Source organism: Bradyrhizobium sp. Ai1a-2 (assembly GCF_000426245.1).
Lineage (GTDB): Bacteria > Pseudomonadota > Alphaproteobacteria > Rhizobiales > Xanthobacteraceae > Bradyrhizobium.
Genome location: NZ_AUEZ01000029.1, coordinates 1 through 100,871, shown reverse-complemented (window position 1 = coordinate 100,871; position 100,871 = coordinate 1). Strand labels below are relative to the sequence as shown.

Below are 100,871 nucleotides of genomic sequence, written 5' to 3'. Positions count from 1 at the left end.
TACATCGCCACCGGACGCGCCAAGCGCCCCACCGCCGACAACGGCAAGGTCGGCGGACCGCTGACACAGGCGATGAGAAAAAAGATTGCCGATGGCGGCTTCGACACCCCCTACCGGCTAAGAAAGCAGATCGTGGAGGCGGTGTTCGGACAGATCAAGCAGGCGCGCGGCTTCCGCCAGTTCCTGTTGCGGGGCCTGGCAAACGTGCGTGCCGAATGGGCGATAATCTGCACCGCCCACAACCTCGTGAAGCTCGCTAACCTCGCAAGGCCCCCATGAGCGGGATTTCGTGTCGAAATGCGCCAACCAGAAAGCTATCTGGACGGGCTCCTAGGATGCATTTTGGATGACGCGATCGGAACATAGCAAGCATCGTGTAATGTAGTTCACTTAAGATTGCAGGAGGACCTGATTTATTTCGTCCTGGTCAGGCTGTTCGCAGGTCGCGATCACACAAGTTCGGGCGTTCGCAGACTGCCAAGCTGAGAAGCAGTCACTCATTGTCTCCGCCTGCGATGTCCGACTTGGATCACGAGCGGCAGTGGATGTCCGCTCGAGAAAATTCCGGTAAAGCGCTAAGTATTGTTGCGCGCAGGATTCGGCCGTCAATTCAACGAGCCGATCGCTCTGCCGAACGGGCGCGATCCCCATGACTTTGGCAGCGCCGCCGTTTGAGTTGCGCCGGCCGTTAGCCGCCGGACCGAAGTAGATCCACAGCCTCAGTTAATCGGTCCGCTACTTGCACGGCACCCGGCATGGACTGCTTTTCGGAAGGCAACGAGCCGACAGAATTGACTGCCAGCCCAGTACCCGCGGCGAGAACAGCTATCACAATCGCAGCGAGATATTCGGTCCTCATGGCAATGGTCGCCTTCATTGGCCCCCAAAACTAACTAGGCACTGTCGGAAATGGTTCCCGAATGCTGCGGCCGATGTCCCACATCGGAAGTTGCCGCCATAGCGCCCGGCGACTAGCTGCCACCAGGTTCCTCCTTCCGGATGGAACATCGCTGTCGCGACTAGAAATTTGGAACGAAAGCGTCTGCCAAGGCTTTTCAAAACACGAGACCGCTGCTCGCTGGTGAACAACCCGGCGCATGTCGCGGATAGCCAAAGGTCGCTACCAAGACCCGCTGTTGTCAAAACAAGCGCTCGCGCAGATAGCCAAAGGCGGCGGTCTCCAATTTCATTCAAAACCGCCAGCCCTGCTCCGATCGGTTGCGGGGGAGCGTACTGGACTGATGTCGTCCTGTCGGTGGTGTTGTCCTTACCGAAAGCTTTGCTATGCGCAACCGCAGCGACATCGATTACGTCCACAGTCGGGCCATCGTTCGAGAAATCGGCGAGAGGTTACCCGCGTCGCTGAAACCAGAGCCGGAACTGCCAGCGAACCTTAGAATGCAAATCGACCGGCTCCGCGGATTGCAAGAGCAGTCGCCATCAATCATTCCCGATGCTGAGCGCTGGGACAAACCTTGGCGTTGAGCCGCCTTGGGACAGCACACACGGCTCGGCCGAACGGGACGAGCACGCCATCGGTGAAGCTCCGTGCGTCAGGAATTTTGAGTGAGTACGGTGCAGCGCAATCCAAATTGATCCGCAGCGCCGCGTCCTTACCGACGGAAAGGCAGGCACGGTCGACAACGTTTGGCTGGATGAACTGCACGGGCTTCGAATTTCGATCGAAGGTCATGATGGAAGATGGCCGGTCTCAACCATCAAGTTCCCGGAGGACTAGACCGGCGTATCGGTTGCGAGCTGCCCAGAGCGCAGCTGCCTTTAGAACATTCCAATCAAGATGAAAACGCCGACCTCAATCAGGAAAGTGATGGACATGATCGTGACGGTAAGGAACACGTCGCTCGCCGAGAGAGGGTTCATGAATGCCTCGCATAATGCGAAGCCCCGGGAGTAATCAGTCAGGCTGGAAAACGTTTCGGTTCCAAACGCAGATTGCGTGAGATGCGAGCGGCGCCCGCATCCGAAGCGGCCTAAGGCAAAGTCCGCAAAGGCTCAAAACCGACAATGCTCGGATCGAGCAGAAGGTTTCTCCTCAGCCCCAAAAACCCGACATCTGCGCCTTTTGAAGTCCACGCCCTAGACGCTCGCGGGTCCAGAGACGGCCTCCCGGATGCCTCTGCAAGCGTCGGAGCGTGCACGCCAATGGCATGCACGGGGACTGGATAGAGGGCGCAGAACCTACTCCCGACCCAGTGTGGTCTCCGAGCTGTACGCTGTTCCAATCCCTCAGATACGTCGCGACATCACAGCCACGCCCACAGTGCCAAAGTCACCAAACGCAATCCGAAGGGTAAGCAAAACGAAACGGCGAAATGAAGCGGCCCGGCGGGGCCGCAAGTACCCACCGGGCCTCACCAAGCGGGATCAGGGCTGCTGATTGACCAAACCTTAACTCCGCAGAGTTTAGTCGGTGTGGTTGCCGGCGAACAAAGACACAACTTGGTGAGATGTGAGGCTGCTCACGTTCGCGCGTCGCGGATTGACCTAATCAAAGTGCTGCAAGCTGGCCTGTCGAAATCGAACGGGAGGTTTTTCATGAAGCATCCGATGGTTTTTGCTATTGCAGCTATCGCCCTGCTCGCCGCAACTACTCTGCTCTGGTCGCATACGCCAACAACTAAGCTGTTCGGCGGAACGACCGCTATGCCGTCGTTGCAGGAACTCCACGCCGCGGCAAATGCAAATAAGCTCCCGAACGAGGAGATTGAGGATCAGTCACTGGTCTTTGCAGGCGCGGCGAAGCACTAAAGCAGCGCCCTGCGGGCGGCGGTGCCATCCCGGTGAATGATACGTAACCAATTGCCGCACTTTCCGGGGTTTTTTGATTGCAGGGGTCGGACTTGAACCGACGTCCTCCAGATATGAGACCAACGAGCACTCCGGGGGGCTCTACCCTGCATTGATCAAATAAAATGGGCCGCCGGCTGCGGCCGCGTCACCAAGAAATTGCGACGATGCTTAGCGGTGCGATTGCGGCCCAGCGTCCAGACCAACACCATGAATCATCCATCGCTGGTCATGCATCGCTTTCGGTCACGCATCGTTGGAGGCCGTTCGCATTTCCTGCCCATGGCAGGCTGCGCTCCAACGGACAGCATTCCTTGAGCAAGATCAAGGGATGAGCACGACGGCTGGCACGGCAGCGACAGCAAAAACCCGCCGCAGCGACAAGTGCGATAGATATGCGGTCATTCCCCATAGCCCGACGACGGCACAAGGCGGTTACGTCGGACTGGCCCAGCTATATCGAGAGCCTGGACGCAATCGTGAATGGCAGTCGCCATCTTCCGAGCTGCCATGCTCCTAGAATCGTTGTTGGCCGAAATCAATGGGCTATTGTCCTGATCCGCGGGCCAGGTCGCGTTGTCGCGGCGCCCCGCCGGGGCCACATCCTTTCGCGTAAGAATTGTGCTCGAGTTCAAATCTCCTCCGACGTGAGCCAGACCGCGTGGTCCGTGAGGCGATGTGCACTGTGGGGTGGCGGAAAACTCCATATTCCAAGAGGACAATCGGCATGGAAGCTAGCAATCGACATCTAATGTGGCACGGTATCTTGCTGTTTCTGCTCGGACTGATCACGGGCCTCGCCGAGCAACAGTTCACCAATGTGCGCATGGGGCTCTCTGCGCACCTGGAAGGTTTGTTGAACGGCATCTTCCTGATCGCGCTTGGTGCGATCTGGAGCGAAGTAAGACTACTCCCGTGGGCAAAATCGACAGCATACTGGGCAGCGCTTTACGCCGGCTACGGGAACTGGCTGGTTACGACGCTCGCCGCGATCTTCGGTACCGCGGCTGATACTCCAATCGCCTCAGCGGGCCATAGTGGGCAACCCTGGCAGGAAAGTCTCGTCGCGGCCGGATTCCTGAGTGTCGCCCTGGTCATCATTGCCTGCTCGTTGCTTCTCCTCTGGGGCCTTTGGCCCAGAGCGTTGCGACCGAATCCCGATCTTTCAGGCGCAGCTCGAGCGCAAAGAAAATGAGCGAGATCGACAAGCGAAGGCCTCGCCCCCAGCAACTGGAAGCTGAACGCGGCTGACAACAGCGGCGGAGGAGCGCGGTGGGCGCGCCAGCCACTCTCACCAATCGGTCATTGGACCAAAGTCCTGATCCGACTCAATTGCTTTGCCGCCCGAGGTCCGCGCGCCATCGGTGCGCCGCGCGTCCACAAGGGTGCCACCTATCCCGCGCCTGCGGTTGAGCCGTGAATAGCCTCGGCCCAAGAGCCGATGGTGTGCACTTTCTCACGCTCCAGATTTGTCGGATGCCCTTTCACATCAGACTCCAAGTCATTGATCCTTGGAGCGATCACGTCAAGGCCGACTCGCGTGTCAGGATCATTCAGCGCGCAGGCAAGGGCTTGATCGTCACGCCATGCCCACTTCCCATGTTCTACTCGCGCGTAGACTGCACCTGTCTTGTAACTGGCGAAATTGATAACTGGAATCCAGCGAACACACCGCCTCAAAAAATCGGTGTTACATTCAGGCGCAAAACTCTTTCCACGGTACACTTCTTCTGGTGCCCTAGCGCCGATGTTTATCTTTCTGAACCTTTCAATATCCAACATGCTCTTAACATCGAGGATGGTCATTTCGCCATTCCAGCCGAATGCCACGGTTCGCGGAGGCTGGCCCTCGGGTACACTGTTATCGAGAAACTCGTAGTGAACGCGCTTTCCGACAGCCAGTGCCCAAGTAAAGAACAATTCAGGCATACCAGTAAACGCTTCGACATTGTGCGCTAGGAGGTCCTCAACGGCTTTATATCTACCGACCTTCAATCCTCGTTTCCAAGCTCGCTCAACGGTCATTTCTGGCGGTGTAATCAAGAAAAACATGTAAACTAAGTTACCGAAGCGCGTCAGCAGCCGATTGGACCCTTTTCCCCCGTACTCAGGTACAAAACTGTCAAAGCGGAACCGGTCGATCAGCAAGTGCGAAATCTCGCCGCTGGCAGCTTTGGCCTTCATTCGACGGTCAAGCTTCTGATCGATGACCTCAAGCTCGTGACCCGTTAGCATTGCCGCGTATTTGTAAGCGCCACCCAGCGACGCGTAGTCCAGAAGAAATTTCCGCCAAATGTCCGGACTGATCAAGGCGAACTCTTCCCAACGAAAATTTAACTTGCGCGCAAGCGTTCGCTGTAAAGGACGCATCGTGCTTTTGCCTGACGCAGACGCACCCTTCACGTTCATGACGACCGGTTGTGGTTGCCATGGCAGTTGCCTGTAACCCTCCCGTGAAATCGCTTCTTGAATGAATGGGGTGATTGCATCGCCAATAACTTCGCTGCCATATCCATTACAGACCAACGTGAGAGCAAGTTCGGCGAGCAGCGCCCTATCGCCCACGAGCCGATCATGTCGGTCCATGATTCCCGTTGCAATTCTGTGTAATGCATCGAAACAGACAGCGCCCAGCGGATCGGTTGCCGCTTCTGCTTGTTTCCGCCATCCAAAAACTATCGAACGGTCGCGCTCCACTGGATCATTCTCCGGAAAGCGGGTCCGGTGTTGCTGTGTGTCGGCGCCGAATAGGCGGTGGAGCCAATGGCTTGATCGCTGTTCACCAGACGATCTCGACTCTGCGAAGCTCTTTGCAATCTCGCGCTCGATGCTGACAGACGCCGCGTGTCTAAAGCGATCGAAACGTTCTGCCAATTCCGCTCGATGAGGGACAATATACCGTTTGAGAATAGTCGAGGTTATCTCACGAAAGTTTCGACCCAAGTCCTCGTAATCCCCGCCATCGGGGACAGAAATGGTGGTAGTCACGTGTACCAGCAGTTCATGTATAATCAATCGCTCGGCCCGAAATGCCACTAGTTCAGTAGGCGGCAGGCTACAGTAGTCGCTTAATTCGTACGCTTTTGAAATGCTCGTCGAAACATTTTCGATTCTGAACATTGTCGAGAGAGGAAGGTACTCTCGCGGAATTTCCGATTCTAACCCCGGATGCCAAGAGCCATATTCGGCAGAGAGTGGTTCGATGGTCATCGCTGAAATGTTCTCGAATGGAAAACCCGTGTCGTGCCCCGCCGTCCCATGTCACCCTCTGGGCGGCCAAGTTAGCTTGATATTACGTAAGTTCCGACAGCCTTGTCACGTTCCCTTTGGGTCACGAGCGTCGCCCTCCGCAATAGACGTCGGCTTGTCGATTTCCGCCACGCCCGGTTAGCGACCGAGGATGCGTCGCGGTGCAATATGTCGCGAAGGGCCAGAACCGGACTTGGTACTGGAGTGTCCGGAGTTCCGCCGAGTATCGACCAGTCAGGTGCTCTGGGGCGCGAGCCATCAGGATGACCTTTTCGCGTGTCGTAGCGGCGGGCTTTACTCGGGTTTTTGTGAGGCGGGAACGCGCATTGGAAGGTCACGCAAATCGTGCGCGAGCGGCGTCGCCTGCGGCGCTAGGATCTCGAAGGTTCGCTCTTGGTGTGACGGCGGCGCCGCCACCAAGCGACGGGCTACGGCTAGGAGGGCCAAGAGCAGGCCGACGGCAGCCATAAAGTAGAACACGCCGTCGATGCTGAAGCGCGCCATCAAACTTGTGCCGATCAGCGGGCCAAGGATCGAACCCAGCCCGCTGACCAGGATAAGCCGGCCGCTCACTGCAATAACCTGATCGGCTGGCATTTGGTCGTGCGCGTTGGCGACACAGACTGGGTAAAGGGTCGACATGAAGCCGCCGAGCAGCGCAGCGGCGGGCAAGATCACCGAGCGAGAGTGCGGCAAATAGACCACCGCGATCGCGGTGGCAGCAAAGCCGAAGCTCAGCATCGATAACACGATGCGCCGGTCGAACTGATCCGACAGTCGGCCGATCGGAACTTGGAACGCGAGCCCGCCAAGCACAGCGATCAACATGAAGGTCGCTATCGTCTCGCGTGCGATGCCTTCATCATGCATCCACGCGGGAACGAGCGAGTAGAAACTGGCGCTGATCAGCCCGCTCACCGTGCAGCCGGCGACAGCGACGGGCGCCGCGCGGGCCAATTGGCCGAACGGCAGCGAAGCCGACGCCGTCCCGCGGGGCGGTTCGGCCCGCGTCGTGCTCACGATGACTAGAGCCACAGCGAACAGTATAGCGATTGCATTGAAAGGTTCTGCCGTTTCTACCTTAGCGTGGCCGATCAGCAGTTGTCCTAGCGCAAGAGCGATGAACGTGCCGAACATATAGGTTGAGAAAACCTGTCCGCGCTCAGTTGGCTCCGCCTTGGCGTTGAGCCAGCTCTCCGTGGCGATGAAAAGACCAGAGCAACCAAAACCGATGACCGCACGCAGGATCAGCCACGGCAGCGGCCCCGCCAGAAGCGGCATGGCTGCGGTCGCGGCGACGACCATTCCTGCGAGGGCGGCATAGGCGCGGATGTGCCCAACCCGTTCGATGATCCGTTCGCAACGCAACGCGCCCAGTGTGAAGCCGGCAAAATAGCTGCTGAGCACCAGGCCAGATTTGGTCGGCCCAAAATCCTCGATCGCGACACGCAAGGAGATGAAGGTGCCGAAGAAACCGTTGGCGAGTTGGATGATGCTCGTCGCGAGGATCAGCATCCCGATCTGCGCTCGCAGCGACTTCGACCGCATCAGCCTTCTCCCTTGCAACAGTTCCGACGACTCACGCGCTCAAGCTAGAGCGGCCTTCGGCGATCGGGCCGTGCCGTCGAGTTCGTCGTCGCGCCCGATGGGACCGGTGCGAAGATCGACAAGAGGTTCAACTTTGCACTTCGCCGACATGACCGGTCAGAAAAGACGGCATGTTCGACATCGGCTTGCGTGAACCCGAGGACCTCGAAATTTTCCGCGCGATTCCGCCCTTCAAGATAACACACAGGCCCTTTGACGGAGTGGTAAAGCCTGATGGAACCTTGATTATCGATCACAACGGCAGCGACTTGAGCGTTACAGCAAAATTTGGTGGTTGAATGTCCCGTTAGGGTCAAACTGAGAAGAACTCAGTGAGAGCACATGTTTTCCGCTTTGCCCTCAAATGCGGGCATTCATCACAGCGTTCGGCATGTCTCACAAGGGCCGGAAGGCGACATGGCCTGGAGGGCCTGGCCTTCTTATCTGAGCCACCAGAAGGGCGCTAGACACCGGTTGTCGAAGGCAGTCATATATGCTGGTGCGCGCTCTGGGCTATCTGATATTCTCATCGCAGGCCCGTCCCCGGCTACGACGACCAGCATTGGACGGCGTTCTGGCAATGGAGGTGACCTTGGCTCGCAACTGGGCGAAGAGCCGAACGCGAGGTCGCAAGCTTCATTCGACCGGCGCGAAGGCGCGCGTTGGTCGAGCTAGCAAAAACCGCGCCGATCTCGAACGACAGCTTGAAGCATGCAAACGGGAGATCGCTAACGCGCGGGAGCGCTTGATCGAGGCTACGAAGCAGCAAACTGCCACCTCCGAGATGCTGCGTATCATCTCGGATTCGCCGCTTCAGTCGGTGCTGGAAACGGTGGCCGAACATGCCGCACGCCTCTGCGACTCGAACAATGCGGAGATCTACAGCCTGGAGAACAACCTTCTTCGCTTGGTGGCTTCATACGGGGAGCTTCCGGTGCATATTCATGCCCGTGAGGGATTCCCTCTAAATCGCGACAGGGTGATAGGACGAGCTATATGTGATCGGCGGTCGATTCATGTCCACGATCTCGCCGCAGCGGATAGCGAGTACCCGTCGGGCAGTAGTGACGCCAAACGCCAGGGCCATCGCACCACGCTCGGGACACCGTTGCTGCGCGAGCGAACCCCCATTGGAGTAATTCTGTTCCGGCGATGGGAGGTCCGACCATTCTCCGACAACCAGATCGCGCTCCTCGAGACCTTCGCCGATCAGGCGGCGATTGCGATCGAAAACGTGCGCCTGCTCGAAGTCGAGAAGCAACGCACGCTGGCGCTTGCGCACGCCAATCGCGTCGCCACCATGGGCCAACTCGCAGCTTCGATCGCCCATGAAGTGAAGCAGCCGGTCGCCGCGATGGTGACCAACGCGCAGGCCGGACTGAGCTGGCTGGGCGCTCAACCGCCAAATCTGGAAAAAGCCCGGCAGACGTTCGGCTATATCGTTAGCGACGGCATGCGGGCCGGTGACGTCGTCGAACGAATCCGGGACATGATCAAAAAAGCGCAACCAAGGAAGGAAATCCTGAACATCAATGATGCAATCCGCGAGGTCATTGAACTCGCTCGCGGCGAAACGATGAAGAATGGCATTTCGGTGCACACGGATCTGGAAGAACGCACACCACCGTTGGAAGGCGACCGGGTGCAACTGCAACAAGTGATGCTGAATCTCGTGATGAATGCAGTCGAAGCTATGAACGGTACTAGCGAGGTCGCGAGAGAGTTGCTTATCAGTACCCGGAAAACGGAATCTGACGTCGTTCTCGTCGCGGTGCGAGATTCGGGACCAGGACTGGCACCAGAGACTCTCGATCACCTTTTCGACGCCTTCTACACGACCAAGCCTGGCGGTCTTGGGCTGGGGCTGTCGATTTGTCGCTCGATCATCGAAGCGCATGGGGGCCGATTGTCGGCGAAGGCCAATGTGCCTCGCGGCGCGATTTTTGAGTTCAGTCTTCCCGCCGCCCCAGACATTGCCAAGCAACCAGCTGTTGTGAGCGCTCCCTGATCCCGCGGCGACCAAGCCTGCTTCATCAGCGCCGGCGCACTCTGCGCGACCCAACCGTAACCACGACAAGACGATCGATCCGCCCCTGCGATCAGCGGCTGACCGTTGTGGTCAACGCCAAGGACGCCCTATGGCGCCAAGCCCGGCAGATCGAGCCCGTTCGCGCGGGCACATGCAATCGCACTTTCATAGCCCGCATCGGCGTGCCGCATGACACCGCTCGCCGGATCGTTCCAGAGCACCCGTTCAATCCGGCGTGCCGCCTCCGGGCTTCCGTCTGCGACAATCACCATTCCGGCGTGTTGCGAATAGCCGATGCCGACGCCCCCGCCATGATGCAGGGAGACCCATGTCGCGCCGCTGGCACAATTCAGAAGAGCATTGAGCAGCGGCCAGTCTGATACTGCATCAGAACCGTCGCGCATCGCTTCCGTTTCCCGGTTCGGACTTGCAACCGAGCCGCTGTCGAGATGGTCGCGACCGATCACGATGGGCGCCTTCAGTTCGCCGCGTGCCACCATCTCGTTGAAGGCGAGGCCCAGCCGGTGGCGGTCGCCAAGACCTACCCAGCAAATCCGCGCCGGCAACCCCTGAAACTTGATCCGGGCTCTCGCCATATCGAGCCAGTTGTGCAGGTGCTTGTCCTCGGGCATCAACTCCTTGACCTTGGCATCCGTCCTGAAGATGTCGTCCGGATCACCCGACAGCGCCGCCCACCGGAACGGCCCGACGCCCCGGCAAAACAGCGGACGGATATAGGCCGGAACGAAGCCGGGAAAATCGAATGCGTTCTGCAGTCCCATATCCTTCGCCATCTGACGAATGTTGTTGCCATAGTCGAGTGTGGGAATTCCTTGGACATGGAAGTCCAGCATGGCCTTGACGTGATCGACCATGGACGTCTTGGCCGCGGCTTCGACCGCCTTCGGATTGCTGGCGCGTCTTGTCTCCCACTCGGCAAGCGACCACCCCTTGGGCAGGTAGCCATTGATGGGATCGTGCGCGCTGGTCTGGTCGGTGACGATGTCGGGCTTCACCCCGCGCCGTACCAGTTCCGGAAAAATCTCGGCCGCATTGCCGAGCAGGCCGACCGACAACGGCTTCTTGCTCTGCGTACTCTCGGCCACGATCGCGAGCGCCTCATCCAGCGTGCTCGCCTGTCGATCGAGGTATCCCGTGCGCAGCCGCATTTCGATGCGGCTCGGCTGGCATTCGATTGCAAGCAGCGACGCGCCCGCCATGGTCGCAGCGAGCGGTTGCGCGCCGCCCATGCCGCCCAGGCCCGCCGTGAGGATCCACTTGCCCTCAAGGCTGCCGCCGTAATGGCGTCGCCCGACCTCGACAAACGTCTCGTAGGTCCCCTGCACGATGCCCTGGCTGCCGATATAGATCCAGGACCCGGCAGTCATTTGCCCGAACATCATCAGGCCTTGCCGGTCGAGCGCGTTGAAGTGATCGAGCGTCGCCCAATGCGGCACCAGGTTCGAGTTCGCGATCAGGACCCGCGGCGCATCCGGATGGGTGCGGAAGATTCCAACCGGCTTGCCCGACTGAACCAGCAACGTCTGGTCGGCTTCCAGCTTGCGCAGGGAGGTAACGATGCGGTCGAAGCTGTCCCAGTCGCGCGCGGCACGACCGATTCCGCCGTAGACGACGAGCTCGCTTGGACGCTCCGCAACCTCCGGATCGAGATTGTTCATCAGCATGCGGAGCGGCGCTTCTGTCAACCAGCTCCTGGCGCTGATCTCGCCGCCCCAGGGCGCGCGGATCGTACGGTCGTTGTCCACTCGGCGGTTCATGACGGATCGCCCTTTTCGGCTGGATTCGAGACAAGGATCGGAAACGGATTGTCCGCAAGCACGGAGAGCGCAGCGGCAGGCAATGCACCGGCTTCGACCAGCGCAGTTGCCTTGGCGAGATCATCGGCCATATAGCGGTCGGCACCCAACGCCGGCACATGCGCGCGCAATTCAGCAATGACCGCAGCAAGCGGAGCGCTGGTCAAATGCGGCGCGCGAAGGGTGATGCCCTGCGCCGCGACCAGCAGCTCGATACCCAAGATCGTCGCCAGGTTGTCGGCCATATCGGACAGCCGGCGCGCAGCGTGTGCGGCCATCGAGACGTGATCTTCCTGATTGGCGCTGGTGGGAGTTGAGTCGATCGAGCAAGCCGACGCGCGCTGTTTGTTCTCGGCATAGAGCGCAGCAGCCGTCACTTCGGCGATCATGAATCCGGAATTGATGCCAGGCTCAGTTGTGAGGAACGGCGGCAGGCCGAAATTCAGCGCGGGATCGACCAGGGTCGCGATTCGCCGTTCGCTGATCGCACCGATCTCCGAAAGCGCGAGCGCAATCTGGTCCGCGGCAAAGGCCACCGGCTCGGCGTGGAAGTTGCCGCCCGAGACGATCTCGCCGGTCTCGACCAACACAAGCGGATTGTCAGTGACGGCATTGGCCTCGATCGTCAGCGTGCGGGCCGCTTGTGCCAGCAGGTCGAGCGCGGCGCCGGCAACCTGCGGCTGGCAGCGCAGACAATAGGGATCCTGCACCCGCTCATCGCCTTCGAGATGCGACTGACGAATGTCGCTGCCGGCGAGCAGCGCCGTCAGTGCCGCGCCGGCAGCAGTCTGGCCGATGTGTCCGCGCAATTGCTGGACCTCGGGACGGAACGGCGCGGTCGAAGCCATGGCGGCATCGACCGAAAGAGCCCCAGTCACCAGCGCTGCGCAGGCCAGGCGGTGGGCGCGCACGACGCCGGAGATGGCGTAAGCCGTGGAGAACTGAGTGCCATTGATGAGGGCGAGCCCCTCCTTCGGTCCGAGCGTCAGCGGCGCAAGACCGGCAGCGGCAAGCGCGTCGCGGCCCGGAACGAACCGTCCATCGAGGATCGCTTGCCCTTCCCCGATCATCACAGCCGTCATATGTGCAAGCGGCGCCAGATCGCCGGATGCGCCGACCGAACCCTGCTGCGGTACCAGCGGACAAACGCCGCGCACCAGCATCATCTGCAATTGCTCGATGACTTCACGGCGCACGCCCGAAGCGCCTCGCCCGAGCGAGACGATCTTCAAGGCCATCATCAGTCGAACAATCGGTTCCGACGAGGCTTGCCCTACCCCGCAGCAATGAGAGACGATGAGATTGCGTTGAAGAATCGCAGTCTGATCGGGAGCAATACGTGTCGATGCGAGTTTTCCGAATCCGGTGTTGATGCCGTAAACCGGCGCGTCTGCACGAGCAGCCTGCGCAACGATATGAGACGCCGCATCGACCCGCGCCCAGAACGATGGTTCGAGCACGACTGAGGCGCCTGCGAGCACCCGTGCGAAACCGTCGAGCGTGACCTTTCCCGGCGCGACGACGATCGGCGCAGCCGGAACGCTCATTGCCCCCTCCACACCCGGCTATGCAGGGGATTGAATCCGATCCGGTAGACGAGCTCGGCAGGCCGTTCGATGTCCCAGATCGCGAGATCACACCATTTGCCAGCCTCGAGCGTGCCTGTTTCACCCAAAAGGTGCAGCGCACGCGCGCCCTCCCGTGTCACGCCGGCAAGACATTCGGCGACGGTCATCCGGAACAGCGTCGCCCCCATGTTCATCGTGAGCAGAAGCGACGTCAGCGGCGAGCTGCCGGGATTGCAGTCGGTCGCCAAGGCCATCTTGACGCCGTGGGCACGGAAATGCTCGATTGGCGGTTTCGTCGTCTCGCGGATGAAATAGAAGGCGCCCGGCAACAGGACCGCAACCGTACCCGCCGCCGCCATCGCTTGAGCCCCGGCCTCATCAGTGTGCTCCAGATGATCGGCGGAAAGGGCTGAATATTCCGCGGCAAGCGATGCGCCGCCGAGGTTCGATAGTTGATCGGCGTGAAGCTTGACCGGCAAACCAAGGGCCTTCGCCGCCTCGAACACGCGCGCTGTTTGATCCCGCGAGAACGCAATGCCTTCCATGAACGCATCCACGGCATCCGCAAGTCCCGATTGCGCCACCGCCGGCAGCATCTGTTGGCAAACCAGATCGATGTAGCGATCCTTGTCGCCGGAAGCTTCCGGCGGAAGGGCATGTGCGCCAAGAAAGGTCGTGCGGACCGCGATCGGTCGGGCGCGGCCAAGTGCACGCGCGGCCGAAAGCTGCCGCGTCTCGGTCTCGGTGTTGAGGCCGTAGCCGGACTTGATTTCGATCGTCGTGACACCCTCGCGGATCAGCGCGTCGAGCCTCGGCAGCGCACCGGCGACAAGATCGGCCTCGCTCGCGCTTCGAGTCGCCGCAACAGTGGAGACGATGCCGCCGCCAGCCCGCGCGATCTCTTCGTAGCTTGCGCCCTTAAGCCGCAGCTCGAATTCGTGTGCGCGGTTCCCACCGAAGACGAGGTGGGTGTGACAATCCACCAACCCCGGCGTGATCCATCGACCGGCGCAGTCGATCCGCTCGGTCGCGTCGGCATCACCCGGGAAATCGGATTGCGCGCCCGCATAGGCGATCCGGCCATCGCGGGCAGCGATCAGGCCATGCTCCATGACGCCGAGATCCGGCAGATTCTCCTGCATCGTGGCGAGCCGGGCATTGTGCCAGATACGATCGAAGCGTTCGGCCATTTGTCGTCCTCCGGTGCCCGAAGCTTGACATATATGTCTAGACATATAATCGTGTCGACGTTCTGTCCAGCCGGCACGAAACATGACAAACCTGCACTTCGCATCCGCGTTGCTGCCGTCGGGGTGGGCCGATGACGTGCGGGTCGTCGTCGCCGATGGGATCGTCGTCAAGCTTGTGGTCGGCGTGGCGCCGGAAGCGCATGACGAGCGGCATCACTTGGCAATCCCGGGGATAGCCAGCCTGCACAGTCACGCGTTCCAGCGCGGCATGGCGGGCCTTGCCGAGACGCGCGGCAACATGGCCGATACGTTCTGGACGTGGCGCGAGACCATGTATCGCTTTGCGCTGGAGATGACGCCGGAAGACGTCGAGAGCGTCGCGACCCTGCTTTATGTCGAGATGCTGGAGCGCGGCTACACGCGGGTTGGCGAATTCCACTATCTCCATCATGATCGCGACGGCACGCCCTATGCCAACGTCGCCGAGATGGCGACACGAATTGCGCAGGCGGCCGAGAATGCCGGCATCGGACTGACGCTGCTGCCGAGTTTCTATGCGCACAGCTCCTTTGGCGGCGCCGCGCCGCATGCCGGCCAGCGCCGTTTCATCTGCTCGATCGACCAGTTTGCGTCGCTGGTTGATGCCTCACGGAACGCCATCAGAACATTGGGCGGAGCCAATATCGGCATTGCCCCGCACAGCCTGCGCGCCGTGACGCCCAACGAACTGGCTGCAATCGTGCCGATGGCACATGGCGCGCCGATCCATATCCATGCCGCCGAGCAAGTCAGGGAGGTCGAGGATTGCGTTGCCTGGTCGGGCCAGCGGCCGGTCGAATGGTTGCTTGAGCATGCGCCCGTCGATCAGCGCTGGTGCCTGATCCATGCCACGCACGCAACGCCGACGGAAGTCGCCTCGCTTGCGAGCAGGGGCGCAGTCGCCGGCCTCTGCCCGGTGACCGAAGCGAGCCTCGGCGACGGCATTTTCCCGGCCCGCGACTTCGTTGATGCCGGCGGCCGATTTGGTGTCGGCACCGATTCCAATGTCCTGGTCGGCGTGACCGATGAGTTGCGCCAGCTCGAATATGGTCAGCGCCTGAAGCATCGCGAACGCAATGTGCTGTCCGGCGGGTCCGGCAGCTCGACTGGCCGTGCGTTGCTCGACGGCGTGCTCGCGGGCGGTGCACAGGCGCTGGCGCAGACCGGCGCGGGAATACAACAAGGCGCGCGCGCCGACATCGTATCCCTCGACATCACGCATCCCTCTCTGGCCGGACGCTGCGGCGATGCCATCCTCGACGGCTGGATTTTTGCCGCTGGCGGGACAGCCATCGATTGTGTCTGGGCGGGTGGACACAAGCTCGTCGCGGGCGGGCATCATCGGCTCCGCGAGCGAGCACGCGCGCAGTTCAACGCGACCGTTCGGAGGCTGCTGGCATGAGCCTCCCCGCCCACAACAACGAGCTTCAGGCCGCGGACAGGCTGACACTCTACAAGCAGATTCGGCACGATATAGAACGCCGGATCCTGACTGGTGAATGGCCTCCGGGTCATCGCATTCCCTTCGAGCACGAGTTGATGGCGCGCTATCGTTGCTCGCGAATGACCGTGAACAAGGCGCTCTCGGAACTGGCGCAGGCCGACCTGATCGAGCGAAGGCGGCGGGCGGGCACATTCGTACGCCGTCCGCAGCATCTGTCGGCGGTGCTCAAGATCGCCGACATTCGCGCCGAGATCATCGCGCTTGGCCGCAGCTATGCGTATGAGCTCATCCAATGCTCGCGGCGTGCGGCGAACGCCGCCGATCGCGCGCGTCTTGGCGTCCGCAAGGCCGGCAAGGTGATCGCCATCGCGTGCCGTCACAGCGCAGACAATGTGCCCTTTGCCATCGAGGACAGGCTGATCGATCTCGACACGGTACCGGAAGCCGCCGCGGCGGACTTTACAATCGAGCCGCCCGGCTCATGGCTGCTGCATCATGTTCCCTGGACGGAGGCCGAGCACACCATCAGTGCCATGGTGGCCGACGAGGGCACTGCGGCCGAACTGGACATTGCGGTCGGCGCACCCTGCCTGGTGATCGATCGATACACCTGGCGCAGCGCACGAACAGTCACCGCCGTACGCCTGCTCTATCCGGGGGAGTCCCACCGGCTGATAGCACGTTTCAAGGGCGGCTGAAGAATGATCGGCGCGGCACAATTCATGCAACGCGACGCAGACATGACTGGTGCAGGGTTCGTCGCGGCGAGCAAGGAACCATTGGGACGCAATCCATAGTTCGGCAGGAGGGGAAGAGCATCATGCGCAGTTTGAAAGCATTCACGGCCGTTTTTGCCTTGCTGGTATCGGCGCCGGCAGTTGCCGACGACGTCAAGGTCGGCATTGGCATCTCGGGATGGACCGGCTTTGCGCCGCTCACGCTTGCGAGCCAGGCCGGCATCTTCAAGAAAAATGGGCTCGATGTGACGCTGAGGAAAATTCCGCAGAAGGATCGGCATCTCGCCATCGCCTCCGGCGACATTCAATGTGCGGCGACCACGGTCGAGACCTGGATCTCCTGGAATGCGAACGGTGTCGCAACCAAGCAGATCTTTCAGCTCGACAAGAGCTTTGGCGCCGACGGCATGGCGGTGCGAAACGAGGTCGCCTCGATCAAGGACCTGAAAGGCAAGACGGTCGCGGCCTCCGCGCCCGGCACGTCGCCCTATTTCGCATTGGCCTGGATGCTTCGGAAGAACGGCCTCTCGGTCAAGGATGTCACGGTGGTGAACCTGGAGCCGGCGGCGGCCGCGCAAGCGTTCGTGTCCGGCCAGAACGATGCGGCGATGACCTATGAACCTTATCTCTCGACCGTACGTGCCGCACCGGACAAGGGCAAGATCATCGCCACCACGCTCGACTATCCGATGGTCATGGATACGTTCGGCTGCACACCGAAATTCCTGACCGACAATCCGAAGGCGGCGCAGGCCTTGGCCGACAGCTATTTCGAAGCCCTCGACCTGATCGCAAAGGACCAGGTGAAGGCGTACGAGATCATGGGAGCCGACGTGAAACAATCCGGCGAGCAGTTCGGCAACTCGGCAAAATTTCTGCGCTGGCAGGACAAGGCCGCGAACCAGAAATTCTTCACGGGCGAATTCCTGACCTTCAACAAGGAAGCGGCGGACCTGCTGCTCGAGGTCGGCATCATCAAGTCTGCTCCGAAGATCGACGATCTCTTTGACGCAAGTTTCATCAAGTAACACCGCTGCACGCCGCGCCGGTTCCGCTTCCCAGGTTGTGAAGCAGGGACCGGTGCGGGTTGCCGCGCTGCCTGGAAGCAATGCCGTGATGCGCCCCTTAAGTCCCGTAACTTCGAGGCAACGCATGGCCTATGGCCTTGCGTTCTTCGTGCTGTTCGTTGCCGTATGGGCCTGGGCGACCTTCGGCGGCTATGTTTCGAAGACATTTCTCGCCAACCCACTGACCATGGTGCAGGAAGGCTTCGAGCTGCTCACCAGGCATGGATTCGCGTTCGATATCGGCATGACAATCTGGCGTGTCGTCGGCGGCTTCGTGCTGGCGGCCCTCGTTGCCGTGCCGCTTGGCGTTCTCATGGGCGCCTACAAGCCGATCGAAGCCTTTCTCGAGCCTTTCGTTTCGTTCGCGCGCTATCTGCCCGCCTCCGCTTTCATCCCGCTTCTGATCTTGTGGGCCGGCATCGGCGAACTGCAGAAGCTCATGGTGATTTTCATCGGCTCGGTGTTCCAGATCATCCTGATGATCGCTGTGACAGTGGGCAGCACGAGACGCGATCTGGTCGAAGCGGCATATACGCTGGGAGCCGGCGACGGCGGCATCATCCGCCGCGTGCTGCTACCCTCCTCCGCTCCCGAGATCGCGGAAATTCTTCGGCTGGTTCTGGGCTGGGCGTGGACCTATGTCATCGTCGCCGAACTCATCGGCTCGTCGTCGGGGATCGGCCACATGATTACTGACAGCCAGGCTTTGCTCAACACGGGCCAGATCATCTTCGGCATCATCGTTATCGGGCTCATCGGCCTGATCTCCGATTTCCTGTTCAAGGCCTTCAACGCATGGCTGTTTCCCTGGAAACTGGCATGACAGCGCTGACGATCGATCAGGTTTCCCGCACTTTTCCCGCGCGGCCGGGCCATGCGCCAACACGGGCCCTCGAACCGACCGATCTCAGCGTGGGCGACAATGATTTTGTCACCATCCTTGGCCCCTCGGGCTGCGGAAAGTCTACCCTGCTCCGTATCATCGCCGGGCTCGACCGGCCGACCAGCGGGCGCATCGTGCTCGACGGGCGCGAGGTCACCGGACCTGGCGCGGATCGCGGCATGGTGTTTCAGTCCTACACGCTGTTTCCCTGGCTGACGGTGCGGGAGAACATCGCGTTCGGCCTGCGCGAGCGCGGAATTTCCCAAGCGGAGCGCCACAAGATCGCGGACGGATTCATCCACCGAGTCGGACTGTCGGGCTTTGAAAATCATTGGCCGAAGCAGCTCTCCGGTGGCATGCAACAGCGCACAGCGATCGCACGTGCCCTTGCCAACGATCCGAAGATCCTATTGCTGGATGAGCCATTCGGCGCGCTGGACAACCAGACCCGCGCGCTGATGCAGGAGATGCTGCTTGGGATTTGGGAACGCGACCAGAAGACCGTGCTGTTTGTCACCCACGATATCGAAGAGGCGATCTTTCTCGGCAGTCGAGTCATCGTAATGAGCGCGCGCCCCGGCCGCATCAAGGCCGCGATTGCGGTCGACCTGCCCCATCCGCGTTCCAACAAGATCAAGACCACGCCCGAATTCATCAGGCTGAAGGAGCGGCTCGTGGAAGAGATACGCACCGAGGCCTTGAAGGTCGCTGCCGACACCTGACAAGCGCGCCATGGACCGTCGGCGACGTTGCCTATCGAGGCCGAGACGTCGGAAGGTGCCGGCGGGCGTCGGAACACTCTGAGCTGCACTGACGACATGTAGCGCGGCCAGATTGACGTTGCCTGACACGCCGGCTGCTCGACCATGCTAACGGCTCTGCCCAACCGGCCATAGCGAGCCTCGCCGCCATCCCTCTCGCAAGCGCTGATCCCAGGCGGCACTATCCCTTCTCCATCGGGCTCCCCAAGAGGAGCATAAAATCGTACATTTGCAACGCATGGTGCTGTTTTTAACGCGGCTCCTCATCGACGTGAGGATGCCCATCGCGGTCAGGGAGCGATCTTGGACATCGTCCTAGTATTTCAGTTGGCGGCAGCGATCTTCATTGCGTTAGTCGTCGCATACAACATTCTTCATTACGTACTTTTTCTCTTGGTGACTCAACCGAAGGACGCGAGCAAGATCGGCCACGAGCTGAATCAGTTCGAGCAGCGCCAACTGATCGAGTGGACGCCGAAAGCGAACGACTTTCTCAAGCACGATGACGAGAAACGTACATATGATGACGTGTTCGGCGCCTATCGCGACGAGCAAGCGAACTACAGCACGTGTGTGTTTCCCAGAGCGGCATTTTCGCGCCCTTACGAAGCCGAATTCGTCCTTCTCAAGCTGAAGGACGGGATGCGGTTGTTGGACCTGGGGTGCGGATCCGGCGCGGCGGCTGAATACCTTGCGCGGCGGCGCAACATCGAGGTTGTGTGTGTGACCAATTCATCAGTGCAAGCGGACATCTGCCGGCGGAAATTTGCGAACCTTGGAGGGCGTGGACAGGTGATCGTCACGGACTTCGACAGCCTCGATCTCCCGAATGAACGTTTTGATGCCATCTATGCGCTCGAGTCGATAGGCTACACCAAAGACTTGGACGCTTGGCTTGCGCGATGTTGGCGAATGCTCAAGCCCGGAGGTCGGCTGCTGATCCGCACACCGGGGTCGCTTGATCATTGTCGCCGTGAGGAGGATTATCTGAGCGTCACCGCCTTCTTCGAAAACTGGCGCTACAATTTTGTCGGCGCCAATCTTCTCGTCTACAAGATGCGCCAACTCGGCTTCAACCCGATTCGTTATCGACGCTTGCCATTCTGGGCCTGGTGCATCACCTGGAATTTCGTTCAACATCTGCTGTTGTGGAAGTATCGGCTCAAGATGCGCACATTCGTGGAATTGGAACGGATCATTTGGCGCACGTCGAAAGTATTTGTGTTTGGCAACCCGTATAACACAGTGCTGGCCACCAAGCCCAAGGCAGGACGGGTCAACGACGCGGCTGCCCCTCAAATGGCAGTTGCTGCTTGTGCTGAGACTTCTCGCGTCGTTGCCGCGAGGTCGCATTTTGACCCAACTCGGAAATGAGCGGACGCCCCGGCGCTCGAGCTCGCACGGTGACTGTTACAACCCAAGAGACGCCGGCACGTGCCGTCATTTTTCCAGAAGCTGCCGCCCTGATTGGTAGGGATCCACTGCAGCTATTCGATAGGCGGTCGCTTGGTATGCCAGTCCGTGATCGACTGATACGCGTGTGCGGCGCGGACGATCACATTCTCGGACAGATGTGATCCGACGAGTTGCATGCTAAGCGGCATCCCGTCAGACGCCATCCCCACAGGCATGGTGATCGTCGGACTTCCACTGAAATCGAACACGGCGGTGAACCGCAATATGCTCAGCAGCACATTCGGATCCGCCCCATACTCGCTCATCTTCCCCAGCGTCGGAATGGGGACCGGCATCGTCGGAATGAGCAGAAGGTCAACATCCTCGAACAGCGCAGCCAGGCTGCCGGAGAACCTCAGCCGTTCGTGATGAATGGCCGCCACCTCCACCCCGCTGACGGACCTGCCCTGCTCGATCAATTGTGCGAGGTCCGGACCATATTCCGACTTTCGTGAGGGATACGTATCCAAGTGAGCTTCGGCGGTCTCCACCGAGCACATTGGGATCCACAGGCTGACCAGCTTCTCATATGAGGGGAAATGCACTTCGCGGATCTCTGCACCGAGGTCCCTCAAAGCCCGTTCAGCATTCAGCAGAGCGGCCACGACCTGCGAATCTATGCCCTCTCTGGTGTATTTTCGATCCACGCCGATCCTCAGCCCTCTGATGCCGTCACCGAGCCCGGTCAAATAATTCGGTACGGGCGCCTGCAACGTCGTCGGATCGTTCGGATCGGCGCCGGCGATGACGCCCAGCATCGCCGCCGCATCGGCAGCGCTCCGGCACATTGGCCCGACATGATCGAGGGAGTCGGCCAACGGGAAGACGCCGTGCCGGCTGACTCGGCCCCAGGTCGGTTTGATTCCCGTCAGTCCGCATGTCGCAGATGGAAAGCGGATGGAGCCACCGGTATCACTGCCGATCGCCCCATAGCAAAGACCGGCAGCGGTCGCGACGCCAGACCCGGTCGAGGAGGATCCAACCCAATAGTCGACGTTCCATGGGTTGAGCGGCGCCTGATCGTCCGGGTGATGGCTCGTATACGCGCCTTCCGTCATCTTGAGCTTTCCGAGCGTCACGGCGCCGCCTCGCTCAAGCCGATCCACCACCGTCGCACTGAAGGACGGCACGAACTCTGCGTGAATTTTCGTACCGCCCGCGGTTGGTGCAAACGTCGTGTAGCACAGATCCTTAAGTCCGATTGGAACGCCATGAAGCGGTCCTCGCGAAATTCCTCTCGCAATCTCGCTGTCGTACTTCCTGGCCTGCTCCATCGCCCGCTCCGCCAGGAGATGGGCATAGCCATGAAAGCGTCGGTCGAGCTTCTCGATGCGGCTCAACATCGCTTCGGTTACTTCTGAAGGCAGAACCTCTCCCCGACGGTAGAGGTCCGAGAGTTCGGTGATCGATTTGTAGTACAGTTGGTCCGCAGTCATGCTGACACCCTCTCTTGTCTGAGTTCACTTTCTCACAGCGATGAAGGTGAGGCGCCTCACCGTCTCTCGGTGTCTGCGCTGAGCTCGCCAGCGGTCGCGAGCGCTTTGGGCAGTCCGATGGAGCCTAGAACTGAACGCCGCGTGTCAAGGCACCGTCCACGACCAGGTTCGTTCCCGTGATGAAGCTGGCAGCCCGGCTCGCAAGAAACACGACGGCGTTCGCCATCTCCTGCGGCGTGCCCATCCGTCCCGTTGGATTGAGCGCGAGCGCGGTCTTGTAGAGCTCGGGATTGTTGTCCTTGATCATGTTCCAGACCCCGCCTTCGAAGTAAGTGTTGCCCGGAGACACGGAATTAGCGCGTATGCCCTTCGCGGCGAGCTGATAGGCCAGGCCCTGCGTGTAGTGGATGATCGCCGCCTTGAAGGTGCCGTAGGGGCCGCTCGCGAAGTCGACCTCGCGTCCCGAGACGCTGGAGATGGTCACGATCGCAGGCGCGCTGCTCTTTTCCAGATAGGGCATCGCGGCATTTACCAGGCGGACCGTTCCCATCATGTCGGTGGAGAATTCCTTCCCCCAGCTCTCCTCGTCCTGCCCTATCGAGAGCGCGCTGACATTAGCGACGACGACATCGACGCCGCCGAGGTTCGATGCCATGTCGCTCACCCACGCCTTGAGCGCTGCACCATCAGACACATCGACCGAACTGCCAAACGCCGCAACGCCCTTTTCCCTGAGGGCGGCGACGGTGCTGTCGACGTTCGCCTGGTTACGCGCGCAAATTCCGACATTGGCGCCCTCAGTAGCGAAAGTCTCGGCGATCGCCCTGCCGATCCCCTTGGTGCTGCCCGTGACGAGAACGTTGGCTCCTTTAAGGCCTAAATCCATGTTCGTCTCCCTCCCTGATCATTCTCGACTTCAAATGGCACGCTGATGAACAAGACGCGTTCTCAAAAAACGGCGGATCAGCCTCACAACAACAGTTGCGCGCGGACGCTGTCGGCGTTGACCTCCTCGCCGGCCAGTGATCGCGTGATCTTGCCTTTTTCCATGATGTAGCAGCGCTCGGCGATCTCCAGGATCGTATCCAGATTCTGCTCGACGAAAACGATCGTCGTGCCGAGTTCTGCCCGGAACGATTTCAGCGCATCGCAGATGTGCTGGACGATCGACGGCTGAATGCCCTCGGATGGCTCGTCGAGGATCATCAGGGCCGGGTTGCCGATCAGCGCCCGGCCGATCGCGAGCTGCTGTTGCTCGCCGCCCGACATGGTGCCGGCAACCTGACGCCGCCGCTCCTTCAGCCGCGGAAAATACTCGTAGACGAGCTCCGGCAGCTTCCTGCCCTCGGGTCCGCCGATCAGTTCGCCGACCTGCAGGTTTTCCTCGACGCTCATCTGCGGAAACACATCTCGCCCCTGCGGGATGTAGCCGAAGCCGGCGCGCGCCCGGGCGTCAGCCTGCAACTGGGTGACATCCTTCTCCATGAAGGTGATGGTGCCGCGCCACGTCTCCAGAAGGCCGATCAGGCATCGCATCAGCGTCGACTTGCCGACGCCGTTCCGACCGATCACGCCGACGATCTCGCCGCGGGACACCGACATGCTCACGCCCTGCAGGATCGGCGTGGCGCCGTAGCCCGCCCAGAGTTCCGAAACGTCCAGAATCCGATCAGTGGGCATGCGTCTTACCCAGGTAGATTTCAGCGACCTTCTCGTCCTGAATGATGGTCTCCAGACTACCTCGCGCAAAGATCTTGCCAAGATGCAGCACGGTCACGCGCTGTGCGATCTGGCGGACGAACGCCATGTCGTGCTCCACGACGAGCACCGTCATGCCCTCGGCATTGAACGACTTGATGAGTTCGCCGGTCTTGAACGTTTCCTCCGGCGACATGCCGGCCGTCGGCTCGTCCAGCAATAATAGCTGCGGCTGCAGCGCCAGCGCCATGCCGATCTCGAGCCATTGCTGCTGGCCGTGCGAAAGCGCCCCCGCCAGTTTGCCGCTCTCTGACGCCAGATCGAGCAGCGTGAGCAGCCGCTCCTCCTCGACGTCGCGTTCCGCGCCGGAGAAACGCGCCTGCAGTGCGATCTGGATATTCTGCCGGACCGGCAGCTCCTTGAACACGCTCGGCGCCTGCATCTTGATGCTCATGCCGCGCTGCACCCGCGCAAACGGACGCTCTTCGGTGATGTCGATGCTATCGAAGAAGATGCTGCCCTTGGTCGGCGGATAGAGCCCGACGATCAGCTTGAACAGCGTGCTCTTCCCGGCCCCATTTGGACCGATCAGGCAGTGAACCTCCCCGGCATTGACAGTCAGATCGACATCGGAGACGGCCGTCAAACCACCGAAGCGCTTCGTCACGCCCTTGACATCGACAAGCGTCATCTCAGGCCTCGTCCGATTGCAGGCGGCCGGTTTCCGCCACAGCGGAATTCGCGTCGCCCCGCCGACGCCTGGTCCATCGATCAACCACAAGCTTGCCGACACCGAGCACGAACCCCTGAGGCGCCAACATCACCGTGGCGAGCAGAAGGGTGCCCATCAGCACGAGCGCGGCCTGCTGGCTATAGACAGTGATGGTCTGGAAGCCGAACAGCAGCAGGAACGAGCCGACCAGCGTCGCCGTCAGATCGCTCCGCCCCGAGAATGCGACCCACACGATCGGCATCGCCGCAGCCGGCAAGCCGATGCTCGACGGAGTGATGAACTGCCCCCATGACGTGTAAAGGGCGCCGCTGAGACCGGCGAGCCCGCTTCCGATGACGAATGTGAGCAACTGATACTTGCGGACGTCGTAGCCGAGCATCTCGGCGCGCTGCGGGTTCTCGCGCGTCGCAACGATCACGTTGCCGATGCGCGAGTTCACCAGCATCCGCAGCGCGATGTAGACGATCACGATGAGCGCCACCATGACATAGTAGAGCGCGGACCCCTCGATATAGAAATCACCGATGGTGAGCGGGTCCATGCCTTTCATACCGTTGAAGCCGTTCAACCGCGCAGTGCCAATGTGCCATTCCGGCCCTGCCGTCTGTCCAAGAAAGAACGCCAGCACCAGCGTCGCCGACAGCGTCACGATGCCGAAGAAGATGCCGCTGATGCCGCCCCAGATCATGAAGTAGCCGAGGATTCCAGCCGCGATCATCGCGATGATCACCGACAGCACGAGCGCGGCGATCGTCGCCGTACCTCCGCCCATATTGATGGCGAGCACACCGTAGGCATAACCGGAGATGCCGAAGAAGAACGTCTGGCCGAACGACAGCATGCCGCCATAGCCCCACATCAGGCAGAGGCCGAGCGCCATGAAGACCCAGATCAGGAAGTAAGAGAAGTTGCCGACATCGTAGGAGTCCGCAAAGACCGGATAGATCAACGCGGCGGCCAGCACGGCGAGAAAGCAGGACCAGAACGTCCGTCCACGTCCCAGGGTCTGCGGACCATCAAGCAGTTTGAACATCACATTCTCGCTCAGCGCCCGCGACGAACCAGCACGCTGGAAAGGCCTTCGGGCAAGACACGGATGATCAGGATCACTGCAAACAACATGCCGATCTGGCCGATGATCTGCCCATAGCTCGCATTCAGGGCCATTCGAATCATTGCCAAAACTACGGCGGCCGGCGCGGTGCCGAGCAGGACATTGGCGCCGCCGACCACGACGGTGACGAAACTTTCCACCACAAACGTTGCGCCCATCGAATCAGCGTCATCGTCGGTGCATAGAGCGCGCCGCAAAGGCCTGCGAGCCCGGCGCCGATGCCGAAACTGATGGCATAGATTCGCCCGGTGCGCGCCCCCAGCGCCTTTGCCATCGCAGCATTTTGCATCGTCGCCCGCGCAATCACGCCGAACCGTGTCTTCATGAAGGTGATGTAGAGGCCGATCAGCACCGCGACCGCGCAGGCGAACAGCACGAGGCGATAGGTCGAGAACGTGTAGCCGCCGATCGCAAAGCTGCCCTCCGGCGTGCCAATCCCCGTTATCGACGATCCCACGATGAGGAGCATCGACTGCGTGACGATCAGGCTGAGTCCCCAGGTGGCGAGCAGAGAATCCAGCGGCCTTTTATATAGCCGCCGAACAATGAGGTATTCGACGGCAACGCCGATCAATCCTGCCGTCACCGCGGCAAGCCCCTGGGCAAGGGCAAGCGGCACGCCGAGCTTCACAAGTCCGACCGTCACATAGGCGCCGCACATGATGAACTCGCCATGCGCCATGTTGATGACGCCCATCATGCCGAACACGATGGCAAGCCCTGCCGCCGAGAGGATCAGAAACGCGAAGACGTCGGCAAACTGATAGAATACCGAGAATAGTTCAGCCGACATCGTCGGTCTCCTGCTCCTTCATCATGGACGCCGCAGCCATGCGGCGCCCATGCAGTCCAAAGTCATGACACAACCGGCGGCTTCACGACTTGTTGGGCAAATGACTCGGCGTGTACTGATCCTTGTCGTTCTTCTTGGTGAGATCGCAACCGATGTCCCCAAGCCAATATGGCTTGATCGTGCCGTAATCCTTTTCGACGGTCACTTCATGCTGGGGACCGACGGAGATCAGGCGCATACGGTGTGACGTGTGCTGGCTCTTCGGATCGATGCAGACCTTGCCCTCGGGCGCGTCGATGCAGGCATCGCCTGTCGCGATCACCTTGCGCATGTCCTCGAGCTTGGTCGATTTCGCCTTCTCGACCAGCGTCTTGTACATGTAGAGCGCGTTATAGGCGTTGTAGCCCATGTCGTTGATGTAGAGTTCATCCGGGAACTTTGCATGCCAGCGCTTCTTGAAGTCGTTGGCTTCGGGCGTATCGATCTCCTCGAACCAGTTTGCGGTCGCATGCATGTTGTTGAGCGCCGGCGGCTTGAATCGTTTATGCTCGAAACCAAGCATAACCTTGATCGACGAGCCCATCGGCAGGTTGAGCTTCGCCGCGGCGGCCTGCTCAAAGAACGAGTCCTGGGCAGCGCCTACATTGATCGTCAGGAGCCAATCCGGCTTCGCCTTCTGGATGTTCTGGATCGTCTGCGCGAACTGTGAGACGCCGAGCGGGATGAATTCCTCTCCGACGACTTCGCCGCCGAGATCCTTCATGATCTTGCGGTTCCACTCCGCCGAAATCTGTCCGAAATTGTAGTCGGCGGCGATGACGTAGACCTTCTTGCCGAACTTCTCGACCATCCAGGGAATCAACGTCGAGAACTGCTGCTCGGGCACCGCCCCCATGCTGATCATGCTCGCGTCGCAGACGCCGCCTTCATACTGGTTGGTGTAGAAATACGGCGTGGTCGTCCGATCGATGATCGGCCGAACGGCCTCGCGCGAAGCAGACGTGATACCTCCGATGAGCACGTCGACCTTGTCGCGGCTGAGCAGACGTCGCGCAAACTCCTGATAGCGGGCATTGTCGCCCTGCGGGTCGAGATGGATGAGTTCGATCTGCCGCCCGAGGATGCCACCGCTCTTGTTGATCTCCTCGACCGCAAGCTGCGAGCCGTGCAATTTCGGCATGCCCATGAACGCAAGATCGCCGGACACGTCTTCGAGCAGACCGACTTTCAACGGCGGCTCGGCTGCCCGAGCAACTCCGAACGCCGCCGTCCCCAGCGCGACGCCAAAAACAGCAGTCCTGAGCAGATGTCCTGATTTCATGGAAATGTCCCCTTGTTGAAAAGCGGCCGACGTTCACGCCTTGAGATAATTTTTCAGGATCGATGCACCCATCGTGTATTTCGGGTCGACCATGTTTCCGAGCCGCATGCGCCCTGCCTGGCTGAGCAGCATGTACGCGTCGATCTCGTCGAAGCCGTAGTCAGCACTCATCCATCGCGTGAGCTCGCGATAGGCGATGCGGGCCGCATCCTCGAGCGGGCGTGCGCTCCCGATGGTCATGATGAAATCGCGCGTCTCCAGACGCGGCCAGGCAAAGCTCCAGTTCTTGATCAGATCGATCTGGAGCGTGACCGTCGCGCGCTGCTCGAGCGCAACACCGGAGAGCTCGCCGTCTCCCTGTGTCGCATGGCAGTCGCCGACGTAGAGAAGCGCGCCCTCGGCATGCACCGGGAAATAGAGAATCGCTCCGGGTGCGACATCGGGCAGGTCCATGTTGCCGCCATGATAGTCCGGCTGCAGGGAAGAGATCGCCTCGATCTCGGGCGACACGCCGATCGTGCCGATGAACGGCTCGTAGGGCAGCGTGATCTTGTCGTTCCAGCGCACGCCATTCCTGTCGACATGCAGCTTGCGGACGCGCTCCGGCAGCGGCGGATTGAGCATCGCTGTCGAGGCTGTCCCGACGAGCCCGCCGAATTCGGGGATGATGCAGGTCGTTCCGGCCGGCTGCTCGCCGCGCGTCTCGACGTCATGAATATAGACGGCGAGGCAATCGCCCTTCTTGGCGCCCTTGACCGCAATCGGTCCGCATTGCGGGTTTAGGTACGGAAAGTTCAGTTTAGCCGTGGGACTGTCGCTCTCGCTTTTGAGTACGCCGCCGAAAGCGTCCTCGGTCTCGACGACAACGACCTCGCCCGGGTCGATCGATAATGTCGGCTTGGCATAGGGGCCGTAGACGTAGTGAAAGCCCCCCTGCTGTTCGATGGTCAGACTGCGCTTCGTGCCGGCCACGCCCTTGGCGACGGCGCGCTTCGACATGATGGAACTCTGCAACCAATCTTCCGCTGTCATGCGAATGGCTCCTTGGATCAGAGAGCGGGATGACGCTTGTGCCAGTCGGTGACGCGCTGGAACGCGTCGCCGGCGTGGACAAGCCCGGCTTCGTCGAAGTGGCGGCCGACAAACTGGAATGCGACCGGACCGCCGTTCGGGGCGAAGCCGCCGGGAAGGGTAATGGTCGGGCTTCCAGTCATGTCGAACGGGCAAGTGAAGCGCAGCAGTCCGGCGATCAGGGAAGCATCTTCGCCGAGCGTCGCCATCTTGGCGAGCGTCGGTGCAGCAAAAGCCTGGGCCGGTATGGCGATGAGATCGACGGTTTCGAACAGCCGCCGCACTGCACCGCGAAACGCTTCGCGCCGCAGCACGATCTTCTGATAGTCGGTGCCGGATTGCTGCAGACCGAGATCGAGCAGTCCCGCAAGCGCCGGGCCATATTCGTCCTTGCGCGAAGGATAGGTCGCCTCATGCGCGACCGCCGCCTCGATGCCGCAAAGCGGAAACCAGTCGTCGACAATCGCCTTGGTATCCGGAAAGGTGATCTCACTGACCTTGGCGCCAAGGTCCACCGCGGTGCGCAAACCTTCGCTGAGGACCTTGCTTGCGGCCTCATCCGTGCCTTCGCTGGTCCAGCGCCGATCGACGCCAATCACAACGCCCCGCAGACTGCCGGACAGGCCTGCAAGATAGTCCGGCACAGCGAGCGGCACGGCGGTGGTGTCCTTGGCGTCCTCGCCCGCGATCGCACCGAGCATGGCGCCGCAATCGACCGCGCTGCGCGTCATCGGCCCGATATGATCCAGCGTCGCGGCGAGTTCGAACGCGCCGTAGCGACTGACCCGCCCCCAGGTCGGCTTCAGCCCGGTGATACCGTTGGCTGCGGACGGAAAGCGGATCGAGCCGCCGGTGTCGGTACCGAGTGATCCAAAGCAGAGGCCGGCCGCGGTGGCGGAACCCGAGCCGCTCGACGACGCTCCCGACCACAAATCTGCATTCCACGGGTTTTTCGGCGGGTCGATCTTCGGATGATGATCGGCGTAGGCGCCCTCGGTCTGCTGCAGCTTGCCGAGGATGATCGCGCCCGCATCCTTCAGGCGCGCGACCACCGTGGCGTCCTCGCTCGGACGGAAGTCGTGGTGGATGGTCATGCCGTGCGCGGCTGGCGCGCCCTTGGCCCAGCAGAGATCCTTGACTGCGATCGGCACGCCGTGCAGCGGCCCCTTGATCTTGCCGGAGGCGATTTCCTTTTCTGCGACGGCCGCTTCCGCAAGCGCGGAATCGGCCATGACATAGGCGTAGCTTTTAAGCTTGGGATCGAGCCGATCAATCCGCTGAAGCATCGCCTTCGTCACTTCGACGGGCGACAGCTTCTTCGCCTGTATCTGCTGCCCAACCTCGACCAATCCGAGATAGCAAATATCTGTCGTCGGCATCGCCTTTTGTTCCTCACTCGTCGCTCACGGCCGATCGTCGCACGCAGCATCGGCCTGACGACACACATGTTTCGCCAGCTTCTTGTGCGGCAAAAGAAAAAAGCCACCCGCCCCTCCGGAATGAGGTGACGAATGGCTCTAATGCCGCTGCTATGGTCTATCGCATGGGCTCAAGATCGAACGAAGCAGTCGCTGCAGGGATCAGGACGTCATCGGCCTGACCGAAACAGATAAGGTTCGACAGTAAGCCCGGTAGCAGAAAATTCTAGGTTCGTGTCCAGCGCGTTGTCAACGAGGGAGGTTGCACAAATTTCGCAATCGCCATGCGCAGCAAATCGGCAAGACCTCTTGCACTGGCATCGGCGATGATGATTTCCTCAAAGCTCCGCTCCGTCGAAAGCTATCAATGACAAAGCCGTCGGTTCCAGTCGGGATCCTATGTTCGCAGTCCGGGCCCTATCAGGCCATGGGGCGCGAGATACTCAAGAGCGCCCTGATGGCGGTAGACGAGATCAACGATCACCCTGACTTCGATTTCTCGCTCACTGCGCACGTCGGCGATCCCCGCGGAGTCATTTCGGAATACCACACGGTTTGCGACGACCTTATCCGCAACGCCGGGGTCGAGCATATCATCGGTTGCTACACCTCGGCCTCACGCAAGCAGGTGCTACCGATCGTCGAGCGCACCGATCGCCTGCTCTGGTATCCCGCCCGTTACGAAGGGTTCGAATGTTCCGACAACGTCATGTACGTCGGCGCGTCGCCGAACCATAATGTCCTGCCGCTGGTGCGGTACGTGCTCGACAACGTGTCACGGCACATCTTCTGCGTCGGATCCAACTATGTCTGGACATGGGAGACCAATCGCGTCACCCGCGAGCTGGTGAAGGCGGCGCAAGGAAGCATTCTTGCCGAACGGCTGCTCGAGCTGGGCGAAAGCGCAGTCGGCCACATCGTCGATGAGATCGTCCGCCGCAAGCCGCCGGTCGTCTTCAATACGCTCGTCGGCAGCTCGAGCTACGATTTCATCCGCGCCTTTCATGCCGCCACCACAGCTGCCGGCCTCGACATTCCGATGCTGAGTTGCAGCCTCTGCGAGCCGGAGCTCAAGATCGTCGGACCCGCATCCGCCGGATGCATCACGTCGTCAGCCTATTTCGAAAGCATCCGCCTGCCGGAGAACCTTGCCTTCGTGCAGCGCTGGAAGGCGCGTTACGGTGAAGCGAGCAGCCCCTCCGTCGACGGACAATCCGCCTATGTCGCGGTTTATCTGCTGGCACGCGCGCTGCGTCGGGCCGGGACATCGAACATTGGCGAGGTACGGCGCGCAGCGGCCGGCTATCGCTACAATTCGCCGCAGGGACCTGTCTGGATCGATGGTGGCAATAACCATTGCGTCCTTACGCCACGCCTCGCCGTCTCCAATGCGCAAGGCCAGTTTGACATCTTCTGGGAGTCCGACGCGCCCGTTAAGCCGGATCCCTACCTGACGCAGTTCGACATCGCCGTCGGCCCTGTACGCGAAAAGTCAAGGGACGGATCGTCGTCGAGTGCGCTCCACTTGCGGGTTGTGAAATGAGCAAACCGTCTTCATTTTCCCTCCGCGGCCGCAAGGCCCTCGTCGCCATTAAGGACGAGCGTGACCTGTCGATCGTCAGGCGCCAGTTCGAACGTCTGGGACTCGACGTACTCACATGGGAGCAAGGAAGCGCTCTTGCGGGTCAGGCGGATGTGATGCTGATCGACGATGAATTCCTGCCGCTCGCCTCGCCGACGCGGCGGGCGCTACTTGGACAATGTCCCGTCATTGCCCTACTCGGCACGGAGACTCCAAGCCGGCTGAAGCTGGTGCTGGAACTCGATCCGGCATCGTTTCTGGTCAAGCCGCTGCGCTCCGCGGGCATTTACGCCGCGCTGGTAATGGCGTTCGAGCGGACCGAGCGTACCAACGAGTTGAAGCAACAGGTCCTAAAGCTCGAAGAGCGCCTGCGCTCGCGTCGCCTCGTATTGGCTGCCGTCCTTCAGGTGATGCATACCCACTCCGTCGCCGAGCCCGCCGCCTTTGCACTGATCCGGCGAGCTGCCATGGAACAGCGCAAGACCATCGAGCAGATGTCGGCGGAGATCGCGGCTAGGGGCAGCCTCCCTCGAGCCACTGGATAATCGCCATAACGCAGAAAACTGCGAAGCGTCCGCGAACCCCTTAAGTATTTCGTGGCCGCAGCAAACGATCCAAGTGCGGGTCGGCGCAGGCTTGCGTGGCCCAACTGCCAAGACCCGTCCCGGTCCCAACCTGCCCAACGAATCGCTGGATCTTTGAGGCCTAGGCTGGTGGCGCAATTCCGATTGGTTTTGGAGGTTTGGCACCGAGAGCATTTCCCTTTCAACGGGCGCCCTCGACGGATTTCAAACGGCAACAACGAAGGATTCGAATGCGCCCGAGTTCAAGGACTCGACGATCCTCCGCGACAGCCTTGACGCTACCGATTTGCTACGAAGCCGGCGCACCAACTGCAACGCGCCGCGCGATTTACGTAAGCCATTCATTTGATGGGGTTTTCTGGTAGCGGGGGAGCGCTACATCGCGATACCCACTATCGCAGAAGCCCTGTTTTCTTACCGGAGAGCGGCGTAACTCGCGACGTGGCGTCTTGATAGTCGCCGAAAACCGCCGTTCGTGCGCGATCCAGCGCCGCGAAAATGCTCGGTCGGCTTCTGACCAGGGCGTAAATTGATGCCTTGGCAAAGGGGCTCCTCTGAAGACCATCACAGCTTGCCCTCAGTGGCGAGCCTTCGCCATTGCGCCTCGGTGGGCGAACCGGCTCCCAGGACCTGAACCGCGCTGTTGTCGTTATAGCCCTGCCGATCATCCTGCTTCTTGCGCTGGCCGTCATTCGGTTCTTGCGCAGGCGTCCCATCGCCGCCACCAAACCCCATGAATTCAACGATAATGATCGACGGCTGATCGGAGCGCTTATTCTGCGGCAAGCCGGTTTGCTGGGTAGCCGCCGCGATATTGTTGCTCGTCGTCACCAGGGACACCGGCGGCGCCTGCACCGTGGGAACGCCGGTGATGGTGCCCGCGGCCTGGATGTTGGTGGCGTTGATGACCTGCAAGGCGGCCAGATTGACGTTGCCGGAGACACGGATGCCGGCTTCGCCGACATCGATGGAGCCGAGCGGCGCGATCAGGTCGATGTTACCAGGCGGGACTTCCGCAATCGGATTGAGGGTCGCGATGCCGGCACCGGCCGATGGAGTGGCCGGCGACAGGCTCACATTGCCCCACAGGTCATACTCGCGCCGCGGCGGCGTGAAGAGTATGGTCGTCTTCGATCCGCGGCCGGCGTTGATGTCGCCTTCCGCCGACCAGATCACGATGTCGCCGCCGAACGTGGTCATGATGCGCGACAGGCCGAGCAGCACGCTGCCCTTCGAATACACCTGGATGTCGCCGCCGCCCCGCGTGATCAATCCGGCATCGGCGCCGGGCACGACGCCCTCGACGCCGACCAGCGTCTGTCCGCCCGGTGTCAGGGTCTGGATGTCGCCGCCGAAGTCCGTACGGACACCGCCATCCCTGAGGGTCGGTGGGACGCCGTCACTCCCAGAGGGGATCAGCGCGCTGAACATCGTGATATCGCCGGCGTAGCTGATCGGGCTGCCGTCGGCGGCCTTGTCCGGGAACAGCGCGGCGATCGCCTCACGGCCGCGGAGGTAGCTGCCTGGCCGCGGGCCGTTGGCATCGTTGTATTCGCGGCCGCTGACCCTGAGCTCGTTGTAATACACTTGGCGCACCAGAATTCCCTGCTGCGCCACCGGCAGCGACTTGAAGAAGGCCAGCGCATCGTCCTGGTTGCCGGTGAAGACGTAGGTCTTGCCGTCCTGGACAAAGGGCTTCTGGTCGGGGCCGTAGCGATCCTGCAGCCACAGGTAGAGCATGGCGTTGTAGGTGAATTGCTGTTGCTGCTCGGTCTTCAGGCCGAGGAAGAACGCGGCGGCATTGCCGAGATCGCCGGCGTAATTTTGCGTCGACTTCAGCCATGCGAACAGCAGCGGGTCGGATGGATAGGTCGAGCGCTTGTCGGCCGGCAGGTTGTTGAAGAAGGCCAGCGCGCCGGCCGCGTCGCCAGTGTAGCCGGCCTTGGTCTTCAGCCAGGTGGCTAGATCCGCGAGCGAAGCGATCGAATCGGCGGTCTGGATCACCTTACCGGATTGCTCGCCCAGCGGCCTTGACGGATCGGCGGCATTGGCCGGATCGAGGTAGAGTTCGGCAAACCCGGTATAGTTCGGCCCCGCCTGCGCCGCGCCCGCCGTCATCACGATGCTGGCGCCGCCGCTGCGATTCTGCGGGTTGACGTCGACGACCGCGCCCACGCTGTGCAGCACGCCCTTGTCGCCCTGGTAGATATTGCGGCCCGCGGTGACCTCCAGCAGGCCGGGTCCCGCAACACTGAGGCTGCCGTAGATGATGTCGCGTCCGGCGGACATCACGGAGATGTCGGTCACGGCATTGTTCATGATCAAGCCGCCGGTGCTGACGATGTCGCGGCCGGCCAGCATCCGCATCGATTTTGCGGCCTGATAGGTGGGCGTCGCGCCTGGCTCAGATGCGAGAAACATAGTGCCTGTGTTGAGGCCGACAATGTCGCCGTTCACCGCATAGAACCGGATCGGGTCCGTGTCATCAGCATGCAGATGGGTGATCGGAGTGTCGGCGACGAAGCTGAACAGACTTGGGTTGGAACTTGGCTTGAAGGGGTTGGGGATCGAGTTTGGATCGTTCGGCGCGCCAGACATGGTGTAGGAAGCGCCGTTGGCGAAGATCGACCCCTGCGCCAAGAGCTCGAGTTGCCCCGTGGGAGACGGCGCCAATTCGAAGAATGTCGTGTTGTCGCCGTAGATATTGCCGTTGGCAGCAGCAACGCGGAGGACAGGTTGCGAACCGGCCAGCGGAGCGATGTTGCCACCGGCAGAGAACAGGTCGACCGACGCGGTGGAGGTCGATAGTGAGAAAAAGCTCTGGGCGTTGGGATTTCTGGTTGGCAGCAGGCCGGGATCGCTGGCGCCCTGCATCACGAGGTCACGGAGCGTCGCGAGAGCCGCGTGGCCGTCGCCCAGCACGATACTCGCTCCACTGCCACTATGGATATTCATGGCAGAATAGGGCGTCAGTGGATCCGGCGCCCGCGGATCGTCTTGTATCGGCACTCCGTATCCAAGGGAGAGGTCGATGGTGCCAATCGATCCGGCGCGCAGGTCGATATTGCCGCGCAAATTCGTCAGCGTCGCGGACGAGCCCCCATAATACCCCCCACCAATCCTGACAGTCAGGTCGCCGCCCCCGGTGAAATCGATGGTTCCGCCGGTGACGATGCTGCCGTCCCTCGTGACTGACGTGACGCGGCCCGTGCTGCCGATTGCCAGGTCGAGCACGGGGTTCATGCTTGCACCGAACCCGGACGAACCAACGTCGCCGCCGGCGAGAACGGTGACATTGCCGCCGCCGAGCGCGCCGAGACCAGTGAACCCGCTTACCGTTCGAACAACCGTTCCATCAAACGCCGGGACGTCGAGATAGGTGCCGAAATTGATCCACCAGGCCGTCGACTGATTGCCGGTCTGGTCCCCCTGGCGCCAAAGCCAGTTGCCGACGCCATTGCCGGTCATCGCGAAGCCGTATGACGGGCCGAGATTCTCGTTCGATTCAGTCATGCCCGTGATGCTTCCGCCAACCGCCAGCAGCACGTTGCCACCATGGTCAGGATAATAGGGTGTCGTTCCATCCGGATTAGCGGCCACCGGCGTCTGCGTCCCGGCGGTGTAAACGCCATAGAGCGAGTATTGGGTGTAGTTGCCGGCGGCCAGCAATTCGAGATCGCCGGTGCCGGTGCGCAGCACGCTGCGCAAATTTCCGTTCGCGGTGTACTGTTCTGGTCCCGCCGCGATGCATGCGCCTTCAAGGAAACACCAATCAGCGGGGTTGTCCACACCTGGGATAAGGCCATACGGATTGTTCGGGTCGATCACGAGCGCGCGCTGTGTTGTTCCGGTATAGTGTCTGTCCGACAGATTGATGTTGCCGACATTGCCCGGCCTCAAGGTGCGGCTGTCAGCCGACGACAGGTCTCCGCCAGCCACGAGCCGCATCGACCACGACAGCGAGCCCGCCGGCAGCATCGGCGCGGTCGCCCAGACCTTACCCTGACTTCCGTCCGAACCGGCCTTGCGCGTCGGCAGACCAGAAACGATCTCGCCATTCTCGTCGACCAAAGTAACGAGGGATCCCTGGGGATTGATCGAGCCGGCGGGGACGGGAGTGTCCTGCGCCAATGCTATGCGCCCACTGATGACATTCAGAGAGACGCCGGCCGGCCAGGTCATCTGCTGAATGAAGATCTGACCCGGCAACCTCGTTCCGGCGGCAAGCACCGTGTCACGTGGCAACTCCGTCCCGCCGGGAATCATTTGCCCTCGGGCGAACACCTGCCCGTCTGGTAGACGGATTGTCGCCGTCGCCACGATGCCGCTCGCCGGCACAGTGAACGATTGCGCCAGCGTCACTGCGGTCGGGATCACGACATCTGACTTCAACGTCGTTCCCTCGCCCAGCGGGATGGCGAAATTCAGCGCGCCACCGACGAAGAACGTCGATCCGGCAGCCAGCGTCACCCCGATGGGAAGTATGGTGCTCTCAACAGAATCAGTGTTTGGGGCACCAGCCAATAACGGAAACAGCACCCAGCCGTTGTCGTCATCGGACGCCGCCGGCTTGCCGAAGCCGTCTGTGATGCTGCCGTAGATGTTGAGGTCGCCGCCGGCCCGGATCACCAGCGCGCCCGGTTCGCCCGAGCCGTAGATCGCTGTCTTTCCATTGCGCGGGTTCAGGCTGTCGTAGCGATAGCTTGAGAAATCGAGATCGCCCGAAACCGTGAGATTGCCGTTGGCCCGGATCTCGACGCCGGGACGCAGGTGGAAGGCGTCGCTGTAGCTCCTGAGACCAGAGAGTCGGCCCAGCAGATCGCCGTTGTGAAGCGCGTTCGCCATGAAATCCTGGCTGCGCGCATCGATCTGGTCCAGGCCGATATACTCGACGCCGTCGGTGTCCTTGAAAACCGGAGCGACGCCGCCATTGTTCTGGACGATGGTGCCGTTGTCGCCAGTCGGCTTGTAGGTCCAGAACGCGTTCACCGCGATGCTCTGCGCCCCTCTGATGTCGAGCGGACCCGCGGCATCGATCTGGACATCGCCCGAGGTCTCGCCGGTGCGCCTAGCATTGAGATTGATCTGGCCACGCGGCACGCCATCCGCCGAGCGCACGTCGATGACGGCGTTCGGATCGAGCTGCAGCCGCCCTTCCGACGAGGTCAGCTCGATGGTGGCGCGGTTCGGCGCCTCTATCGGCTGGCCGTAGCTGTCCACCCGCAGCACGGTGCCGTGCGCGTCCAGCATCGAGCCAGATGCAAGCCTGAGATTATCGCGCGCCGACAGGCGGATGGTGCCCGCCTGGTCGCCATGGGCATCGATGGTGCCGGCCACGGTCAGGCTGCCGCCGTCGACCGAAATCGTCACCGCTCGCGCCTTCACTTCGTCGCCAATGGTGAGGTCGCCCTGCTTGAGCACGAAGGTGCGGGCGCCGGTGACGCCGCTCTCGGTCAGGCGCGTGTTCAGCCCCGCGAAATCGGCCAGGGTCTGGGCGCGAACATCGATGCTTCCTTTATCATACGCCACGATGGTGCCGCCGCCGATGTCGTAGCTTCCGGTGCTGTCGCCCTTGATCACGCCGGCGAGCTCGACATGTCCCGCGCCTGCACCAAGCGCCTGCACCGAGAGCGTGCCGGCATCGTTGTTGGCGGCGGAGATGTCGATCACCGCGCCGGCCTGCTGGATGACGTTGCCGCCGGTGCTGGTCAGCACGACATCGCCGCCCCAGCTGTACTTGGCGGTGTCAAAGAACGTCACTTCGCGGCCGGCGACGTCGATACGGGACGGCGACGCCAGCATGATGTCGCCCGCGGCGTCCATGGTCAGCCGCCCGCTCGGCAGTGCGATGGTGGTGTCGAGTTGGGTGATGCTGGCCGCCTTGAGATACAGTTCGGCGCCGAGATTGTCGGCAGTGACCGGCGCAGCGGTGGTCCCCGGCGCCGCGCGCAAGGTCAGCGCGCCGCCTGCCGTGATGATGTTGACCGATCCAGCCTCACCGGTGAGTAGTGGCGTGATCAGGTTCAGCGTGCCGCCGCTGTAGCTGTAGCCGCTGCCTTCGACATAATCGCCCTGGGCCTGATAGATCGACAGCGATCCGTTGGCGTTCGCCGTGATGCGATCGCGCGCGCTGAAATTGGCCGTCGCAAATCCGAGCAAGAGACGATCGAGCGTGACATCCTTGCGCTTCCGATCGGTCTCGGCAAAGCCGAACACGATGCGATCGGCATTGACGTTGAAGCTGCCGCTGCCGGTACCAGGGCCGTTCTGGATCACGGGGCCTGGGAGAACGCTGTTCGGTTGCCCAAGTTCGTCCAGGCCCATGACGCCGTTCCAATACAGCGTACCGGTCGTGATCGTTGTCACGTCACTGGCGCCGCCATAGCCGTAGACCGCCGGCGTATTCAGCACGAGCTCGTTCAGGAGGTATTTGCCCGTTGCCGGATCAATCGTGTTCAGATCGACCGAGCCAAAGAAGTTGATCGATTGCCGCGCCGCCAGCGTCAGGCGTTCCAGCGCAGGCGCTCCGAGAATTGCGTCGCCCTTGAGAAGCCCGTCAAGCACGCCCTGGTTCAGGAGGAAGCCGTTCGGCACCGTGGCGCCTGCCATTGACGCCGCGTCGCCCACACTGATGGTCGATACCGCAATGGAAAGATACTTCGCACCGAACCTGAAGCCTGTACCGAACTGCACCGCGCCGTCCGTGGCCACCGCGATCGTGCCGCCGGCGAGCAGCCGCGCATCGCTCGAACAGGCTCCGCTCGGACATGTTCCAATACTGATGCTGCCCGGCTTCGAAGATCCGCCTGTGGTCGGTGGCAGGAAGTTGAGCCAACCGTTCGACACCGCCACCATCGTGTTGCCGCTAGGGTTGTAAATGTATCCATTCGACGAATCGTAGGGCACCACCCCCTGGCCCAGCGTGTCGAGGCGTGCGCCGGCTTCGATCGTGATCGAACCACCGCCAAACGCGTCGAAAATCGACCCTGGCGTCGCGATCAGGAAAATTTCAGACGCGCTCAGATGCGCGCCGTCGCGCACGACGACCGTCCTCGCCTGCCCCTTGAAACCGATCGTCGCGGGAGACTCAACCTTGAATTGGGTCTCGCCGCCGATCAACAGCCGCGGTGCGTGCAGCGCGCTGAGTGCGGACGCACGGATGGATACGCCGTCATATCCAGGCGTCGGCGCCGCGCCGAAGATCTCGAGTGGCGTACCATCACTACCGTTCCTGAGATCGACACTCGCCGTCCCGCCGAGGCCACCCTCCGCAGCTTGCAATAGCGCCGTGCCGTCAAAGATGAACGCTTCACTCGCGCCCGGATCAACGCGCAGGTTCAAGGTCTTGCCGTCGAGCGGAACCGCAGGCCGCGCCTGACTCAATGTCGCGGCCTTCGCCAAGGCAAACTGGGTGTAATCCATCTCGTCATATTGCGAGTATGTGCGCACCGTCGCGCCCGATGTGATGAGCATCTGCGTCGGCAACGCATTCCGGATCGACGTATTGGCGATGCTCGTGGTGCCGCTGATCGCGTAGGAACCGTTTTCGAGCTTGACGGCGCCCGAGATCGGCGTGCGCATGGTATCGCCAAGTTCAACGCGGTACGCGCCAGGCAACAGCGCATAGCGAGCCGGCAACAGCGTGTAGGTACCCGCCGGCAATCCGGGAACGCCAGCCGGAATGGTGACCTGCCGGCCGACGCCGGGCGCCGCGCCGGCCCCTGGATCGACGGGAGCATAGTTGCTGGCGTAGCCGGGCACGACGGCATAGACCGCGTTGCCCGCCTTGCTGAACGAATTCGCGGGGTTGGCGTTGGCCAGCGCCGTGGTCAGCACGTCGACCGAGCCGCCGCGGCCCGAAACGAAGCCCGCGCCCGCCAGTTCGCCGCCGCCGGACAGATCGAGCGTCGCGCCATGATGCACAGTCACCAGCCCCGCCATCGTGATGGTGCCGCCGGACCGCGCCGGATCGGTGGGCCCGAACGTGACATCTGCGCCATTATATCTGTAGGTCAAGCCGTCCGTCGTGCCGCCGAACGGCAGCACAAGTCCGGCCGCGCTCACCGAGGTGACGCTGCCCGGAAGCAGATTCACCTGGCGGCTGCCGTCGAGCGTGATGTCACCGAGCGGCGCGCGGATGATGCCGCCCTGATCGATGATCGGAGCCTGCAGCGACAATTTGCCGAACGCCGAGAACGGCGCCTGCGGCATGTCATCGCCAATGCGCCGGATCGTCAGCCGGGCGTCCGTCAAGGCAGGGTCGAGCCCGGCGTGGATTTCGCCCTGGGTACCGATGGTCGGATAGAGCTGGGCCGCGGTGAGTGTGAGATCGCCGACGGTCGACAGCGATGTGGGCTGTCCGCTGGCACTGATGTCCTTCGCCACCGTGCTGCGCACGAAACGGATGTCGCCGCTACTGACCAGATCGATCGCGCGGAAGCCCGCCTGATCGTAAAGCTCATGCACTCCGCTGTTCGAATCCTGGAGATAGCCGTTCCTGCCGAATTCGACCTGGTTCTGAACGTCGATCAGATCCGCCGCGATCCTCAACGTCGCGCCGGTCGATTTCAGGGAGACCCTCGTGCGCTCGGCCGCCAGGACCTGCGCGTATCCCTGAAGCAGGACATAGGGAGCGCTGATCGTCACCGGACTGACTGCATCGGTGCTCACCAGTGCCCCTTCGTAGAACGACACGCTTTGCGGCAGCTTGAGCGACACCGCACCTTCGAACGCGAACATGTCGGTGGATTTCAGGGACAGATTGCCGAACCCGCCGGCCCCGATCTGCGCGGCGCTGATCCGGGCCTGACCATAGACCAGAGAAGGATCGAGAACACCGGGTGTCGCGCTGTCGCTCAATCCGCTGGCGACGTAATTCTGGCTGATGGTCAGGTAGCGCGGAGCGTCTTCCGGTCGAAAGAACTCCGGCAAGGGAGGAGTGTCCGTGAGCAGCCTGCTGATCTCGAGCGCCATCGACAACGTTCCGCCGGATGCGCCTGCGCCGCCCGATGCGGCCCGCAGGCCGCCGTCCAGATAGATCCCCGAGCGGGATTCGAGCGTGATGCTGCCGCCGTTGCTGGCGACATCGACCGCGGACGCCGATCGTGAGGTGGTCCCGTCCGGGATGTCAAACGTAGCACTGGCACCCGATGCATCGAGCACGGCGCCGGGGCGGATCACCACGAAACTGTTGCCGCCGGTGAGCGCAATCGAACCCCCGTCGCGCACAACGCCGTAGCGACGGTCGCGGGTATCACGTGCAGTCACTGCAACCGCCGATGCGTCAAGCCTGGCATGCTCGCCAAGCCAGATCGACTGACCGGGAATGGCTGTGGCGTCGCCGATCACCGCAGGATTGTTGAGCACGATCGATCCGCCATGCGCCTCGATCGTGCCGTCAATCGTCAATTGTTCGACACTGTCGATGCGCACCGATTGACCGGGATCGACGCGCAGGACGGATCCGGTATCGAGTTCGATACCGGATGACGATGACGCAAACGGAGGCACAAAACTCAGCGTCAAGTTTGCACCGGCGCGCTGGGTCAGTTGCCCCTTGACGGGATCTTCGGTGTAGAGCGGCGGGGTCCAGAGCTCGAGCGCGGCCGCGGGGTCGCTGCCGGTCGGCACGCTGTAGTTCGCGCCGGTGAACCGATAAACCGGCATGGCGACGTCGACCGTGGTGTCCTTGGCGACGACGATGCTGAGCGAGCTCTTGATCGTGTAGTCCGAGAAGCCGCTCTTGAACAAACCGGGATCGAGGTTGAGGATTGGCCTGATGGCCACGGTCTGGTCAAGCACGCTCTGGGGCGCAATCGTAGTTCCGGCTGGGACCACGATGGTCTGTGGCGCGAGCGAACCCGCAGCGAAATTGTAGGTGATCGCGTCAACGAGTGGGAGGCCGTCTGGAAACGTGTCGCGGGGAATGACATAGCCCGCCCGAAGGGAAACGAAGTTCAATCGAGTGCCTGCTGGAACGACCTGCCCTTCCGGGAAAAAATTGAAATCGACATCCTGGACCCCGCCGCCCGGCGGCACCACCCAATCGGACGCAACAACCACGTCGTTCGATAGCTGCTGACTGATGTCTCGCGGAAGCACCACGCCCGGCAGCGCCGATTGTGAGGTCTGCGCGAACGAGAATGAAATCCGCGCACCGGCGGGAATCGTGACATCCTGATCCAGAATCAGAACCGTCGGCGCGGCCTGTCCCGCGGGCAACAAGCCATCGGTAAGCAGCGCCTGATTGGAGATCAGAACACCAGTACCACTCTGCAGCGTCAGGGTGCCGCCCTTGGTCACGCCATAGGAGCGGACCGTACCCTGGAGGATCAAGGGATCCCCGACAGGGTCGTTTACTCTGTCCGTCAGGTCCGCCACCAAGGTGACGTTGCCGCCCTTGCCGCCCCTGAACTTGCCATCGGGCAGGAGGGCGGCGCCGGACGACGCGTCGATCACGCTGCCGGCTTGCAGCGTCACTGATTGTGGCGACACCAGCGAGACGTCGCCGCCATCGACGAGGGCCAGGGTTGAAAGATTGGTGCGATCGGCAAGTCCGTTGGTCCACAGCCCGCGTGTGTCGATGCTGGCGCCGGAATGCATGATCACGCCAAGCTTGCCGTCGATGGTCGGCAGCGTGCCAGTGCCGATGTCCACCACGTTGCTGAAGGACACATTGCCGCCGCGCGCAGTGATGACGGCGTTGAGATCGATGATCGGCGCAGCCATCGTGACCTGACCGCCCGGCGTCAGGGTCAGCGGCGCGTCGATTGCAACGTGGCCGCCGGTCCTGATGGTCAAGCCACCCAGCCCGGAGGCATTGAGCCGATCGCTGTCGAACCAGGCGGTGCTGACACTATCTTCTGGCAGCACGGCGGTCGGCGACAGCGCATCGGCGATGGCCGGAAGATTGCGGTCGAACTTGACGTCCGTCACGAAACCCACCGTCGTGTCGATGCCCCTCGTGTAGTCCGCGAGGATCAGCGAGCCCGCCTGCGCCACGGTGGTCTGGCTCAGCTTGTAACCGTCAGTGACGCCGGACGGCCGCTTGTTGAACTGCCGTTCGCCATCGACGATGTCGGCGATGATGCTGCCCTCGAAAATCGAGGTCGGCGTCGACAGAATGAGCTGGCCGGCATCGCGGCCGACGATGTAGCCGTCCTCCCAGCGCGCCGAGCCTTTGAACGGGTTGGAATAAATCTCGGTCAGGCCCGCATCGATCTTGCCGCCGACCTTGTGCTGGACCATGAAGCCGTTCACCACCGCCGTGTAAGTCATGTCGGCCGGCGCGTTGTTGATGTTGTAGACGCGGCCGTCGCTGCCGAGCACGTAAGTCTGCCGCATGTAGCCGCCCTGGTACTGCATCCAGCCGCCGGAGATGTTGAAGATCGAGCCCTTTTGCGCCACTACTTCAGGCGCGGACAACACGATGGTGCCACCAGCCGCGGTCCATTCGCCGATCTTGTGGCCGGTATTGCCGACATAGCCGCTGACCTCCAGCAGACCGCCCGGCGTGTAATAGCGGTCGGACGAATAGCCGCCGGTGCCGGCCGGCACCAGCGTCAGGTCGCGCACGTCGATCCAGACGTCGCTGTTGAACAGCGATTTGCTGTCGCGATTCTGCGGGCTGTCGCGCAGCTCATTGCCCTGGATGTTGACCTTGATGCTGTTGCTGTTCATCGCCAGCACGGTGCCGGTGGTGCCGGAGACGTCGATGGTCGCGCCGCTTTCCGTGAACACCCGCTTGCCGGCCTGGACCACAACCTGGCCGCCCTGGGCCATGGTCAACGAGCGGTTCTGGAAATCGACGATGCCGCCGGTGACGATCTCGACCCGCGACAGTGCCTGCCGGTCGGTGATCTCAGTCCGGTTGTCGAACTGCCCGCCCGCATTGATGTCCGTCGTCGGCGTCATCAGCGCGTCGCGCTGGCTGTTAAGCGCGGTGAGGCCAGGATCGAGTCCCGGCAGCATCTGGGCAGCGGCGTCGGTCTCCGGCAGGATCAGAGCCACGCTGTTGCCGGTGAGCGTGACGCTACCGGTCGCGTCCGACAGCGAATTGAGCAGGTGGATGGTGCCGCGCTGGTTGACCGAGGTGGTCGAGATCAGGATGCCGTCCTGGACCACGGTGTGACCACCCAGCGTGATATCGCCCTGCTGCGACAGGATCAGTCCAGTATTGGCGACCGTGCCGCCATCGGGAGACCAGCTGTTATCGCTATTCAGCGTCGTGGCCGCGATTTCGCTGCCGCGGGTGGTTGAGATCGTGCTCGACGCCGTTCCGTATCCCCGCCGCAGAACGAAATTATTGCCCGCCACCAGCGCGGTCTGCCCCATGGGCGTGATGATGCTGCCGTTGTTGGTCACCTCCGTGCCGAGCAGCAGCACCGAGCCACCGCCGGCCTGCACCGTCGCGGGAGCATGCGTCGCGATCTGCGCCCCCGCCTCGACAATGACCTTGCCACCGGCGTCGGTGAAAGCCGGGGCGTAGATAGGGACGCTGGTTGACTGATCAGATTGCGAATAGATGCCCCGAGTGAGGAACTGAGTATCGGTAATCGCAGCGCTTGACGCAATCAGCGAGCCGACATTGACCTGACTGCCGCCGCCGAAGATGATGCCGTTCTGGTTGATCACCAGCACCTGGCCGTCGGCCTTGACGTTGCCGAGGATCTGGCTCGGGCCAACACCCGCGCCGATCACCCGGTTAAGCGCGGTCCAGTTGGCGTTACCCTGCTGGTCGAAGGTCAGTGTCGTGCGCGCGCCGACGTTGAAAGTCTGCCAGTTCAGGATCGCTTGTGGCGCGTTCTGCGTGATGTTGACGTCGGTCTGGCCGTTGCTGCCGGCCGCCTGCGTCGGGAGATTGGCGCCTCTCCAGAGATCTGAGCCCGGCACGGCACCCGGCGCCACCTGCAGCCCGCCCGCACCAAGTCCATTGGGCACCGCCACCTGGGGCAGTGTCGTCGAGCGCTGCGAGGCCGCGGCGGCATTGCGCGCGGCAGACTGCGCCGCCTGCATGGCCTGGATCGCCCGGCTCGCCCGTGTCAGCGCGTCCTGGCTCTGCTTCGCAACCTCAGTGGCCTGCCGCGCCGCTGCGGCCGCAGCATCGCTCGCGATCGTCGACGCCGACATCGCGCTGTAGCTGCCGAACGGCCGCGCAGCCGCCCCCTGCGTTCCGGCCAGCGTCAGGGCCAGCGCACTTGCTCCGGCGAGCCACGCCGCAGCAACTCTTCTGGGCTGGAATCGCGGCTGGGTGGACGATGGCCGAGAATGCCGCTGGAATGTGACGCCCCGAATAGACATACGGAATCCTCTCAACGAAACGAGTGCCGGCCATCGCTATGCCCTGTCGGAGAATTGCTCCGACATTTCCTAGACGTCTGGGTCGAGAGGAGTTTGCAACGCGCTCGTGGAGTTTTTTTCTTGGCCAAGATTCCGAAGGCTTTGTGGTGACTTAACCACCATAAGGATGATGAGCCTTAACTCACCAGCATGATTCCGCCGGGCAGAGCCGTGACCTGGGCGCCAAGGCTCTCGCGCAGCTGGGTGATGACGATATCCAGCTGATCGAGCTTAAACTGAGCGGTCACCCGGCGTCGGCCGAGAGCTTCGTTCATTAGGACGATCTTTCCGGGCCTGTAGCGATTGACCTCTTCGATGACACGCGCCAGGGGCTGATCCCGAAACAGGAGGCTGCCTTCCCGCCATCCAGTAACGACAGCGGGGTCGACGGCGGTCGTCTGGCCTAGACCGTGGGCGCCGTAAGTCGTCTGCTCGCCTTGTCCGATCATTGCCGACAGGCCCTGCCGATCGACGTGCACGCGACCAGCCAGGCACGTCACGCAAACTTCGGCTCGGTCGTGACGGACGTTGAACTGCGCATTGTCCGCCCACATGCCACCATTCGCCGCGACGACCTCGACCCGTCGCGATCGCGTGGTGATGGCGGCTTCGCCCGCGATCAACTCAACGCGGTCGACCTGCCGGTCAGCCACCTTGCGAATGTTGAGGCTGGTTTGGGTGTTCATGTCGATCGAGACATTGTCCGCAAGAGCGATCTGCTGCCGCTGGCCGGTTTCGGTGCGATAATCTGCGGCAAATTCGCTCAACGACGGCCACAGGCCAAGTGGCGGCCGTTGCACCAGCACAGCGATGCTTGCCGCCGAGACAGCGAGCGCGCCGCCGAGCAATGCACGGCGTCCGATGAGCGCTGGCCGACCTAGACCTTGGGCGGACGGCGGTCGACCGCATTGCCGGATCACGTTTGCGCCCGCAGATCCGATCGCCCGCCAACGCTTGCTCGCCTCGACAAAGGCCTCAGCATGCAGCGAGCTCTGCGCTCGCCAGCGTTCCACGTCGGCCAGATCGGTCTTCGTCGCTTCGCCCGAGATCACGAGGAGAAACCAATCCCAAGCCTCCTGTCGCAATCGCTCGCGCTCGTCCTGGGAATCCTTGATGGTCATGCTCTCTTATAGCTGATTTTCTGGGCCACGACTGCCCGACGCAGCCCCAGGTGAAATCCCAGGCTCTTCTACTTCTCTACTTCCTGAGACGATCCCGGCGGCGCTTCAACGCAATCTGGTGGCGAACTTTTTTCAAGGCGCGCCTCCAATATCGTGATCGCGCGCTTCAGTTCATAAGCAACTGTCCGATTGGAAATTGCAAGCCGCTGTGCAATCGCCCGATGTGTCAACCCTTCCAGCCGTGACGCCAGAAGGATCGCACGCGTTCGCTTTGGCAATTCCCTGATCGCCTGCTCGAGCATCTCGAACTCGAGGCGTCCATGTGTCGTCCGCGCTGGATCGGGGGCGGTATCGGGGACCTCGATCAACGCTTCGATTTCGGACCAGTCCGCGCGCCGCTTCTCGCCACGCAAGCGATCCACCGCGACGTTGATTGCGATGCGCAGCAGGAAGGCCGGCGCATTATGCACCGTGCCGATGTGGTCGTCGCGGTGCAATCGTAGCCATGTCTCGTGCAGGCTCTCGCTTGCGAGTTCCTCAGAGCCGAGTCGATGGGTCAGGCGGCCCCGGAAATGCTCATATCTTTCAACTAGCAGCCCACGCAGGGCTGCCCACGTCGTATCTGCCATCGATTCAATCGAAGTCCCACCGCTTCTAGGTTCCCCATGCTCACGTCGCCCTGATCCAAGCCCGCCGGTCGGGTCGATATCGCGCATCGCGGCTGCCTGCTGGAAGCGGCCACAGAATAGAAATGACAACCGGTCTATCCGGATTGCATGACAGATTGACTACCGGACTTTTTGTCCTTTGGCCCCGATCAGCCGGAGCAATCTCCCGTTTCAGGAGGCGGCCGTGGTGCGATAGTCAGGATGATGGGTTGCGACATACCCGCGGGAGGGCCAACACCGACCGTCACGTTTTGCAGGACGGCAATGAGGGCCGCATCGCGCGCCTCATCACCCGTCGAACCGATGAGCGCGCTGGACTGAACATTGCCTGTCGGCCCGATCCAAAGTGCGAGCGCAATCCTGTAGCTGCCAGGGCGCGTTTTCGGAGCGCGGCAAACGGCCCTCATAACGCTCGCTTGCAGAACCACGCCAAAATGGCTGCTTGGCATCAATGGCGCAGCTGGTGCATCGGCATCCTGTGCAGTCGCGACAACAATGCTGAACGCATCATTCCCAACACGCCGCGCCGCAAGCCCAGTGCCCAATAGCAAGACACGCAACGCTGGCGCTGGCGCCAGATATCCTTTCACCGGCATTGATCGCCGACCACTCGTGAGGGGGGCCTCATAGAGTACCGGCGCACCGCTGACTTTCATATAGACGTTGAGCGCGGCATCGAGGTCTTGAGCTGGAATATCGTATGCGGCCGAACGCAAGGCCGTGGTCGGATTGGCTCCTTGCGCTGCAGCGCCTTGTGGGTGAATTAAGATTCCCACGGCAAGCAGTCCAGCTGTGACGAAAAACCACCCTTTGCGCAACAATTCCTTGAAGCCAGAAGAGGAGTGCAGCGTCGTTCTGTTCTTTCGGCACCCCACAATGGCTCTCCTACCGTGAGGCTGTTGAAGCACGATCCCGGGCGTAATTCGATAGGAATATCGTAATAGGTGCCCGAGTGGGTGCGCCGTAGAGAAGGCAACTGACAAGATGTCCGCCAGTGCCGCCACGCCCTCGTTGCAGGAACTTCACCCCCGCCGCCAACGTAAATAAGCTCGCCAACCAGGAAATTGACGATCAATCACTGATCTATCCAAGCTTAGCGAGGCCCTAGAAATAAGAGGCTTACGCGAGCAGCCACACAGGCGGTCGCCCGTGACTCCCAATCACTTCAGCAGGCGGTTTCGCAATTCCAGTTATGACCGGTGGCAGGGAGCGGGTGCCGCTGGAGCCGCGCGGACTGTCGGATGCAACGCGCGCCCTTGTCATGCATTTTTTACCACGACATGGGCATCGATCCGTCGCCGGATGTCAGTATCTTGCAGGAGGTCAAACGGCTTGATGAGTTGCAGGACGTCCGAGAACGCCCTATGGACCACCGGATCTGACACGATAGCTCGGAAGAGTGCGGCCTCGAACTGCCTGCTTTCCTCGTACCGCTCCGGGCGTTGCCCCCGCGTGCCCGGATAGGCGAAATCGGCATTCACACCCATGTTCCAGGGTGCTTGAAGCAGCGAGCCCACTTCGGCCATGAACGCAGCTTGGAGTTCCTCGATCGGGTCCGCCTCCCCGGCAACGCGATCCAGAACCTCATGCAACAGCTTTGCCTGCCGCGCAGCGACAGACATGCCCTGCCCGTAGATCGGATTGAACCGGCAGAGCGAGTCGGCCATCGGCAGAATCCCGCGCGGCAGCCTCTGGAGCTGCTCGAAATGTCTCCAGCGACTCTCATCGAATACGAAGTGTCTCAAGCCGTCGGGTGGCGCGAGCTTGCAAATCGCGTTGTAGATCGTCGGCGTATTCAGTTGACGCGAGAGAGCAAGAAAGTCCTGCCAAGTCTCCGGCTGCTTCGTCGCGCCGTACTGGGAAAGCGAGACAAAGCAGCCCCCGCCTTCGATGGGCAATGTGAGGCCGGACAACACAGAGGAACTCGGATCGGGCAACGTGACCAGGATCTGTCCGTCCAACGACGTACCCTCAGGCCGAACGAGCGCGGTCGCATAGCTGATATCGACGCCAACAACGGTCTCAAGCGGCCGTTCCCAGCCGAGTGCGGCGAGCAAGCCGAGTGTAGGCACGCCGCGGCCGGATGCATCCACCACGAGATCCGCCTCGACTGCTGCAAGCTCTCTTGCGGCGCTCTCGTACCTCACCGACGGTCGGATGGCATCCGACGCAATTTCCGTCACACGGCAATGCGATCGCAACGTGACGTTGGCGATTGCAGCCACCTGACGCCGGACCACGTACTCGATCAGCGGCCGCGAGGCACAGAGCAGCGACGCGCCACAATCGCGCTGCGGCAGAGCACCGACATCCGCTCGCTCGTACCGTATGTCTCGAAAAGCGTTGATGGAAACAGCGCCGCCATCGACAAGATCCTTCTCGAATCCCGGAAAGATGTCCCCAAGCGCCTGCAATCCGCTGGCCAAGAGAAGATGCGGATGCCGATCTTGGGGGACGCCTGCGCGCGGGATAGCCGAGGGCGGAGGAGCGTCGCGTTCAAGAACAACGATTTCCTTGAAATAGGAAGAGAGTGCGCCGGCGGCGCAAAATCCGCCAATTCCCGCTCCGATCACAACTGCGCGCTGCCCTAGATGATGGCTCATGGTCGCTCCTCGCGATGTCCTTCCGTACCATCTGGTGGCAGCCGCGCTACGGGTGTGTTTCGGGCTCCGAAGATCCTTGTTTCAATTGCAATGGAGCGCAGCCTGGATGCGCGAGCGGCGCGTCGAAATCAGTACCGCCTTGCCCGTGCCGTCGGAAAAAGACGCCAACGCGGCATTCTGCTGATCGGCTAGTGGCTGGACTGTGCAACCGGTTTCTCGCACTCGGGTCGCTGCAAACAGCGTTGGCGTCCTTCTTGATCGGTTCGGAAGGCCCCAACGAACCCGCCTTGTCGCTGGGTGACAAAAGCTGTCTTGCCGTCCGGCCCACCAAAGGCAAGGTTCGTTGGCTCTTTGCCCTTAAGGGTAATCTCGCGCAGCGAACGGTCGCCGGCGCTGAGAACCGCGTGGTCACCAACGTCGACGATCCGCGCCAACTCGCAGGCAAAAAAGGCAACGCTTCCCGAAAGCTTCGACAGGTGGTCTACGAGTTAGTAGCTCGGATCGATATCCTCTGGCGCATGGCCGGAAAAGTAACGGGACAGCCCCCTGAGCATTCTTCGGCCCCGTGGGCGCGACTTCCAACGACAGTCGCAGCGGAATCCGGCTCTGTGCCAACGCGCGAGCGTTTCGGGCCGAATGATTGTGAGAACCTGCGCTCGCGCCTTTCCTCCGGTGGCCGATCCTGCGTCGCGCCGTCATCGCCGCCGAAGCCGAGGAATTCAACGATGATGACGGAAGGGCTGCTCGTTGTTTCTGGTCTGGGCCGGCTGGCCGGCCTGCTGGGTGGCGGCGGTCGCGTTGTTGGCGGTCGCGGCCAGTGCGACGTTCGGCGGCGGCGTGAACACGAGGCCCGTCACCGTGCCGGTGGCCTGGATGTTGAAGGAGTTCAGCACGAACTGCGCCACAATGAAGATGTCGTTGCCGCGGACGCAGGCAGCGCCGAGATCAATGGTGCCGCGAGGTGCGACCAGGGTGACATTGCTCCTGGTCGGATCCTGGCCGGGCAGCGTGACCAGGGCGGCGATGCCGGCACCGGTGACCAGACCCTGCGGGTTGACGTAGCAATAGCCTCAGCGTGGACGTCTCCAATGATCGTCGCGGTCACATGAGCAATTACCAAGTTCTATGGTCGCCGCTCTTGAATCGCGTCGTCATGTTGAGGTTCTTCGGATTTCTATGATTTGGCGGCCGGCGCCTTCGAGGGCTCGAGTACCACGGACGCCTCGGTCGTCAGCACCCGGAAGGTAAAGGTCTCCTGGAAATATAACTCCACCATCGAGCTCGAATGGCTGAGATACCCGATGGAGATGTCCTGGCCGATGTCTAGCTCGAAATCTCCACCCCGCGTCGTCAACAGGAATGCGCCTTCCACTGCTGGCGCCCAGATCATGCCGCCGTCAATCACGCGCTCAATGTGGTGAAAGATCGGATAACCCTCGTCGGTTCCTCCTGCGGCCACCGTATAGGCATCTGCGCCGAGCACGAGCGCATAAGGACCGTTGCAGCCGGCGAGCCGCAATCGGCTTACGGCCTGCGCGACAGCGCCCGGATAGCCCCTTACGCTTGCCGGTAATGCGACGACAGCATTGCTGCTGCCTTGACGAATACCCTGAATTCCAGCTGCGGGATATCCGTCGAAGACAGCGCGATCTTCGGCAAAGGCAATTTTGCGCGCCGCCTCCTTCACCGGCGACCAATCCGAATCGGTCGCGCCGCGCTCGACATCGTCGATCTGCTGTCGGGAGAGTTCAAATGGAACGCGCAGTTCGACCAGCGTTTTCGCGTCGCGTTGGACCGCCTGGATGCCGTCGCCGGGCGCCGGGATCTGGTGAACATGACCCGTGCCAACGGCCGCGAGGTCGACACCTTTGGGGTCCGGAACGTCGACCACCCGGCGCGCCGCCAAGTGGCGCTTTAGCGTCCGGGAGGCCTCCTCTTCGATCTGAGCCCAGGCCTTATCCGAGATAGGAGCGAGTTCGCGATGAAGATTATTCACAGTCTACCTCTTTTTCAGTGAGCCAATGCCGAGTGAACCATCGCGGGACGACGAGGGTTTCGGAGGCGTGTTCGCGATGTCAGGGTCTTCTGAGCTCTGAACGTGCTCCGGCGCTGTCGACATCATTTCCGGGGTGACGTTGTCCAGGAAGGTTGCCGACGGCACGAAAAACAATATCCCGGTGACCGCCCGGCTAAAGTCGAGCAGCCGGTCGTAATTGCCCGGCGGCCTGCCGATGAACATGTTTTCGAGCATCTGCTCAATGCGGCGGGGCGATCGTGCGTATCCGATGAAGTAGGTGCCGAACTCACCTTTTCCGAATTCGCCGAAGGGCATGTTGTCCCGCACAATCTGAAGCTGCTCGCCGTTGTCCTCGATCGAGGTCAGAACATTGTGCGCGTATGGCGCCTTCGCCGCATCGTCCTGCTCGATGTCAGAGAGCTTGTGCCGACCGATGATATCTTCTTGTTGTTCGACCGGGACTTCGTTCCAGCGCTCTAGATCGTGCAGATATTTCTGCACGATGACATAGCTTCCGCCGGCAAAGGGCGCATCCTCCTCGCCGATGATGGCCGCTCTTTGAGCGTCCTCACCGACCGGGTTCTCTGTCCCGTCGACGAAGCCCATGAGGTCGCGGTCATCGAAATATTTGAAACCATGCACCTCGTCGACGATGGTCACCGCGCTCGCGAGCCGCGACATAATCTGCGCCGCGATCTCGAAGCACAGATCCATGCGCGTGGATCGCAGGTGAAAAAGAAGATCGCCCGGGGTCGAGACCGCATGATGCACGCCGCGAATTTCACGGAAGGAGTGCAAGTCCTTCGGACGCGGCGCACCGAAGAGCCGGTCCCAAGCGTCGGAACCAAATCCCATGACGCACGACAACCGCCCCTCGAGATCACGAAACCCAACGGCTCGCAACAGAGAGGACAGGTCCGCGCACAAACCGCGCACGGCGACTTCGCTCTCCTTTCCGGCATTGACCGTTACGACCAGAAAAATGGCGGCTCGCGTCAGCTGCGCGACGACTGGTTGCGAAACAGCAGACGGCACCCTTCACTCCTTGCTACCTCTGCGAGATCGGAAAGTCGGCCGACGAAACGCCGCACGACCGAGTTGCGCGGTCATTCTTGGATACACGATATCAGCATCGTCCAGCTCTGGCCAGTTTATAGGACCTGGCGGCGCCGGTGCCGGCGAGCGTCGCCGCGTTGACGATAAGATACTCGTTACGGCTGAGGCCTTTCGTAAACTCGGACATCTGAGAAGCCGCCAAGGAAACCGTCATGCAGTGCATGCACGAAACCGTGTAAAGCAGCGGCCCGAGCGGGTGATTGAGATCGCCGTGATGATGGCTTGAGCCCTTGATGTCTTGGGCGAGGTAGACCCCGCCAGGAGCGAGCGTGTGGCGGATGCCGCGCTTGGACCGACGAGCGAGCAAGAACTACGTGAAGTGAAGTTTCCAAGTTGGGCTGGTTCAGAGATTAATCCCTTCAAGCTTTCCAATATTCTCCTCAAGACTTCCTTTCGATGAGCCGGGCAACGGACCCGGCCTGACGAACGCGTTCACCACATTGCTCAGAAGCTGCGAGACGTTGTTCTCGAAGCCGTTGATAGGAAGGGCACTCCCGAACGCAATGGATCCGGTTGCAAACACCGCACCGTTATTCGGCGCCTCGAAGTACACCATATCGGCCCGCAGGATGTAGTTGTGCGTCCCGCTGAAACCCTGATGCGCGTGCGCCCCCTCCTCGTCGTGGGCGATGTAATTGTCGGGGTGACCACCCGAGGATGCGATGATTTTGGTGTTGGGCGGTGTGCCGAACCCCAGTTTGTAGCAGTCGATCTCGATGCCCGCCGCTCCACCGTTGCCCAGGCCGAAATCGCCGATGAGTTCCCCCTCGATTCCTTCGGTGATCCAGGCCAGCGCAGGATCGTAGCTGTCAGGCATCCGCCGGTAAGGCTGGCTATGGGCGAAGCCTTCGCCGGCAAACGTATTGCCGACCAGCTTCTGCCCCCAGCGCTGGAAGCCGGTCCAGATTCCGCCCATCTGCCCCGTCGTGGCGAGGTAGTACTCACCCGGCCGCGCCGCCCAAGCGATCCAGTGTCCACCGGTCTTGCGGCACTCCATGATCCACGGTTCGTCGTCGCGAAACGCCACATTGCAGCAGAAGCTGTTCGCGCCCATGCAGATGAAACGCCCGCCACCGGCGATGTAGTCCTCGTGTGCATCGAGCATGCGCTCGGAATGATATTCCGGATGCGTGGAATTGAGAATGCACGCATAGGGGGCCATTGCGGCGACACCCTCGAGATGAACATCTTCATCGGTCAAGACATCGTAGTCGTACCCCTTGTGCTCGAGCCACGCCAGGATCGAGAGATCCGCCGGGAAATTCCAGGGCAGGTCGAACGCGGAGATCCGGTATTTCGGCCGCATATTCACCATCGGGCGATAATAGCTTGAGTAGCAGATGCCGACGCCATCCGCGTGAGAGTCGTAGCAGCCCCCGCCGAATTCCGGATTTTCGTAGATTTCAATGTCGACCTCAGAGATCGTCGGCGGTTGACCGGCCATTGGCTGCACGATCTGGCCGTCGGTCGCAAAGCGCTCGTTGGCATAAGCGATATAGGTTGCCGTGGAAAACAGCAGAGCGATGCGCCCGGTCGGCACACGCGGCCGGACGAAGAAGACGATGTACTCTTCGGCCAGGCCCTTGCCGTCGCCGCCGTGTACCCTCATCGCGTAGGCGCCGCTGCGCAGCGTTTCGGGCAGCTCGAGCGTCTTTGTGACTTTCCAGTTGCTGTCGATCATCGCGTCGGCATGGAATTCGATGCCGCCGTATTCATGCGGGGCGAGACGGAAGCAGTCGTTGCGGCCGTTCCAGTTGTAGCCAGTCTGTGCGCGCACCGGTCTGTTGTAGCCGTTCGCATCGAGGCGGTTTGGTCCGATGTCGACCACGACATCGCCGATGCCGTGATCGGTGTAACCCTTCGTGGTGTCCCAATATGCCATCATGCCGTATGATGGAGGCTGTCCGCCCGAGCGGATCGCGTCGAGCTCCTCGCGACCCAACGGGCGATCGAACACACCGCAGCGATCGATCTTCCCGCAGTAGAGCTGCGACACGAAGTGACCGCGCAGTGCGTGCCAGTCGCGCGAGCCGGCCACGAGGAACGGCGTATCGGGCAGGTTGTTCTGCCTGAACCGAAATACCTCCGACACATGCGAGCGATATTCGATCGGCACGACCTTGCTGAGCAAGCTATTGTAGCGGTTCACGACCCCTTCCTGGTAGAGGGTGGCGCGGCCGCTTCGCGCATCGAAGGTGGCCGCGACGAAATACCAGGCCTGCTTCTGCAACGGCAGCTCCGCCTGCAGATAGTCGATCTCGCTTCCGCGCCCGATCCAGAACTCCAGCCTGCCGCTCGGATTGATCCCAAGGCCGTAGCCGTAATTCCTGTCATTGTCCCAGCGGCCCAGCAGGCATTGCCGATGCCCGACATCCGGCCATGTCGGCCAGATGAATGCACACAGCGTGATGCTGCCGTCGAGTGCGAGCTTGCGATCGGGGTCGGCGACCTCGAGGAAGGCTCCGACCTGCGTGAACTGCTTCTCGACCCGCCAGGTGCCGTTGGCGACGCAGTCGATTTCCTCCTCGATGAATCCCGGACCATGCGGATGCTCGTCGCCATGGATCAGACGCACGAGATGGGCTTCAGCGGTGGACGTGCCGTCGGCGCTGACATGAAATTGTATGGTGTCGCCGGGCTTCACCGAGATCTTGTCTGCGTAACCAAATATCTTGATCTGCGCCATCGTGCGGAGTTTCCAATCGAGAAGCTGAACGAGGCTCGTGCCCCACCCAGCGTGTTGCAGCTATCTCTAGGTTTCGAGAAGGTCGCGGATGCAGCGCAGGAACAGGCCATGCCAGGCGTCGTTCGCTGACGCGTAGATGAACTCGTCAACCACACGCGGGGAGGTCCCCCGATGCCCCGACAGCCTGACCACTTGATACTTGCGGAACGGCTCGATGGCCTTGACCGCATATCTTTCGTCCAGTGGTCGTTGGCGGAAGTAGATCAATAGTCGCTCGAGCCGCTCGCTGTGCTGGCCCAGCGGCGACCGCCGGTGCTCCTCGATCACCTCGGGCGTCACGAGCGTCCGCAGAAACTCGCGGCGGAAGCTGTCGAACCGATCCCGGACGATGATGTCGCGGTCCTGAGACCTGTCATACTCGAGAGGCAGCATCCTCAACTCTCCAGAATCGGTAAACGTCTGTCGCGAATCGTGCCGTCCGGGCGTACCGGCACGGCATTCCGTGACGGATGTTTCAAGCCCACTGCTTTTCCTCATTGACCCAGGCGGACCCGGGCAACCTGCCAGCCCCGACGAACGCCTCGACGACGTTGGCCAGCACGCGGGATGCGCTGTTTCTAAAATTGTTGACTGGCAGCGATTGCGCGAACGCGACCGAGCCGCACGCGAATACGGCTCCGCCACGGGGCGCCGTGAAGTAGATCATGTCGGCATGAACGCGCCAGTCATATGACCCATAGAGGCCGAGGTAGGAATAAAGGACGAGCTGCTGGTTCACGACATAGCTGTCGGTGTGCCCCCCCGACGATGCGATGATCCTGGTGTGCGGCGGTGTACCCAGGGCGCGATCGTAATAGTCGAGGGCCAGCCCCGCGGCGCCGTCATTGGCAAGGCCAAAGTCGCCGATAATCTCGCCATCGACACCTTTGGTGATCCAGGATACGGTGCGGTGGTAGCTGTCTGGCATCCGCCGGTATGGCTCGCTTCGTCCACCGCCCGAGCTGCTCAGGCCGATTCCGACCAGCTTCTGGGTCGCCCGTCCGAGTACCTTCCAGGGACCGCCGCGCATCCCGTCCGTAGCCATGTAGTGCTCGCCGTAGCGCGATATCCATGGCTTGTACCCGTCATCGCGACGCCGACACTCCATGATCCATGGTTCGCCGTCGCGAACTCCTGCCGTGGCGTTGAATCCGTTGCCGCCCGCATAGATGTAGCGGCCGCCGTCGGCGATATAGTCCTCGGTCGCGTCCAGCATGCGCTCGGTGTAGTATTCAGGCCGCGTGCCGCTGATGACGCAGTCGTACGGCGACAACGCCGCCGACCCATCGCAATGCAGGTCCTCGTCGGTCAGGACCTCGTAGTCGAAGTCGCTCTGGTCGAGCCAAGCGATGATCGAGAGGTCCGCAGCCAATCCCGACGCCACGTCGAGGCTCGGCATCCTGTATCTCGGCCGCATGTTCATAATCGGTCGGTGATAGGAGCTGAAGCACACGCCATTTCCGTCGGCGTGCATGTCGTAGGTCGAAAGCCCGAAATCGGCTCTCGCGTACATCTCGATATCGATATCGGACAGCACGGCTGGCTGGCCCGTCAAGGCCTCGCGCTCCGGATGATCAAAGCTCAGGCGCTCGTTCGCAAAGGCAAGGTAGGTCAACGTCGGAAACAGGAATGCAATGCGCGCCTGCGGCTTTTCCGGCCGCACGAAGAAGACGACGTGCTCCTCGCTCAAGTTCTTTCCCCTACCGGAGCGCAGCCGCATGGCATAGCAGCCGCTTTTGAGACCGCGTGGCAGGGTGACGACCCTGGTCGCCTTCCAATTGCAGTCCGTCAGCGCGTCGGCATGAAACTCGATCCCCCCGAACTCGTGCGGAGCCAGACGGAAGCAATCGGTGAAGCCGTCCCAGTTCCAGCCGGTCTGGCCGCGAACGGGCCGGTTGTATCCTCCGGCATTCAGCTTGTGCCGCCCGACGTCGACCACGAGATCGCCGATGCCGCGGTCGGTGTATCCTGCGCTCGTGTCCCAGTACGCGATCAGGCTTTCCATCGCGGGGACGAGGCCGCTCCTGATCGTGTCGAGCTCGGCGGGCTGGAGAGCCTCGTCAAACGCGCCGCACCGGTCGATCTTGCCCCAATAAAGCTCCGACACGCACGCACGCTGCTGCGCGTCGCGGCTGCGCGAGCCTGCCATCAGGAACGGAGTTGAGGCGAGGTTGCCGGGCTTGCTTCGGAAGATCGCGGATGTGCGGGACTCGTAATCAACAAGCGCGACCTTGCCCAACAGGCCGTTGTACCTGTTGCCGACACCGACTTGATACAAGGTCGCATGCCGGCTCCCCGCATCGAAGGTCGCGGCCACGAAATACCACATCTGCACCTCCAGCGGCACGTCGGCGGCCACGGACTCGACGATCTCTTCGCCGCGTCCGATCGAGAACTGCAGACAGCCCTTCTCGTCGAGGCCGATCCCATAGCCCTGCTTTCGCTCGCCGTCCCATCGGCCGATAATACTTTGGCGCTTTCCGGACGCGGGCCAAGTCGGGTGGATGAAGGCGAACAGGGTGAAGCTGCTTGCGAACGCCAGCCGGCCCCCGGGGTCATCGACCTCGAGGAACGATCCTACCTGGGTGAACTGCCGCTCGACCCGCCACGTGCCATTCGCGGTGCACACCACCTCTTCCTCGACGAAGCCGGGTCCTGCGGGGTTTTGATCGCCATGGATCAGGCGCACCAGTTGCGCCTCAGCCGTGTCCGTCCCCTCGGCGCTGACATGAAACTGGATGGCCTCGCCCGGTTTGACCGAGATCTTGTCCGTATAGCCAAATAGCCTGACCGGTGTCACCACCAACTCCCTCGTTTTGCGATCGTCCCGACTCCGCCGCGCAGATCGGACACAGCTTCATTCGTAACTTCGATCAGGACTCCAGCAGGTCCTGAACACGCCGCATGAAGACGCCGTGGCAGGCCTCATCCGGCGTCAAGTAAATCCTGTCCTCGACCACACGCGGCGCCACGCCGCGATGGCCAGACAGCGCCACGATGCGATACCCCTCGAAGCGTTCCACGGCCATGATGGCGTACTTCTCCACCTGAGGACGGGTGCGGAAATAGATCAGCAGCCGTTCGAGCGCCTCGCTGTGCTGTCCGTTAAGAGAGTGGCGATGCTCCTCGATGATCTCCGGCGACACCAGCGTCTTGAGATGATCGCGGGTCATCTTGTCGTGGCGCCGCTGATAGATAACGCTCTTGTCGTCGGTCTCGGTCGCCTCCTCGGGCAGCATCTCACCACCCTTCTCCGCCCGCGTCGACCGCCGCTCGCTCTTCTTCTTGTCGCGCCAGGCACGGAACTGCGCCTTGATCCCGAACAGCCCGTTACGCAGGTAGAGAACGACCAGCAGCATGATGAGGCCGATGATCATGAAGCGCGCCGGTCCCCATGTGTTCAGCACCTGGTCGAAGAACACGACGATGAGGGTGCCGACCACCGCGCCTTCTGCACGTCCGACGCCGCCGATCACCAGCATGGCGAGGCCCAGCAGGACGGTGTCGAAGTTGAAGATCGAGAACGCCACGCCGCCGAAATTCGAGGTATAGAATCCGCCGATGAAGCCCAGCGCCGTCGACGAGATGAGGAACACCCAGACGCGCGCCTGGCGAAAGTTCACCCCGGTCGCCTCGGCGAACGCCTCGCGCTTTTCGGGCGCCATGCGAAGGATTCGTCCAAGCCGGCGGCCGTTGACGAACCGATAGAGCAGCAACGCGAGCAGCATCAGGCCGAAGCAGGCGTAATACGCTAAAAGCAGCTGACCCAACTGCGACCAATCTTCTGGCACGTAGGTCGCTGCGCCATACAGGCCGCCGTTGGCGGACCCGAATTCCTTCGAGGTGACGAAATAGACCCGGCAGAGCTCGTTGAGTCCGAGGGTGAGAAGCGCGTAGTAGAAGCCATCCAACCGCGTGGCGGGCAGCGCGATGATCCCGCCGAAGACCAGACCCACCAGCGCGCCGATAGGTGGCAACAGCCACCAGGGCAACGCGAACTTGACCGCAAGCAGTGCCGTAACGAACGCGGCCGTCCCGACCACTGCATAGGTGGCGAGCGAGAAGACCCCCGCGGTGCCCATGATGAGCATCCAGCACAGGCTGATGGCGGAATAGATGCCGAACGTGGCTCCCGCCGTCAGCAGCGTGTTCTGCAGGTCGCCGGGCGTGAACAGGGGAGCGATCGCCAGGGCAAGAAGCCCCAGCACCCACCAGATCGGTCGCTTGTCGACGATCGTCTTCTCCGCGCGCAACGTCTTGGGATTGTATTCCCCGCGCAGGCGCAGCACCCGACGGCGCGTCGGCCAGTAGCGAAGACGATTCCACATCGCTCCGCCGTGTCCCGGCCACTTGTAGTAGTAGCGCAGGCGGCCGACCGGGTTCAGCTTCGTCTTCGATTGACGAGTCCTTTCCCAGACCTCCTGATGGCTTCGGAACGGAATGGTCGGAAGTTCTTCGACGTCGCGCTTGCCACCCCAGACGAACAGTGGATTGCGCCATTTGATGCCGCTATCAAGGGACATTGCTCAGGCCTCCCTCGCCTTGTCGAGCAGCCCGGCGATACCGCGCGGACGGACCAAGAGGATGACGATGATCACGACGAACTGGGTGACGAGAACATAGCGGCCGCCGATCGACATGCCTGTCAGCGCCTCGTTCAGGCCGAGCACGATCGCGGCGATGACGGCGCCGCGCACGCTACCGAGTCCGCCGCAGAGCGCAATGCTGACGCCCTTGATCATTGGCATCAGTCCGCCGAACGGCGAGATGTAGTAGGTCTGCGAGAGCAGGACGGCCGCGAGACCCGCCAGTCCGCCCGTGATGCCCATGACGTAGAAGGATGTCCGCCGCACGCCAATACCAACGATGGACGCCGCATGAGGATTCATCATCATGGCGCGAATTTCGAGGCCACGTCGGCTCGACTGCATCCACCTGAGAACGATTGCCAGTATCAGGACGGACGTCACCACGTTGCCGACCTTGTCGGCCGTGAAGACCGCGCCCGACAGGGATACCGACCAGCTGCCGAAGATCTCCGGCAGGCTCTTCGACCGTGGGCCAAACCACCACAGCAGAAATTGCGTGCCGATCAGATTGATCGCGAGCGTCGCAATGAGACCGCGGATGGTGAAATTCGGCTTGTCGTGTATCGGTATGAATCCGAGCGCACAGATGATCACACCCCCGAGCGCGCCTGCGAGGATACCCGCGGCCAGCACTGCAGGCCCCCACACGGAGACATGCTGGGCGAACAGCCAAGCACCATACCCCGCGAATGCGAATATGAAGCCGTAGGACAGGTTGAGCAGGCCGAGGCTCGACCACGTGATCGAAATTCCGATCGCGAGCGTGCCGTAAATGCACGCAAGGACGATTGTGTTGCTGACGATGAACCAGATATCCACGTCTTACGCCTTTCGATAAACGTTCAACGCGAGGGCCGCCGAGGCCTCACCCTTCAGCTTGCCGACATGCATGCCGATGACACGATCGACCCGTCCCTCGAGCAGTGCAACGTTCTGCTCCGCAATGATCATGGCGGCATCTCCGAGCTTGACGGCCATCAGCGCGTTGATCACGCTCTTGCCGATCTTGGGCGCCAGCCCGAGCGATGGCTCGTCGACGAGGAAGAGCGACGCATCGGTCATCAAGCCGCGGCCGATCGACACCATGCGCCGTTCGCCGCCCGACAGGCGCCCCACGGGTGCATCCATCAGCTTCCGCAATGGTGGAAAGATCTCCAGGATGCGGAGCTTGCGCGCGGCGCGATCGCGCCACGCCGCCGCGGTGTACGCCCCGGAATCGAGATGCTCCTCGACGGTCAGGCCATGGAAGATCTCGTCGCCCTGGGGAATCAGCGCCAATCCCGCGCGCACGATCTCGTGGGTGTAGCGCCCCGGTCCCTGGCTTCGCGTGCGACCGACCTCCCTGCCGTTAAGCTTGATCGAGCCGCGCTGCCAGCCGGTGAGCCCTGCGATCGCATAGAACAGCGTCGACTTGCCGTGACCATTCAGGCCGACGATGCCGATCCGCTCCCCACACTGGGCAACGAGATCGAGATCGTGGATGACGCGGACCGGTCCATAGCCGGCGGACAATCCCTTGACGTTCAGGACCTCGCGCTGGGGCTGACGCGCCGGAGGGCCCGGCAAATGATTGCTCATCGAGATGTTCATGCGTCGGCCTCTTCGCTGAAGTCCTCGAAATAGGCCGCGTGAACCTTAGGATCCGCCATGACGTCGTCCATCAGGCCCTCGGAGATCACCTCCCCGGCATCCATCACCAGAATCCGGTCGGCGATCGTCCCGAGGAGCTCGATGCGGTGCTCGACGATCAGGATCGCGATGTTCATTTCCTTGGCGAGGATGCGCAGCAGGGTGTCGATCTCGTCGACCTCCGAATTGATCAGGCCCGCCGCCGGCTCATCCAGCAGCAGCAACGACGGCCGGCGCATCAGCAGGCAGGCCAGCAGCAATTTGCGCCGGTTGAAGGTCTCGAGCTGCGTCGCCGGCGTGTCCTCGCTGATCTTCAGACCAACGAGGTCGGCGCCATATTCGGCATCGAACTTGGTGAGGAACGGACGATGGGCCTGGCGCGCCGCCTTGAACGTCTCGCCGACGGTCAACTCGTCAGGAACGACCGGCGTCTGGAACGTGCGGCCGATCCCCAAGCGCGATCGCGAATACAACGACAAGCCGGTAACATTCTCGCCCTTGAACCACACCGTGCCACTCTTCGGCGGCATCCGTCCTGAGAGGATTTCAAACAGGCTGGTCTTGCCCGCGCCGTTCGGCCCGATGATGCCCAGCACTTCCCCGGCCTCGACATGCAGGTTGATATTACGGAGGATCTCGCGACCGCCGAGATCGAGCGAGATGCCACTGCAGGAGAACAGGACGGACTTTCCGCCCTTTTCAGTCGTGCCGTTCGGGGAGAGTTGTCTGAGCATCAGCTCCACCACGGCGCAGAGATCAGCTTCGTTTCCGAGACCGGACTGGGATAGACGATCTTGTGCTCGCCGCCCTGGACCTGCACATAGAGCTGCGCAACACCGGCCTCGAGCTTGCTCGCCTGCAATTCGTCGCCGCCATTGTCGGGGAAATGGAGCGCCTCCTGATAGGGATTGCCCATGTCGACGTAGCCGCAGACGCCCCGCTGCGGATTGGCCCGGATCCAATCGCAGACGTCGCTGAACTTTCGGGGATCGCCGACAGCTTCCCAGGCCTTCTTGAGGTAGTAGGTCTGATCGTACGCAATGCCGGTATAGGCGAGCCCCGCGATGCCGGGGAAACGCTTCTTGTACTTCTGCCTATAGGCGAGACCTCTCTCGTCGCCATAAATGCCCATGGTTGTGCCCCAGACGAAGGCGTTCGCAGCCGATCCGGCAAGCTCGAGGAATTCTGGCTGGGACGGGCCGTACTGGAGATAGACGAGCGAGTCGCGCACCGGGCTTGCCACGAACTGCTTGCAAAACGCGGCGTATTCAGCGGCCACCCAATGGTCCACCAGGATCGCGGCGGCATCGACTTCCTTCATCTCGCGAATGACCGGCGCCCAGTCCTGCACGGGATATTGTATATCCGTAATGCGGGCGACTTCGAACTTGCCGCGCCGCTTGATCGCCTCCTGCGCGGCACGCGAAATGGTCTGGCAGTAACCGATCTGCTCCTGAATGATATGAACCTTGCGGTTCTTCGGTTTCCAGACGCCCCGCTGCTCTTCGTCCTCCAGCCAGAGAGCATAGCTCCATCCGTAGTTCACCTCCGACGGGCAGAACTGGAAGATGTGGCTGTATTTATCCGGATGCGCCTTGACGGCAGAGGTGCCGGCGCGTTGCGCGTTTCCGTTGATGTACGGACATTTGTACTTCACGGTCGCGTCCATCGCCGGCAGCGGGACGAGCGTGAAAGCAAAGGAGATCGCGTCAACCTTGGCGTCCACGCAGGCGGCAAGCGCCTGCTTGGAGGATTCCGGCGACAGAACGTTCATGTCCGTCGTGAACAGCTTCAGCGGCCTGCCGAGGATGCCGCCCGCGGCATTGATCTCCTCCATCGCGAGCGTCGTGCCGTTCAGAAAGTCCTGATGATCCGCGACGCCCGCGGCAGCCGTCTGGCAGTAAGGAACGCCGAGAACGATCGGCTGGGCCGCAAATGCCGACCGTCCAACAAATGGTGCGGCGACAGCCGCGCCGATGCCTGCGGTCACTGAACGTCTGGTGAGTCTCAAAGCCATCTGAGCGACTTCCTGCAATCGAGCGCACGGGTTCTCGGCATCGCAACCGAGGTCGGGCCGGATTTCGTGTCGGGTGACGACGGCGCGTCCGGGCCCCGTCGGGTGCTGCGGGCCTCGATCTGCATCCGAATGAACAGAGGCGGTGAATGCAGCCGAACCGCGTGGACCGCAGCTTCGGTTTCCCGCCGATTTTCAGCAATACGTCAGCTGACCGATTTTGGCGGACGAGTTGGAGCGACCCGGGAAGAACCCGAACCACGACGCGGGTGCGAACAGAGATTGAAGTGACAATTTTCTCAGCAAGCCCAGCCCGGATTTTCATCAACCGACGACGCTGCCGGCACGCTTGCATCAGAGGTGCTGACTTTGAGCCGCACGAATTGTGACGTTCCTTTGACTCGACAGGCGCGCAGCCCTAAGATGCTCGTATAGCTTTCAGCTCGGTGCTGATTTCGATCCGGGACCATCGGGGTCAGCAGAGCGAAGGGCCACAGTGATGACGTGGCACCTTGCGTTGGTTGGAGCGGTCGTTGCCCTGAGGCTGCGTAAAGCACCTCAATTCCGCCCTAGCCAGCAAACCGACCGTCAGCGACCAAGAAGAAGATTCGATCACGAACCGTCGGCAAGATCTTTCGCGAGCTGGGAGGCTCACCGTGAAATCGGCAGCGATCGACCCTACGATATCAGCCACGGTCCGGCTCGACACACCGGCGGCAGCCCTGAATGATCAGATCATCGATCAAGCGACTCAGGTCAGCCGTTTGTTACGCGAGTTCGTGAGGAGCGAGGCAATCGCCCTGGTCGCGATGGATCCGATATCCCGAACCCACCGCTCTCTGGCCGACGACGGATATACGGACAGAACGATGTCCTACGTGCTCGACGGATTCCCTGCCGCCTGCCCGGCTTACGCCATCGCGCGCGAAAAGGACACGCACTCGCTGCGCTGGCGAGACTACAAGCGTGACTGGAATCTCTATCTGCCGGATACGTTCACCGCGCAGGAATACCTGATGCCGGATGGATTCAGGGAAGGTTCGACGATGTGCCTGCGCGTCGCGGATGGCCGCTACATCGGGGCCATCCACATGAGCTGGTCCAGGGAGGCGCACGCCACCGACGAGCGCCGCGAGATGACGGAGCGCTTCCGCCCGATTCTGCTGAACATCTGCGATCAGCTCAGGACACCACAGCTTCTGGCCGATGAGCTGGCGCCAGGCTCCTATGCGCTCGCCGTCTCGCCGAACGGTTTTGCATTTCACCTGCCCAACCGCAGTCCGGGGCCTCATCTCGGCGAAGGCGGAGAGCTTCGCCGGCTCGTGCTGGAGAAGGCGAAGTCCTCGAAGCTGCAACGCTTCGTCTGGCCGGACGAGGCCGGTCGATGCCACCAGGTCACCATCACGCCCTGCCGCGGAAACATCCTGCTAATCACCGAAGAATGTATTCGCTGGCCGTACAATCTCTCCCTCCGCGAGATTCAGATCCTGCACCTCGTGACCAGCGGCGCGTCAAATCCCAACATCGCCGAGCAGCTCTTCGTGTCGCCCCGCACGGTTTCCACGCACATCGAGCACATCCTCGCAAAGATGAGCTGCGACTCGCGTACGCGACTCGCGGCACTGGCGGTGTCCGAAGGACTGCTGCTGGCGGAGAACCCTTCGCGGCGGTCCCGAAAGCTCGCCGGCCATTGACCGGCCTCGCGACCGCATCAGCCGAATAGCCCGTCTTTCGCGAAGGCTCCCGCTGCCCGCCCGACGGATAGGAGTCGACCGGCCGAAGATGCCGGCCGGGCGGGCTGCGATGCGACAAATGCCGTGGCGAGCCGTGCCCTATTCGGCGGCCTGCGCATGACAGCTTGCGGCGTTCCGGTCCGGTGCGAGGTCGATGCCGGGATTGCGGTCGAAAAAGCCGCTGGGCATCAGCTTGAAGCCGGTAAAGATGCAGGGTTGAACGGGAAAGTCTTCAGGACGAACTTGATGGTGAAGGCCGAAGACGTGCCATAGCACGATGTCGGTGTTCTCGATATTCCGGTTCTTCCTGACGAAATCGGAGACGCCTCCCGTACCATCGGAGTGGTTCATGTGTTCGCCGGCCGGATAGCGCTCTTCGGGATCGAAGGCCGTGACCCAGAGCTGGTTCTTGATGAAGGCCGACCGCCTGCCCGACGGCGACTCGGGATGGATGAACGACGTCACCGGATGACTGGGCTCGAGCTTGTAACCCGTCGGCGTGCCGACCCAGTTCTTGCGATTGGGGTTGATGACCTTCCAGGCCCGATGCGTCGCCGGATTCGCCTGGCGGCAGCCGCCCAGCTCGGTTTTCAGAACCGTTTCATCCTCGTAGAAGCCGTTGCCGTAGGCATTGTCAGGTCCCCAGGGATCGGCTTGCGTGTTGAGTTCGACAACGCTGTTGTCGTCGCCATCGACGTTCATGTCCAGCCGCGCGCAGAAGATGTGCTGGTGAATGTGGCCCACGACGCCAGGGGCAACTTCCTTGCCGTATTTGCCCGGCTTGCCCGGATGGCAGGCGGCGGTGTTGATGATGCCGGTGGCTTTGAGCTCGAACTGGATCGAGCCGTCGGTGTGGAAGTACCAGAACAGCCCATATTCGTAGTTGGCGACCGTCGCGATGCAGGAGATCACCAGCCTGCGGGCGCGGCGTGACTCGACATTATTGGACCGGAAGTCCCAATGCTTCCACAAAAGCCCCGCGTCCTCTTCATGGATACAGATGGCGTTTTCGATCGTGACAACATTGCCATCCATCGTCGCAAGGTGCGCATCGAGATAGGCGATGGCACCGAGGCAATCGCAGCCTAGCTTGAGCGAATTGGCGAGCTTGCCGATGCCGTACTCGCCGATGTCGAAGACATTCTTCCGGAAATGACCCTTATCGGTGGTACCGTAGGGCACGACCATTTCCACCAATGATGCACGGTGCGCGATCGGCCGCCGGTCGTAGCTGATGTCATGCAGGGTCAACCCTTCGCGGGAATTGAAACCGATGAGCATCGACCAGCGATCCCATTCCAGCCGCCGCCCATCGAGCCTGAACGAAACGCCCTCGGGCTGAACGATGTTGAGCGGCTTGTAGGGGGAGCGCGGATCCTCGATGAACTCCGCCTCGTAGTTCACCTCCGCCTTGGAAACCGGGATGATCTCGTGATCATCGACGCGGATGATCTCGTAGGTCTTGATATCGACCACGGCGTTCAGGCCACCGATCGGGTGCGCATAGAGATTGTCGTTCTCCCGCAGGCGCAGCCAGGCAAAGACGTGCGCGAGATAGCGGCCATCCTCGCCGGGAATGCCGAAATTGCCAGCGGACCACGGATCGATGCAGACCAGCGACATGTCCTCGATGCCGCGCTTCCTGCACGCCGCAATGAATTCGGGAGCTGCGCGCACGGCATCCTCGATGGCCGTGAACTGCTCAAGCTGGATCATCGGCTTGGCGGTCGGCAAATACTTCGAGGTGAGAACTCTCCCTTCCGTCAGCGAGACCGTCAGGCGCCAGATGCCATCCTCTCTCACCTTGAATAGATTGACGCGCGCCGCCCTGGCAATCGGCTCGCCGGGCTTGTACCGGCGCAGTACTGATTTTTCAGGTTCCAGAAGTTCGATGGTCTCGAAGAGAAAGTCGGCGCCGTACTGCGGATCGCCGCGGACTATCCGGACAACGGCGCCGATTTCGGCCGCCGTTAAGGGGTCGAGTGGATGCTTCACGATGTCCACGCTGCCCGTCTCCGGGGCGCATGTGCAAGACGACGAGGCGACGACGGTATCCATAAGCGGGTTCCTTGCGTGGCCGACTGGTGACGAGCGCAGCGACGGAGCGTGTCCGCGCTCGGGCATCCGACCTGATCGATGTCGCTGCGGGGGTCGGCCAGGCACGACGGCCGTGCTGAATTCCGAGTTCAGATCCTATCCCAACGGATGTTTTCGTATCGGATGAACGGCTGACCCGGTCGGCTCGCAGACGTGGCAAGTCTCTTCGGCGCACCGCTGTTCGACAATACGTCAGTTGACCGATTCTGCGGATGCGAACGCGGACGCGATGCTAAAGATCACCGTCGATTGATACAGCGACCAAGTTGCCTCACGCCGGTCCACTCCGAGCACGGGCGAAACGCCCGAACCGCGGTTTCTTGTCGGCCGACGCAATTCGCGCCCGGGGGCTCCCGTGCGCTACCAATAGAAGTACGAGATCGTAGAAAATCGTAGGATTGGTAGCGGGGGAGCGCTACATCGCTAGACCCACTATTTCCGAAGTCATGTTTTCTTACCGAAGAGCAGCCTAACTCGAGACGTGGACCCTTGGTAGGTCGTCAATAGTCGCCGTTCGTACGCAATCCCTTGCCGGCGAGAAATGGTCCGCGGGTAGGTTCAAATCCCGGACAGGCAACCACCGCCACCGACACTCGTTACGATGGCTATTTGAGGCGTGATTGGCGCAAGCGAACCGACAGACTCTACAGTTTTCCCCTTTCATCCGCGGTGAGCTTTTTCTTTTGCTCCTCTGTCAGGTCGCCATTGCCAACGACCTGAAATCTGCTGTCAGGCTGGTAATCGTGCGGCTCAAGGCTGCTGCGCTCATCATCCTTCCTGCGTTGATCACCGTTGGGGCCGCCGTCGCCTCCACCGAAGCCGAGGAATTCGACGATGATGATCGACGGACGATCGCTGGTGCTGGGCGCGGCCGGCTGAGCCTGCTGCGTCGCTGCCGTCATGTTGCTGCTGGAGGCCAGTGCGGCGACCGGCGGCGCCTGCACCGTGGGAACGCCGGTGACATTGCCCTGCGCCTGGATGTTGGCGGCGTTGACGATCTGCAGCGCCGCGAGGTTGACGTCGGCGCCGGAGCGGATGCCCGCTTCGCCTGCATCGATGGTGCCCAAGGGCGCGATGAGGTCGATGCTGCCGCCGGGAACGCCCGGAACCGAACTGCGCGACGCGATGCCCGCGCCCGAACCGGGCACGGCCGGTGACAAAGTGACCATGCCATAGTCGTCATAGACTCGCCGCGCTGGCGTGTAGACGATCGTGGTCTTGGCGCCGCGGCCGGCGTTGATGTCACCCTCCGCCGACCAGCCGAGGACGTCGCCGCCGAAGGTCGTCATGATGCGGGACAGGCCAAGCAGGATCGAGCCTTTGGAATAGAGCGCGATGTCGCCCTGCCCCTGGGTAATGAGGCCCGACGATGCCGGCGGCACCTGGCCTTCAACACCCACCACTTGCTGGCCGCCCGGCGTCAGCATCTGGATGCCGCCGCCATAGAGCGTGCGTACGCCGGAGCCTCCGAATATGGTGATGTCGCCACCATATGTGATTGGATTGCCGTTTGCGCCCTCCTCAGGGAACAAAGCCGCAATCGCCTGGCGGCCGCGCAGATAGGATTGGAAGCGTGCGCTCTCCCGATCGTTGTATTCGCGGCCGCTGGCCTTCAGCTCTGCGAAATAGACCTGGCGCAGGAAGATCGCCTGCTGCTCGGGCGCGAGCGCCGTAAAGTCGGCGTGCGCGTCCGCGACGGTCGACGCCGCGAAGCCGTAACGCTCCGCCAGCCAGGCCATCAGTTCACGCTCATAGGTCTTGGCGACCTTACCGGGCTGGTCGGCAAGCGGCGTGCCGACAACTGCGAGATTGACCGGATCGAGATAGGCCCAGAGACTCGCATAATTCGGCCCGTTGGGGCCGGCGCCCGCCTGCATCAGGATCGACGCGCCGGGTCGCGTGTCGCCTGCGGCCAGAGCGCCGATCGAGACGATCGAGCCCTTGTCACCGAGATAGAGGTTGCGGCCGGCGATCACTTCGAGCGAACCCGGTCCCCCGACCTGGACCTGGGCGTAGAGGATGTCGCGGCCGGCCTCGATGATCGAGATGTCGCTCGCATCGTTGTTCAGAATCAGGCTCGGCGTATCCTTGAATTCCGCATCGGCGAATTGGCTACGATAAGCATTCTTGCCGAAATTGACGATGTCGCGGCCGGCATAGATGCGGGCCGGCATCGCCGCGCGATAACGCGGCAGATATTCGCCGTTCACGAATTGCGGCGTGGGATCGCCGAGCGTGAAATTAACGATGTCGCCGGTGAGCGCATAGACGCGGATGAGCTTGTTGTCGCCCGCGTGCAGGTTGGTGGTGACGGTGTCCGGCTGGAACTGGAAATAGGAATTGCTCGATCCCGGCCGGAACGGGTTGGGGATCGAGTTGGGATCGGCCTGCGCACCCGATACGTTCCAGGCAGCCGCGGAGATCGTGTTGATGTTCGCGACGCGGAACGCCGCCGCGTAGATCGAGTCGCCGGCCAGAAGCTCCAGATAGCCGTCGCGTGACGGCGCCAGCTCGATGCGCTGCGAACCTGCCCAGTACAAACTGCCGTGAGCCGCGACCGCCTCGAAGATCGGCGGCAGCATCGCCCGGTTCGTTTGCTCCTCGCTGCCCCACCTTTTGTTCTGGCCATCATACTGTGAGACGTCTAGCGGCACCATATTGCCGCCCGCGGAGAACAGCGTGATCGCGCTGTCCGAGCGCCACAGCGAGAAGGCCGGGCCGCTACCGGAGACCCCGATGGGATAGATCATGCCGGGATCTCCGGCTCCGCCGAAGACGAGATCACCGCGCGCCCGCAGACTGGCCGATCCGTCGCCGATGACGACCACCGGCCCGCCGACGCCGCCATCGGTCTGGAGCCTTGTTGCCCGATAGAGATCGGCGGCCCGCGGATCGTTCGGCGCGCCGACGCCGTAGGCCAGCAAGACCGAGCCGATGGCCCCCGCTTGCACGGCGATGTCGCCTCGCACATTGGTGAAGGAACCGTAGAGATCGTCGGGAGCGAGACTGTTCGGTGTGGTGAACGGGTTGAGCCGGCCGCCGATATCGACGGAGAGGTCACCACCGCCGGTCTGGACCAGCGTGCCGCCGGTCACGACGCCATCCGGCGTCTTCGTCACCGAGGTGACGCGGCCGCTTCCGCCGACCGCGAAGACGAGGCCGGTGCTGGCATAGATCTGGCCGCTGGGATTCGTGACCGCGCCGAGCGCGCCGGCATCGCCGCCGACGTCGACGCTCAAATTGCCGCCGCCCAGAGCGCCGAAGCCCGAGAAGCCAAAGAAGAGGTTGCCATTGGGCCCGCCGAATGCCCCGAAGCGGATGCCCCAGGCCGCCGGCGTCTCTGCGTCGCCCTGGCGCACCAGCCAGTTGCCGACGGAGTAATTGTTCTGGCTGGGGGACGAAGGATTGTCGACGTAGGCATATCCCGTGAGATTGCGTCCGGCCGTGATGGTCAGATCGCCGCCGCCTTCGGTGAAATAGCCGCCTTGCGAGGTGACGCCGGAATAGGCGCCGCCGACATTGATCTGTGTGCCGGCGGTGTAGACGCCGAAGGGCGAGTCTTGCGAGAGGTCGCGCCCGGCGATGAGATCGAGGTCGCCGGTGCCGGTGCGGATCACATTCGGCAGGATCCGCCCCGACATGTCGTTAATCGGGTTGGAGAGCACCATATTGCCGCTGCCGCCGAGCTGCGTCAGCGTCCGTACCGCGCGGGTGTCGGCGCTCTGGCGGTCGGCGCCGGCGACCATGCGGATCGACCAGGATTCTGTGCCGGCAGCCAGCGGCTTTGCGCCGGCGACCAGCTTGGCCGCTTCGGCCAGCGAGGTCAGATACGTGCCGGCGGGGAGCAGGTCGCCGGCTGACAGCGTGGTTTCCTGGATCTGGATGTAAGGATTGGCTGCGAACTGGAACATCGACAGATCGGTGCCTGCGGCGATGGTCATGCCCACCACAAGGATGTTCGCAGCGGCCGCAGTCGGCACGGCAAAGCCGCTGCTGATCCTGTCGCCGCTTCTCAACTGCCGGTTCGCGGCTACGCTGCTGGAGAGCACGGTGCCCGCAGCCCATTTCAGGTTGCCTTGTGAATCGTAGACGTTGGCGGTTATCACCGTGTTCAACGGCAGCGTGACGGAAGCAGAGGACACGACCGCTTCGGCCGTGGTCACCGCTCCCTTGGTCAACCGGGTGCCGGTTCCCGCCACAACATCGAAATTCAGGCTTCCGCTGTTTGGGATCTGCGAATTCGCGCCGATGACCAGTCCGGAGCGATCTGCGGTCCAGGCGACGGTGAGGGTCTTGTCGGTTTCCAGCGTCCGGCCATAGGTCGGGACATCCACCGTGAGGTCGAACCCGTCCGACACGCTGCCGTTCACGGTCAGATTGCCCGGCGCGCGGATGACGAGCGAACCCGGTTCTGCCGGCGCCTCGGTGTCGCTGTTCTGGTTGATACCGTAAGTCCGCATTTGAGCGAGATCGAGATCGCCCTTGATCGTCAACTTGCCATCCGAGGTGTGGCCGCCCAGGATCTCGACGCCGGCACGCAGATGGAAGACGTCGCCCTGAGCGGCGAGACCCGCGATCCGGTTCAACAGGTCGGCATTGTCCCGAGCCGCAAAAGTAAAGAAGTCATTCAGCCAGGCGATCTGAACCAATCCGAGCTCGCCCTGGGCGTTCAGCGGATTGCCGCTGCCATTGTCCTGAACGATCGTGCCGTCGGCATCCGCCGGCGAATAGGACCAGAATGCGTTCAGCGCGATCTCCTTCGCGCCACGGATGGCGAGCGGGCCCGCCGCATCGACCCACACATCGCCGCCTGTCTCGCTCGTACGGCGGGCATTGAGCGCAATCTTGCCGCGAGCCGCGCCGTCCGGCGATCTCAGGTCAAGCGTTGCGCCTCCGGCGAGCCGGAGCCAGCCCCTCGTCGTGGTCAGCTCGATGCTGCCGCGATTCTTCGCTTCGATAACAGCGCCGTCACTGTCGGTCTGCAACTCGGTACCGCGCACGTCGAGCACGGCGGTCGAGGCCAGCGTGAGGTCGTCCTTGGCCGAGAGCCGGATGGAGCCCGGCGTCTTGCCGCTGGCGTCGATCCGGCCGTTGACGGTCAGGTTGCCATTGTCCACCGACACGACGACATTGTGCGCCCTCACCTCGTCACCGATCGTGAGATCGCGTTCCTTGATGGTGAATTCGCGTGTCTCGAAGAAGCCGCCGGCGTTCAGCGCACGGTTGATGCGCGCAAAGCTCTTGCTGTGCGACCATGCCTCCCTGTCCGCAAGCCCGGTGGAAATGTAATGGGCGTTGAGCTTGAACGAGCTGCTCTTGTAGCCTTCGGTCGCCGAACCCCGGAACATATCGTCGAGCGAGACCGGTATCCTGTCGTCCCCGCTGGAGAAGACGATGTGACCGCCGCCGCCCGTGGTGTCCGCGGTGACCAGCGTGATCGACCCCGCATCATTGTTCACCGCCGACACGTCGAAGATCGCGCCATGGCGGATATAGATGCTGCCATAGTCGCCGCTCTCGAGCGCGATGTCGCCGCCCCAGGAATACTTCGTGACGTCCTTGAACGGGATGGCGCGACCCGAAAGATCGAACCGCGCATGATCGCCGATCTCGATGTTGAAGCCGCTGGTCACCGACAGCTTGCCGGACGGCAGCGCGATGGCGGTGTCGATGTCGACGAGAGAATAGACCGACTGCAGATTGAGCGTGGCGCCAAGCGTATTCACGGTCGCAGTATTGGCCGGCGAGACGCCGTCCGGCGCGCGCACGTTCAGCCTGCCGCCGGCATAAACCGACAGCGTCGATCCGTTGTCGCCGGTGAGCAGCGGTGTGACAAGGTTCAACGTTGCCTGTTCGCCCCGGTAGGTGGTCGGATCGAAGTCCGCGGTCGGACTCGGGCCGGTGCGCCAGACTGCGAGCGTATTGGTATTGTTCGACGTGATGCGATCCGAAGCGTTCAGGTTCACCGTCTCGAAGCCGAGCATCAGCCGGTCGAACTTGAGCGTGTTGAACGACCGCGCCTGCTCGAGATAGCCGAAGACGATCTCGCGCGCGTCGACATTGAAGACGCCGTGGCCGGTGCCCGGCCCGTTGGCGATGATCGCGCCGGGCACGGCGGGCGAATAGATCGGCTGACCATCGTTGGTCGTGCCCGTCCGCAGCGAGCGGCTCGACCACACGAGCCGGTCGGTGGTCAGCGTGACGCTGTCACTCGCACCGCCGTGGCCGTAGATCGCGGGCGTGCTCAGCACGAAGCTTTCGAGCACCGACTTTCCGCTCGCGTCGAGCGTGGAGAGGTTGACCGAGCCGTAGAAATTGATCGAGTTTGCGGCCGACAGGATGAGATTCTTCATGCCCGGCGCGCCGGTCTGAGGATCGCCCTGCACCAGCCTGTCGAGCAACGCCTGGTCGAGCGACAGCCCGCCCGGCAGGATGCCGGCGGCCGCCGCAGCCGCAAGCTGCCCCGCAGTGCCGATATTGATGTAGGGCAGCGCCAGTTCGAGATCGCGCGTGCCGAAACGGGCGCCGTCCTGCAGCACGACGCCGTGGCCTGCAGTGAAGGCGATCGAGCCTTCGCTGTAGAGCGAGGAGCGGTCTTCGAGGGTGATCAATGACGTCGTAGACCGCGTCGGATCGAGCGCGATCGAGCCGTTCGAGACCGCCAGCATGGTCGGCGCGCTGAACAGAATGCCGGAGGCCACCGTGTCCGGGGCCATCAGCCCGTGGCCGAGCGTATTGACCGACGCGCCGGATCTCACGGTGATGCCCTGGTTTGCCGTGATGATGACCTGCGAACCCGAAAGCGTCACGCCGTCCTCGAGTGTGACGGTGCGGGCCAGTCCGTCATTGACCGTGATGTTGAAGACTGGCGTGTCCACGGCATACTGGCTCGCCGGCGCCGAACCGATATAGAGATTGTGTGCGCCGATATCGGCGATCTCGGACGCGGCGATGGTTGTGACGCTGCCGCTGCGGGCGGTTGTGCTGCCCTTTCCCGTAATGACAATATCGGTGTTGTAGGAGCGGGCAGAACCGCCACCGGCGGAGACCGACAGCGTGCCGCCATACCCGCCTTCGGCCGGCGCGAAATCGGCGACGCCTTCGAATACGAGCGCCGATTCCACGCGCGCTGCGCTGCCTGCCTGCAATGTCGCCAGGTTTAGCGTCAAGAACTTGCCGTCGATCGACAGCAACGGCCGTGCCATGCCGAAGGTCGCCGCCTGCGCGAGTTGGAAGGCCTCGTAGCTCTGCTCGTTGTATTGCGAATAGGTACGCAACGTCACGCCGGGCGTGACGATGGCGGCGGTCGAGAGCGAGTCGACAATGGAGGTATTGGCCACGCCGCGCGTCGTGCTCGTCAGATAGGAACCGTTCGGCAGCGACTGGGCCGCGGCAAATCCGGTAGTCCCGCGTGCGCCGAGCTCGACGCGGTAGGCCCCTGGCAACAGCGCATAGTTCGCAGGCAACAGCGTGTAGGTACCGGCCGGCAGGCCCGGCACGCCGGCCGGAATCGTGATCTGCTCGCCCATGCCCGGCACCGCGCCGGTCCAGGCCGTCGAATAGCCGCCGGCGGGCGGTGCGATGGCGACGCCCGGCACAATGGCATAGACCGGATTCCCGGACGAGCTGAAGTCGTAGCCGGGATTGGCGTCGGCCAACGCGTTGACCAGCACGTCGACCGAGCCGCCGCGACCCGAAACGAAGCCTGCTCCGGTGAGCGCGCCGCCACCGGACAGATCGAGCACGGAGTCCGGATGGCTCACGACATTGGTGCCCGTCACGGTGATGCCGAGGCGCCCGCTGCGACTGTTAATGACGTAGTTACCGTCGGCATCCTTGACGACCGTTCCGGTGAGCAGGTCGTAGGAGAGCGGCTCGCGGCCGTCGACGGTGAAGCTGACGCCGTCCACCGTGCCGCCATAGGGTATGACAAGTCCCTTGGCGCTGACCGAGGTCAGGCTGCCCGGCAGGAATTCAACGAGGCCTTGCGTCACCATGTCCGGGGTGGCCGCGACGAGCGAGATCGCGCCGAGCGGGGCGAGCAGATTGCCGCCCTGCCGGATCGTCCCTGCCGACAAGTTGAGCACGCCGAACACCGAATAGGGCGTCGCGACCGGCGCGTTGTCGTGGCGGCCGATCGTGATCGTGCTGGTATTCGACGCGCCGAAGGCAACCATCGGAGAGCCGGTCACGTCGATCGCAGTGCCGGCATAAAGTTGCACGCGCGCCGCGGTCGTCGGGTAGATACGGCGCGCAATGAGATCGAGGTCTCCGGCCGAGGCGATCATCGTCATGTCACCGTTGGTGCTGCCGGTCGACGTTCGGTTGTAGGCGAGGAAACGCACGTCACTGTCGCTGTCGAGCGTGAGCTTTGCGACATGCGCGTTCATGCGGTTGACGATGTCGATCAGCCCGCCCTCGACAGTCAGCATTCCAGTGGTCGGGTAGGCGGGGAGGATCGACGGAAGCACCCGGTTCAATCCCGCCTGCAGGACGAACTGTCCGTCGAAAGCAACATACGGCGCCGACACCGTCGCGTGGCCGCCGCCGACGGAATTGTAAAGACCCGACGTGCGTAGCACGATGCTGCGGCCAGCAGATAGGTTCACATCACCATCGAACACGATGGCGGTGCGTGCAAACAGTGACAAATTGTCGAAGCCGCCCGCGGCAACTTCGTCGGCGCTGAGATTCGCATAGCCTTGCCTGAGATCGTTGTGCGCGGCTCCCGCAATCAGGTCTGCCGGCAGCGCGCTTGCCTGCTTGTCCTGCGCGATGTGAAGCGCCCTGCCCGCCAGAATGCGCGAGGACTTCACCTCGCCCGGGTTCTGGCTGTACATCGGCGCTTCGAGGTTGATCGAGAGCGTGCCGCCCGAGGCGCCAGCGCCGCCGGCACGGGCAAGCAGCATGCCGTCATTGTAGATGCCCTGGTACGAGGCCAGAACGATGCTGCCGCCATTGCTGGCGATGGTACGACGTGTGATCGTGCTCTGCCCGCCTGTGCCCACAGTGAGAAGGTCAAGTTGGGCGCTGGTGCCGGAGACGTCGATCACCGCACCATCGCGCACCACGACGTAGGCTTCCGTGGATTTATAGGCGTTGGCATCCAGCTCGTCGGCGCCGCCGCGGCTGCCGAGAATCACCGTTCCGCCGTTCGGCACGACACCGTAGATCTGGCCGCGCACATCGGTCGCCGTTACCGCCCGCGCCGAGGCGTCAAGCCTCGCGTTCTTGCCGATCCATACCGACAGGCCGCCCGGCTCTTCCGTGACGCGCGATACACGGTTCAGGATCGCGATCTCGCCGCCATGAGCGGTGATCGTGCCGTCGACCGTGATCTGCCCGCCGCTGGCGATCTCCACCTTGTGCCCCGGGTCGACGGTGATCGACGCAGCCGTGCCGATCGTGACACCACCGCCGGTGAGAATCGTGGTGAAGCTATTCCCCTGTCCCGACAGCAGTTCAAGATCGACGCCGCCGCGCTCGATAAGCTTTCCTTTGACGGGATCCGGCATGTAGATATCCGGCAACCAAAGGCTCAGCACATCGGACGGATCGCCGCCGGTCGGAGCCGCAGTAACTGCGCTGCCGAACCGGTAGATCGGCATCACCGGCGCAACATTGGCGCCCGATGCCACGAGCAAGCCGCTCTGTCCGTTGATCGAATATTTCGAGAAGCCGCGGCTCAGAATATCGTCGGCGAGATGGAGCGTCGCCAAGGGCGCGATCCGGGCCGCCGCCGGCAGAAGCGTCCCCGCCCGGATCACCGTGCCGGCCGCGATGGTCACGTCCACCGGCGCGGGCATCCCGGGCATGTAGGTCACGAGTTGCGGCGCGGTCAGCCTCAGGCCTGAGGGAAACGCGTTGGCGGGCAGCACATAGCCCCCGGGCAGAATAGGCGTTTGCGTGCTGTATCCACGCACTGTCGAGCCGGCAGGAACGACGGTGCCGGGTGGCGCGGCTATCACCGCCGATGTTCCGGGTCGTATGTACGCAATGCTGACTGCGCCGGCGGGGACGACCCACTCCGCCGCCACCGTGGTCGTGGGAATGGGCACATCGGTGGGCAGCGCCGCACCCGCTGCGACCGTAGTGAAGGTCTGGCTATAGGCGCCCGGCAGCGGCGACCCCGCCCGAATGAGCAACGCCTCCGTTAACGTCACATCAGCCGGCGTCACGCTGCCGGCAGGCAATGTCTCGCCGATCTCGTAGCTGGCATCGCCGATCACGACGAGGCCCGCGGTGGACAACGACAGCGCGCCGCCACCTTCGACACCGTAGCCGGTGATTGCCCCGTCCAGTGTGAGGTTGCCGCGGCCACCATTGAAGCCGGCGAGGACCGACAGGTCTCCGCCCTTGCCCGCCTTGGTCTTGCCGTTGGCGAGGATCGCGGCACCGGAGGAGGTGTCGATCCGCGATCCGGTCTCCAAAGTCACGTCGCCAGTCGAGCGCAGCGTGACGTCTCCGCCGTCGGCGAAGGCGAGACCGGAGAGATGGCTCGGATCAAGCTGCGCGTTGGTCCAGATGCCGCGGGCGTCGATCGTCGCACCCGAATGCAGCGTTACGCTCGCAACACCGTCTCTCGACAGATCGGTGGTCCGCGTGGCGAGGACGCCGCCCCGGTCTTCAAACGTCACTAGCTGGTTGCTTGCCGTGACACTGCCGCCTCGAACGGTAACGTTTGCCCTGATGTCGATGACAGGTGCGGTGAGGTCGAGGGAGCCTCCATCGGCCAGCGCGAGGCCGCTGTCGATCGCGATGGAGCCGCCCGTGGCGAGGTCGAGCCCGCCGAGCCTTTGGTCGTTGAGGCGGGAGGCATCAAGCCATAGCGTGTTGCTTCGGCTGGCGGGAAGGACGGAGGACGCGTCGAGGCTTCGGGTGATGTCCTCGACGCCTCCGATGACGATCGCGCTGTCGTGAATGCCCATGCGCCCGAGCGCGCCATAGCTGCCGACAAGAAGCTGTCCCGCTTGCGCCACCTGGGTCTGGCTGAGCTTGTAGCCGTCGGCGATGTCAGTCGGTCGCGCCGAGACCTGTCGCTCACCCTGGACGACATCGGCGAGGATGTCGGCCTCGAAGATCGCCGTCGGGGTTGAGAGGATGAGCTGCCCCGCGTCGCGCCCGACCGTGTAGCCCTCCTCCCAGCGCACGCTCTCGCGGCCCTTGCCGAAGGGGCTGGTCCAGACCTCGGTGACGTTCCAGCGCTCGTGCTCGCGAACGAAGCCCTGGCCGAGACCATAGAAGGTCATGTCGGCGCGGGCGTCGTTGATGTTGTAGAGCCGGCCGTCCGGTCCGAGAAAGTTGCTGGTGCGGATATAGCCGGCCTCGTAGCGAATCGAGCCTCCGGAGATATTGAACACTGAGCCTTGCTTTGCGATCACCTCAGGCGCCGACAGCGTGATGGTGCCGCCAAGCGCGACCCACTCCCCGATAGTGTGAGCGGTGTTGGCGAGATGACCGCCGACTTCGAGCAGACCGCCCGGCGTATAATAGCGGTCGGTGTCGTAGCCCCCGGTCCCGGCCGGCACGAAGATCAGGTCACGAATATCAACCCAGACATCCTGGTTCTTCAGGTAGTCCTTGTCGCGGTTGACCGGACTGTCGCGCAGCTCATTGCCCTGGATATTGACGAGGATGTTGTTCGACGACATTGCCAGCGACACGTCGCGGACGCCCGAGACGTCGATCGTCGCACCGGTTTCGGTGAAGACACGTCCCCCGGCTGATACCGCAACCTGACCGCCTTGCGCGATCGTAAGCGAGCCTGCTCCCGGTGTCGTACCGCCCTCGAAAATGACTTGACCGCCCGTGACGATCTCGATCCGCGACTGATCGAGCCGGTCGGCCAGCGTCGAGAGATTGTTGAAGATTCCGAGCGGCGTCGTGGCTCGCAGCAGATTCGCCGCTTCGGACGCATCGATCAAGCCATCGCGCTGCGAATTCAGCGCGGTCTCCCGGCTCTCGAGTTCGGGAATGATTGTGGTGACGCTACCGGGGCCAAGCCTGATGCTGCCGCGCGTGTCGGTCGCCGAATTCAGAAGATGGATCGTGCCACGCGTATTGACCGAAGTGGAGGCGACGAGAATGGCGTTCTGCTCGATCGTCCGACCCGCCAGCGTGATATCGCCCTGCGGGCTGAAGATCGAGCCGTCATTGCGAACAAGCCCCGCGAGGGTGCCCGCGTCGAACAGCGGGGCAATCTCATTGCCGCGCGTGGTCGAGAACTGGTTGGCTTCCGTGCCGTAACCACGGCGCAGTACGAAGTTGTCACCGGCTGCGAGCTGGGTCTGACCATTCGGCGTCGTGATCGAGCCGGCGTTGACGACCTGACCACCCATCAGCAGCACGAAGCCGCCGCTGGAGGTCACTGATGCCGGGGCATGCGTCTCGATTTGCGCGCCGGCTTCGACTTTGACGACGCCGCCGCCGGCGCCGTTGTTGAGAAATTCGGCCGCATCCGTAAAGCTTGGCGTCCAATTGCTTCCGCTTCCGCTTCCGCTTCCGCTTCCGCTCGAATAGATGCCGCTCAGGAATTGCTCGTTGGTGATCTTCGCGGTCGAAGCGATCAGCGCGCCGACATTGATCTGGCTTCCGCCGCCGAAGATGATGCCGTTCTGGTTAATGACATAGACCGAGCCATCGGCCTTGATGCTGCCGAGGATCTGGCTCGGCCTGCCATCGGCGCCGAGCACGCGATTGAGCGCAACCCAATCGCGATTGCCCTGCTGGTGAAAGCGCAGATCCGTTCGGGCTCCGACGTTGAACGTATCCCAGGTGAGGATCGCCTTCTGCTGGGTCTGCTCGACATCGACCTTGACGCGATCGCCCTCAGTGAACTGCGTCGGCAGATTCGCGCCCCGCCATAGATCGGTTCCCGGCGCGGCACCGAGTGCCCGCTGAAGTCCGCCGGCGCCCAAGCCGTTCGGGACCGAGGACGCACTCGCCGCGGCGCGCGCCGCATCACGAGCCGCCTGCTGGCTCGCCTGCTGCGCCTGGATCGCGAGCGTCGCCCGCCTGAGCCCATCGGAGGACTGGCTCGCGGCGCGGGCGGCTTCCTGTTGAGCCGATTGTGCTGCCGCAATCGCCGCCGCCGAGGGTGTCGGCGCCTGTCCGCCAAGGGGCCGAGCATAAGCGTCCAGGGTTGTCATCAACAGCGCCGTCACACTGACGCCGGCCAGGAACGCAAAGCGATCGCGGCCACGACGCGTGGACAATGGCGAGAAATAGCTGGCGGCCGTCGGTCCGGGAACCCGCTGTGCCTTCAGATCCGCCTTGGAGGACTTCTTTGCGGTTTGGATCATCGACATCGAACGGCTCCTGTCATCGGTCGCGCCTGGTGCGATCGAAAGCGCTCACCCCTAGACCGATCGGCGGAGCCAAAACCGTAAATTTTTTCTTTCTTCGCCTGTTTCGCAATCGCCAGTTTTTCAGGTCAGCAGAACGATGCCGCCCGGCAGCGTTCGGCTTGTGATCCCGAAGGCCTGGTTCAGGCGCACCAGAATGTCGTCCATGTGATCGATGCGGAAGCGACCGCTAATGGGCTTTCGCGCGAGCTCTCGGTCCATCAGGATCACCCTGCCCGACCGATATCGGTTGATTTCTTCGACGACCTCGGTCAGTGGAGTCGAACGAAAGATCAGCACACCCTGCTGCCAGGCCGTGACGAGCTCGATATCGATGCTCGCAACAGGCCCAAGCACCCGATCATCATACCTGACCTGTTGGCCCGAGCCGAGCATCGTCGCCTGGGATTCCAGCGTGACGTTCACATTGCCGCCTACGCATGTGACGCACACGGATTGCCCGGCACGGCGAACATCGAAATGGGCCTGACTGGTCGTCATGACGCCGTTGGCCGCGAGAACGATGAGAGGGCGTTCCTGCTGGGACTTGGACACGAACGAGGCTTCGCCGGAAATCAGCTCAATGCGAGCGCCGTCGACGCCCCGCAAGGCCACGCTCGTTTGCGAGTTCAGGTGCATGGAAACGTCGCTCGGGAGCGCCAGCTGACGCTGTTCACCTGTCACAGTGCGATAGTCTGCTGACAACTCCGCAAGTGATGGCCAAAGATCGAGCGGCGGGGCAATCATGGCATAGGCCGCCGCGGCCGAGACAGTCGCGAGCGCCCCGCCAATGGCGGCACGGCGGCTGAGGGTCGAATGGGACAGTGGCCGTGCCGCCAAGGCGGGCGACAATTGCCCCCGTTCGCGCAAGCTCCGCGCCGCGGGGGCGAATTCCTTCCACATCCGCCGCGCATCGGCAAAGGCCGCTTCATGGTCTGGGCTTCGTGAACGCCACTGCTTCAAGGCTCTGACATCGGCAGGGGTCACCCGGCCGGCGTCCAAATGCTGGACCCAGGCCACCGCTTCACCCCTTAGCTCGCGTTCGGCTTTATCGTCCACCGCACCGACCCTCGACACCTGTCCATCCAGATGCTCCTGTGGCTTGGGCCACACGAGAGATGTCTAACGTTAAGACGGTTTTTCGAGCTCCGATCCACATTTTATTTTCGCATTTGCTTGCGGCGGGCAAGACAGTACTCGTGAGCCGATTTCAGCTCTTTCTCGACGAGGCTCAAGGAAATACCCAGGCGTTTGGCGATCTCGCTGCGCGACAAGCCGTCAAGACGCGCCGCGACGAGAATGTCACGCTGACGGGAGGGCAATTCCGAAATGAAGGTCTCGACAAGCCGTAGTTCGGAACGTGCCTCAACGATAGAGGCCGGGTCCGCCGCCTCGTCAGCAAGATCGAGCATTTTTTCGATTTCGGCAGAGTCCAGATAGCGTCGCTCCGAAAGGATGCGATCGCGCGCGACATTGAGCGCAATCCGGTACAAATAATTGACCGGACTGCTGACAGGACCGACGTGTTCGGCACGGTTCAGGCGCAGCCACGTGTCCTGGACAGCATCATCGGCAAGATCGGCTGACCCAAGCCGCCGCGTAAGCTTCACCTTGAGTTCCTGGTAGCTCGTAAGGAATAGCTGACGCAGGACGAGCAGACCGCTTTCAGTCATGGCCGGTCCTGCTTGGAACGCGGCGACCGCAGTCCTGCCGCATATCTGGATCGTTCGGCAAGACGACGATGGTAATCGGCTGCGCGAAGCCGGCGGGCGGCGCAACACCCAGACTTATCTGGCGCAGGGCAGCGTCGACGCTCCGATCCATATGGTCACTGCCGGTGGAGCTGAGCGTCTTCACCTGCAGCACTTGTCCTGCCTGACCGATCCACAAACGGGCTGCAATCCTGCTGCTATCAGGCACAGCGTGTGTTTCACAGAACACAGTCCTGAGACCCGCCTGCAGCAGACCGTAGTAACGCCTGTGGTCCAATGGTTGGCGTGTTGCGCTGCCCCGCACGGTTGCATCGGTCGGCACCGGACCAACGACGAAAAAATCGGTATCCTTAAAGTCCGCCCACAGGCCCGTGCCAGCCAGCAATATCTGCAGCGCCACTTCGGGCGCGTACACACCTTCAACAAGGCTGGAACGACGCCCCTCGGCCAATGCTCCGTCGTAGAGAACCTCACGGCTAGAAATGCGAGCGTAGATTTCTAGCGCTGCACCGAGCGGCTGGGATGGAATATTGAAAGCTAGGCTACCCGACGCAGCTTTCTTTCCAGAAGCATGGGGATCTGCTCGGCTTGGAATGGTAATGAGGGCAGAAAGAAGGATGGTGACTACCGAAACAGCAAACGACAGCATCCAAGATCGCGAACCTGAAACACGCGGACCTCGCATGACACTGCCGAATTACTCGCTTCTTATTCATCGGATCGAAGCGCCTGCGCAGCTGACATTAGATATCCTTTCGCCGCTCGCCGGCGCACTCGCCTTTAGCCCTCTATTGTGACAGTTGGACGAAACTTGCAATTTTGGATTTTCGAGACCTTTGCGCATCCGTCGTGGCGGTTCGACGCCTGCAATTCGTCGGGTCCTATCCTGAGAATTTTACCTCCATGGCCGCCCAGTGCCCCTCCGTCGCGGGACGACAATCGAGCAGCAGGAACACAGAACCGGCGGCGGAAGGCGCGTCACGTTGGCACAAGCTGCCAGTGGCTGGACTCTGGTGTCTGAAAAATCGTGGTGGGCGCACCAAAGCTCGAACCTGGGACCCGCTGATCAAGAGATAGCGACGGGTTGAGAACAATCAATGACTTGCCGGTGCCGGCGAGAAATGGTCCGCGAGTAGGTTCAAATACTGGACATGCAACCATCTCAAATTGCTTTCAGGCGGTCGCGTAGCGTTGCCCTCCGAAGGCGGGTGTCCAAGCGTGTTCATGCCGAAGGAGTTTAGAAGAGGTTTGAAATTCAAGGACTGCAAGATCCACGTCCGTCACTCTACCCCGGCTGGGCGACGCGCGCTGCGGAGGCGCGTCCCTCGCTATAAAGGACCGGGTTCGCGGTGTGCAGGAACAGCGAAAAGTCATTTACGTGCGAAACACAATGTTCGGCCGCTCCAATGGCTTTTATGGTACTGCCGACGGTCGCTTCTTCTCTAAGAGCTGGCGTCGTTGTGCTTGTGTGAGGTCGCCGACCGCAAGGACTTGAACTCGACTGTTGGGGTCCTCAGCCTCACTGCGGCGCTGCCGGTTGTCGTCTCGTTGCGGCTGGAGCGGTGCGTCACTGCCATCACCGCCGCCGAATCCCAAGAATTCGACCATGATGATCGAGGGGCGATCATTGTTGGTGGGCGCGGCCGGCTGAGCCTGCTGCGTCGCTGCCGTCATATTGTTGACACTGGTCAATGCCGCGACCGGCGGCGCCTGCACCGTCGGAAGGCCGGTCGTGGTGCCCTGCACCTGGATGTTCGCGGCATTGATGATCTGCAGCGCCGCGAGATTGACGTTGCCGGACACACGAATACCCGCTTCGCCCGCATCGATGGTGCCTAGCGGCGCGATCAGGTCGACGTCGCCGGGCGGAATGCCCGGGATCGGGTTCAGCGTGGCGATGCCCGCACCGGACGACGGCACGTTCGGCGACAATGTCACGCCGCCATAATTGTCGTAGACACGCTTCGGCGGCGTATAGACGATCGTGGTCTTTGCACCGCGGCCGGCATTGATGTCGCCTTCCGCCGACCAGGCAAGGATGTCGCCACCGAAGGTCGTCATGATGCGCGACAGCCCGAGCAGGATCGAGCCTTTGGAATACATCTGGATGTCGCCCGAGCCTTGGGTGACAACGCCGGCCGTTGCCGGCGGCACCTCGCCATCAACGCCGATGACGATCTGGCCTGCCGGGTTGAGCACCTGGATGTCACCGTCAAACTGGGTCCGGAGCCCCGAGGCACCGAACAGGACCAGGTTGCCATCACGCATGATGGGCTTTCCTGATGTATCCGCCACCGGAAACAGCATGGCGATGGCCTCGCGGCCGCGGAGATACGAACCATAGCGCGGGCCATTCACGTCGTTGTATTCACGCCCGCCCGCGCGAAGCTCGGCATAGTACACCTCGCGCAGGAGTACGCGTTGCTGCTCCGGCGCCAAGCGGGCGAAGAAGGCTTGCGCGTCCATGCTGGCCGGGTCGAAGACGACGGGCGTGCCGTCATCGGCAAACCGCAGGCCGGTATCTCGCCCGAAGCGTGTCGTCAGCCACTCCGTCAGTTCTTCCTTGTAAGTGTGCGCCACCTTGCCGGGCTGATCGGCCAGCGGATGGCCGGGGGTGAGGTCGGCCTGATTGGCGGGATCGAGGTAGCGCGCGGCAAATGCCTCCCAATCCGGACCGGCCACTCCGACACCAGCCTGGATGGCGAGGCTGGCACCCGAGCGGGTATCGCCGACGGCAACCGGTCCGATACTGGTAATGCTGCCCAGGTTGCCCTGATAGATGTTGCGTGCGGCCGTGACTTCCAAGCTGCCAGGGCCGGCGATCTGGACATTGGCGTACCAGATGTCGCGCCCGGCCTCGATGACGGACACGTCATTCTCATTGGTATTGAGAATGAAGCTGGCCACGGGAGTGCTGGCGTTGGTAAGGCCATAGACCCCGCCGCCCTTGGTCTGGCCGAAATTGACGATGTCGCGACCGGCGCGCACCGCAACCGCTTTGGCGCCCGAATAGACCTTGGCTAGATTTCCGGTTTGACCCACCTGCCCGAGCGTGACGTCGACCACGTCCCCTTCCACGGCATAGATCCGAATTGGGTTTCTGTCGCCCTCATGCAGGCGCGCCGGATCAGCAAAACGCGCGGGATCGGCGTCGGCGCCGGACATTTCAAAACGTGCACCTTGATTGGGGGCGTCAATATACCTGTCAGCCGCGCCGTAGATCGAATCCCGTGCCAGCAGTTCCAGTTGCCCCTCCGGCGAGGCCGCGAGCTTGAGGATGACCGAGCCGACGCCGTTCCCCGGGGTAGCGTTCTGGTCGCGCAAACCGCTGTAATAGATGCTGCCGTTGGCCGCTATCGCGTTGAAGCTGGGGGGCAGGATGTAGGTGTTCGCCTGCCCGTTAATGACTTTATTCTTTTCTTGGTTCGCATAGTCCTTGGTGTTGTAGGGAACCAGATTGCCGCCGGCCGAAAACAGTTCGATGCCGGTGTTCGCGCGCCAAAGGGCCGTCTCCGCCGTGGCCAGAGCACCCACGCCGCCCAGCACCAGGTCACCCCGCGTGCGCAAGGTGGTAAAGCCATCGCCCGGCAGCACGATCACCCCGCCTTGCGGACCGTCGGCGCCCAGCATCGTGGCGCGCGTGGGGTCTGGCGCGCGCGGGTCGTTGAGTTCGTTGATACCGTAGAGCAACGGCACCGAACCGATGGCACCCGCGCTGATGCTGACGTCGCCACGCAGGTTGGTGAACACGCCGTTCAGCCCGTCATCGGCGTAGGCGTCGCCGCTCGCGGGGTTGAGGTGGCCGCCGACGGACACCGTGACGTCGCCTCCCCCTTGTGCCCCGACCGTCAATCCGGTGCTTTGATAGGTGTTTTGGTCGAACGAGGTTACGGTCGATGCGGTCATCTTGCCCGCATCACCGCCAATGCGGATCGTGACGTTGCCGCCGCCGAGCGCGCCAAAGCCAACGAAGCCGGTGGCCTTGTTGGCCCAGTTGCTGATGGTGTCGGTATTGAGCGTTCCCGTCGTGTAACCGCTATAAATCAGGCTGGTCATGCCCCCTTGGGCGGCGACATAGAGGTTGGCGGGGCTTTCGTCGCCCCAACCCTTGGTCGAGACGTTGTAGATAGAACCCTGTGACAGGTTGCCGCCGACCAGGATATCGAGATCTCCTGCGCCGGTGCGCAGGACACTGGCTGCCGGAGCCGAACCAGAAAGGATGTGATAGTCGCTGAGAGTGAGATTGCCTGAACCGGCCAATGCACTTCGTGCGGTGAGCGTGCGCGTCGCGGCGGCAGCCAGATCGGCTCCGGCAACGAGACGGATTGACGCGGATGAAGATCCCGCCGCCAGCACCGCAGCATCAGGCGACGTGGCTGGCTGAGCGGCCACACCAGGTGAAATCAATGTCTTCGCAAGGGACGGGAAATCAGCCGTCCCAATGACCGAATCCGGCACCGAGAGCCCGCTGAAGACCGTTCCAGCGGGTATCGTTTCCCCTACGCTAAAGATGTAGCCTGTTGCGGCATCTTTGGGCCTGAAGCCCGCGTTGGCGTAGACTGTCGCCGCTGGCACGGTCCAAGCGGCTGTCAAATAGACCGTCTGCGTGGTGCGATAGAAGCCTCCGAGCGGGGCGAGATGGCTAAAGTAACTGTCAGTGGTGATGTCTGTCACGTAACCGGAATATTGGGCCGGAACTCCCGGTACCGACTTGAAGCCATCCGAGATGCTGCCGTTGATGTCCAGATTGCCGCCAGCGCGGATCACCAGAGCCATCGCTTCGCCTGCGCCATAGGTGGCTGAAGTCGTATCGCGAACCTGCTTCGGTCCATAGCGGTATCCCGCAAGATCGATGTCGCCCTTGACCACAAGGCGGCCGTCCGACGTGGCGCTGACGATCTCCACGCCGGGTCGCAGGTGGAATGCGTCTTTGTAAGCGAGCAGGCCTTGCAACCGGCCGCGCAGGCCAGCCTCGAGCACGCCGCCGGCGACGTCGCCGCCGTAGACATTTTCGATGAACTTCTGGCTGTCCTGATCGACCAGACCGAGCCAGGCTTGGGTGATCTCCTGGGTATCCGCGCTGCCGGCCTGATATGGCGCGTTGGCATAGACAGCCACGCCGTTGAGCATGATGCTCCTGGCTCCACGGATATCCAGCGCACCGGCGGCGTCGATCGCGATGTCGTTGCCGGTGGCGTTGGCGGGTGCGTCGACACCGGTGGCGCTGGGAGCGGTCGAGCCCAGGCGTGGGGCGTTGAGCGTGAGCTTGCCGCGCGACACGCCGTCGGCCGAACGCAGGTCGAAGATGGCGCCCGGGTTCAGCACCAGGCGACCGTCGCGGGTGGTCAATTCGATCTCGGCGGTATTTTCGGCGCCGATGGCGGCGCCTCGGCTATCGACCCTGAGCACGCTGCCGTGCGCATCGAGCGCGCCATTGACGATGACGTCATCCCGCGCGGCCAGGCTGATGCGGCCCACGCGCGCGCCGCTGGCGTCCACCGTGCCATTGACGACAAGGCTGCCGCCGTCCGCGGAGACAGAGATATCGTGCGCCTTGAGCTCATTGCCGATGATCAGGTCGCCCTGCTTGAGCACGAAGCGGCGGCTCTCGGTGAAGCCGGCGTCGTTGAGGCGGGTGTTCAGGGCCGCGAAGTCGCTGTTGAGTTGCCCCACATTTGCGCCGATCCTCTGGGCGCGGATATCGAAGGAGCCACCGTAAGCACCTGAACGGCCGCTGCCCAGGAGGGCGCCGCCGAGCAGCACACCGCCTTGACCCGAGCCGGTCGCGGTGAGCGTGAGACTGCCGGCGTCACTTCCTTTGGCCGATACATCAATGACGGACCCGGCGTTCTGGACGATGTTGCCGGACGTGCTTTCCAGCAGCACGTCACCGCCCCACGAGTATTTCGTCACGTCGAAGAAGCCGATGCTCTGGCCGGACAGATCAAGATGGCTGTTGGCCCCCAGCAGCACATCATTGGCCGCAACCACGGCGAAGCGGCCGCTCGGCAGGTAGACGGTTGAATCGAGGTTGACCGTACCGCCGGAGGTGATGTCGATGCTGGCGCCCAGCGCCGAAGGTGTGGCGGCGGACGGCGAAGCGCCGACGGGCCGGACCAGGCTGACCGCCTGGCCGGCATACAGGGACAAGGTGGCACCGGGTTCTCCCGTCAGCAGCGGCGTGGCGAGATTGAGCACGCCGCCCGTACCGGCGTAGGTCTTGGGATTGAACCCGCCGGAAGGATCGGCGCCGATGGCGTAGACCGACAACGTCCCTTCGTGGTTGGCGGTGATGGCTTCGCTGGCGTTGAGGTTGACGGTCGAGAAGCCGAGCGCCAGCCTGTCGAGCGTGACGGCGGTTGCCGGCCTGCCGTCGGCAGGATAGCCCAGCACAATGTTGCGTGCGTTGACGGTCAAGCTGCCGGTGCCCAGCCCGGCCGGCAAGATCGCTCCGGGCGTGGCGCTGGTATTGTTCTTCAGCAAGCCGTTCCACACCAGGGTATCCACCGTGATGCTGGCCGCGTCACCCGTACGCCCAGCGCCATAGATGGCCGGAGTTTCGAGCACCAGTTGGCCCAACCTCTGGCCGGCGCCGCTAAAGTTCAGATCGACGCTGCCGTAGAAATTCAGCGATTGGCTCGCCGAGAGGATCAAGTTTTCGATCGCCGGCGCGCCGATGGCCGAATTGCCGGTCAGCAACAGATCGAGCAAGCGCTGATCAAGCGCAAGGCCCGCCGGCAACGTGCCGGCCGCAGCCAGCGCGTCCTCGTTGCCGATATTGATCGACGGCAAAGCCAACGTCAGTTGGCGGGCGGCCAGGAGCGGCCTGCTCACAAAAGTCACGCCTTGCGTGACGAAACCAATCGAACCTTCGGCATAAAGGCTGGCTCCGTCGCCGATCGTGATGGTGCCATTCGTTTTGAGAGAACCAACCTGCAGATAGCCGTTGGAGACCGCCAGCAGGGAATTGACGAAATTTGTCGCTAGGTCGTTGACGACATACTTGTAGCCGGTAGCTCTCGAATCCGGAGCGTGCACGCCCCACCCCAGCGTGTTGATCGACGCCCCGTTCTCAATGGTGATGTCGCTACCCGCCAAGATGACTTGGGAGCTGCGCAGGACGGCTCCGCTTTCGACGGTGACCGGATTGGCGAAGAACGTCGGTGCGGCATAATAAGTATCCGAGCTGATCCCGATCTGTAGCTCCCCTCCCATAATGAGCTTGGGGACACCGCCCAGGTAAAGAGCGGGGGCACCGATGGCGTTGATCTCCGAGGCCGCCACCGGGGTGAGCTCAGCGCTGCGCTGAACCGCGCTGACATCTGCGGCGATGAACAGCTCGTTGGGCGTCGGGCCAAATTTATCTTGGCTTTTGGTCAGAATCGCAAGGCTGCCGTCGTAGCCGCCCTGCGCTCCGCCGAAGAGAGCTTGGCCATGGAAGGTCAAGGCCGCGCCGGCAAAATCAGCGGCATTGTCGGCCCCGGTAGCGAGCGATCGCAGGTCGATTTCGAGGAGCTTGCCGTCATCAGGCAGTAATGGGCGCAACGTGCCGAACGTGGCGGCATTGCTCAACATGAAGTCCGAGTATCCCTGCTCGTTATATTGCGAGTAGCTACGCACCTTGTCGCCCGGCATTACGATGAGCTGTGTGGGCAGCACGTCACGGATCGCGGTGTGGGCCACGCCCTGGTAGCCGGAGACGACGTAAGAGCCGTTGGCGAGCGACACGGCGGCCGCGAGCGGCGAGGTGGTGGTGGTGCCGAGTTCGACGCGGTAGGCACCGGGCAGCAGCGCATAGTTGGCCGGCAGCAGCGTATAGGTGCCCGCCGCGAGACCCGGCACACCGTTCGGGATCGTAATCTGCTGGCCCACCACCGGCGCGTTGCCTGTCCATTTGGCGCTGTTGCCGCCGACCGGTGGTGCAACGTCTACGCCCGGCACGATGGCATAGACCTTGTTGCTGGCATTGCTGTAGGAATTGCCGGGATTGGCGTTGGCCAAGGCGGTGGTCAGCACGTCCACCGAACCGCCGCGACCGGAGATAAAGGCCGCCCCCTGGAGCGCGCCGCCGCCGGACAAATCCAGCGACGCGCCTGCATGGACCACGACCTGCGTGGCTTCGAGTGCTATCCCGAGAGTGCCCAGAACGTTGTCGCGATCTCCCTTCCTGTACTCCCCGGTTAGCAAGTTGGCAGTGATGGTGTTGTCCTTGCTGCCGTCGACCGTGTAAGTGACGCCATCGATCGTGCCGCCATAGGGGATGATCAAACCTGCGGCGCTGACGGAAGTGATGCTGCCGGGCAGCAGTTCGATGCGGTTGTTGAACGTTTCGCTGTCGCTGACGTTGACGCCGAGGGAGATCGAACCCAAGGGCGCGCGCAGCACGCCGCCCTGGCGCACAATCGGGGCCTGCAGGGTGATGCTGCCGAACACCGAATAAGGTATATCCGGCGTGCTGCCGTCCACCGAAGCAATGGTCAGCGTCGCACCCGGAACATAGGTGTAGCTGGTGGAGGGAGTGGCCGGCGTATAGCCCGCGCTGATGGTAACGTCGGCGCCGCTGGCGGGATAGACCTGCTGGGCAGCGAGGAGAAGGTTGCCGTCGACGGCGCTCAGATTGGTCACTGGTGTCGAAACATCCGGGACCGTGCCGGCCAGGAAACGGATGTCCCCAGCGCTGGTCAGGTTCGTATTGGCAAAATGCGTCGTGACCGTATTGCGCACATCGATCAGGCTGGCGCCGACGATGTTGAAGCCGCCGCCCACGACGCTCCTGAGAGCAGGCAGCAGGACCGAGGCGGAGACATAGCCCTTGGGCACTGTGGCGCCGACATTGCCGTCCAAGAAGACGTAGGGCGCGTTCAGCGTGACATTACCGCCGGTGGCGCCCGCATAAAGGGCGCCCTTGCTCAGGGTAATGCTGCGCCCCACAGTGAGGGTTACGTCACGATCGAAGACGATGGCGTCGCGACCCCAGAGGGAAACGCTGTCGAAGCCGCCCGCTTCAATCTGGCGCGCGCTGATGCCACCCTGGCCCAGCACCAGCGTCTGGTCGACCTGGCCGGCCAGCAGACCATCAGCCAACGCGCCCGGAACGACATCCTGTCCGATGCGCAGCACGCGGCCGACCATCAGGTAGGTGGGCGATCCTATGGGGTAATAGGGCGATTCCAGCACGAGGTCGAGCGCGCCGCCCGAGGCGCCGGCGCCGCCAGCCTCTGCTTTCAGCGTGCCCTCTGCATAGATGCCGTGGCAGGAGCGCAGGCTGATGCTGCCGCCGTCGCTGGCCACAAGAGTGGGCGTGTACCCAGGCTGAATGCCTCCATACGGAGATGCCAGATCGATAACGCCCTGCGTGCCCGATGCGTCGAGGAGCGCGCCTGGCCGGATGATGATGTATGCGTCGGCCGCGTTGGCGATATTGACCGTCGCCTCGTCGCCGGGCACCCGGCCGAATTCTATCGTGCCGCCGCCGGGCACCACGCCATAGCGGCGGCCTTGCGCGTCGACAGCGACACGCGCAACCGCAGACACGTCGAGGACGGCGCGGTCGCCGATCCAGAACGAGGCCGCAGCCGGGCCGTCCCTGCTGACGAGATCGTCGGCGGGGTCAAATTTATGGGTATCAAGCAGCGAGATGGTGCCGCCATGCGCAGTGATGCGGCCGTCGACCGTGATCTGGCGGCCGCTGCCCAGGGTGACGTTGTAGCCGGGATCGACCTCAATAGATGCGCCCTCGGGGACGTAGACCCAGCCGCTAATCGCCTCCGCTTTGTCGAAGCTGTTCCGACCCGAGCTCAGTTCCAGGTCGACACCAGGGCGCTGGGTGAGCTTGGCGGCGCGGGGATCTTCCAGATAATAGTCCGGCGCCAGAAAGCGCTCCAGCACCGGATATGGGTCGCCCTTCGTGACGACGCCGTAGCTGGCTCGCGTGAAGCGCAACACCGGCATCGTAGGATGAATATCGGCATTCTGCTTGCCGATGACGAGGCCTGAATCGCCATGGATAGCGTAGCTCGAAAAGCCGCTGCTCAGGAGATCAGACGACAGGTTGAGCTGGTTGACCGGCTGAAACTGGATCGGAACGACGAGATAGCTGTCCTGCTTGAGCAGGTCGCCGGCGTGATAGGTGATGGGAACGGACACCACCGTGCCTTGAGGGACGATCTTGGTGATCGTGTAATTGAGGTCGCCGTTGCGGACCTCGACTTTGTTGGCGTAGAAGGTTGCGGGCGCTGTCAGCGTGCTGCCCTTCAGGATGGTTCCACCTACGCTTGGTTGGAATCCTGCCAATTGCCCTGCGGGATCGATGTAGTTGAACGAAAAATATCCGTCCGCGGAGGAGGCACCGTTCGGCGGGATGTAGAGGTCGGCCGTCAGCACGATGTTGTCGCCCGTCGCAACGATCAGGTCACTGGCGAGCAGACCCTGCGGTATCCTGTTTTCCAGAGGCGCCACCGCTGGCGCCGGCAGCGGCGCGCCAGCCGGCCACACGACATCCTCGGTCAGCACCACGTTCACGGGCAACACTTCGCCCGCCTGCATCGACGTTCCCAGGTTGAAGTCCCCGCCCACCACGACGATGCCGTCGCTGCCAAGGGTCAGCTTGCCGCCGCGCGTGAAACCGTAGGAGGCGACTTCGCCATCGAGTGTCAGCACGCCGTGGGCGTTCGGAGTGACGAAGGTGGTGTTTTTCGGCGCATAGTTGGCGATCAAGGTGACGTCGCCGCCAGCGCCACCCTTCGTTTTCCCGTCGGCAAGAATGGCGCCGCCAGCCGAAGCATGGATGCGCGCGCCGGCGGAGAGCGTCACGTCGCCGGTGCTGCGGACCACGACGTCGCCGCCATCGATCAAGGCGAGCCCGGAAAGACCGCCATTCGGATTGAGCAACGTGTTGGTCCACACCCCGCGCGTATCGATGAAAGAACCTGGGTTCAGGGCAATGCCGGCCCTGCCATTGGCGAGCAACAATGCCATCTCAGTACTGCCGCCATCGGCGGTCGCGCTATTCATTACATTGGTTAAGGTGACGGAGCCGCCCCTTGCAGTGATGGCAGCGTTGACGTCGACCACCGGCGCGATGAGCGAAACCGAGCCGCCGTCGGCCACCGACAGCGGGGCGTCGACCGTGATCTTATCGCCAGTAGCGAGATCAACGCCTCCGAGCTTATGGTGATTGAGGTGGCCGGCGTCGAGCCAAAGGGTATTGGTACGCCCTGCGGGCAACACACTTGTTGCGTCGAGGCCGGAGGTAACGCCCTCGACGTCGGCGATGCGCACGTCCGTATTATAGACGTTGGTGCGGCCCAGCGCCGTATACTGCCCGAGCGCCAGCGTGCCGGCCTGCGCCACCACGTTCTGTGCGAGCTTGTAGCCGTCATCAGCTCCATCCGGTCGCGCGGTGGACTGCCGTTCGCCCTGGACGACATCGGCCAGGATGTCGCCCTCGAAGATCGCGGTCGGCGTCGAGAGGATGAGCTTGCCGGCGTCGCGGCCGACGGTGTAGCCCTCCTCCCAGCGCACGCTCTCGCGGCCGCGGCCGAACGGGCTGGTCCAGACCTCGGTGACGTTCCAGCGCTCGTGCTTGCGGACGAAGCCCTGGCCGAGGCCATAGAAGGTCATGTCGGCGCGGGCGTCGTTGATGTTGTAGAGCCGGCCGTCCGAGCCGAGGAAGTTCGTGGTGCGGATATAGCCAGCGTCGTAGCGGACCGAGCCGCCGGAGATGTCGAACACGGATCCGGCCTGCGCGATCACTTCCGGCGCCGACAGCGTGATGGTGCTGCCGACCGCGCTCCATTCGCCGATCGTATGTTTGGTATTGGCGAGATAACCGCCGAGCTCAAGGAGGCCGCCCGGCGTGTAGTAGCGATCGCCGTCATAGCCCCCGGTGCCCGACGGTACATAGACCAGGTCGCGGATGTCGACCCAGACATCGGCATTCTTCAGCGCATTACTGTCGCGGTTCTGCGGGGAGTCACGCAGCTCGTTGCCCTGGATGTTGACCATGATGTTGTTGGCCGACATCGCCAGCGACACGTTGCGCACGCCGGAGACGTCGATCGTGGCGCGGCTCTCGGTGAAGATGCGCACGCCGGCGGAGACCGCCACCTGCCCGCCCTGCGCCATGGTCAGCGATCCGGCTTGTTGCGTCGCGCCGCCCTTGAAGATCACATTGCCGCCGGTGACGATCTCGATCCGCGATTGATCGAGACGATCGGCAAGCAGGGAAAGATTGTCGAACACTCCACTCGCCGATTGGCTGCGCTGCTGGTTCGCGGTGGCGGACGCCACGATCAGCGCATCGCGCTGGCTGTCGAGCGCGGTCTCGTCACTCTCGAGCTCGGGAATCACAGTGGTGACGCTGCCCGCACCCAGCGTGACGCTGCCGAGCGTGTCAGTCGCGGAGTTGAGCAGATGGATGGTGCCGCGGGTGTTGACCGAGGTCGAGGCGACGAGGATGCCGTTCTGCTCGATGGTGCGGCCGGCGAGCGTGATGTCACCCTGCGCGCTGAACACCGCGCCCTCATTGCGGACCAGTCCGGCGAAACTGTCTGTTCGCAGCAGCGGCGCGATCTCGTTGCCACGGATGGTCGAGGCGATGTTCTCATCGGTGCCATAGCCACGCCGCAGCACGAAGTCGTCGCCGGCGGCGAGCTGGGTCTGGCCGCCCGGCGTCGTGATCGCGCCGGCATTGACGACCTGTCCGCCCATCAGCAGCACAAAGCCGCCACCTGATTTGACGGACGCCGGGGCATGGGTCTGGATCTGTGCGCCTGCCTCGACACTGACGACGCCGCCACCGGTGCCGTTGCCGAGCAGCGCGGCTGCATCGATGAAGCTCGGGGTCCAGGTCGAGCCGGTCTGCGTCGAATAGATCCCGCGCAGGAACTGGTCGTCCGAGATCTTCGCGGTGGAGGCGATCAGCGCACCGACATTGATCTGGCTGCCGCCGCCGAAGATGATGCCGTTCGGATTGATCAGATAGACCTGCCCGTCCGCGTTGAGCGCACCCAGGATCTGGCTCGGCGCCCCGGTCGCCGTGATGCGATTCAGCGCCACCCAGCTCGAATTGCCGTGCTGGTTGAAATTGACCGTGGTCTGCGCGCCGACATTGAACGTCTGCCAGTTCAGGATCGCCCACGCCGCGGTCTGCTCAACGGCGACCACCGTCTGGCTGCCGCTTGTGGCCTCCGTCGGTGCATTGGCGCCGCTCCAGCCTGCCGCCATGTCAGGCATCAGGCCGCCGGGCCTCAGCCCGTTCGGAACATTGACGTTCAGCGTCGCGGAATGCGGCACGCCCTGCGCCGCCGCGCGCGCCGCATCCTGCAGGCCCCGGATCGCCTGCAACGCCTGCGTCGCTCGATTGAGCGATTGCTGGGCCTGCTGCGCCGCTTTGGCCGCCTGCTGCGCATTGGTGACGGCATCGTTGACCGCCGTCTGGGGCGCATTCATCGAGTTGGCGCCGAGCGGACGCGCGATGGCTCCCTCGACACCTCCCAACGCAAGCGCCAACGCACTTGCGCCAGCAAGCAACGCGGAACGATGACCCCGGCGGCTGGTCTTAGCGGTATTTCGTGTCAGGTCGCGGGCCATTTATGGAGACTCTCGGCAATCGGTTTTGCAGCGGCTCACAAGAACGTGGCCCTCAAAGAGGTGTGCGGAAAAACCGAGCCGCGACCGAAATGATTTTTTGCCGAGATCGAAAATAATTTCGATGATGCCGAACTCAGCCTAGCAGCGTAATGCCGCCCGGCAGCCTCGTGGCCCTTGCGCCGAAGATTTGTTCAATCTGGCCAACCACTTCGCCGATATTCGCTATTCGGAATCGAGCGTTGAAGCGTTTACGACCGAGCTCCGCATTGGTCAGCACGATCGCGCCGGATTGATATCGATTGACTTCGGCAATCACATCGCTGATAGGCGTCGCTTTGAAAATGATGACGCCGTCCTTCCAGGCGGTCACCGCCGCAGAGTCGATGGCGACCGGTTGCCGGATGCCATCCTCCGAATAAATGACCTGCTGACCAGCCAAGAGTGGCAGCGCCGCTGTTCGCTGCTCGACGTGTACCTGCCCTTGCAGGCAGGTCACACAGACGTTTCGGTTTTCGTACCGAATATTGAAAAGCGCGTCGGCTGCAACGATACGGCCGTCTGCAGCAAGAACAGTCACCGCGTTGGAGGCTTTGGGTGCAGTGACAATTGCCTCACCCCCGAGCAATTCGATTTGATCCGCGTTTTCGGCAGATCCCCGCAGGGCGATGCTGGTTCTTGTATTCATCTCAACGGAAACGTGATCGGAGAGCGTAATCTGGCGTCGCTCTCCGATGCTGGTTCGGTAGTCCGCGCTGAGTTCGCTCCAGGACGGCCAGAGACCGAGCGGGGGCCGAGCAACCAACAAACCGACGCCGGTCACGGAAGCCGCCAGCGCGCCACCAATAAGCGCTCGTCGCCCGATGCGCTCACTGGTTAAGGAAGACGCTGTTGCAGCTTCAGACCCGGGAACGACGGCATCCAGTGGCTGCACGTACCGAGCGGCTGGTTCTACGTACTTCCAAGCCCTGCTCGCCCGGTCAAACGCAGCCGCGTGCGTCGGGCTTTGTGCTGACCACCGCTTGAGGGCATCAAGGTCATCCCGGCTCGCTCCGCCGGAAGCGAAGCGTACCACCCAAGCGTGGGCTTCATGCTCCAACCGCGTTGGATTGAGCGGAAGGTGATCATTCTCCTCGGTCATCAGCCAGCGGCCCTACGACTCGCCATTCTCATACTAACCTGATCCTTTCGACGGCCGCGGACCGAAACGCTGAACGATTTTTCTTCCGAGGCGGCGGCTGCAATGGATGAGCGCCAGCTTAACTTCGATTTCAACCATACGCTGCGAAATCCGGTGACGGACCGCAATATCCTTCAGGGCAGTCCCTTCGACGCGCGACGCCAGGAGAATTGCGCGTCGCCGTGGGGAAAGTTCCGCCAGCGCTGCGGCAACGGCCTCTATCTCCGATCTTGCTTCGACCACTTGCTCCTGACTGGGCGTGTCGTCTCTCAAGTCCAGCGCTACACGGGCCTCGTCAAGCGAGATTTGCTCCGACGTTTTACGCAATTGCGCAAGGGCCTGACGATACGCGATGCGGAACAGATAACGTTGCGGTTCATGAATGACGCCGAGCTGGTTTGTCCGCTCCAGCCGCACCCAAGTGTCGTGAAGCGCGTCATCTGCACGATCCACGGACCCAAGACGCTTTGCCAGCCGCCTTTTCAGATTGTCGTAGTCAAGCAACAGCCATCGGCGCAGGAAATCACCACCGGATTCGCTCATTGCGGCCGGCTCTCTGCACGCGATCCTATCCCCGCTCGCGTCGGCGTGGAGTGGCATGAGGTCGACGATCCGGTCGGCGGATAGATCGCCATGTTGACAGGCTGCGGCATATCGGCCGGCGGCGCGCCGATCACGATACCTTGCAGGGCGACTGCCAGGGCCTGGTCCTCCGCCAAAGCACCGTCGTCAGTGACCACCTCTGCCCGTGCGATCAAGCCGGAAGGTGCGAGCCAGAACCGGAACAATGCCTCGTCGCGCGCTGCGGCGTTCGGTGCATTTCGGCACAGCGCGTCGCTGACACGAGCTTGGATAGTAGCAAAATACGGTCGATACGCTTGAGCTGCGGTGGGCGCCGCCGGATTGGCGAGCGATGTTCGGGTGGCTGGAGCGATGGTGAAGACGCCAGGCCCAGTGCTGCGCGCGTTGTACCCGGTGCCGAGGAGCAGCAATTGCAAGGCTTCAGAGGCGGTGAAGGCCCCTCTGACTTCTGTCGAGTGCTGCTGCTCTCCCAGATCCGCATCGTAAAAGATGTCGAGGCCGGTTGCGCCACCATAGGCGATCAATGCTTGCACGAGCGGCTGTGCCGGAATGTCGAAAACGATCGGCATCGTCCGACTGGACGATTGAGCAACTGCCGTTGAGCCGGAAAACGAAAGGCTGATGCTCAGTAGCGCGGCACAGCTGACACAGATGATCCGAAACAACAACAGACCGGCTTTCAAACGAGCTAGATGCCGCTCACCAGTCTATCCCGACATCGTTATGCTTTATTCGACCTGTGAGTCGGGTGCGGACGCTAGTGCCCGAATGTGATAGTTTGACGACAGGTGCGCATCGGCAGGCGCTGTCCGCCTGGAATCAGCAATCGGACACTGTCATCGATGTCGGTAGGCCTCGTTCTCAAGCCACGGCTTTGACGGATTGCTCGCGATAGCGTCCCGACTAGCGCTTGGCGCTGATCAGCCACCAGGTGAAGAGTTTCATAAGAATAGCGCCTTCCTACTGAAGGCCTGATAGCTGCTGGTGTGTCGGAATTCGACGCGAAGCTGCTGATGAACGAATTCCATTCCAGGAGTGAACGCCGGCTACCTTACTCGACATAAGCTACTTGAGGATCACCTCTGCAGCCAGCAGCAAGCTATGAGCACCGCCGGCCTGCCTCGCTATGCTGGCCGTGTCCACTCACCTCATCACATGCAGTATATTTGACTGCGTGTCGGCCGGCCGAAGCAATGGGTTTTCCCAATTGATGGCTTGTATGGCGTGCTCTTTGACTACGTGTGGTGATGCGACCAGCAGGGCTAGAGGTGTTCGGCTTGAAACAGAAGAATTGAATCTCGATGGCTGCCTTGTGGTTAGGAGATTCTCCAGGCGGCTTCGTCTCCGCCCGGTCAGGCCAAGATCATCAAGACGAACCTCTACATGCAATCACATCTTGCTCGTTGGTACAGCAGGATCAGGGAAACCGTGCATGTCTTTAAGGAAGTGCTGTTCCGACATGCAGCAGGGAACAAGACATGTGGTCGCTCCGGCTCTCAGAGCCGAAGTCACTATCAATTCGTCAGCGTCGGCTATCATGATCTCCTGAACAATCGAAAGCCTACTAAGCCCAGCGCCCGCGGGCCTATCAGGCAGCGATCTCGACGACCAGCTGTCGAAGCGATCGACCGTGACAATCGCGTCCGGCGCGCAGGCGAAGGCCGTCTCCTTCTCCTCGAACAGGGCTGGCCGGCGATACGGGCGCCAGGGCGCGAGCACATAGCGGTCGATGCCTTGCGCAGTTGCTCCGGATCGCGACCCCGCAACCCCTTCTGCGGAAGCTTGACCGAAATTTCGAACGCCTGCCCGACATAACGCATGTCAGCCGTCCGCGTGATCGCGACGTCGGCGCGGCAGTGACGGGGAACATCGCGACCGTCGGTCGAGACGTGCTGCACGGACTACTCCTGGGCCTCCCAATGCACCACACTCGCCGCACACTGCTTGTCAGATAGTGGAAAAGAGGTGGCGAACATCTCGCCACCAAGCGAAGGGATGGCCGCATCGATCTTATCGGCCGCGCAAAATGGATCGCTAGACAGGTCGAGGCGATCCAACCGCTACCGTCAGGAGTATAGGATCGTAGAAAATCGTAGTTTGGCGTACAAAATCGTGAGCGGCCCGAGACATAGGTGACAGGTCGTACCGGACACATGGGTTACACTTTTCGCTTTTTTGGGGCGGGAGGTGTGGATGCCGTGGAGAGCGAGTTCGGTGATGGAAGAACGCCTGCGCTTTGTCGCCCGCCTGCTGGATGGGGAGGCCATGACGGATGTGTGCCGGGAGTTCGGCATCTCCCGCAAGACCGGCTACAAGATTTTCGACCGCTACAAAGAGCATGGCCTCGAAGCGCTGAGCGACCGCTCCAGGCGGCCGGTCCGCTACGCCAACCAGCTGCCGGCCCAGATCGAGACCCTGATTGTCCGCCTG

General features: G+C 62.2%; 53 protein-coding genes, 1 tRNA gene and 4 pseudogenes. 17 read left to right on the top strand and 41 right to left on the bottom strand.

Annotated features, from left to right (window positions below; translation table 11 throughout):
- The 3 genes and pseudogenes from K288_RS54790 to K288_RS52485 all read left to right on the top strand — a co-directional run.
- The coding region (locus K288_RS54790; RefSeq protein ID WP_027579332.1) for a transposase at positions 1-279 on the top strand (279 nt) is incomplete at its 5' end.
- A 1,259-nt stretch (positions 280-1,538) separates the two neighbouring features.
- Positions 1,539-1,738 (top strand): annotated as a pseudogene (locus K288_RS54785) (PRC-barrel domain containing protein).
- 818 nt (positions 1,739-2,556) lie between these two features.
- Positions 2,557-2,769 (top strand): hypothetical protein, encoded by a 213-nt coding sequence (locus K288_RS52485; protein ID WP_152535588.1) that lies wholly within the window; start codon positions 2,557-2,559, stop codon positions 2,767-2,769.
- Between the two features lie 77 nt (positions 2,770-2,846).
- Here the strand turns inward: K288_RS52485 and K288_RS52480 are convergent.
- A tRNA-OTHER gene (locus K288_RS52480) sits at positions 2,847-2,920 on the bottom strand.
- Positions 2,921-3,574: 654 nt separating this feature from the next.
- Between K288_RS52480 and K288_RS45955 the strand changes: the two genes are divergently transcribed.
- Positions 3,575-4,003 (top strand): hydrogenase, encoded by a 429-nt coding sequence (locus K288_RS45955; protein WP_210164434.1) that lies wholly within the window; start codon positions 3,575-3,577, stop codon positions 4,001-4,003.
- Positions 4,004-4,200: 197 nt separating this feature from the next.
- Here the strand turns inward: K288_RS45955 and K288_RS45950 are convergent, their stop codons facing one another.
- The gene (locus K288_RS45950; RefSeq protein ID WP_051334619.1) at positions 4,201-6,018 is read right to left on the bottom strand and encodes a hypothetical protein; all 1,818 of its coding nucleotides are present in this window, start codon (positions 6,016-6,018) and stop codon (positions 4,201-4,203) included.
- A 333-nt stretch (positions 6,019-6,351) separates the two neighbouring features.
- Positions 6,352-7,605 carry an MFS transporter gene (locus tag K288_RS45945; RefSeq protein WP_051334618.1) on the bottom strand — a complete coding sequence of 418 codons (1,254 nt, stop codon included), beginning with the start codon at positions 7,603-7,605 and terminating at the stop codon, positions 6,352-6,354.
- 170 nt (positions 7,606-7,775) lie between these two features.
- Between K288_RS45945 and K288_RS53665 the strand changes: the two genes are divergently transcribed.
- Positions 7,776-7,943 (top strand): hypothetical protein, encoded by a 168-nt coding sequence (locus K288_RS53665; RefSeq protein ID WP_160168988.1) that lies wholly within the window; start codon positions 7,776-7,778, stop codon positions 7,941-7,943.
- A gap of 194 nt (positions 7,944-8,137) precedes the next feature.
- The gene (locus tag K288_RS49645) at positions 8,138-9,652 is read left to right on the top strand and encodes an ATP-binding protein (protein ID WP_084799659.1); all 1,515 of its coding nucleotides are present in this window, start codon (positions 8,138-8,140) and stop codon (positions 9,650-9,652) included.
- A gap of 128 nt (positions 9,653-9,780) precedes the next feature.
- Here the strand turns inward: K288_RS49645 and hutU are convergent, their stop codons facing one another.
- The 3 genes from hutU to hutI are packed head-to-tail and all read right to left on the bottom strand — an operon-like array spanning position 9,781 to position 14,248.
- Positions 9,781-11,451 (bottom strand): urocanate hydratase, encoded by a 1,671-nt coding sequence (gene hutU / locus K288_RS0119455; protein WP_027581070.1) that lies wholly within the window; start codon positions 11,449-11,451, stop codon positions 9,781-9,783.
- Complete coding sequence (hutH, locus tag K288_RS45935; protein ID WP_051334616.1) at positions 11,448-13,037, bottom strand: histidine ammonia-lyase; 1,590 nt, start codon at positions 13,035-13,037, stop codon at positions 11,448-11,450. Before hutH ends, hutU begins: the two co-directional genes overlap by 4 nt.
- Entirely contained in the window at positions 13,034-14,248 is a 1,215-nt protein-coding gene (gene hutI / locus K288_RS0119445) for an imidazolonepropionase (protein ID WP_027581069.1), read from the bottom strand. Before hutI ends, hutH begins: the two co-directional genes overlap by 4 nt.
- A gap of 82 nt (positions 14,249-14,330) precedes the next feature.
- Here hutI and K288_RS0119440 point away from each other — a divergent pair, with 82 nt between their 5' ends.
- The 6 genes from K288_RS0119440 (at position 14,331) to K288_RS45930 (ending at position 20,553) form a co-directional block, all read left to right on the top strand.
- A complete protein-coding gene (locus K288_RS0119440; RefSeq protein WP_027581068.1) occupies positions 14,331-15,689 on the top strand; it encodes a formimidoylglutamate deiminase in 1,359 nt (452 codons plus the stop codon).
- Positions 15,686-16,429, top strand: coding sequence for a histidine utilization repressor (gene hutC, locus K288_RS0119435; RefSeq protein ID WP_027581067.1), 744 nt, complete (start codon positions 15,686-15,688; stop codon positions 16,427-16,429). The genes K288_RS0119440 and hutC overlap by 4 nt, the downstream gene beginning before the upstream one ends.
- Before the next feature lie 122 nt (positions 16,430-16,551).
- Positions 16,552-17,496: an ABC transporter substrate-binding protein gene (locus K288_RS0119430; RefSeq protein ID WP_027581066.1), complete on the top strand. Its 945-nt coding sequence runs from the start codon at positions 16,552-16,554 to the stop codon at positions 17,494-17,496.
- Positions 17,497-17,584: 88 nt separating this feature from the next.
- The gene (locus K288_RS0119425) at positions 17,585-18,358 is read left to right on the top strand and encodes an ABC transporter permease (protein WP_027581065.1); all 774 of its coding nucleotides are present in this window, start codon (positions 17,585-17,587) and stop codon (positions 18,356-18,358) included.
- Complete coding sequence (locus tag K288_RS0119420; RefSeq protein ID WP_027581064.1) at positions 18,355-19,140, top strand: ABC transporter ATP-binding protein; 786 nt, start codon at positions 18,355-18,357, stop codon at positions 19,138-19,140. Before K288_RS0119425 ends, K288_RS0119420 begins: the two co-directional genes overlap by 4 nt.
- Before the next feature lie 342 nt (positions 19,141-19,482).
- Positions 19,483-20,553, top strand: a complete 1,071-nt coding sequence (locus tag K288_RS45930) for a class I SAM-dependent methyltransferase (RefSeq protein WP_084799658.1) — start codon at positions 19,483-19,485, stop codon at positions 20,551-20,553.
- Positions 20,554-20,666: 113 nt separating this feature from the next.
- Here the strand turns inward: K288_RS45930 and K288_RS0119410 are convergent, their stop codons facing one another.
- The 9 genes and pseudogenes from K288_RS0119410 to K288_RS0119370 form a co-directional block, all read right to left on the bottom strand.
- Positions 20,667-22,070: an amidase gene (locus K288_RS0119410; RefSeq protein ID WP_027581063.1), complete on the bottom strand. Its 1,404-nt coding sequence runs from the start codon at positions 22,068-22,070 to the stop codon at positions 20,667-20,669.
- Positions 22,071-22,194: 124 nt separating this feature from the next.
- Positions 22,195-22,956, bottom strand: coding sequence for an SDR family NAD(P)-dependent oxidoreductase (locus K288_RS0119405; protein ID WP_027581062.1), 762 nt, complete (start codon positions 22,954-22,956; stop codon positions 22,195-22,197).
- Between the two features lie 83 nt (positions 22,957-23,039).
- Positions 23,040-23,750, bottom strand: coding sequence for an ABC transporter ATP-binding protein (locus K288_RS0119400; RefSeq protein WP_084799657.1), 711 nt, complete (start codon positions 23,748-23,750; stop codon positions 23,040-23,042).
- Positions 23,740-24,459, bottom strand: a complete 720-nt coding sequence (locus tag K288_RS0119395; protein WP_027581060.1) for an ABC transporter ATP-binding protein — start codon at positions 24,457-24,459, stop codon at positions 23,740-23,742. The genes K288_RS0119400 and K288_RS0119395 overlap by 11 nt, the downstream gene beginning before the upstream one ends.
- Before the next feature lies 1 nt (position 24,460).
- Positions 24,461-25,534: a branched-chain amino acid ABC transporter permease gene (locus K288_RS45925; protein WP_043160227.1), complete on the bottom strand. Its 1,074-nt coding sequence runs from the start codon at positions 25,532-25,534 to the stop codon at positions 24,461-24,463.
- Positions 25,535-25,545: 11 nt separating this feature from the next.
- Positions 25,546-26,408, bottom strand: a pseudogene (locus tag K288_RS45920) (branched-chain amino acid ABC transporter permease).
- Positions 26,409-26,490: 82 nt separating this feature from the next.
- Positions 26,491-27,729, bottom strand: a complete 1,239-nt coding sequence (locus tag K288_RS0119380) for an urea ABC transporter substrate-binding protein (RefSeq protein WP_051334615.1) — start codon at positions 27,727-27,729, stop codon at positions 26,491-26,493.
- Positions 27,730-27,762: 33 nt separating this feature from the next.
- Positions 27,763-28,761: an acetamidase/formamidase family protein gene (locus tag K288_RS0119375; RefSeq protein WP_027581058.1), complete on the bottom strand. Its 999-nt coding sequence runs from the start codon at positions 28,759-28,761 to the stop codon at positions 27,763-27,765.
- A gap of 17 nt (positions 28,762-28,778) precedes the next feature.
- Entirely contained in the window at positions 28,779-30,179 is a 1,401-nt protein-coding gene (locus tag K288_RS0119370; RefSeq protein ID WP_027581057.1) for an amidase, read from the bottom strand.
- A 406-nt stretch (positions 30,180-30,585) separates the two neighbouring features.
- On the opposite strand from K288_RS0119370, the gene K288_RS0119365 reads away from it, so the two are divergent.
- Together K288_RS0119365 and K288_RS0119360 are read left to right on the top strand one after the other, a co-directional pair.
- Positions 30,586-31,761: a transporter substrate-binding domain-containing protein gene (locus tag K288_RS0119365; RefSeq protein ID WP_027581056.1), complete on the top strand. Its 1,176-nt coding sequence runs from the start codon at positions 30,586-30,588 to the stop codon at positions 31,759-31,761.
- Positions 31,758-32,345: an ANTAR domain-containing protein gene (locus tag K288_RS0119360; RefSeq protein WP_027581055.1), complete on the top strand. Its 588-nt coding sequence runs from the start codon at positions 31,758-31,760 to the stop codon at positions 32,343-32,345. Before K288_RS0119365 ends, K288_RS0119360 begins: the two co-directional genes overlap by 4 nt.
- Before the next feature lie 603 nt (positions 32,346-32,948).
- On the opposite strand, the gene K288_RS45915 is transcribed toward K288_RS0119360, so the two are convergent.
- The 17 genes and pseudogenes from K288_RS45915 to K288_RS0119270 form a co-directional block, all read right to left on the bottom strand.
- The gene (locus tag K288_RS45915) at positions 32,949-45,683 is read right to left on the bottom strand and encodes a filamentous haemagglutinin family protein (protein ID WP_084799656.1); all 12,735 of its coding nucleotides are present in this window, start codon (positions 45,681-45,683) and stop codon (positions 32,949-32,951) included.
- Positions 45,684-45,859: 176 nt separating this feature from the next.
- The gene (locus K288_RS0119350; RefSeq protein ID WP_244443182.1) at positions 45,860-46,570 is read right to left on the bottom strand and encodes a FecR domain-containing protein; all 711 of its coding nucleotides are present in this window, start codon (positions 46,568-46,570) and stop codon (positions 45,860-45,862) included.
- A gap of 341 nt (positions 46,571-46,911) precedes the next feature.
- The gene (locus K288_RS0119345; protein ID WP_084799655.1) at positions 46,912-47,559 is read right to left on the bottom strand and encodes an RNA polymerase sigma factor; all 648 of its coding nucleotides are present in this window, start codon (positions 47,557-47,559) and stop codon (positions 46,912-46,914) included.
- A gap of 101 nt (positions 47,560-47,660) precedes the next feature.
- On the bottom strand, positions 47,661-48,386 hold the full coding sequence (locus K288_RS52475) for an STN domain-containing protein (protein ID WP_152535587.1): 726 nt from the start codon (positions 48,384-48,386) through the stop codon (positions 47,661-47,663).
- A 384-nt stretch (positions 48,387-48,770) separates the two neighbouring features.
- The gene (locus K288_RS0119340; protein WP_027581052.1) at positions 48,771-50,084 is read right to left on the bottom strand and encodes a hypothetical protein; all 1,314 of its coding nucleotides are present in this window, start codon (positions 50,082-50,084) and stop codon (positions 48,771-48,773) included.
- Positions 50,085-50,302: 218 nt separating this feature from the next.
- Positions 50,303-50,488: pseudogene (locus tag K288_RS54780) on the bottom strand (hypothetical protein); the annotation flags it as partial.
- A 345-nt stretch (positions 50,489-50,833) separates the two neighbouring features.
- A complete protein-coding gene (locus K288_RS54775; RefSeq protein WP_027581050.1) occupies positions 50,834-51,019 on the bottom strand; it encodes a hypothetical protein in 186 nt (61 codons plus the stop codon).
- A gap of 269 nt (positions 51,020-51,288) precedes the next feature.
- On the bottom strand, positions 51,289-52,110 hold the full coding sequence (locus K288_RS0119320) for a family 1 encapsulin nanocompartment shell protein (RefSeq protein ID WP_027581049.1): 822 nt from the start codon (positions 52,108-52,110) through the stop codon (positions 51,289-51,291).
- Between the two features lie 3 nt (positions 52,111-52,113).
- Positions 52,114-53,166 carry a Dyp-type peroxidase gene (locus K288_RS0119315; protein WP_027581048.1) on the bottom strand — a complete coding sequence of 351 codons (1,053 nt, stop codon included), beginning with the start codon at positions 53,164-53,166 and terminating at the stop codon, positions 52,114-52,116.
- 424 nt (positions 53,167-53,590) lie between these two features.
- A complete protein-coding gene (locus tag K288_RS0119305; protein ID WP_027581046.1) occupies positions 53,591-55,933 on the bottom strand; it encodes a N,N-dimethylformamidase beta subunit family domain-containing protein in 2,343 nt (780 codons plus the stop codon).
- 66 nt (positions 55,934-55,999) lie between these two features.
- A complete protein-coding gene (locus K288_RS45910) occupies positions 56,000-56,365 on the bottom strand; it encodes a hypothetical protein (RefSeq protein ID WP_027581045.1) in 366 nt (121 codons plus the stop codon).
- Positions 56,366-56,447: 82 nt separating this feature from the next.
- Positions 56,448-58,772: a N,N-dimethylformamidase beta subunit family domain-containing protein gene (locus K288_RS0119295; protein WP_027581044.1), complete on the bottom strand. Its 2,325-nt coding sequence runs from the start codon at positions 58,770-58,772 to the stop codon at positions 56,448-56,450.
- A 73-nt stretch (positions 58,773-58,845) separates the two neighbouring features.
- The gene (locus K288_RS0119290; protein ID WP_027581043.1) at positions 58,846-60,495 is read right to left on the bottom strand and encodes a branched-chain amino acid ABC transporter permease; all 1,650 of its coding nucleotides are present in this window, start codon (positions 60,493-60,495) and stop codon (positions 58,846-58,848) included.
- Between the two features lie 3 nt (positions 60,496-60,498).
- Entirely contained in the window at positions 60,499-61,380 is an 882-nt protein-coding gene (locus tag K288_RS0119285; protein ID WP_027581042.1) for a branched-chain amino acid ABC transporter permease, read from the bottom strand.
- Positions 61,381-61,383: 3 nt separating this feature from the next.
- The gene (locus K288_RS0119280) at positions 61,384-62,151 is read right to left on the bottom strand and encodes an ATP-binding cassette domain-containing protein (RefSeq protein WP_244443181.1); all 768 of its coding nucleotides are present in this window, start codon (positions 62,149-62,151) and stop codon (positions 61,384-61,386) included.
- The gene (locus K288_RS45905; protein WP_051334622.1) at positions 62,148-62,924 is read right to left on the bottom strand and encodes an ATP-binding cassette domain-containing protein; all 777 of its coding nucleotides are present in this window, start codon (positions 62,922-62,924) and stop codon (positions 62,148-62,150) included. Before K288_RS45905 ends, K288_RS0119280 begins: the two co-directional genes overlap by 4 nt.
- Entirely contained in the window at positions 62,924-64,207 is a 1,284-nt protein-coding gene (locus tag K288_RS0119270; RefSeq protein ID WP_027581040.1) for an ABC transporter substrate-binding protein, read from the bottom strand. Before K288_RS0119270 ends, K288_RS45905 begins: the two co-directional genes overlap by 1 nt.
- Before the next feature lie 653 nt (positions 64,208-64,860).
- Here K288_RS0119270 and K288_RS0119265 point away from each other — a divergent pair.
- Positions 64,861-65,898 carry a LuxR C-terminal-related transcriptional regulator gene (locus tag K288_RS0119265; protein WP_027581039.1) on the top strand — a complete coding sequence of 346 codons (1,038 nt, stop codon included), beginning with the start codon at positions 64,861-64,863 and terminating at the stop codon, positions 65,896-65,898.
- 138 nt (positions 65,899-66,036) lie between these two features.
- Here K288_RS0119265 and K288_RS0119260 read toward each other — a convergent pair whose 3' ends face one another.
- The 9 genes from K288_RS0119260 to K288_RS0119220 all read right to left on the bottom strand — a co-directional run bounded on the left by K288_RS0119260 (position 66,037) and on the right by K288_RS0119220 (position 99,124).
- Positions 66,037-67,941: a primary-amine oxidase gene (locus K288_RS0119260; protein ID WP_051334621.1), complete on the bottom strand. Its 1,905-nt coding sequence runs from the start codon at positions 67,939-67,941 to the stop codon at positions 66,037-66,039.
- Positions 67,942-68,678: 737 nt separating this feature from the next.
- Entirely contained in the window at positions 68,679-81,341 is a 12,663-nt protein-coding gene (locus K288_RS45900) for a filamentous haemagglutinin family protein (protein ID WP_051334612.1), read from the bottom strand.
- Between the two features lie 120 nt (positions 81,342-81,461).
- Positions 81,462-82,436 (bottom strand): FecR domain-containing protein, encoded by a 975-nt coding sequence (locus K288_RS0119250; protein WP_027581037.1) that lies wholly within the window; start codon positions 82,434-82,436, stop codon positions 81,462-81,464.
- Positions 82,437-82,537: 101 nt separating this feature from the next.
- Positions 82,538-83,050, bottom strand: coding sequence for an RNA polymerase sigma factor (locus K288_RS0119245; protein ID WP_027581036.1), 513 nt, complete (start codon positions 83,048-83,050; stop codon positions 82,538-82,540).
- Positions 83,043-83,738 carry an STN domain-containing protein gene (locus K288_RS0119240; protein WP_152535585.1) on the bottom strand — a complete coding sequence of 232 codons (696 nt, stop codon included), beginning with the start codon at positions 83,736-83,738 and terminating at the stop codon, positions 83,043-83,045. The genes K288_RS0119245 and K288_RS0119240 overlap by 8 nt, the downstream gene beginning before the upstream one ends.
- 764 nt (positions 83,739-84,502) lie before the next feature.
- A complete protein-coding gene (locus tag K288_RS0119235) occupies positions 84,503-96,601 on the bottom strand; it encodes a filamentous haemagglutinin family protein (protein ID WP_051334611.1) in 12,099 nt (4,032 codons plus the stop codon).
- A 214-nt stretch (positions 96,602-96,815) separates the two neighbouring features.
- Positions 96,816-97,820, bottom strand: coding sequence for a FecR domain-containing protein (locus tag K288_RS50195; protein WP_027581033.1), 1,005 nt, complete (start codon positions 97,818-97,820; stop codon positions 96,816-96,818).
- Positions 97,821-97,853: 33 nt separating this feature from the next.
- The gene (locus K288_RS0119225) at positions 97,854-98,402 is read right to left on the bottom strand and encodes an RNA polymerase sigma factor (RefSeq protein WP_027581032.1); all 549 of its coding nucleotides are present in this window, start codon (positions 98,400-98,402) and stop codon (positions 97,854-97,856) included.
- A complete protein-coding gene (locus K288_RS0119220; protein WP_152535584.1) occupies positions 98,399-99,124 on the bottom strand; it encodes an STN domain-containing protein in 726 nt (241 codons plus the stop codon). Before K288_RS0119220 ends, K288_RS0119225 begins: the two co-directional genes overlap by 4 nt.
- A 294-nt stretch (positions 99,125-99,418) precedes the next feature.
- Here K288_RS0119220 and K288_RS54770 point away from each other — a divergent pair.
- Positions 99,419-99,611, top strand: a pseudogene (locus K288_RS54770) (hypothetical protein); the annotation flags it as partial.
- 1,047 nt (positions 99,612-100,658) lie between these two features.
- Positions 100,659-100,871, top strand: a 213-nt coding sequence (locus K288_RS45895; protein ID WP_244443180.1) for a helix-turn-helix domain-containing protein, incomplete at its 3' end; no start/stop codon positions are given.

Coding starts and splice junctions, on each gene's coding strand:
- K288_RS52485 (WP_152535588.1), top strand. CDS start 2,557: ATGAAGCATCCGATGGTTTTTGCTATTGCAGCTATCGCCCTGCTCGCC.
- K288_RS45950 (WP_051334619.1), bottom strand. CDS start 6,018: ATGACCATCGAACCACTCTCTGCCGAATATGGCTCTTGGCATCCGGGG.
- K288_RS45945 (WP_051334618.1), bottom strand. CDS start 7,605: ATGCGGTCGAAGTCGCTGCGAGCGCAGATCGGGATGCTGATCCTCGCG.
- K288_RS53665 (WP_160168988.1), top strand. CDS start 7,776: ATGTTCGACATCGGCTTGCGTGAACCCGAGGACCTCGAAATTTTCCGC.
- K288_RS49645 (WP_084799659.1), top strand. CDS start 8,138: ATGCTGGTGCGCGCTCTGGGCTATCTGATATTCTCATCGCAGGCCCGT.
- hutU (WP_027581070.1), bottom strand. CDS start 11,451: ATGAACCGCCGAGTGGACAACGACCGTACGATCCGCGCGCCCTGGGGC.
- hutH (WP_051334616.1), bottom strand. CDS start 13,037: ATGAGCGTTCCGGCTGCGCCGATCGTCGTCGCGCCGGGAAAGGTCACG.
- hutI (WP_027581069.1), bottom strand. CDS start 14,248: ATGGCCGAACGCTTCGATCGTATCTGGCACAATGCCCGGCTCGCCACG.
- K288_RS0119440 (WP_027581068.1), top strand. CDS start 14,331: ATGACAAACCTGCACTTCGCATCCGCGTTGCTGCCGTCGGGGTGGGCC.
- hutC (WP_027581067.1), top strand. CDS start 15,686: ATGAGCCTCCCCGCCCACAACAACGAGCTTCAGGCCGCGGACAGGCTG.
- K288_RS0119430 (WP_027581066.1), top strand. CDS start 16,552: ATGCGCAGTTTGAAAGCATTCACGGCCGTTTTTGCCTTGCTGGTATCG.
- K288_RS0119425 (WP_027581065.1), top strand. CDS start 17,585: ATGCGCCCCTTAAGTCCCGTAACTTCGAGGCAACGCATGGCCTATGGC.
- K288_RS0119420 (WP_027581064.1), top strand. CDS start 18,355: ATGACAGCGCTGACGATCGATCAGGTTTCCCGCACTTTTCCCGCGCGG.
- K288_RS0119410 (WP_027581063.1), bottom strand. CDS start 22,070: ATGACTGCGGACCAACTGTACTACAAATCGATCACCGAACTCTCGGAC.
- K288_RS0119405 (WP_027581062.1), bottom strand. CDS start 22,956: ATGGATTTAGGCCTTAAAGGAGCCAACGTTCTCGTCACGGGCAGCACC.
- K288_RS0119400 (WP_084799657.1), bottom strand. CDS start 23,750: ATGCCCACTGATCGGATTCTGGACGTTTCGGAACTCTGGGCGGGCTAC.
- K288_RS0119395 (WP_027581060.1), bottom strand. CDS start 24,459: ATGACGCTTGTCGATGTCAAGGGCGTGACGAAGCGCTTCGGTGGTTTG.
- K288_RS45925 (WP_043160227.1), bottom strand. CDS start 25,534: ATGTTCAAACTGCTTGATGGTCCGCAGACCCTGGGACGTGGACGGACG.
- K288_RS0119380 (WP_051334615.1), bottom strand. CDS start 27,729: ATGAAATCAGGACATCTGCTCAGGACTGCTGTTTTTGGCGTCGCGCTG.
- K288_RS0119375 (WP_027581058.1), bottom strand. CDS start 28,761: ATGACAGCGGAAGATTGGTTGCAGAGTTCCATCATGTCGAAGCGCGCC.
- K288_RS0119370 (WP_027581057.1), bottom strand. CDS start 30,179: ATGCCGACGACAGATATTTGCTATCTCGGATTGGTCGAGGTTGGGCAG.
- K288_RS0119365 (WP_027581056.1), top strand. CDS start 30,586: ATGACAAAGCCGTCGGTTCCAGTCGGGATCCTATGTTCGCAGTCCGGG.
- K288_RS0119360 (WP_027581055.1), top strand. CDS start 31,758: ATGAGCAAACCGTCTTCATTTTCCCTCCGCGGCCGCAAGGCCCTCGTC.
- K288_RS45915 (WP_084799656.1), bottom strand. CDS start 45,683: ATGTCTATTCGGGGCGTCACATTCCAGCGGCATTCTCGGCCATCGTCC.
- K288_RS0119345 (WP_084799655.1), bottom strand. CDS start 47,559: ATGCGCGATATCGACCCGACCGGCGGGCTTGGATCAGGGCGACGTGAG.
- K288_RS0119305 (WP_027581046.1), bottom strand. CDS start 55,933: ATGGCGCAGATCAAGATATTTGGTTACGCAGACAAGATCTCGGTGAAG.
- K288_RS45910 (WP_027581045.1), bottom strand. CDS start 56,365: ATGCTGCCTCTCGAGTATGACAGGTCTCAGGACCGCGACATCATCGTC.
- K288_RS0119290 (WP_027581043.1), bottom strand. CDS start 60,495: ATGTCCCTTGATAGCGGCATCAAATGGCGCAATCCACTGTTCGTCTGG.
- K288_RS0119280 (WP_244443181.1), bottom strand. CDS start 62,151: ATGAACATCTCGATGAGCAATCATTTGCCGGGCCCTCCGGCGCGTCAG.
- K288_RS45905 (WP_051334622.1), bottom strand. CDS start 62,924: ATGCTCAGACAACTCTCCCCGAACGGCACGACTGAAAAGGGCGGAAAG.
- K288_RS0119270 (WP_027581040.1), bottom strand. CDS start 64,207: ATGGCTTTGAGACTCACCAGACGTTCAGTGACCGCAGGCATCGGCGCG.
- K288_RS45900 (WP_051334612.1), bottom strand. CDS start 81,341: ATGTCGATGATCCAAACCGCAAAGAAGTCCTCCAAGGCGGATCTGAAG.
- K288_RS0119245 (WP_027581036.1), bottom strand. CDS start 83,050: ATGACTGAAAGCGGTCTGCTCGTCCTGCGTCAGCTATTCCTTACGAGC.
- K288_RS0119240 (WP_152535585.1), bottom strand. CDS start 83,738: ATGCTGTCGTTTGCTGTTTCGGTAGTCACCATCCTTCTTTCTGCCCTC.
- K288_RS50195 (WP_027581033.1), bottom strand. CDS start 97,820: ATGACCGAGGAGAATGATCACCTTCCGCTCAATCCAACGCGGTTGGAG.
- K288_RS0119225 (WP_027581032.1), bottom strand. CDS start 98,402: ATGAGCGAATCCGGTGGTGATTTCCTGCGCCGATGGCTGTTGCTTGAC.